A 115343-nucleotide genomic window follows, 5' to 3' on the forward strand; every position below is an offset into this window, starting at 1 on the left:
GCGTGGCAAACTCTTGCAGCAAAACTACCTCACAAGGGGCTTGGTTGTATTTCAATTTACGCTGTCTATCTGTCTGGTCGTCGGGACGATTGTGATCTTCTCCCAATTCAACTACCTCACCACAATCGATCTGGGTTATAGCGATGAAAACCTGGTCAAGCTTAACGGCTTCCGGGGAGTGAAAACAGACCTAAACATTATCAAGGAGGAGTTTGAGGCCCTGCCAGGGGTAGCTGCTGTGTCTGCTTATAACGGCAACTACAACGGCACCGGTGCCAAAGTAGACGAGCGGTCGGTTAGTTTCGGATACATTGGTGTGGACGACAAGTTTCTATCAACGCTGGAGATTCCTTTGGTGGAGGGGCGAAATTTCTCCCAGGAATTTGCTTCTGATCCAACCGAATCGATCCTCGTCAATGAGGCCTTCCTTCGGGAACTTGGTTGGACAGAAGCCGTCGGCAAAGAGCTGAACTTTGAGTGGAAGAATAAGAAGATGACGATCGTCGGCGTGATCAAAGATTATCATTTTGCTTCGCTGAAGGAAAAGATTGAACCGCTGGTCTTGACCCAAGATCCTAGCTATGGCTTGCAGACACTTTTTTTAAAGTTGCAGCCGGGCAATCACACTGAGACGCTGAAGTCCATCGAGGCGGTTTTCAGAAAACACGTGCCCCTGATGCCTTTTGACTACAGCTTCGAGGAGCTGAACAACCTCAAGCGCTACGAGCGGGAAGCCCGATGGAAACAGATGATCACGGCCGGTGCGGCCTTGTCCATTTTTATCTCCTGTATCGGACTGTTTGGCTTGGCGGCGTTCAATACCGAGACCCGGACCAAGGAGATCGGTGTACGCAAAGTCATCGGAGCTTCGGTGTTCGGGATTGTGACCCTGCTTTCGATGGATTTTGTCAAGATGGTGCTGATCGCGATTACGATAGCCTTTCCGATCAGCTACTACGGCGTGCAGATTTGGCTGAAAGAGTTCGCATATCAGATCGAGCTTCAATGGTGGTTCTTTGCGCTGACCGCCGTGCTGGGAATCGGCGTGGCAATGCTGACGGTAGGCATAGAAGCGCTACGTGCGGCACGAATGAATCCGGTGAAGAGTTTGAAGAGTGAGTGAAGGAGACGTCACTGCGAGCGACGCGGGAGCGAAGCAATCATTATGTCAGGAGTGAGTGGTAAGTAGTGGCAAGTGGACAAGGGAGCGAGATGGGACGAACTCCCCTTGATTTCCAAAGCCAATTTTGAAATGGGATCATAACCAAAGGGGCAGGGGCCCCGAAGGATTTCGGGAGGGGTTTTTACGAACTACCAGAAATGCCTAGAGTCGAAAACCAAAAAACAAGACGAACCCACCGGAAAAATCAAACCTGCTCTTTCAAGGAGCAGGCTTGATTCGTAAATGAGTTAAAGGCAGATCTCCGGCCAATCAATATCCGGGGTTATTCGGTGCCAAATTAGGATTGATTCGCAACTCAGAGGCCGGTAATGGCATCAGGTAATCACGTGAAGAATCAAAATTATCATGCGGCTCCAGACTGTTTGGTCCGGTGAATACCTCTTTCCCCATATCTCTTCGCTTGATATCGTACCATCTTTTCCACTCAAATGCCAGCTCGAGTCTCCTGTCTTCCATCACCAGATCAATGAAATCACCGCCAGTCATCCCAGGGGCGACATCCGCCGGAAAGTCTGTTTGAGTGCCAGCCCAGTTTCTTGCTCTTGCTCTGATCTGGTTAAGGTATCCGACCGCTTCATCTGTAGACCCACTGATTTCTCCCAAAGCTTCAGCAGCGATCAGCAGCACTTCAGCATACCTGAAATCGGAAAAGTTGTGGTCAGAATAGCGTCCGATCGCATTGCCGTTTCCAAAGTCTCTTGCCCACTTGCCGATGTGTGGACGTTTGGTAGAGAAGTCGGAATAGGGATGAGCCACCCCGTCTACCATCAAGGTATCGATGAAGCTAACCTTCTTTCGATAGTCTCTCGCATCCCAATTGTCATATACATTCATGCTTGGGACGGATACCCCATATCCTCCGGTCAGATTAAGCACCAATACCATCGGTACCAGAGAGTCGTCATTGTTGCCGCCAACATTTTGCTGGCCGAGGAAGTCAAAGGCGAAGATGGTTTCCTTCAGCGAGTTGGCAATCGATCCTTTGAAGTTGTCTTCATAGTCTGCCTCCAGCTCATATCCAAATAAGGCCTTGTTATCAATCACAAATTTCGCCTCAGCATATGCTTCCTGAAATTCTCCCAAGGTCAAATGCACCGAAGCGAGATAAGCCGCCGCCGTACCGGCAGTGGGACGCGTACGGATGTTGTTCTTTTGGGTATTTGGAAGCCATTTCTTTGCAAATTCGAGATCAGCTTTGATTCCGGCATAGATCTCGGCTTCTGGAGTTTTTGACGTGGTCTTTAAACTTGCGGGGTCAGTGACAGCGAAATCGATGTAAGGCAAATCACCAAAATTGCGGACCAAGTGATAGTAGCTGAATGCGCGGATAAACTTCGCTTCTGCGATCAGGGGATTTATTTCTGCCTCAGAAAGTCCGAGACTCATGCCTCCTGCCTCAGCAGAGTTTGCTGCATTGATGGCCTGAAACCATTGTGGCCAAAACTTAGTCACCATCCCGTTGTTTGAGTCCATGTTGAAATCATTCATCTGTATCCGCTCTGCCGACGTGGCGCGGTTACCGATATCCACCATGTCGCCCCGGAATTGGAGGGCGCATATAAATTGTCTTCCGAAAAGATTCTCGGAGGCAATGACTCCATAGGCTCCCAGGACGGCAGTTTCTACGTCTTTACGTGTCTTGAAAAAGGTCTCCGGCGCAAACACTCCGATGGGCTTTTCATTCAAATCTGCACAGGCTGAAATCGATAGCATCAACCAAACAGCTAAGATTATTTTTTGTGTCGTTTTCATGATTATGATGTTTGGGTGATTACAAGCTGATGTTAACTCCTACGGTCACTGATTTGGCGTTTGGATAACTGGCGTAATCCAGCCCCAGGTTTCTGTTGGAATTGGTGCTTCCCGAGGAATTGTAATTCACCTCTGGATCAAAGCCTTTGTATTCGGTGAAGGTCAGGATGTTCTGTGCGCTCACATAAAGCTTGAGTCTTGAGACCGAAATTTTCTCCGAAATGACAGCAGGGAAAGTGTATCCAAGCGAAATGTTTTTCAATCTTGCATAGCTCCCGTCATATATCCAGCGGGTGGAAACACGCTGAGACCGGCTGAGTGTACGCTTTGGTACATCGGTATCCGTATTAGTCGGAGTCCATCGATCCAAGGCGCGTGTGGTGGAGTTGTTTGATCCAGACAGGGTCTCAATTTCCAAAAGGGTATAACTCAGGATTTTGTTCCCCTGAGAACCCTGGAAAAAGATATTCAAGTCGAATCCTTTGAAGCTAAAGTCATTGTTCAGACCCCAGATGAATTTGGGCTGGCCATTTCCAATCACCGTGCGATCATCGGAGTTCAGAGTCCCGTCGGGATTTCCGGTCAGTTGGCCATTCGCATCTTTCTGCCCATCAACATCTCTGAATTTTTCTCCTCCGGCGACTTGCTCAAACCCACCTCCCGGAAGGAAGTCGTCCCCCTCTTGGTAAACGCCTTCATAGATCCATCCATAAAAACTACCGACTGGTTCGCCGACCTTCAGAATCTGGGTTTGCCCCAAACCGATCAAATGCCCAGGACCCGAACCGTAGAGGATGTCATTTCCGTCCGGCAACTCCAACACTTCGTTTCTGTTGAAAGAAATATTGAAACCCGTATTCCATTTAAGTGCTCCCGAAGTGTTTACGGTGTTCAAAGTCAATTCCAAACCTTTGTTTTCGACTTTTCCCAGATTCTGCAGTTGGCTGGAATAGCCGGAATACGAAGGGAGCGGCACCGAAAACAGCAAGTCAGAGGTGATGCTGCTGTAATAATCTACGGTGAGGTTCAGTCTGTTTTCAAAGAGAGACACGTCAACTCCGAGGTCGAACTGATTGGTGGTCTCCCAAGTCAGATCGTCATTTGCGACCGAAGTGGGCCGGACGGCATTTACAGGGACACCATCGATAACCGTATAGGAGGTTGAAAATCTGGCAAGCGTCTGGTAAGGCGAGATTGCCTGATTTCCAGTCACACCGTAACTGACTCTCCATTTTAAATCGGAGATGAGGTCCATATCTTGCATGAATCCTTCGTCTTTCATGTTCCATGCAAAAGCACCCGAGGGAAAGAATGCCCATTTGTTATTCTTACTGAAATTGGAAGAACCGTCATATCGGGCATTGAAGGTCAGGAGATATTTGCTGTTGTGGGAATAATTCAATCTTCCAAAAACAGAAGCGATCTGCGTCTCCGAAAATTCGGAGCTGGGGATCTTGGGAACAGCACCGCCTCCCAGATTCCAAAAAGATACTGAGTTGGTGATGAATGACTGCGATCCGGCTGACCAGCTGTTGTTGGTTGATTTTTGGACCGAGTATCCTCCCAAGGCAGTCAGCGTATTCTTTGGATCGATCTCCCAAGTGTACGTCAGGTAGTTTTCATTGATGATGTCGGTGTATTTGCCGGAGTTGATTGTGGCGTCACCGTTCACGTTACGGCCTGCATAGAGTGTCGTCGGTACGAATATCCCGGTTCTGAAGTTATCTGTTTTCACGCCTAGGGTCGTTTTGAAAGTCAGTGCTTTTGCAATGTCGAAGTTGATAAACAGATTTCCCTGCATCAGATCAGCAATTGTTTCCTCTTCCCGTTGAGTTGCTACTGCGTAGGGATTGTCAATCGGATCTCCGATAGATGCCAGTGTAAAGCTGCCGTCCTCATTAGTTACAGGAAGGTCAGGCATAAATCTCAGTGACGAGCCGACCACACCGGCCCCGCCAGCCCCCGCTGATACATCTTGGGTGACTACGCCGTTTCTTCCCGTTCTTCTTGCAAGCAAGTTCAGCCCGACAGTGATCTTGTCAGAAGCGTTGAAATTTAAATTGCTCGTGATCGCGTACCGGTTAAAATCAGATCCGATGATCACCCCTTCCTGGTCAAAATAGGATCCGGATACATAGTAATTCACTTTCTCAGAACCGCCTGATACGGCGACTTGATAGTTTTGAACTCCTGCGTTTCGGAAGATTTGATCCTGCCAATCGGTATCTGCTCCGTGATCTACATAATCGGGGATGACTTCACGGGTATAGTCCAGAAATTGATCTGCATTCAATAGTTCCAGGCGGTTGATTTCATTTTGGGAGGAATAGGACATATTTAGCTCAACCCTGGCTTTGCCTGCCGTTCCCTTCTTGGTCGTGACCATGATGACTCCATTGGCCCCCCTAGATCCGTAGATTGCCGTTGCCGAGGCATCTTTTAGCACCTCGATTGATTGGATGTCTTCAGGAGGGGGCAGGGTGCCTCCTATAAACCCGTCGACTACATACAGAGGATCACTGCTCGCATTGATCGAGTTGCCGCCACGAATACGGACTTTGAGCGCTCCTCCAGGATCGCCGTTGTTAGCCTGAACGCTGACACCCGCAGCTCGTCCTTGGAGTGCCTGAACAGCATTGGCCACCGGAAAGGCAGTGAGTTCCTCGGCTTTGACAGAAGACACCGAGCCGGTTAGGTCACTTTTTTTTGTGGTTCCATACCCTACGACGACCACTTCTTCCAATGCAGACATACTCTCAAGCAACGTAATATTTAGCTGGGTTTGATTGCCAACTTGGATTGTTAGCTGTTCATATCCGATAAACGAGAAAACCAAAACACCCCCGGGTTGGACATCGATCGAGAATTTCCCATCTACATCAGAGACGGTGCCCTGAGTAGTTCCCTGCACGATAACCGTCACCCCCGGAATAGGCGCACCCGTCCTGTCTACTATTGTGCCTTCGACATCGACAAACTGGCCTTGCTCTGCGATCGTCACATAGGGCAGTTGCGGATTTTCTTTTACATCGATACCGTGATTGACCTGTCTGAACCGCAAATTGGATTGATAGGAAACTTGCTTCAAAAAGCTTTCCACTGATCCCTTTTGCTCTTGGAGAAGGATCACTGCGGAGGAATTGAGGTCCCTATGGTCGTACAGAAAATTAAATGGTGTCTGCCGCTCTATCGATTTGAATAGTTGATCCACCGTAATCGATTTTTTGTCGATTCGTACCTCAACTTCGTCAATCGATTTATACTGCCCGTTTGCGGTGGAGGCTAATACAAAGTTGAAAACCATCACCTGTATTATAAAGCCATACAAGAAGTACTTGGACAACATATATATTGTCTTTTGTAAGGTTAATTGCATAATTTTGATTGGTTTATTGAAAATTTCATTAGACTAGGTCTGACGGGTTTTTCCTATTCCCCAATAGTTTTACCACCCACAGACTGCTACTTAAGCCAGCTGATCAGATCAGTTGGCTTTTTCTTTTATGGATCGTTGAAGTAGGCGGTGTTCATCGGATTGTAGTTATTGGTTAAAACTTAAAGTGACGTCCTTGTTGTCGATCTTATAGGTGAAGTTTTCTATGTTTGACATACTTTCTAAGACATTCTCGAGCGTTTGATTCTCAAATCTTCCATTAAACTGCCATTCCCTACCTGGCTTGCCGACGAGCTGGATTTTCACGCCGTACCATTCCTCAAGCGTCTTCTTTATTTCGGTTAGGCTGGATTTGGTGAAAACGAGCTTTCCGAAGCGCCAGCCTAAGACGCTTTCTTCTGAGAACTTCGTCACATTTCCTTCTTTGCCAGACACGCTGTAATTGAGCTCCTGCCCCGGTTCCAGGAGAAAATCCAGACTGTCCAGTCGGTTGGAAACGGCTACTTTGCCAGTCACGAGTGAGACATGAATTTCCTGGTCTTGTAGAATATTGATGTTGAAAGATGTTCCCAGCGCCGTTGTGATCAGATTTTCGGATAAAACCTGAAAGGGTTGATTGGCATTTTCTGCCACTTCGAAAAACCCCTCTCCCTTGAGTTTGACCAGTCTCACCGTGGAATCAAATGTTTCCGGGAATTCGAGACTGCTGCCCGAATTCAGCCAGACGATGGTTTGGTCGGGAAGTCTGAAATTCAGTTTCTCACCCGCATTGGTAGCTTTGACAATCCAGGGGCTTGAGACCGGCTGCACCACTACTTCGCCCACGCGCTGTTTAAAAAGAAAGGTGAAAAGCAATGCTACACCAACCAATATTGCCGCAACTCTGGAAATGCGCCAAAAGGTCTTTGCAGCAGTTTGATGGATTGGCCGGAGTCGATCAGGTTCTGGCTGAGGTTCTGTTTCCCGAAGAATCCTCGTCAACACTTCCTTTTTTGTCGCATCGGGGGCGGATTTGGACGGAAACTGCAAACCGAGGATGATCTCTCTGGCGAATTTCACATCGGCTATCCTGCTCGGATTAGCTTCCATCCAACTTTTCCAAAAAGTAGCTAGTTCATCGTCCGGGTACTTCACCCATCTGATAAACTCCAAATTCTCCAAGAGGTCGTCAATTTGACTCATTCTGACTAGTAGTAAATGTTCGTTACACTAGGTAAAGGCAAGAACAATCAAAACAACGCCAAAAAAAACGAACTTTTTTTTGTAAAAATCCAAATAAGCTGATTTGATCTCTATGAAATCAAGAATAAACAGCTGTCGATTAACAATAAGACGCAATAAAAAAAGGAAAGAAACCCAACGTGTCCCGCAGGCATCTCAACCCCTTGTAGACCAAATCCCTCGCGGACTTGGGATCGGATAGTTCCATTAGCTCGGACACCTGCTGGTAGGACATTCCCTCAAAAAAGACATAGTAGATTGCTTCCCTTTTTCTTGGCGAGAGTCCAATCAAGGCAGCGTTGATTTTTTGGACCTTTTCCTTGTCAGTCTGCCTGTCTATTAGGATTTGTTCATGAGAGAATATAATCTCGAAACTATCTTGTTGCACCAATTCTTCCTTCTTATTCGACCATCTTTTTACCTCCCTGAAAATCCTCCTTTTGAGACACTTGAAAAGATAGAATTTGATGGAATTGGTTTCTCCTATCGACTTGCAGTTGTTTTTTAGATCCAAAAATACGTCGTGGATGGCATCCTTGACTAAGTCTTCATTGGAGTTGATTCGGGATCCATAGCTGTACAGACTATCAAAAAATCGTTCGTAGATAAGGATGAATGCAGAGTTGCTTCCCGATTTGAATGCAGCCCATAGCTCTTTTTCGTCGGAAAATGAGGTTCCGTTCGGTTGGTTTCCATTCGGTTTTTCCGTTGCTGAGACGGAATTTGCTAAGCTATTGATCATCAGGGTTTATTGTCTTTTAAATAAAAGGAATTTTTTTCCAATTAAAAAAGGCTGGTATCGCGAGCTCAAGCGGACAGTCTTTCGGATGAACGACGATTTAAACTGATTTTAGAGAGTGAGTGATGGCGACGTCATCGCGAATGATACCGGTGGTTCGGGAGAGGATGCAATCATTATGTAATGAGTAGAAAGAGAACTTGCCTGGGTTTGGTTGTCACAATTTTGTCTTTTTCTAGGCGTTTCTTATCGATTTAAGATACGCTTGAGTTCATTTAGCCCATATGTCGGCCTTTTCAAAAGCTCAAAGGATTCCTTCCGCCCGAAACCGAACGAAAGTGTCCGATTGATTTTTGAATTAAAGTAGCCAAATCCTCAGATGGAGGGATTGGGAAGTGTTTTTTTGGATGGCATGGAAGTGGGGAAGGAGTATCGAGTAGCCAGAAGTATCAAGAGGGTGTAGCCAAGAGTCGAGAACCAACAAGCTAGAGATTTAAGATTCATGAAGTACATCCCGATGGATCGTTTTCGCGATACGAGGTCTTCTATAGAGGAGCTATTTTGGATCTCGTTTGTGAACCTTAGTCGCCTAATTCCTTCGCAATGACGTCGGACTCAATTTTCCAATTTTAAAATCTTCCAATCATCCAATCCAGAAAAAATGCTCAAAAACTACCTTAAAATCGCATGGAGAAGTCTGAAGAAGAACAAGTTGGTCTCAGGGATCAATATTCTCGGGCTGGCGCTCGGCATCGGGACCTGCCTGGTGATTGCACTGTATGTCTTTGATGAGCTGAGCTATGACCGATACAGTCAAAACTCGGATCGTATCTATCGGGTCAACTTGCAGGCGAAGTTGGGTGACGAAGCCCTGAACGAAGCCAGTGTCATGGCCCCTGTGGCGGAGACTTTTATGTCTGAGATAGCCGAGGTGGAAGATGCCACCCGCATCAGCAATGTCCACTACAATACCAAACTCATCGTCAACGATCAGGAGATGCGAAAGGGGACGACAGCCTTTGTCGATCCCAACTTCTTCGATCTCTTCACCCTTGATTTTGTCCAAGGGAATCCAAAGACTGCACTGACCAAACCCAATACACTGGTGATCACTACCGACCAGGCCAAGGCCCTGTTTGGAGGGAGCGATCCGATCAATCAGGTGATCCGGCTGGATGAGATCGGCCGCTATTCCGGCTCATACGTCAGTATGGGGGGAGAATATACCGTCACTGGCGTAGTCGAAAACGTGCCGGACAACTCACACTTTCACTTCGACATGTTTGCTTCGATGCTGGGAAACTCAGATGCCACCAATCAAAGCTGGATGTCCGGGAGCTATTCCACCTACGTACTGCTCGCCGATGGTGTGAATGCAGAACAGGTACAGGAGAAAATTCCCGGCCTTGTCAAGAAATACATGGAAGGCCAGATGAAGGAAAGTCTGGGAATGGGTGTGGACGAGTTCTTTGCAAAGGGGAACTTTGTCCACCTGAATCTTCAGCCTCTGACGGAAATCCATCTGAGCACCATCTTCAAGGGTGCTGGCCAGTTCGAAACTGGCGGGGATCTCAATACCGTGCTGATCTACTGTGCGGTTGCGCTCTTCATGCTCTTGATCGCCTGCGTCAATTTCATGAACCTCTCCACTGCCGGGGCCTCGCAGCGTGTCAAAGAGATTGGGGTGAGGAAGGTGATGGGCTCAGACAAGCGACATCTGATCTGCCAGTTTCTGGCAGAATCCTTTGTGGCTATTGTGCTGGCGATGGTCTTAGGACTGGTTTTTTGCGCGTTTGCACTTCCGTACTTCAATGAGTTTTCTTTCAAAGCCTTACAGCTTTCGGCGCTATTATCACCGTTTTTTCTGATCAGTTTGGGAGTCTTGGTCGTCGTCGTGACTTTGCTTGCAGGCGGCTATCCGGCGTTTTTCCTGTCGGGATTCAAGCCGATCGATTCACTGAAAAAGAAAGTTACAGCTTCCCGAAAGTCTAGTGGCCGCAATGGCTTGGTGGTGTTTCAGTTTGCAATTTCCTCCTGCCTCATCATCGCGACCATCGTCGTGGCGCAGCAAATGGATTATATCCAAAACAAAGACTTGGGCTATCAACGCGATCAATTGATCGTGTTGAGGCATGCGGGGCTGATGGGCAAGCAGATCGACGTGTTTAAGGACAAGCTCAAAAATGACCCGAGGGTGGCGAACGTCAGCAAGTCTGCATTCATCCCTGCGGGCCCATCGGATTCGAATGTTCAGAATCTGTTTATGGCTGATTCTCCGAGTAATTCGCTCCGGTTGATGCAGTATGGGATTGACGAGGAATACCTGGAGACCTTAGGCATGGAGCTGCTGCAAGGCAGGAATTTCTCCCTAGACTTTGGCAGCGAAGAAAACAACATCATCCTCAACGAAACTGCCGTCAAAGAATTGGGCATCGAAGGCGATCCGGTGGGGAAAGTCTTCGAAAAGATGACCGACAACAAAGGTGGGAGAGAACAGGTAAAGGTGATCGGCGTGGTCAAAGACTTTGTCGCCAGATCGCTGCGGGAGCCGATCAAGCCGCTGATGATGGTTTACAATCCGTATTCTAGTCTGATCATCAAGGCCCATCAGGGAGATATCGCCGGATTGATGGCCGACATGGAAAATACCTGGGACGGCTTTGATACCGGGGAGCCATTCAGTTATTCTTTCCTCGATGAGCTGTACAATCAGACCTATGTACAAGAATCCCGCATGGGCTCGTTCCTGACCTTATTGGCGTTGCTGACGATCTTCGTGGCCTGTCTCGGCCTGTTCGGATTGGTGACTTACACCGCCGAGCAGCGTTTTAAGGAGATTGGAGTCCGCAAGGTGCTGGGCTCGACTTCCAGTCAGATTGTAGCCTTGCTCGCGAGGGATTTCATCAAACCGGTGATGCTTTCTTTCCTGCTGGCGTTTCCACTGGGCTACTATTTCATGGAAAAATGGCTGCAGAACTTCGCCTTCCACATCGAGCTGCAGTGGTGGGTATTTGCCTTGGCTGGGTTCATTACCTTGCTGATTGCTTTGGTGACGATCTGCTCCAGGAGCCTGAAAGCGGCATTGATGAATCCGGTGGAGAGTCTGAAGAGTGAGTGAGGGGAGGGATCGGTGTTCAGTTCCAGTCGCAGTGACAAGTTGTAAAATTGGTTAGCTGAAGTTTGGACTGATCGCTACGACGGGCGAACTCCCCCTTGGATTCTGAACCACCTTTTGGAAAAATATTTACAACAAAGGGGCGGGGGATTTTGAACGATTTTTAAACGAAAGACATGAGGTGCCAAGAATCAAGAACTTCGTGCAAGAGGTTGAAGCCAAGCTTTGGAACAGGAATTTCTACGAAAAAGAGTTGATGATTTAGATTGAAGCTGGGTCTCTGAAGGTGTCTCGGATCTTGGTCCAGAAACCTCCTGTAATGAATTCCCATCTTTTTAGTGATTCTCTGCAAATTATGACTAAATACTATGTTGTTTTTTGTAACCTGTTGCAGATGATTTCAATCTAACTGGCATGCTCAAAAACTACATCATCCTCGCTTGGCGGAATCTTATCCGCAACAAGTCTTTTAGCTTGATTAATATTCTTGGACTGGCAGTCAGCATGTCCGTCTGCCTGCTTATCATCATGATAGGCATGGATCAGTACAGTTTTGACTCCTACCATTCCAAAAAGGACCGGATCTATCGGATCCATACCACCCGGTATCTGGAGAACAATGGGGAGACGGCAAGTTCAGCTTTGCCTTTGGCAGAAAAACTGAAGAGTGACTATGAAGCCATAGAAGAGGCCGCTGTACTCAACAGTGAAATCGGAGGGGACGTCATCTTTGAAGATAAATTTGCTACCGGTGGAGGCTATTTTGCAGACGGCAATCTCTTCAGAATTCTGGACTTCGATTTCAAAGAAGGCGATCCGAATACCGCCCTCCGCGAACCTTTTTCCCTGGTGATTACTTCGGATATGGCTGAGATTCTTTTTGGAGAGGAATCCGCGTTGGGTAAATCAGTGGCATTTCACGACAAGGACATCCGGGGGTTGGATATCGAAGAGGGCAACACCGAAACCGATTTTGGCTATTTCACCATCACAGGAGTGCTCCACCCCAATCCGGGTAAGACGCATCTTCCTTTTAAGCTCTTAGCTTCTCTCAGTACCATGAAATCTCTGCCGGAGGGGGCTGTCTCGATCAGGGAGGGAAACGACTGGGACAACGTCTGGACCAACTATACCTATGTGCTTCTGAAAGAAGGGCAAGTTAAGGCTGATTTGCAAGCCAATTTGGATGTGGTTTCGGAGGAAGTTTACGGGCAGAAATATGACAACAAACATTCATTCAAGGCTATGGCTCTTGGGGAACTCTCACCGTCGGACTTCATCAGCAATACCACACACGTCTCTATCCCCAAGGTGGTTTTGTGGATCTTGGGCGTACTATGCTTGATTGTAATGTTTTCAGCGTGCCTGAATTACACCAATATGTCTGTGGCAAGGTCCCTCTCCCGGGTCAAGGAAGTGGGCATACGAAAAGTGGCTGGAGCCAATAAGAGGCAGATTTTTGCCCAGTTTATCATCGAGGCGGTGGTTATCTCTCTTTGTTCATTGGTTTTTGCGTTCGCTATTCTTCAGCTCCTGGAGCAGGGATTTGATGGCTTGACATTTAACCGTTACCTGAAGATATCGTTCAGCCAGAGTCTTCCCGGGATCTTGATCTTTATCGGGTTTAGCGTCCTGGTGGGAGTAGTGGCTGGTTTGCTGCCGGCAACTTATGTGGCCAAGTTGAATCCGGTTAATCTATTCAACAAGCTAAGTGGCGTGAAGATTTTCAAAAGCATGGGAATCCGAAACGTCCTTTTGGTGGTTCAATTTTCCATCTCACTGATCTTCATTATTTCTGTTGTTTTGATCCAGACTCAATCCAGGCACATGCTGAATTTTGACTATGGTTTTGACAAGGAGAATATCTTGACCGTTAAGCTGTTCAAGTCTGACAACTACCAGCGCTTTGCGCAAGCGATCGAATCCAATCCGGCAGTGTCCCAAGTCGGGGCGGCCTCGATGATTCCCGGCGGAGGCTGGAATTTTGGTTCGGAGGTGATCAATCCTGACTTCCCGACGGATAGTGTATCGACCAATTTCTTTGACATCAATCAAAACGCAGTTGACCTGCTTGGCTTGGAGCTTATTGCCGGCAAAAACCTGCCGGAGGAGAGCAGCGATTACCTGATTCTGATCAACGAATTGTCGGTCAAGAATTTCAACCTGGGCAGCAATGAGCAAGCCGTAGGCAAGCAGTTGACCCTGAATGATGAAGGGCAATTCAAGAATGTACAGATCGCCGGGGTGGTAAAGAATTTCCAATTTCTATCTCCAGACCGGGAAATGGAAAGTTTGGTGCTTCGCAACAGAAATGAGGCGATGGGCTTTGCCTTAGTGAAGGTCTCCGGCCAAAACCAGGCTCAGACCCGTGCCTCTCTGGAAGCTGCCTGGAAAGAAGTCAATCCGGATACCAAGTTTTCCTACAAATACCTGGATCAGGAACTCCTGTTTGTCCATCAGGTTTTGGGCGATGTGATGTCGGTTATCGGCTTGATTTCGTTTTTGGCCATCTTTGTCTCCTGTCTGGGACTGCTTGGCATGGCGATGTACACAGCCCAAACCCGCATCAAGGAGATTGGGATCCGAAAAACACTGGGATCGAGCATCCCTCAGATCGTTTATTTGCTCTCCAAAGGCTTTCTAAAGCTGCTGGGCGTAGCGGTTCTGCTTGCGATTCCGGCAGCTTATTTTATCAACAACCTTTGGTTGAATTTCTTTGCCTCCAGAGTATCTATAGGAGTGGTGGAAATAGGGATCGGAGTAGGAACGATTTTGCTGATCAGTTTGGGAATAGTCTTTTCCCAGTCGTACCGGGCCGCCAGAGTCAATCCGATTGAGAGCTTGAAGAGCGAGTGAGGGCAGTATCGAGTATCAAGACGTCTGTATTAAGATGCAGGAACCAAGAATCGAGAGACAAGAAGGATTTGAGATCTCGAGGTCTTGGATGGTGTTTAAATACCTGGTTCTAGGAAACCTTGAGCCCTTTCAACTCTCCAACCTTACCACCTTCCAAAATTTAACCATCTACCTTTTTTTGCCCACTAACGGACAGTAATGTCCGAAGGAAAACCTCCATTTACCAGTATTTATGGCATTTTGGAGCTCTTTGAGCCATTCGGACTGGCATGGAAGTAGAAGGTCGGATGGGCATACACAGCAACTTGAGTTAAACCTTCCCACTTTCTGTCTCTTAATTTTTCAACATTCAATTTTCTAAACCATGTGGAAAAACTACCTGAAAATCGCCTATCGAAACCTGCTGAAAAAGAAAGTTTATTCCTTTATCAACATCGTTGGTCTTGGTGTGGGGATGGCCTGCTGTGTGCTGATATTTGTGTTTGTGCAGGACGAACTTTCCTATGACAACTACCATGAGAAAGGCGATCGGATTTATCGGCTGACACACGGTTCGAGATCTCCTGAAGGCCTGAAGGAGGGCGATGAGATGGCTCCGTTTTGGGTTTGGCACAACGCTCCGGTAGGGCCTGCGATGAAAGAGGAGTTTCCCGAAGTGGAGAAGATCGTCCAGTTTTCCGGCAGGGCGGACTTGTTGCTGAGCTACGGGGAAACTACCCTGCAGGAAGACGGTGTCTTCTTTATGGATTCCACCGTGTTTGATGTCTTTTCCTGGAAGCTTCTCCAGGGCGATCCAAAGACCGCTTTGGTGGCTCCTTTTAGCATCGTCTTGACGGAGAGCACTGCGAAAAAATACTTTGGGGATGAATATGCGCTGGGCAAAACGCTGAAAGGAAGTGAATCGGCAGGTAGAGGCAATGCGGGAGACTATACCGTGACCGGTGTGATGGCCGATGTGCCTTCCAATTCGCACTTCACCTTCAATGCCCTGCTTTCCCTGAGCACATTTAAGCTGTCCAATCCTCGGGTATTTGATGCCTGGGGCTATGTGGATTTTTACACCTATTTTTTGGTGAATGAGGGATTTAATCCGGAGGCTTTCGAAGCAAAACTTCCGGATTTTATCAAAAGAAGAAGCACGGATGTGGGTGATGACTATGCCATCAAAGTGGAGGCGCTGAAGGATGTCTATCTCCGCACGACCGCCCAGCGACTGCCGGGAGAAACGGGCTCGCTGACCAATATTTATGTCTTTTCTATGATTGGGGTGTTTATCCTGATCATTGCGATGATCAACTTTATGAACCTCTCCACGGCCAGATCCATGGAACGGGCCAAGGAAGTGGGAATCAGAAAGGCCATCGGCGCAGACAGAAGAAGCCTAATTTATCAGTTCCTCGGCGAGTCGCTGATCATCGTGTTTCTGGCGGCATTGGTGGCGATTGTTTTTGTGTCGGTGGCTCTGCCGATGATGAACGATCTGACCGGTAAAGTCTTTGCGATAAATCAGGTGGTCAACTGGCAAACTGTTCCATTTTTTCTCGGAATCGTGTTGGTCGTAGGTTTGTTGGCGGGTTCGTATCCGGCCTTTGTGCTGTCGAGCTTTCAGCCGGTGCTGATCCTGAAGGGAATAAACAAATCGGACGCAAAAGGCGCGTTTTTGAGAAAGGGACTCGTGGTGTTTCAGTTTAGTCTGTCAATTGCCCTGATCGCCGGGACGATGATCGTCTATACTCAGATGGGGCACTTGCTGGACAAAGACATGGGTTTTGACAAAAAACAGATGCTAGTCCTGGACTACAACTACGACGAGCAGGTCAACTTTATGTCTTCGGCTTTGAAAAGTGAGATGGAGGCCCTGCCCTCGGTGACTTCAGCCGCCTTTTCGCGCAGCGTGCCGGGAAGCTATTTCCCGAATGCCTACACCACCATCGAAAATTCCGACGGGGAGATGTTTGGCCAAGCTCAGCCGGTGTTTCAGGTGGGCATTGATTTCGTCAATCACTACGATTTGGAGTTGGTCGCCGGTAGAACCTATTCCCGAGATTATCCTTCAGATTCCAGTTCGGCCCTAGTGCTGAACGAAGCGGCAGCAAAGCAGTACGGCTACGCCAACCCGGCGGATATTGTGGGTAAAAAGTTTGACCAGTGGGGGAGAGCTGGCGAAGTGATTGGTGTGGTGAAGGACTTCAATTACATCTCGCTGCACCGGACGATTGAGCCGTTGACTTTGCCTTTTGAGCCGTATGCCAGCCGGTATCTTTCACTGAAAGTGACTTTGGAAAATCTTCCTGCTACGATCGCCCAGATTCAGGCGATCTGGAAAAAGCTCGCGCCTCAGCGCCCTTTTCTGTACAGTTTTCTGGATGAGGATTTCAATACCCAATACCAGTCAGACTTTCGATTCAGAAAGATCTTCACCACCTTTTCAGTCTTGGCAATCTTGATTGCCTGTCTCGGTCTGTTGGGCTTGGCGACCTATACCGCCGAGCAGCGCACAAAAGAGATCGGGGTGAGAAAAGTACTTGGAGCAGACGTGTCCAGCATCGTCGCACTGCTTTCCAAGGACTTTATCAAATTGGTTTTGGTGGCGATATTCATTGCGACGCCGATCTCTTGGTATGCAATGAATCAATGGCTGGAGGGCTTTGCCTACCAAGTGCCGGTGCATTGGTGGACCTTCGGAATCGCCGGAATATTGGCTGTGGTGGTGGCTTTGACTACGATCAGTTTCCAATCCATCAAAGCCGCGCTGATGAATCCGGTGAAGAGTCTCAGGAGTGAGTAGGGAATACCTGTCATTGGTAGCAGAATCGAAGCAATGACGAAATTATCAAGAATTTAAAGGCAAGAAGTAAGACAAAAGCTTCTGCTGACTTTCCCTTGATTCTCGAATATCACCTGGGAATGAGTATCATACCCTAAGGAGGGAGCCTGTCCCGAAGGGTTTCGGGAGGGATTTATTTGGAAGAATTGAAGAGCTAGTCAAGGATATCAAAGTATTATGTATCCAGTGCAACGGATCGTTGGTGTAGACCGTCCGGAATTTTATCCTCTTTATCCCCCTGAATGCAATCCTACCAGATTTCCTTCTGAATCCACAAAGAAGGCCATAAATCCATTTTCACCGATGCTGGTTTTTGGCAACGTGATTTCAGCGCCTTCGGCTTCCAGTCGATCCAACACCTGCTGGAGATCGGGATTGCCGTTAAGGTAGATGACTGCACCTTCTTTGCTGGGCTTGTGATCGGGGCCTTGGACCAATCCCCCGCTGGAGTGCGGCGGTTCGCAGGGAAACATTGCCATCTTAATCCCCATCATATCGATGACCTGCATTTCGATTTCGAAGATCTTCTCATAGAATGCCTTGGCCCGATCGAGGTCAGTGGCTGGAATTTCAAACCAGTTCAGTGCGTTGGTGTTTTTGCCGAGTCGTTCCATTTTTTTCGAATTTTAGTTTTTTGGCTTGGATGAAAAAGATACGTATTTTCTAAATATGTCTTATTGTCAATAGGTTCTCAAAAAACAAAGAAGGTGAATTTGAAGCTTATTTTAGAGAGTTTTTAAGAAGCCAACAGCCTTCCGCTTATTTTGGATCTTCCACGATGGTTTGTCACTTGCCAGATTCTAAGACCATTAGCATCCGAGAGGGAATGGTACATGGATCTTGTCTTCCCCTGCTGAGCGAAATGTAAGCATCGGTCTTGCAACCTGGTCGCTGAGCTAATTTTGACTTCCGGCAGAAATCCATCAATACATCGTATTTATTCCAAATTAACAATTGTGCATCTTTAGTATCAATCAAGGTGAAATCCACAAAACCATTCCTGGACAATGAAGACAAGTTTGAAAAGATATTTTACCATCGGAATCGGCTTCGCTTTCCTTCTGTTTTCCTGCCAAAAAGAGGAGAAGCAAAATGAACTGATCGTCAATGAACAGGCAATCGCAAGACTGGACTCTACCCTTGAGGCGTATGTAAACTCAGGCAATGTCGCTGGAATTTCTGCTTTGATTTTTGAAAAGGATCAGGAGGTTTATTTTAACGCGTTTGGATTTGCCGATCGGGAAAATCAAATCCCCATGGATCGCAACACGATTGTGAAAATCTACTCGATGACTAAGCCGATCACCGGTACGGCGCTGATGACACTTTGGGAGGAAGGCAAATTTCAGTTGGACGATCCACTCGAAAACTATGCCCCTGAGTTTGCCAATATGAAAGTCTATCAAGGCTTGGATGATCAAGGGAAGATGATTTTTGGCGACGCGGAGCGACCGATTTCTATCCGAGATATTACTCGGCATACCGCAGGCTTTCCCAACCGAAATGACATTCCGGGACTCAGTGAGCTAATGGCCGAGAAGGATGCCAGAAGCTTCGAGAACCCGCTGACTACAATGGCTGAAAAAATGGGGAGTACGCCCCTTTGGTTTCAGCCCGGAACCCAATGGGAATATGGGCTTTCGGTTGATGTGCAGGCATTTTTGGTGGAACGGATTTCGGGGAAGCCCTACGGAGAATATGTGCGGGAGAAAGTTTTAGACCCGCTTGGAATGGCCGAAACACGGTATTTTCTACCTGAGGCGGATAGGGGAAGATTTGCGGCAGCCTATCAGCGTACAGGAGAAGGTCAGCTGGATCGAATTCCTGACTCCACGGCCAATGTGTTCAATTTCAATCAATGGCCTCTGACTCCGGGAGGATTTGGCCTGACGTCTACTTTAGATGACTACATGACTTTTGCCCGAATGCTGGCCCGAAAAGGCGAAATCAATGGCACTCGAATCTTAAATCCGGAGACGATAGCGCTGATGGCGACCAACCATCTTCCCGATTCGGTGACGGAGCGTTCCTGGCTTCCAAGCAAAGGTCGGGTGGGCTTTGGGATTGACTTTGCTGTCCGCACTGACCCTCCCAAGACTGCCGAAGAAATGAATGGGGTCGTCGGTGAATTCTTCTGGGACGGGGCCGCGAGTACGCTCTTCTGGGTGGATCCCAAAAATGAATTGGTAGCGGGACTTTTTGTTCAACTTTTCCCCTACGATGGCATTAGCCTGCATAAAAACTTCCGAGACGCGGTTTATGGCAAGTATGTACCCGTAGCTAAGACCCAATGAAAAAATACTTCAAAAAAGCAGCGGACTGGGTCAAATCAAAGCTCAACCTGATCAAGCCCGGTCCATTTGCGATCCGAGGAGCAGCGATTGGATTGTTGATTTTGTCGGTGCTCCTTTTCGCCATCGAAGTGGTGGGAATGAGCATCAATTTCAAAGATCCGTGGATTTTAGCCTTTGCAGCGCTGATTTTGATAGTCGTGACCTTGATCACTTTTCTTTCGGTCCGGCTGATCAAGCGGATCTATGAAATTCCCAGTATCTACAAATTCTCCCTGATCGCTTCTGGCATATTGCTTACACTAGTTAGTCTGAATGACCAGCGATTTGCCATTTTTATGATCCTGATTTTTTCACTTTTTGGAGCTGCGGTTGCGATGTTTTGGAAGGGATATTTCAGGAAACTTACGACTCCAAAGAAGGTAGTGGCAAGCTTGGGAACGTTGATTGCCGTCATCGGGATTGGACTTTTGGTTTACTTCGGGAGCATCCGAGGCTTGGAACTGAAGGAGCAGATCAACGCTGCGAAATTGACGGAGGATAAGGTTTCGTCACTTTCGATCCAATCACCTGGAGAAAACGGAAGCCACCCTTTTGTCACTTTTACCTATGGTTCCGGCAACGACATTCGTAGAGAAGAATTCGCCGAAGGCGTGACCTACCAAACCGAATCTGTGGATGGGCGGGCTTTTTTGGATAATTGGAAAAAGTTTGGCGGCTGGTGGCGGGAGAAGTACTGGGGGTTTGGAGCCAAGGAACTCCCGATCAATGCCCGAGTTTGGATGCCGGAAGGGGATGGGCCATTTCCCCTTGTTCTGGTAGTCCATGGCAATCATCCCATGCAGGATTTTTCCGATCCCGGCTATGATTATTTGGGAGACTTTTTGGCGTCCCGAGGGATGATTTTGGCCTCCGTGGATCAAAATTTTATCAACGGATCTTGGACGGACCTTTTTGGTCGCCTGGAAAAAGAAAATGACGCAAGAGGTTGGTTGCTTTTGGAGCATTTACAGGTTTGGAAAGGGTGGAATACAGAGTCTTCGCATCCGCTTTTCGGGAAAATAGATTTGGATAAAATCGCCTTGATGGGCCACTCCCGTGGAGGTGAAGCCGTGGGGCATGCTGCCATGCTCAACGCCCTGGACTATTACCCCGATGATGCAACGATCGAGTTGGGTTATCACTTTAACATCAAGTCTGTGGTCGCTATCGCGCCTGTCGATGGGCAATACAAGCCGGGAGGATCGGGGACGAAGTTTGAAAATGTGAGTTACCTGACGTTTCACGGCGCTCAGGATCAGGACGTCACCTCCTTTGCAGGCGCCATGCAATACGAGCGGATCAAATTCACCGACAGCGTCTACCATTTCAAGTCAGCTGTCTATATCTCCGGAGCAAACCATGGACAATTCAATACTTCCTGGGGCGACAATGATGCTGTGGTCACATTCAAAGGAGTGTTAAACCTTGGGCAACTCATGCCAGCCGAGGAGCAGCGTCAGGTTGCCAAAGTCTATATCGGGGCATTTTTGGAAGCGACGCTTAACGAAAGGTTAGAATATCTGCCGCTATTTATAGATGCCAGAAAAGGGAAAAAGTGGCTCCCTCAGTCGATTTACCTGAGTCAGTTTGAGGATTCGAACAGTCGTTTTTGGGCGGATTTTGAGGAAGACTTTGATGTGAAAACCATCTCTTCTGGCGGTACAGCCAATGGTGAAAATATGAGCGTGTGGCGCGAGGGAGTAATCGACATGGAAAACGGCGAAAAGGGAGGTCGGGCTGTCTACCTGGGTTGGAACTATGAGAAACTCAATGAAGAAATCGATACGCTTTGGAAAGATGGAGCGAGACCAGTCTTGCATGATTCGATTCGGGCAAGTTATGTGATCCGCTTGGATTCGGGACATTTTAGGCCTGATTCTACCTCTGTATTGACTTTTGCGCTAGCGGAGTCGACCGAAAGCTCCAATCCGAAAACCGAAGGAAAGTGGCTGGATAGCAACAAAAACGGCTCCAATGAAGCAGGTGAAGAGGAAACTGTGAATAGTGATAAGAATGATGCAAACGAGGAATCGGAAGAGGAAGTAGATGAAGAAGATGACAAAGCCGAGGTGCCGGATGCTCCGCTGGATTTTACCGTTACGTTGACAGATTCAAACGGAGCAAAGCTCTCCTTCTTACTTTCGGAGTTTTCGCACTTGCAGCGGCAAATCAAATCGAGGGTGATGAAAATTGATTTCTTGGATAAGAATGATCATTCAGAAAATGTCTTCCAGACCTTCTTTTTCGACCTCGCAAAATTGAATAAAATTAATCCCAGTTTCCAGCCTGCGCTTCTTCATGAGATCCGATTTGACTTTGACCAAAATGAAAAAGGGGTCATTATCTTGGATCAACTGGGGATAACCAACGCATTTGATCTAAGCATCAAGTAGCGGGTATCAAGTACCAAGACATTAGGACCAAGAGGCGAGAAGCGAGATTGGAGTATTGAGACTTAAGACTGGAGACAGTAAACGGAAGCGGTGGCCGAATCCGTTCGTCATTGGTAGTGAGGAACAATCTGTCCCGATTTTTTTGGGAAGCGAAGCAATCTCCCTAAAACTTTGAAAAGATTGTCTGCCCTCCGGGAGAGGGGATTTGGGGTTTTGGCCTCGTTTCTGGGCCTTTGGCTCTTATATCCCCTCGCATCAGCAAGTCATCATTTGACAAATCTGCTTTAATAAGCCAACAAACGCCCGCAAGTGATAACAGCTATCCACAGCAAAATCGAAGCGAGCGCATGTACCTTAGATTGTAGGGGAAGTTGTGGGGATTCCCCCGGTTCAATCTTTCCTTTGAAAAAAAGCCTGTGAAATACGAGTGCATTCAGTCCCGTCACGATCAGCAATACGATCTTGAGCCAAAAAGTCGGATCCAAGCCCAATGTTCGGGCATTGGTAATGAACAGTAATAGCCCTGAGGGAACCACTAAGATCAACCCGCGTCGGGACCAAGACAACAGGAATTCAGACAGGCGGACGAGGGGTAGATTGGTTGAAAGGCCCAACAAACGTAGATCAAATAGGAAGGCTGAACCGACCAGCACGACGATACCCAGAATATGGACAATCTCCAAGGCGGGGTACATCCAAAGGGATTGACGGATTGCGGCAGCCCAAGAAGTTTGTTCAAGCCAGTCCAGATATTCATGCACCACTATCTCAGCTCGTACTTTTTACCGTCCACATAGATTCGTTCGGCTCTCATTTCGCCTTTTTCGGTCTTATGTGGATAGGCGACCAATCTCACCTTTGTGCCTTTTTTGATCATCTCCGCCGACAGTCCACGAGCTGTCATTCGGCTTGCCGGAGCCAGATAGACTTCCCAGGGTTCCTTTTCATAGATTACCTTGGCCATCGTATGAGGATTCTCAAAAGTTGATTCATCAATGGTCGTTTCGAAGTCCAGAACTTTGGTTTGGTCATAATTGGCCCATCCATGGTGAAAGACTGTGGCTGATACGCTCAGAATAAATAGCAGTATGACGGAAGTGCTTCTTAAGTAGATCATATGTTTTTGATTTTTGATACTTCCTGAAATTAATAAAATCTTACGGGACTTGTTAGTATTCAGGTTTTTAAGTGGCCAAGACGCAAGACGTAAGTTGTAAGACGGGAGACGGAAGCTGGCAATCGCTCACCCCCTGTCATGCTTCTCCAGAATCCAGATTTATCGGTTTTCTATTTGAAATAGTTGAGTAAAAAAGGGATTGCAAACACAAAAAATAGAACGCGGCAATTGCAAACACCTGGTTTGGTGGCAGTTTATTTATTCGTCGGGGATGCAGACAACTATTCCTCTTGCCATGGTGCGAGGGGCAAGACAGATTTTTTAAAAGGCTAAAAAGGATTAGCCGTTTTGAACTGATCAGTCATCGCCCACATGTTGTTCCCATCTGCTATGCCCGTCGTTCCACAGCCTTACCAGTTGTTCGGAAAAACGGTTGATGGCCTCTTCTTTAGGCACGCTATAGATCCCGGTCTGTTGGTTAAAGGAAAAACTCTCCGTTTGCAAATGCTGTTGGGTTGTTCTTGAATTGATCCATATTTTCTGCGCGCCAGATGCTCCGAGAAGCGCAACCGTGACCGTCGCCCCGGCACTGACGATCGGTAATATCCATTGGGGAAATGAAGTCGGGTAGATTGCCTGCAAGGACGAGATTATGGTGGTAAGCGCCGCCAAGACAATACTTCCATATTTATACCACTGATAGAGCCTCTTGCTGCGGTCGGCCTTGGTTTGGAAATGATCGATCAGTTGTTCAAGCAGCGCATTTGCTACATCCACTTTTTCTTCTTTGGAGCGGGTGACGCTAAGTTTGAGTAGTTCGGAAGATAGTTTGTTGGCCATAGTGGAGAAAATTCAAAACGTTGCCTTGGAGCTTTGGTGTTCTTGCAAAGTACATTTGGATAGGAGAAGAATCAAGTCCTAAATAACAAGAACTGAGGCCGATGTTTACATGCTCAGAGATTATTGTCCGAAACAGGCAGAATTCTTGGGAGAAAGCAACTAAAGGAGCGGATTGTTTTGGCTCAGCCAATGCAAACTCATGGTCTTGCTCTTCGGTCTCAACACCAAAAATTCACTTCAATTGAATTTCCTGCTACCTTTTGTTGATAGACGTTTTCTTGTTTTTTACTTGGGAATTCGCCTATTGGCAGAATTCCCAATAGGTAGGTTTTTGTCCAATAACTCCTTTATTCTAAACTGATTCATTGATAGTCTTGGCAGACTGATATTTCAGAAAACTCAAACGGCGAGAAAAATGTCGTTCAGCTTGCTTTGTTTGATGCCGATCATCCGGATACCCAAAAGGTAACTTCGAATACTGGAGAAGCTCCGACTGAAGAGCGTGCCACGGGTTTGGAATGGATGGGACCGCTGGGGCAACTAGCTGCAAATCCTACCCAAACTCAGGCCTTGGTGAAGTATTTAACCCAAAAAAATGCTCAGACCGGCAAGACTTACCTCAAGCTCGCAGTGGGAAATGAAGCCGTGGCCGAGGATGTCGCCAATGGAATCGGACGTTTGTTTCAGGCAATTGACTGGGGGAAATTGAGTAAGGTTTTACTTACCCAAATGAGAATTTTGCTGATCCGAAGTCAAAGAGTGTCAGCTCCAAAATATGCATTAGACTTCCTATTTCTAATCAATCCCCCGCGGCGGACAAAATCAAACGGGTAGCAGATGCATGATCGGGGTGTAAATCCTGAGAGAAACAAAGTCAACCGATGGGAGATTTTATACTCCAACTCCTTGGCGGCTCACTCTTCGAAATATTGCGGTTTCCCGTTCACCACGAGCTCGCAGTCGGGTAGCAATCCGTGCAATTCCAAGAGCTTCTCTTGGATGTCTTCCCCATCCTCGGACGAAAACATCAATGTCTTCAAGTTGGGCAAGTCGGTTAAATGTAAGAGGCCGTCAATGGTGATGTCGGTATATTTTAGATGGAGAAATTCTAGGGAGGGAATCTGATTCAGGTAGGGGATGCAATAATTGTCCAGGTTATGACAACCCTTTGCCCGTATTTCCTTCACATATTCCAGCTGGGTCAGGAGCTGGATGCTTTCATTACTTATCTCGGTTTCGTTGAGATCGAGCATGTATACGCCTTTTACTTTTTCCATCAGAAAGGAAAAAGCATCGTCGTCAAAGTCATCCCAGCTGCGAAAGTCGAGATGGTGATAGTATTCCTCCATGCTCGCTGCCAGCTTGCCGAAGCGATACTGTAGTTTTTTTAGGAGCTTTGCTTGAGTTCGTTTTGCCATGCTGATTGCTAATTTAATTCCGGTCAATAATTCCACACTTGAAATCGGGTAAAGAACAGAACCGGATAATTATTTTCAAAAGTAGCAGGTCCATTGATAACTTTAAGGAAGGATGCGCGCTTCATTTAGAAGGAAATGTCACAAATCACAGACTATCAAAACTTCCTATGCTTAAGCTGTTTTTGGCCTCATCAAATGAACTTGTAAGTGAACGCGAGGAAATTGAGCGGGTACTCAGTAGAAAGAATAAGTCTTTAAGAGAAAAAGGCTTTTTGATTGAGCTGACGATATGGGAAGATGCCCGATTTATCGGTAAATCCCTTCGGTCCCAAGCCAATTACAATCTCGAAATCGAGCAATGTCCTTTATTTGCGATGCTGTTTTACTCTAAAGTCGGGAAGTACTTTTTGCAGGAATTTGCGCTTGCGAAGTCCTTGTTTGAGAAATGGTTTCTTACTTAATCCATCGAGATTTTCAGAATGACAAAGCCTTCGGCGCACCGCTTCGCCCGATATCGAACAAAACTGTCCGATGGATTTTTTGTAAAGTGGGGGAAATGTACTGAAACAGGGCGGTCTGAGGTTTTTTGAGTGGCATAGAAAGTGGAATTTGTTTCTTGATTTAAGATCTACGATTTATGGGGGAATGGACTGTGTTGAGGTGAAGTCTTAGGTCTACGTTTGAAAAGCTAAATAGCGCGTGTGGGATGCGAGAGATCGGACTTGGAGTCAGCTCTCCCGACCGTCATTGGGACTGACACACTTTTGGTTTTTACAACTTTACCAGATTACCATTTTATATCCCTTCGACTCCGCTTCGACGAGTTTAGGGACCGATTCAGGGTGACACCTACTTAAATTCTGCAATCCGCTACCGCGGACCAGTTATTTCGATTTTAAAATTTTCCGATTCCAAAACCATGTGGAGAAACTACCTGAAAATAGCCTTTCGTAACTTGAGAAAAAACAAACTTTTCTCAGCTCTGAACATCTCCGGACTTTCCATCGGGATGGCCGTCTGCATCGTTATTCTGCTTTTTGTAAACTACGAGCGGGACTTTGACGCGATCCACACCAAGAATATCTACCGTCTCAATGAGGTGCAGAAGTGGGAAGGGATGGTTGCTCCGCAAAACGTGGCGCTGTCGATGTACCCCATGGGGTCAACGCTGCAGGAGGAATTTCCAGAGATTCTCAGCTTTACGCGGGTCAGGCCGGGCGGGGAACTCAAATTTGAAATGGGTGAAAAGATCCACGCCCTAGTCGACGCGGTCTGGGCGGATTCTTCATTCTTCCGGATGTTTGATTTCAACCTGCTGGAAGGCGATCCCGCTACAGTTCTGACTAAGCCGGGAAGTCTGGTGCTCACAGAGTCCAGCGCTGCATCGATCTTTGGAGGAGAGGAGGCTATGGGCCGGGTGCTTGCCGTGGCGGAGGAGGACAGTACGTTCTTCACGGTCACCGGGATTGTGGCGGATGCACCCGCCAACTCGCACATCAAGTTCGACGTGCTGACGTCTTTCAGTACCTATGTGGGACCTCAGGCAATGGACAATTGGGGTGGAAACTGGCTGACCACCTACTTGGAGGTGGTCGAAGGGACGGACATTCCGGCATTGGAATCCAAGTTTCCTGCCTATTTGCTGTCACATATGGGGGAGGAAGGGGCCAAAGGATATAAGCTGTTTCTGCAGCACTTGGATCAGATTCACGCTGCATCAACGGACATCACCCATGACTATCTGAACTACCAAAAATTTGACGGTGCCTACACCCGGATATTTTTCTACATCGCGCTGATCGTACTTTTCATCGCGGGGATCAATTTCGTGAATCTTTCCTCTGCCAAGTCGATCAGTCGGGCGATGGAGATTGGCGTGAGGAAAGCTTCCGGCGCTTCCAGGAGCCAGCTCTATCTTCAGTTTATCAGCGAGTCGATCCTGATCAGCATGATTGCGATGGCACTTGCAGTGATTCTGGTCTTCCTCACGCTTCCCTACCTCAATGAGTTCAGCCAGCGTAAATTGGAGTTTCCGCTGTTCACCGACCCGGTCTTTTTTGGATCCATCGGGTTTGGGGCGTTGGCTGTGGGCGTAGTATCCGGTATCTATCCGGCACTATATCTTTCGAGTTTTCATCCGGTAAAAGTTCTGAAAGGTTCGCCCGTGTCAGGAAAGAGAAAATCAGATTTTCGCAACGCACTGGTGATCGTGCAGTTTAGCTGTGCGATCTTCCTGATCATTTCCACATTTTTTGCGACCAGACAAGTCAAATTTATGCAGGAGAAAGATCTGGGATTTTCCCATGCTCAGGTAGTCACTTTTCCCATCGGCCGCTATTCTGATCGATACGAGGTGTTGAAAGAGAAATTGCTCTCCAGTACTCTAGTTGAGAATGTGACGGCATCCGGTCAGCGACTGGGCAACAACCTGCACCAGACTTCAGTGACTTTTCATGGAGACGGGCCCGCCAGAAGCCTTGCTACCTCCCAAGTAGTTGTGGACAGTGACTTCCTGGACGTCTATCAGATCGAGCTGATTGCGGGGCGGAATTTTAACGGGACGGAAGCGGACTATGGCAAGGCCTATCTGATCAATGAGTCGATGGCCAAGGAACTGCTGCAGGATGAGGGGGAGGCCAAGTCAATCGAATCTCTCATCGGTCGGCAGTTTGGTTTTAGCGGCATGGACTCTGCTGCCAGTATCGTCGGCATTGTCCGGGACTTCAACTTCAACTCCCTTCATCACAAGGTGGAGACGTTGACAATCTTCAACCAAAAAGAGTGGGGGTTTGACGAGGCATCAGTAAAGATAGCTGGAGATCGGGTTACCGAGGCCATGGCACATCTGGAGTCGGTATGGAACTCGGTGATCCCCGAGCGCGAGTTTGAGTACGAGTTTTTGGATGACCACTTCACCGAACTGTACCGCGCTGACAGTACCGTAAACGTCATTGTCGGCATGCTGACGGTGCTTTCTATTGTCATCTCCTGTCTGGGACTCTTCGGGTTGGCGACCTTTACCACAGAGCAGCGGGTCAAGGAAATCGGTATCCGGAAGGTGCTTGGAGCGTCGGTAGCCGGAGTCGTGGCGATTCTTTCCAAGGACTTTGTAAAGCTCGTGTTCGTGGCTATCGTCATTGCCATTCCGGTTTCCTGGTATGTGGTAGATAGTTGGATTCAGGATTTCGCCTATCGGATCGAGATCGACTGGTGGGTTTTTGGGCTGTCAGGGCTGATCGCCATTCTCATCGCTCTGGCGACGGTAAGTTCGCAGGCGGTGAAGGCTGCGCTGGTGAATCCGGTGAAGAGCTTGAAGAGCGAGTAAGAGAAGTACGAAGTCGGACGAGTCAGTCTCAAGTAGATAATATCAAGGCGCTAGACCTCAGATGCAAAACCAAATACAGGAAGCGTTATAGAACTCCCACTTGACCCTCTCCAGCTATTGAATCTTACTCCAACCACTATCGAGAACGCCGCACCGGTCTTCGGTCGTCCAGCCCGATTGATAAGGAAAATTCGCTGACTGATGTAATGTCCTGGGATTTATCCTCACTTACTCAATATCCTTCACCAACCTCATGCCGATGGGGTAGGCCCTGGTATCGGTGGGGTGCACGTAGTACCGATGAAAGGTGGTGAAGCAAGCGAAATTATTGAACGTGGAGCCGCCTCGGATGACTTTGTATTTTTCGCCGTATTGTTCCATTTCATGGGTGTTTCCTGGGTATTGTCTATACCAATCCGCCGTCCACTCCCATACGCTTCCCGCCATGTCATAGCAACCATAGGGGCTTGCTGGCTTTGCGATGGATTGACCTCTGGTTTCTTTTTTGGAATAGATCACAAAGCTGTCGTCATAGAAATCACCCCAGGGTAGCATTCGGCCATCGGTTCCCCGAGCTGCTTTTTCCCATTCCTTCTCAGTAGGCAGTCTCTTCCCGACCGATTTTGCGTAGGCTGTCGCTTCTTCCCAGTTAACCAGCGCGGCTCGATCACCGTCCCCTTCTGCATACGCGTAGTCGGTGTCGAACAGCGCATACTCCGCATTGCTGACTTCATATTGATCGATGAAAAAGGCACCGGTTTCGGCGATGTGCTGTGGGCTGGAGTCTGGATCATCGATGTTGCTTCCCATGATGAAAGGCCCCGCGGGGACGTACACCATTCCTTTGGGCGGGTCTATTGAAGATGCTGGCCGGGATGCAGCTGCTAATGCGATCGCGGTCATGCTGATTGCAATCATTCTAAGAGGTTTCAACAAATCGTTCATCGTGCGTTGATTTAAGTGACATTGGTGTTTTACCAGGTAGGATCAATAAATCCGTAATACCTGCCAAACCAGTAGTTTCTCAGAAAGGCAGTGGAGGCATGATCATAATCGGATTCGATTTTTTGCAGCGAGCCGCTTTCCATCGGCACCTCAAAAGATCTCTTTCTCCGTGCATGTCCATTCATGTTTTTGAGAGCTTCAATTCTTGCCGGAGCTTGCATCACGCCTTCTTTGGTGATCACATCGTAGAGCATGAGGTAGAAAATCGTGCTTTCCTCCTCAAAGGTGATGTCCTTCCACACGTGCCACTGCCGGTTCAGCGTCATCCGATATTTGTTCAGCAAATCTGGATCAGTCTCGTACTTCATGACCATGTAGAGGCTTCGCACCGCATGGTAATCATCCCAGATATGTCGGAGACTTTCTGGATATAGGTGATTCGTCAGCAGCTGCCGATCGTCGTAGTGGTAGGTGTCGATCAATAGTTTGTAGGCCGAGGCAAACTTTGCTTCTCCGGTGAGCTGATGGGCCGTTTTCACCGCTGCCAAAGCCACCAAAGAGTTCAATTTATTATGAGGAAGATCCGGGCACATATTGCCCCACAAGGTCAATTTTCCATCCAAATCCATGATTCGAAAATTGTCAGCGACGATCTTGCCGATGAAGCGGCTGAGAAGTCCTTCCACTTTTGATTTCTGTTCCGGATTTGCACAGAGTTCGTAGTACATCCCCACGGCGTGAAAGACCGACACCAATTTGTCGATACTGAGATCGCCCAGCCAGCGATAGCCGGGCATGGAGGAGGACGGATGCCATTCATCGTACCACATGCGTTCAAACCACTGCGGCTCTGTTGTTTTGTAAAAGCCTCTGGAGACCAAACCCGGTACGCCGGTTACCTTTTCAGCGGTCAGTATTCCCTCAAAAACCTGGTCTGCGATATTCTTGTCGGACTCGTTTTTGGTGATCGCGTATTTGCAGGAATAGGCCACCAGCATCTCTCCCGTTGCATCAATCAAATCTGCATGGCTTCCAAACCCAGGCATTGGTTTGGCAGCAGGAGGGTAGTAGGCCTGGAACAAAATGGTGCCTTCGTTCCAGTGATTGTCAAGGGTCAAGGCTTCATACATTTTTACCCTGAGATGAAGCGGATCCTCAGCTGTTGGGAATTGGTTGTTTTTCTGTGCGAAGCAAAAATTGGAAAGCAATGCTGCGAAGAGGGTGATCCAAGATCCGGGAGTTTTAATCGTCATTTTCAAGAAGTGATAATTTGAAAGAAAAGTAAGCTGATGTCCTGATGGTTTGGCTTCTCTGATACCCAGTAACACTAGTACCCCACTCGGTTGAATAGAGACTATCCAAATCTCGATATGAACGATGAGCTAGGCTTCTTGATGAGTCAAATCGACCGAAAACGAACAAAAATGCTCGGTAAAAATCTGGCTGCGTTTCGTCAACCCGTCCTTTTTGCTTGCCAATAGGCCTTCTGGCTGGCATGAATCTGGGAAGCAAAAGATTGGATTTAGAGCTAAAGCCTGGCGCATAGCCTAGAAAGTCAAAAGAATCGAAAATCTAACCTTGCAAAGCTTCGGTTGCCAGGAAACTTTCTAACATCAATACCTTTAATTGTCCCAACTATGTGGAAAAACTACTTAAAAATCGCCTGGAGAAATATCCTTAGAAAGAAAGGCTTTGCTTTGATCAACATCGGGGGACTTGCTGTGGGAATGGCGGCTTCTGTCTTGATTTTGGTATGGATTCAGTTTGAGTTTTCTGTGGACAGCCAGTACGAAAAGTCCGACCGGATCTATGCAGTCTGGCGTACCAATATCAATCAGGGTGAGTTTTTCAGCTGGGACTATACACCTTCTCCCTATGCAGCTACACTAAAGGAGGAATTCCCAGAAGTGGAAGCTGTAACTCATGTTACGGAATGGGATCCGATGGTTCTGTCCGTGGGCGAGCTGAGTTTTTACGAGCAGACGACTTTTGTGGATCCGGGATTCTTTGAGATGTTCAGTTTCAGGGTTTTGGAGGGAGATGCAGTGGATGCTATGAACTCTCCCGATGCGCTTGTCCTGACGGAATCGTTGGCCAGGAAGCTGTTTGGTGAGCAATCCGCCCTCGGGAAGTCCGTCAAAGTAGAGTCCGAACTGAACTTTGAAGTCAAGGCAGTGGTGGAGGACATGCCTCAGAATACAAATTTCAGATTTACGGCTTTTCTTCCCTACAAAAAGCTCGAAGCCATGGGCTGGGTGCAGGATTATTGGGGAAACAACAACTGCCGCACTTTTGCAATGCTCGCGCCGGATACCGAGCTGGCGACCTTTAATGAGAAGGTGAAAGATTTTTCCCTTCGAAAAGCCGATATCCAAAATACCAGCGACTTTCTCTTCCCGATGTCTGAACTGCATCTGAGAAGTAAGTTTGAAAACGGTAAATCAGTCGGAGGTAGAATAGACCTGATCCGGATGTTTGGATTGGTAGGGATTGTGATCTTACTGATCGCCTGTGTCAATTTTGTCAATCTCAGCACGGCGCAAAGTGCAAAAAGAGCCAAGGAAGTGGGTATCAGAAAGGTCTCCGGCGCGGATCGCGGCATGCTGGTCGGGCAGTTTCTGGCTGAGTCGATCTTGATCTCTTTAGCCGCCTACGCACTGGCTATGCTCTTGATCTCTTTGATATTTCCCGGATTCAATACACTGATAGGAAAGGAACTGACCTTACCTTTTGCCCAACCTTATTTCTGGATTTTTTCCTTGGGGTATGTTTTCCTGACGGGAATCTTGGCGGGAATTTACCCGGCATTTTTGCTAAGCTCGTTTCAGCCTGCTTTGGTGCTGAAGTCTCGGATGAATATCAGGAAGAGTTGGTTTAAACCAAGAGAGGTTTTGGTCGTGTTCCAGTTTACCATCGTGGCGATCCTGATAGCCAGTACCTGGATTATCCGAAACCAGATGGACTTTGTCCAAAAAAGGGACATCGGTCTGCAAACCGAAAATCTAATCATTCACCCGATGGCTGCATCGCTGAAAAAGAACTTTTCGTCAGTCCGTCAAGAAGTAGCTGCCCTGCCGGGGGTAGTTTCAATTTCCAGTACGTTTTCACCTTTTACCGAAGAGTACAGCGATACCAATCTGATTGGGTGGCAGGGGAAAGATGATGCGTTCATGCCCAAGGTCAATCGTATGGGCGCCGATGCCCAGGTGGTGAAAACCGCTGGACTGGAGCTGATCGCAGGTCGCGATATCGACGTATATTCGAATGCAAGCGATAGTACTGCTGTGTTGATTAACGAGACGGCGAGGGACTTTATGGGATTTGCGGATCCGATCGGGGAGATCGTGAAGGACGATGACCGGGAGTACCAGATAGTCGGGGTGGTAAAAGATTTCATTATCAGTTCACCGTTTGCCAAGCCAGAGGGGATCATGATCTTTGGTCCCAAAATCCAGCAGAATTTCATCCATATCCGACTCTCTGGCGCTGACTTGCAAAATACCATGGCGCAGTTGGAGGCAATATTTAAGAAGTTCAACCCAAGGTCACCATTCGAATACCAATTTGCGGATGCTGTGCATGCGCAAAAGTTTGCCAGTCAGCAACAAACCAGCCGTTTGACTGCGGTCTTCTCGGTGTTGGCGATCCTGATTTCCTGTCTGGGGCTGTTTGGGTTGGCTGCATTTATTGCAGAGCAGCGCAGCAAAGAAATCTCAGTCCGAAAAGTACTGGGAGCGTCTGTACAGAGACTGGTGCTGCTGTTATCAGGTGAGTTTACGAAACTGGTGTTGATTGCTATGGTCATTGGCATTCCAGTGACTTGGTACTCCATGAGCGAGTGGCTGGCAAGCTTTGACTATCGGATTGGGATTGATTGGAAAGTGTTTTTGGGTACAGGTCTGATTTCGCTGATCATTGCCTTTGTGACGGTCAGTTCTCAGGCGATCAAAGCTGCGCTGGTGAATCCGGCCAAGGGGCTGAAGAGTGAGTAGCGGAAGAATCAAGTAGCTGGTAGCAAGTATCAGGCTTGAGGAAAAGAAGCAAGAGCGCAAAAGCAAGAAGGGAAGGGGGGCCGACCTTGCTTGGTTTTGGTTGTCACAATTACGCCTCCGTATTATTGCTCTTTAACACCCGTTTCACCAAGGGGCCGATGGTGAGTCCTTGGACTATAATCGAGAAAACGACCACCACATAGGTGACGGTGAGGAATAGTTCCCGCTCCATTTGGGGCTCGAGAGAAAGGGCCAGGGCGATGGAAATCCCACCCCGAATCCCACCCCAAGTCATCATCAGGTTGGTCTTGGGGATGAAATCAAGTTTTTTGTCAAAGATAGCCACGGGTCCGGCAAGTGACAGATAGCGAGCAATAAGGCCGATTGGGATAGCGATCAGTCCAATCTTCAAATACTCTTCGCTGGTGGTGATGATCAGGAGTTCAAGTCCAATCAATACAAAAAGTACCGCGTTGAGCAGCACGTCGATCAGCTCCCAGAACTTATCCACGTAGTTGTGTGTGGTCTCCGACCAGGCAATGTTTGGCGATTTGTTTCCGATGAAAATCCCCGCAACCACCACGGCCAAAGGACCCGAGACATGGAGGTGATGCGCCAGCATCGAAAGTCCCATGACTAAGGAAAGGGTAATCATCACCTCCGTTTCATAGTGATCGATCAATGTCATCAGCTTAAACGTGATCCATCCGGTCACCAAGCCGAGTAGGATGCCGCCTGCCACTTCCTCCAGAAACAATAGACCCACATCCTCCGCGTCCACAGCGCCGATTCCCTGCTGGGCGATCTTGAAGATCACTAGGAAGACCACCACGCCGACGCCGTCATTGAAGAGCGATTCGCCGACGATCTTGACCTCCAGTTTCTTGGGGGCATTGGCGCTTTTCAAGATACCCAAAACTGCGATCGGGTCCGTGGGGGAGATCAAAGCTCCGAAGAGCAGGCAATAGATGTAGCTGACTTCGTGGCCGAAAAGAAGGAACGCATAGTACATCAAGGTGCCCACAAAGAAGGTGGAGAGTAGGACTCCAATCGTGGCAAACACGGCAATGGGCGCCTTCAGCAACTTGAGCGAGTCCAGTTTGGTGTGGAGTGCTCCCGCAAAGAGCAGAAAACTCAGCATCACATCAAGGAGGGCGGTTTCGAAGTCGATGGAATTGATCAGCAAGTCTGCTTCCTCCAGAAAATAGGGATTGAACTTGCCCAAAATCGTGATCGCCAGCGTAAATACGATGGCGATGATCATCAGCCCGATGGTGAAGGGGAGTTTTAGAAACTTGGTATTGATGAAGGCAAAAGCAGAGGAAAGGACGATCAGAATGGTGATAACACTAAAAATATCCATGGACTCAGATGATTGATGAGAGATCAGTATGAATGTCTAGAACTAACCTACTCAAAAATCGGGCATCCGCACAACGACGCTAGACAGAATCCCATTGGCGGCGCTTTCCCTTAAAGCCCAGGTTCTGGCTTGCATTTCGCCCGGAGACGATGTAAAATGTCCGCTGGAAATTGCTCCCTTAGGGTAAGAATTGGCTTCGAATGTGGCGAAGTGCTCGGATATTGGAATCCAGAACCAATGCAACTCGGTTTATAGAATTGTTCACCAACGGACAATAATGTTCGGTTGATAGTTTAAAAGCTGAGCCCTAAGTTGTGAATCACATAGATTTGAGGATTTTTGAGTGGCATGGAACTGGATGCTTTAGAAGGAGGGTGATGCCCCAAATCTTAGACTTTTAATCCGATCCTTGGACGTAGGCGCTTCGTCTTACAACTACGAGAACCTGACAATCTTTCCAACCCATGCTAAAAAACTACTTTAAAATCGCCTGGAGAAATATCACCAGAAACAAGCTTAGAACGTTGATCCATGTCTTGGGGCTGTCACTGGGGATTTCCATCTGTTTTTTGATTTTTAATCTGGTCTTTCATTCTTATAGTTATGACACCTTTCACCCCGACGTGGATAGGATATACCGTGTGAATACTATTTCGCAGTGGGGCGAAGAAAGCTATCCAAACTCGGGAACTCCCGGTCCCCTTGGCGAGGTGATTCAGGATGAAATCTCGGCGGTGGAGGACAAGGCGCGACTCTATACGATGAGCCAAACGCTGGTCGCCAATCCGGACAAGAACCAAGTGTATGGAAGAATTGAGGGCGTGACCTTTGCGGATCCGGGGTTTTTCAGGATTTTTCCGAGGAAGTGGTTGGCCGGAAATCCCGAGACGGCGATGGATGCGCCTTATTCTGCCGTAATCTCAGAAGCGAGCCTGCACCGTTATTTCCCGGGCTCAGATCCCGCTGCTGTATTGGGAAAAGATTTGCTTTGGGTGGACTCGGACACGATCATAGCACAAGTGACTGGCGTGGTGGAGGATTTCGAGGAGCATTCGGACTTTGACTTTACCGACTTTATCTCCTTCAGTACGATTAAAAAGAGCGAGACCGAAGACTGGTATGGATTGCACAGCTGGGGCAACGTCAACTCCAATTCTCAGCTTTTTGTCAAAGTATCCGAAGGAAATGAAAAGGAATCTCTGGACAGGGCGCTGGAACCTATCGTAGCGAAGAACTATGAGAAAAATGAGGAGGAGGAAGGAAAGACCAGCTTTTTTATGGAGCCACTGTCTGAGCTACATTTCACCCACAATTATTCCGACACGACTGTTTCCAAAGTTTTTCTTCAGGGTCTGATTTATATCGGCTTGATCATCCTCGTGCTAGCGGCGTTGAACTTTATCAATCTGGAAACTGCGCAAGCGATCGGAAGGGCGAAAGAAGTCGGAATCCGCAAGACGCTGGGCGGAAGACGACCGCAGCTGATTATCCAGTTTTTGACAGAGACTTATCTAATCGTTCTGTTTGCGACTGTATTTGGGCTGGTGTTTGTCGAGGTTTTGAAAATTCTCTTTTCCGATTACCTCCCCGCGGAATTTCAAATCCATCATCTAAGCGGGATTAATCTCGGTTTTTACCTTGTGTTTCCACTGATGATAACCCTGATTTCAGGGATCTATCCATCTATGGTGCTGTCAGGATATCAGCCACAGCGCGCGCTGAAGGGGGAATCTTCCGGACATCGAAGGTTTTCCGTAGGCGTCTTTATGAGAAAAAACTTGACGGTGTTACAGTTTTCGGCATCCATCGCCTTTATCATCCTGGTTTTGGTACTCAATCAGCAGATCCGGTATGTTTCCAGTCAGCCCTTGGGGTTTGAAAAGGAGGAGCTGATGTACGCTTCTGTGCCTTTTCTAACTCCCCCCGACAAGATGATTCAGCTTCAGGAGCGCTTAAATCAAAAAAGCTCGGTGAAGGGTGCCAGTCTGAGTGGTAATTTGGTGACATCTTCTAGCCTTTGGACTTCTGATGCTTCGGTTCCGATGGATACCACCGAGGTAGAGATAAGCATTCAGGTGATGAATGTAGATTCTGCTTTTTCGCGTGTAAATGGCGTGCCAATGTTGGCGGGAAATGCTGGTTCAAACCGACAGGATGAAGTAGTGGTCAATGAGAATTTTCTAATGGAAGTCGGTTTTGCCACCCCGGAAGCAGCCATCGGAATGTCCCTGAAATACAATGATCGTGAGAATAAGATTGTGGGTGTAATCTCTAATTTCCATTCCCGCACGCTGCGCGAAGAAATCCGACCGCTGGTCTTGACGGTGAACCCGCAGTATTTCCAGTCGATCACGGTCAAGTTGGAAAAGGGACAAAACCTAGCCTTGGTCAAACAGGAACTTGAAGCGAGCTACAAAGAAATCTATCCCTATGAGGAGGTGGAGTTTAAGTTTTTGGATACGCAGATCGAACAGTTTTACAAGGAGGATCTTCGCATCCGCAACGTGCTGGGCGGTGCCTGTATCTTGGCAATCCTGATCTCAGCGATGGGCTTGTTTGGGCTTTCTTCCTACACCATAGCGCAGCGAACCAAAGAGATCAGTATCCGAAAAGTCCTGGGCGCGACGGTGCTTCAGATTCTGAGTTTGATTTCCAAAGAATACGTGCTATTGGTACTGGTGTCCTTTGCCTTGGCAGTGTACCCGGCCTATTACTTCTTGAGCGATTGGCTCAACGGATTCACCTATAAGATTTCGATGCCATTTGCACTCTTTGCGCTTTCTGGAGTTGGCGTGATGGCGATTTGTTTGTTGATCGTGGGGCTGCATTCCTATGTCGCTGCGCAAACCAATCCCGCCAAGGTGCTGAAAGACGAGTAGTTCAGTGGGCAGTGATCGGCCTCTGTGATCGGTGCGGTGTACCGATGTTTGAGGTTTGTTTTGTCAACGTGGTCTGTGTCTCACAAATCACTCTATTTCGGTCTGTGTAGACACAGACCGAAGATACACTCAATATTTGATCACTGCTTTTCCCGCTGCTTCCCACTTTTTCAAAAACACCTTTTCCTAAAAAATCATAAAATCCACCTCAGTGTAAATAAAATTTTTAATTAAGTTTTTTGTCCCAAAATTGGTCTGAAAAGTTAAATTGCATCGCCCAAGTAAAAGGGTGTCGATTTACGGAGTAAAATTTCGATCCATGACCAAACCAAATGCTTTTGCCTTTTTGGCGTTCATTCCAGTCTGCATTCTCCTGTCTTGCAGTGGCCAAAAGTCAACCACCGAAAAGGGGTTCACTCCACTTTTCAACGGTGAAAATCTCGATGGTTGGCTAGGCAACAAAACCGCTTACCAAGCTCAGGATGGCATGATCGTCATCGACCCCAAGGGAACCGGCGGAGGCAATCTGTTGACCGAGAAAGAATACGGCGACTTTATTTTGAAATTTGAGTTTCAGCTGACTCCTGGCGCCAACAACGGACTCGGTATTCATGCGCCGCTCGAAGGCGATGCAGCCTACGTGGGTAAAGAAATACAGATCCTGGACAATGATGCAGACAAGTACAAAAACCTGCAGGTATACCAATATCACGGTTCAGTGTATGGCGTGATCGCTGCCAAACGTGGTTTTCTAAAGCCCGTTGGTGAGTGGAACCAGGAAGAAGTTATCGTCAATCATCCAAAGATCACGGTCATTCTAAACGGTGAAACTATCCTGGAAGGAGACTATCTGGAGGCGAGCAAAAACGGGACCCTGGATCACAAAGATCATCCCGGCTTGCAGCGTAGTAGCGGACATATCGGTTTTTTGGGTCATGGAGACGTGGTTCGATTCAAGAATATCCGGATCAAGGAACTCTAAATGACCGATGTCTGACGACCGAGGAGCTGGGACATGTCAATTTAAACAATTCAGAAAATCCATTAATGCATTCTATATGAACAACAAAATCCAATTTATCGACCGGAGAGACTTTGTAAAAAAAAGTGGTCTGGGCATGCTGGGCCTGGCGTTGGCTCCGTCACTTTTAGCTAAAATCAACGAGGGAGGCAGACTCCGGACTGCACATATCGGGCTTGGTGCTATGGGGATGGCTGATTTGAAAGCGATTTCGTCCCACGAATTGGTAGATGTAGTTGCGCTATGTGACGTAGACAGCAATGCGGTCACAGGTGCAAAAGCCCTGCATCCCAATGCTAAAACTTATGCGGATTACCGGATTTTGCTCAAGGAGATGGAGAATGAAATCGATGCCGTGATTGTATCCACTCCTGACCATACGCATGCGCCGGCATCAATGATGGCAATGAAGTTAAACAAACCAGTCTACTGCCAAAAGCCCTTGACACACCACGTCAGCGAGGCGCGAGCGATGAAGAATTTGGCAGCAAAGAAGAAGCTTGTCACCCAAATGGGGATCCAGGTTCATTCTTTCTATGACTACAAATTGGCGACGCTGTTAATCCAGTCCGGTATCATCGGCAAAGTGCATACCGTCCGTGCCTGGTCTCCAAAAGATTGGGGTTATGATGGACCAGCGCCAGAAGGAAGCGATCCGATACCTGCAAATTTGGACTGGAATCTCTGGCTTGGAACTGCTCCTGAGCGTCCGTACAAGGAAGGGTTCTATCATCCTGGCAACTGGAGAAAAGTGATGGACTACGGCTGTGGTACGCTGGGCGATATGGGTGTGCATATCTTTGATACTCCATACAATGCGCTTGAGCTTGACGTGCCCCGTACCATTATCAATGAATGCCGTGAGCCAACGGGTTTTGGTTTCCCTGCAAACAATATCGTGACCTATGAATTCCCTGGCACGAAACAAACTGCAGAAACCTTGAAGTGGGTATGGTATGACGGCATCGGCGCGCCAGAGGCACATGAGGATCTGATGCTTCCGAACGGTGATAAATTGCCGGATCAGGGAGCGATGTTTATGGGAGAAAAAGGCAGATTGCTATTGCCGCATTTCCAGCAGTTGCCACGCAAAATCGTAGATGGCAAATATGTGGAAATGGATATCGAATCTTTCAATCTTGGAAAGCCTGTCAAAGACTATGCCGCTGAAAGCAACAAGCACTACCATCAGTTTGTGGATGCTTGCCTTGGCAACGGTGAAACCACTGCACCGTTCTCTTATGCATCTAGATTGACAGAAACGATCTTGCTTGGTGTGATTGCCGGTCGATTCCCGAATCAGACTTTGCACTGGGATAGCAAAAAAGCCAAGTTTGCTGAGAATGAAGCGAACCAGTATCTTGACGGGAAGTATCGTAAATTTTAGTATCAAGTAGCTAGACATCAGTATTGAAGAGTCAAAAGCCAAACGTCACTGTTTCCGAACGGTGACTGAACACTGGCTATGGCGACTGAAGACTGATTCCTGTGATTCGTCCGCTGGCGAACAAAATTGTTCGAGAAAATAGGCCGTGAATAGTCAATAAAATGCCTCTGAAGCTAATTCAGGGGCTTTTTTTTGTGGCACAAAACTGGAAAAAGGAGGAGGTGATACTTTGGCCGTGTGAAGCAAATGCTCCTGGCATTGTGGAGTATGAATCAATGCCAAACTGCCCGATTTAAGAATAATGCCAATTTTAGAATCTTCGAATTTTTCAATTTCCCAATCCATAAAATCATGTGGAAAAACTACCTGAAAATATCATTTCGTAACCTAAGCAAGCGTAAGCTTTACACCGGTATCAACTTGCTTGGGCTGACGATTGCCATTGTGAGCTTTTTGGCGATTTGTCTGTATATCCAGCACGAATGGAGCTATGACAAGATGTACGCCGACTACGATCGGATCTACAAATTCAATCAGGAATTTGTCTCTCAAGGCGAGAGTCAGCTGGTCAGCTCCACGCCATCCAGCCTGATTCCTACGTTGATTGAGGAGGTTCCTGAGGTTGAGACCGGAACCTTGGTTTTCGACATCAGTATTTTCTCCTCTGTATTGGTAGATGCCGGTGAGGGAAATCAGGAAGAGAAATCCTTTGCCTTTGCCGATGAAAACTATTTCCGGGTTTTTGACTTCGAACTACTTTCGGGCACCCCAGCGAAGGTTTTGGCGGACCTCAATCAAATCGTGCTGACCAAATCTACCGCGGAGCGCTACTTCGGAGACGCCGGGTCCGCGGCCGGCAAAGCCTTGAAAGTAGATGGAGTTGACTATACCGTGTCTGGGGTGATGGAGGATTTTCCTAGCAATAGTCATATGGAATTCGACTTTCTAGCCTCCTTCAAATCCCATCGACATGGTAGTGATCCAGAATGGTCTCCGAGTAACTATTATACTTATGTGAAGCTCAAGCCAGGGACGGATGTCACTGCCTTTGAGGCAAAAGTCGAGCAAGTCAAAGAAAAATACTTGGGAAAAGATCTTGCAGAATATGGATACAAGACATCTTTCCATCTACAGCCAGTGAGCAATATACACTTGGGAGATCAGTCTCTTGGAAGCATCAAGCCAGGAACAGATATTCGATACCTGTATATTTTCGGTATTGTGGCCCTACTGCTTATCGCCATTGGAATAATCAATTATGTGAATCTTGCCACCGCGGAAGCAACCGAGCGCAACAAGGAAGTTGGGCTACGCAAAGCCATGGGGGCGGGCAGAGGGCAGCTGTTTGGGCAGTTTGTCTCTGAATCTATGCTACTCACGGTTGGTGCGACCGTTTTGAGTGTATTGTGCCTTTACCTGATCCTGCCCAAATTCTCGGAGATTGGTGGCGTACCCTTAGATGCTAAATCTTTGGTGAGTCCGCTCGGAGTTAGCCTTATGCTCGGCATGATCGTGATCGTGGGCTTGCTGGCCGGTATGTATCCATCCTTGATATTGTCGGGGATGGAGCCGATCAACGCTTTGGCAAATAAGACAAAAATGGGTGGGGGAGCATGGGTAAGAAAGTCCCTAGTGGTGTTCCAGTTCTTTGTTTCCATCGGTTTGCTGATCGCTACTTTTGTGGTGAAAGGGCAGTTGGATCATATGCAAAACGTGAGCTTGGGATACGACCGAGAGCAGGTTGTTGCATTGACTTACCACTATAGCATGCGGAATGTGGCCGAGACGATGAAGGCCGAAATGCTTAGAAGTGGTGCGGCTAGCTCCGTCGCATTGGCTGGAGATATGCCTGTTCATATCAAAGCGGGCTATACGATTTTTCCCGGAGGAGACAATCAGCGGGAGTTTATGATTACTGGATATTCCACGGACGAAGACATCGTTCGGACATTGAATCTTAACGTTTTGGCAGGTTTGGATTTGAATGAAAATGACGCTTCTAGATCCGAGGCTTCAAAAAGCGAAGCATTGGTTCCGATCATTCTCAACGAATCAGCGATCAAAGAAATGGGTTGGACTCCTGAAGAAGCAATAGGAAAGACGGTGAATTTCGGCTTTTCATATGCTCAAATCAAAGCGGTGGTGGGGGATTTCTATTTCAACTCCATGCATGAAAAAATCGGGCCTTTGGGGATATTCAAAGATCCGGGCAATGCCAATGTGATGCTGGTGAAGATTCCCTCCGGAAATCCGAATGGGACACTGGCATCCTTGGAAGAGGTATGGAAAAAGTTTGTCCCAGAGCGGCCTTTCAATTATCGTTTTATAGATCAGGAATATGCCCAACTTTATCGCTCAGAAGAACGGGTAGGAGTAGTATTCACCTTGTTTTCCGGCATAGCAGTTTTCATCGCTTGCATGGGCTTGTTTGGATTGGTATCCTACGTAGCGCTGCGCAGAACTCGGGAGATCAGCATTCGAAAAGTACTTGGCGCTACCCAAAAAGATGTGTTAGCTGTCCTAGCTTCCGATTTTTTTAAATTATTGACAATAGCTTCTGTTTTGGCTATTGGATTTGGACTTTGGTTTAGCAATACTTGGCTTCAAGCTTTTGCCAATAAAATGGCGTTCTCGCCCTGGCCTTATGTATTGGCGATTTTGCTGGTGCTATTATTGGCCACGCTGACCATCGGGTATCGCAGTTGGAAGGTATTTATACTGAACCCTGCCAAAACATTAAAAAGTGAGTAAGTGTCCGAAACCAGATGGCCGATGTGTAATGACCGATGTCAGGTCCAAGTCGACCCGTCGACAGCAAAAATTTTCGATCCGCCACAGTGGATCAGCCATTCAATTTTATAATCATCAACCATTAAATGATACAATTAAAAGAAATCGATAAGTTCATCGAATCGCGTTTTCAGCGAGTGTTTATTCTCAAAGGAATCAATCTCACCATTGGCGAAGGTGAGTTCATCACCCTGATGGGCCCCTCAGGAGCGGGTAAATCCACCCTCCTGAACATCCTTGGCTTGCTCGATGAGGACTATGAGGGCGAGTACTTTTTCGGAGAAAGAAACATCCGAAACATGCGGGACAGAGATCGCTCTAATCTCCATAAAGGCGAATTTGGATATATTTTTCAAGCATATCACCTGATAGATGAACTGACCGTCTATGAGAACATCGAGACGCCGTTGCTATATAGAAATGTATCGTCTGGCGAACGGAAAAGTATTATTGCCGACCTGATGGATCGATTTAATATGGTGGCAAAAAAGGACCTCTTTCCGGCGCAGCTTTCCGGAGGTCAGCAGCAGCTGGTCGGAATAGCCCGGGCTATAGCTGGTCGGCCAAGAGTACTTTTGGCGGATGAGCCTACCGGGAACCTCCATTCGGCGCAAGCGAAGGAGATCATGGGAATATTCAAAGAGCTGCACGCGGAAGGGACGACGATCATCCAGGCGACTCATGCCCGTGAAAATGCCGATTTCGGCACCCGATTAATCAATTTAGTAGACGGAAGAATAGAATCAGATGAAGCGATTAGCAACTAAAGTCTGGGTAATTGGCTTAGGCTTGGGTTTATTGAGCCAAGGCCTGTGTTTGGCTCAGGATACCATCCCGATGAATTTCCAGGAGGCGGTAGAACTTGCCCTGACCAGAAACCTGGAATATCGCATTCAGGAAAACAATATGGCAATTCTCCAAAAAGAGAGGCAAGTCGCGCTGCTTTCCCACTTACCCAACGTAGGAATAAGCTCCAACTTCAGCCGCCAAAGTGGGCAACAGTTTCAGCAGATCGAAGGTGAAATCGTGGTGACCAACGTGACCAACGAGATTGTCAGTGGTAACCTGAATGTGAACATGCCACTGTTCAATTCCGGAAGGAGAATCCTGGACACCCAATCGGCCAAGCTTGCTTTGGAAGCAGGTGAAAAAGGACTGAGCCGTGCCAAACAGCAGGTGATCTTTGACGTGTCAAGGAGGTATCTTCAGGTGCTGCTGGATCAGGAATTATTTCGGATTGCGACCCAAAATTTGGAAGATCAGAAACAACAGTTGATTCAGATCGAGGGATTTGTGGACGCAGGATTGCGGACGATGTCGGATCTTTACAATCAGCAATCTGAGGTCGCAAGGCTTGAATCGGTCAAAGTGGATGCGGAGATCCAGCTCGAAAATGACCTTTGGCTGTTAACGGAATATCTCCAGCTTGCGCCCGGTGTGGTGCCTGCAATTGCGTCTGTGGAGCCGATCCGGGAAACCAGTTCTTTTGCCGGGATGGATATGATGCAGCTCTATGAGGTGGCCAAAACCAATCGCCAGGATTTGGGTCAGCAAACCTTGCTTGCAACTTCCTATAAAAAAGATATGCAGGCGATGAAGGCAATGTACTACCCAAGATTAAATGCCTTCTATAATTACAATACCTTCTTTACTTCACTGGACAATCGTTCACTCCAGGAGCAGTTTTTGAAGATTTACCCTCAAAATACGCTCGGGATTGGACTGGCGATTCCGATTTTTACAAATTTCCAAACCCGCCTGGATGTAACTCGGAGCAGAGCCGCGTATGAAAATCAATTGTTGCAAAAGGAATCAACAGAGCGAAAAGTATATCAGGAAGTGAAATTGTCCTACCAAAACTACTTGGCGGCGCTTCGGAAGGAGAAAAATACCCAAGTACAAGTCTTGGCTGCTGAAGAAGCATTTAAAGCTGTAAATGAACGATTCAGGCTTGGACTTTCCAGTTTTGTTGATGTTTCTACTGCCAATCAGACCATGGTGAGAGCGCAGGCAGATCAAGCTCAGGCGGTCTTTACGCTCTACTTCCAAGAGGTCTTGATGAACTTCGCTCTGGGAACTTTGGAGATAGTAGAGTAGAATGCAGTCTTACAATAGGTGCAAGTAACAAGCATTTAAAACTAAAAGTGATAATTGAGTGGTTCTTGGGATAATCTACCACTTTATATCTCCAGTTTTGATTCAAGACAAAAAAAGGCAGGCTTATACGGCCTGCCTTTGCGTTAAGCAATCGTGGCGGTTTATTTTTGGTTAAAGCATCGAAAAGAACATATCCAAGTCTGGAATCAGAACGATTCGGGTTCGGCGGTTGAGCGCCATGTTTTCTTTTGTGTCATTTTCGACTACTGGTAGGTAGCTGGCGCGTCCTGCTGCTATCATTTTTTCAGGTGCTACGGAGTATTTCAATTGGAGCTCCCGTACAATAGAGGTTGCTCTCTTGACCGAAAGATCCCAATTATCCTGCACAACTGCAGTAGAGATGGTGCGGGGATCAGTGTGGCCTTCTATCATGACTTGAAGGCTCGGCTCTGAATTAATCACTTCGGAGAGTCTTTTCAATAAAGGCTCTGCCTTTGGATTGATTCGATAGCTGCCGGTATTGAATAGAAGCTTATCAGATACAGTGATCATGACCACGGTCTGATCGATGTCGATCTGAACGTCATCTACTTCGCCTTCTGTGTTGGCAGTAATATTTTGTTTGAGGTTGTATTCCACTGCCAAGTTGACCGAGTCCTCTAGAGTCTGCGCTTGTGAGAGTTTATCGGGATCCACTTTGGTCAGGGTCTCATTCATCTTGGCCTTGGTGTTTTTGGACATTGGAGTGCCGTCTTGGAGGCTTATCATTCCACTGTTGAGCGTGTTGAGCTGATCATTGGAATCGTTGAGCGAATTGATCCGAGCGTTGTATTCGGCGACGCGTTTTTCGATAGCGCTCATTTTCTCTTCGAGCTCGGCTTTTTCCTGATTGGTCATCGCCAATTCAGATTGGGTTTTAAAAAGGCTGCCTTCAAGTTCGGTGTATTTCTTTTTAGATACACAGGAAACAGTTAGAGTGAGTCCGAAGACACCTGCGAGAATTAGTGATTTGTTCATGGTTACGTTTTCTTGATTTCCATATCTCATCCAAAATAATCGCCAAACCTGAAAAGGCAGGATTTTTACACTGGACAAAAAACGGGAGAAAACCCGCTCCAAGGACTCTCAGTTGGGTTTTGATTGATTCCGGCACGACGAAGTCAACCAAAAAAAATGTCCCAAAACTTCGGGACATAGAAAGGATAGTTGTGGAAGTGCTCCACGATCTGAGGATTTGAACTGACTATTCCATCAAGCGATTGATAATTTTAAATTCATTCATGACCCGATAAGCAGCCCGAGTGATGTCCGAATGGAAATTGGGTGACTCCAGATCAAAACGTGCTGCGGTGTAGCCCTGCCATATGGTGTTGCCCTTTTTCGAGTCTATCACGTAGATGACTAGCATACCATTATTCTGGGAGTAACGAACTTGGTTGTAGGTTTCGTCTTTTTCTTGTTCTCGCTCGATATCGCCTTCGTCGTTGCGATAGGTTTCACCGGTTCGGTTTAGCCAATAGTCAAATTCCGGTTGCACGTACCCTCTATACCGGATCGAATCCGAAAAGATTTTGTAGCTGACCAACATGTCTGGCTTGGAAACCTGCTCTCGAAAACCCTGAGAACCGAGACGGGCTCCGATCGTCGCATTGAGGACGCTGACAAGTGTCGAAGAGTCTTGGCTTGTTGCTTCCACGAACGCAAACGTTTTATATCTTTTGAATGACCCCGTATAGTTATAGTCATAATCGGTAACGTAGTCTTTGGATGAAAAGCAGGAAGCTGTTAATACTACCAGTAGAATCAGCAGTACTGAGGAAATTTTCATAGCAGTGATGTTTAGGTTGACCGGATATTTTCAAGAAACTAAAAGGACCTAACTCTGTGCCTACAAATATTGTTTGGTCAAGTCCTTTATTTTAAGGTGGATAGGCAACCTAATTTATCAATATCTTGGCAAAAAAATGCTGGTTCTTACGAATTAGATTGTTGGATTTTGTTTTTTTAATTCTTTTTTGAGGTAAAAGCGCATGAAGTCCAGCTCCCTGAACCATGCTTCCAGATATACGTTCCGATTCTGATTATCGGATCGATGCTTCTAAACCCAAAGTAAAAGTTTCCGTAAAAAATCGAACTGGGCGTTATTTCGTACTTCTTTTTTGAATAGAGTTGATGAATAGCGCTGGACTCCCGCTGGATTTTTTGATAAAGAATTTTCTGTTTGTTCCATAATTACGAGCTGCGGGGCCAGTTTAGCGGAAGTTCAGTAGCCAATAGCAAATTGGAACCGACTTCGATCGGAATATTGGGTCGACGCTGCGTCTTCAGGCTGATGGCCGTTGATGAAGATTTCGTCGTACACCGGTGCATAGAAGCTCCTTTTTGACTGAGCTCTTTTGTTGAGATAAACATTCCCAAAATGTACATCGCGAAATCTCGTTCGAAAGTCAGTGCCAGCGAACCAACGCTGCTCGAAGCGAAAACGAGGGAACAACCTGATTCTCCACTATTTTTGGCTTAGAATTTTCTTTATAGATGCGGTGTTCGTGAGAATTCTCGTTCACGTTTCAGTGGACTCCTGTGGTGAGCATTCCATATCCTGCCAGAAAATGTGCCCTAAGATTTGATTGCTTGTAATTTTAAACTAATACTGTAAATTGATTTGAAATTTTCGAACATGAATCAGGAAGAAAGGTTGTGTCTCAATTGTGGAAAAACCATCCATGGTCGCATCGATAAAAAGTTTTGCGACGATAGCTGCAGGAATACGTTTAACAACAGGCAGAATGCGACCAATGTCAACCTGATTCGCAACATCAACAATTCGCTAAAAAAAAACCGGAATATCCTGGAATCACTGATTCCTGAAAATGAAACTTTGGCGAAGTCCACCCGGGAGAAAATGTCCAGACAGGGCTTTAATTTCAGGTATTTCACCCACACCTACCAAAATAAGAAAGGGAATCACTATCATTATTGTTATGACTTTGGGTATCTGGAGTTGGAGGGAGATTGGTTTTTGATTGTGAAGGGGAAAGGATTGTAGTTTAAATTGACGAACTGGGGAAGATGTCCCAAATAGTAGAGAACGAAGATTTTAAGCTTTCATATTTATAAATAATTCAAAAATTTGAAGGAAAATCTCTAAGTTTGCGAAGTTTTTGAGCCGGGATTTAAAAATACAGCATGCATAAATTAATTGGGAGATTGAGTCTTGGACTCTTTTTTTGGGCCACGATGGCCTGTGTTTCAAATGAAAAAATTATCTATCTCCAAAATCTAGAGGGCAACACGCCAATTGCTGAAGGTGAGCTCATCACCTATGAGATTCCTGAATACAAACTTCAGTACAATGACATCATCGATGTCAACATCCAAACCGTGGATGACATGATCCTTAGCGGGTTTAATAACAAGGCGGCGGTTAGCAACAATCAGCAAATGCAAGTGGCTGGCCAAAACGGAGGTGATGTATACTATATGACGGGTTACACAGTAGATAAAAACGGGAATGTCAGACTACCGATCATTGGTGATGTAAACGTTCAAAATAAGTCACTGGAAGAAGCCAGACTACAAATTGAAACTCAACTTCGAGCATACGTTACCTCTGAACTTTATGTCAAAGTCAAACTCGGAGGTATCCGATATTCTGCTCTGGGAGAATTCAGAAGGCCGGGAAAATTTGTCGTTCTCCAAGACCGAATGACCATATTTGAAGCGATTGCCAATGCAGGTGATTTGAATACAGTTGCTAAGAGGGACGAAATCCTTTTGATCAGACAATACCCTGAGGGGACTAAGCTGCATCGGCTTAACCTGAATGATCGAAATCTGATCGGGTCACCCTTCTATTTTATCCAACCCAACGATCAAATCTATGTGGAGCCGATGAAAGTCCGTGAAGTAGGCGCGGGAGAAAATGCTGCTCAGTCGTTATTATTGTTCACCTCAATATTAACTACAGCCCTTTTAGTTGTTAATTTATTTGCAAACTAGTCCGATGTACCCCAATTCTTCTCAAGCAAGTTCGAATTCGCAATCGCCTTTCATGGTTCAAAATGAAGATGAAATTGATCTGAAGGTCATTCTGTTCAATTATCTTCAATATTGGCCGATCATTTTGGTTTTCATGTTTGCTGGCTTCGTTTCGGCTTTCCTGTTTAACCGCTACGCTACTTCGATTTACAAGGTAGAATCCAGTATTCTGGTGGCAGATGACAAGCCTTCATTGGGCACGGATCTTTTTGAATCGAGCGGACTTGGAATGCTCCAAGGCAAAAATAACATCGAAAACGAAATTGGAATATTGAAGTCCTATTCCCTTGCGGAACAAACCGTAAGCGAACTGAATTTGAATGTCCAGTATTTTCAGAAAGGTTTTCTTAGTACTACCCAATTATATGGGAATGTCCCCGTACTGGTCACCGTGGATTGGAAGCAGTCTCAGTTGATAGGAGGGATGTTTAAGGTCGAAGTGATCGATGAAAAATCCTTCTATCTAACGGTAGAGGAAGAGGGGTTTTCGGTATATAACCCTTCGGATAAATTTTTCAAATCGAAATTTAAAGGTATACTTGGACTGAAGTCCGTCTATTCTTTTGGAGATACAGTCTCTGGTGAAAGTTTTTCTTTTAAGATTGACCAAATCAATGTGTTGCCGGGTGATGAGATTTTTTTCAAAGTGTTGGACACGCAGACATTAGCTTTGAAGTATGGTGGAGACTTGAGCGTAGCTCCAATCAACAAACAAGCTTCGATCTTAAACTTGAGTTTGGAAACTCCGGTCAGAAGACTTGGCCAGGATTATATCAACAAGCTGATGGAAATGTATCTTCAGCGGGAGTTGGATGAAAAAAACATTGCCTCAGAAAATACCGTCCAATTTATCAACTATCAACTGAGCGGGATTACGGACTCTCTGAGATATTCTGAAAACAGACTCCAAAAATATCGGACAGAAAATAGGGTGTTTAACCTTTCTGAGCAAGGTTCGGTCATTTTCGAAAGACTTCAGGAATTGGAAAAAGAAAAGGGTCAGACAGAAGTTACATTAAATTACTACAAGACCCTCCAATCCTATCTCGCAAACAACCAAGCCAGCGACTTGGTGGCTCCTTCGGTCATCGGTATCACAGATCTTTTGCTGAATTCTCTTGTTCAGACCTTGAGTGAACTTCAGGCAGAACAGACTCGCCTTAAAGCGAACTTCACCGAGCAAACGCCAGCCGTCCGAGAAAATGCCAGTAGGGTCCAAAATGCGAAGAGAGCTCTTCAGGAAAATGTTAACCTAGCCTATCAGAACACTCAAAGTGTGCTGTCCGATCTGAACAATCGTATTAGGATGATTGAGCGTGATGTAAATTCCTTGCCGCAGACCGAGCGCAATTTATTAGGGATCCAGCGTCAGTTTGCAATTAATGAGAATATCTACGTCTACTTGCTTCAGAAGAAAGCGGAGGCTGAGATCACCAAGGCTTCCAACATGCCTAAGAACAGCATTCTGGATTTTGCGAAATCAGGTCAAACTCCGGTTGCGCCTAAGCGATCTCTGAACTTGCTGATTGGGCTGATTTTAGGGATGATTTTGCCGATTGGATTTATTACGGTGAAAGATTTCCTTAATACGAAGATCGAAGATCCAAAAGAGCTGGAGAGGCAAATGAAAGTTCCGTTGATCGGAATGATTGGCAGAAATACCTCTGACGATGCCCTTCCAGTGTTTAACAATCCACGGTCTTCGGTGACTGAATCTTTCCGATCGCTACGTGCAGACTTGGCATACTTGAGTCCGCAGAAGAATAATCTGACTTTGCTTTTTACTTCCTCTATCTCCGGAGAAGGGAAGACTTTTGTATCAATGAATATGGCGTCGGTGTTTGCGCTGATGGGGAAGAAAACCATCCTAATCGGTCTGGATCTTCGGAAGCCAAGAATTGCCCACGACTTCGGTTTAGTGAACGATAAAGGGATGAGCACTTGTCTCAGCAGCAATCAACCGTGGAAAGAAGTTGTTAAACAGTCGGGATACGAAAATTTAGATGTCATCCTTTCAGGTCCGATTCCTCCAAACCCAGCTGAATTGCTTCTTCAGGATAGATTCAGAATGATTATCAATGAAATCAAAGAGGAATACGATGTAGTAGTATTTGACTGTCCGCCAGTTGGGTTGGTTTCTGAGACCAAAGAGCTGTTTGGATTTGCAGACGTGAATTTTTACGTGTTCAGGCAAGGATATTCAATGAAAGCGAACAGCCAAATATTGAATAATCTTGTCGAAAAAGGGGGAGTTTCCAAGATGTATGGAGTATTCAACGACCTGCATATTGATAAAGGCTATGGGTATGGTTACGGCTATGGTTATGGCTATGGATACGGAAACAATTCCTACGGATATCATGAAGAGGTTCAATTGCCTTGGTGGAAACGGGCACTAAGATTAAAAAAATAGGGAGAGAGAGGGTTTATCCCTCGATAATTGGGACTAACCTCAGTTAAACAGCAAAAGGCTAATCCGAATGTGGGTTGGCCTTTTTTTGTTTTTTGCCTGATAGGCAGCAAGTGAAAAGAAACCTTCATTGAGTTTCGCTCGGGATATGGCCTAACTGGCTTTTCACCAATCAACAGGTATTTATATTGGGATTTTTTTGGCCGACAATCCGGAATGGAATGATGTGTTCGGCAATCACGGTCTTTCTCTATCGGATTATCCCCGAAATTCCACTAGTTTAAAAGCTGGAATAATTTCTTGATGAACACTGGATTACTGCGCATACTTCCCTTGCTTTTACTGCTTTTCTCCTGCAGCCCCGACCTTCCCGAGGAAGTAGCTTTAGCGTATGAGGAGCTTCCCGAAGCTGTGGATTTCAATATCCACGTCAAGCCGATTTTGTCGGACAAATGTTTCGTTTGCCATGGGCCAGATCTTGCTGCGCAAAAAGCAGGATTAAGTCTCCATACTCCCGAGATGGCGTTTGCAGCGCTGAAGGAATCACCTGGTAAAGTCGCCATCAAGCCCGGAAACCTGCAGAAAAGCGAACTTTTCCATCGGATTCTATCAGAAGACTTAGACTACCAGATGCCCTCCAGGGAATCCAATCTGACGCTAAGTGCCAAAGAAAAAGCCATCCTGATTAAATGGATCGAAGACGGGGCAGAATACAAGGAGCACTGGGCTTTTATTCCTCCTCAGCAAGTCGATTTGCCCAAAGTAAAAGACAAAGAATGGAGCAAGAACCCGATAGATTTGTTTGTGCTCAGCAAGCTGGACGCCGAGAAAATCAAACCTGCTCCGGAGGCTGACAAGGAAATTCTCCTGCGCAGGTTGAGTTTGGACTTGATTGGTTTGCCGCCAAGCTTGGACGAGATCGATGCTTTCCTCGCGGATAGAAGTCTGGATGCCTACGAAAAGCAGGTGGACAGATTGTTGAAGTCCGTTCACTACGGGGAGAAAATGGCCATGCATTGGATGGATATTGCGCGATTTGCTGATACCCATGGCTATACCGTGGATCGATATCGAGATGCGTCCCCTTACCGCGATTGGGTGATAGATTCATACAATCAAAACCTTCCCTACGATCAGTTTATCACCGAGCAACTTGCCGGAGACTTGCTTCCTAATCCTACCAAAGACCAGTTGATCGCCACAGCTTTCAACCGGATTCATCCGCAAAATATGGAAGGAGGAATCGTAGAGGAGGAATTCCGGGTGGAGTATGTGGTCGATCGGACGAGTACGATGGGGCAGGCATTTATGGCGATGACCTTAGGCTGTGCCCGCTGCCATGATCATAAGTACGACCCGATCTCCCAAAAGAACTTCTTTGAGATGAGCAGTTTTTTCAACCAAGTGGATGAAGCCGGGCAGATTTCGTGGGATAATGCCGTGCCCGCGCCAACGCTACTTTTGACGGATGCGGAAAAAGATAGGATGCTGGACTATTTGCTTTCGCAGAAAGAGAATGAGGAAGCAGCACTCGCTCAAGCGGCTCAAGAGGAAGAGCAGGCATTTCAAAATTGGATTACTTCGAACGCTTACCAAAAAGAAGCTGCACAGGAATTCCCCGCGAGCCGTGTTGCATTTTATTCTTTCGACCAAAATTCGATTCAAAATCAGCTTAATCCCGGTCAAAAAGGCATGATGGAAAGCAGCGAGGTGAAAAATCAAAGTCCTGTCTATGTGGACGGTTTTAGACGAAAAGGGATTCAGCTCAACGGGGATGCTTGGCTTAATCTGGGTGGTGTCGGGGTATTTTCCAAGAGCGAGCCTTTTTCTGTAAGTATTTGGGTGAATGTTCCCAAGACACTGACGCATGGCGCGATCTTCCATAAGGGGTCTGGAGCTGTGCTTTACAACTGGCGGGGCTATCATCTCAGTCTGAAAGAAAATCGACTCGAGCTCCTAATGGCGCATACGGCGCCGTACAATGCCATCACTAAGATCACCGAGAGCGACATCCCAAGAGATCAGTGGGTGAATCTGGTGATGTCCTACGATGGATCTTCCAAGGCAAATGGGCTGAAGGTTTTTCTCAATGGGGAAAAAATGGCTACGAAGACGACACATGACAATCTGTATAAGGACATCTTGCTGGACGGTAGAGATCCGGGCTTGCAGGTCGGGGCGGTTTGGAGAGGTAAGGGCTTGAAAGATGCGCTCGTGGATGAGGTCAGCGTTTACAACCTGGAACTTTCACCTGTCGAAATCATTCAAATTGCTAACCGTAATCAATACAAAACCACGCTTTCCAAGCTACCCGAACAGTTCACCGCAGCAGAAAGAGCGAGTCTAAAAAAGCTATACCTCAACAATCATTCTTTGCCCTATCGGGAAAAGCTGGAGGCCGTCGTCGCGCAGAGGAAGGTCTATTCAGATTCGGTGGAGGTGATCCCCGAGATGATGATCATGGAGGATAAAGCGGAAAAGCGGCCAACCTATCTGTTGACGAGGGGAGAGTACAGCGCGCATGGCGAGGAGGTTTTTCCGAATACGCCGGAAAGTATCTTGCCGATGAAGGCTGACCTTCCCAGAAATCGTCTGGGCTTAGCTCAATGGCTGACCTCCCCAGAAAACCCACTTACTGCTCGTGTTGCGGTCAATCGCTTTTGGCAGAATTACTTTGGCAGGGGCTTGGTCGCCACCTCTGGAGATTTCGGGAATCAGGGAGCGCTGCCATCGCATCCGGAATTGTTGGATTGGTTGGCGCTGGAGTTTCAGCGATCCGGCTGGGATGTGAAGGCGATTCAGCGCCTGATAGTCACTTCGGCAACCTATCGCCAAGCTTCGCAAATACGAATGGAGTTGGAAGAAAAGGAACCTGACAACACGCTTTTGGCCCGAGGTCCGGCAGTTCGTTTATCCGGGGAATTGATCCGAGATAATGCCCTCCTTGCTTCTGGATTGATGAATGGGGAGGTGGGAGGTAAAAGCGTTTTCCCGTATCAACCCGAAGGACTTTGGAATCTCAATGGCGGCAAATATACCCAAGCCACAGGCAGAAACTTGTACCGTAGGAGTATGTACACCATTTGGAAGCGATCAGTTCATCATCCTACTTTGGCGATTTTTGATGCGCCGGATCATAGCGAGTCGGTGAGCAGAAGACAAGAAACGAATACGCCGCTTCAAGCTTTGGTACTACTTAATGACCCAATCTTTGTCGAGACAGCCAAAGTCTTGGGAGAGCAGATGCTCGCATATCCAGAGATTTCTACAGCGATCAAAGCTACGTACCGAAAATTGACTGGCCGGCATCCCAACCCAAAAGAACTTGAAATTCTACTGGAGTTGAGAGCGGTTGAATACAAAAAATTTAAAGCTGATCAGGATAAATTGAAAGGTTGGCTTTCCGCAGGAGAATATCAGATCAACCCAGCGCTCGACCCCGCTCAAGTGGCTGCGAATGCCGTCACCGCAAGCGCCATTATCAATTCGGACGCAGCCCTAACCAAGAGATAAGATGTGCAATCACCAGGATGAGACACTGAGATCGACCAATAGGGATCTTCAGGAAATAGAAAAGAAGATGGATCGCAGGAGGTTTTTGACCAAAACTTCTCTGGGAATCGGTTCGCTTGCTTTGGGTTCGCTGATGGCGACAGAGAAAATTTTCGCAGGAAATCCGCCGGTTCCTCGTTTAGAATCCAGAGGTTCCCAGGGGATTTCGGATTTGCCGCATTTCATGCCGAAGGCAAAACGCATCATCTACCTGTTCCAAGCAGGTGGGCCTTCTCAGTTGGATCTTTTTGATTATAAGCCCAAGTTGACCGACATGCATGGGCAGGAACTTCCCGATTCGGTCAGAGACGGGCAGCGGCTGACGGGCATGAGCGCCGATCAAAGTTCTTTTCCGATGACATCCTCGGCTTTCAAGTTCCACCAATACGGTGAAAGCCGGGCTTGGGTCAGCGAACTGATGCCTCACACGGCTGAGATCGTGGATGAACTTTGCTTTATCAAAAGCATGCAAACCGGTCAAATCAACCATGATCCTGCGATTACTTTTTTCCAAACTGGCCATCAGCTTCCGGGTCGTCCTTCGATGGGTGCCTGGCTGAGCTATGGGCTGGGTTCGGACAATCAAAACCTTCCGTCGTTTATCGTTCTGGTTTCTAAGAATGCGGTGCAAGATCAGCCGCTTTACGCCAGGTTATGGGGAAATGGATTTTTGCCTTCCCAGCATCAAGGCATCCAATTCCGATCAGGGAAGGATCCCGTGCTCTACCTTGGGAATCCAGAAAACTACGACGGAAACGATCGTAGGGAAATGCTCGACTACCTCAAGTCCCTGAACGAAGTACAGTTCGATACCTACGGGGATGCGGAGATCAACGCCCGGATTGCGCAATATGAGATGGCTTTTCGCATGCAGACTTCCGTGCCCGAAGTGACCGACATGTCCGCCGAACCCGACTGGGTCTATGAAATGTACGGGGAAGAAAGCCGTGACCCTGGAACATACGCGGCCAATTGTCTGTTGGCCAGAAAGCTGATCGAAAAGGATGTGAAGTTTGTCCAGCTCTATCATCAGGGTTGGGATCAACATGGAAATCTACCCAATGGAATCAGAAACCAATGCCAAAAAACCGATCAGGCCACTGCTGCACTGGTCAAAGATCTGAGACAACGTGGGCTGTTGGAAGATACGCTAGTCGTTTGGGGTGGGGAATTTGGGAGGACGGTTTACAGTCAGGGGACACTTTCTCCAGAAAACTATGGCCGAGATCATCACCCGAGATGCTTCACCAAGTGGATGTGTGGAGCGGGAGTGAGGCCGGGAATGACCTATGGTGAGACGGATGACTTTGGGTACAATGTGGTAAAAGATCCGGTTCACGTCCACGATTTGCAGGCGACGATTTTGCATCTGTTCGGTATTGATCACGAAAAGCTTACCTACAAGCATTTGGGCAGGAGGTTTAGACTGACTGATGTGGAAGGGAATGTCGTCAAACGGATTTTAACTTAAGCCGAGCGCAAACACATGCAAGGTCTATTCACCTTCATTGGACGATTTCATCCCCTTTGGGTTCACTTACCCATCGGGTTTTTGATGATTGCCGTTTTTCTGAAGGTTTATATTGTTTTGGTAAAAAAAGCAGTTCTCCAGGAGGCGGTGAATTTCTGTCTTTTTTTGGGAGCTGTCAGCGCGGCGATTGCAGCATTGTTGGGCTTTCTGCTTTCCCAATCAGGTGGATATGAAGGTGAACTTCTGGATGTCCATTTGACGGCTGGTTGGATCACGGTGGCAATGTCTTGGACGGCTTGGTGGGTAAATAAGAATGAGGGAAAATTCTCCAAAAAGCTCAATTACATACTTCTGGGAGTATTGATGATCACGCTTTCCGTAGCTGGACATTTTGGCGGCAGCTTAACTCATGGCGAGGATTATTTGACGGCCTATGCCCCATTTGGAAATAATCAGAAGGCAAACCGCCAACGGCTTTTGGCGAATGCGGAGGAAGCTGAAGTTTTTACCGATGTGATCCAACCTATCCTGAAAAGCAAATGTCAAAGTTGCCATCGGGCAGGGAAAATGAAAGGGGAATTGGACATGACTTCCTTTGAGTCACTTATGGTTGGCGGTGAGAATGGCCCGGTGCTCATACCTGCTGATACGGAAAATAGCGAACTGATCCGACGGGTGAAACTACCATCAGATCATGATGATTTTATGCCTGCTGAAGGGAAAAAGCCACTAACGGAAGAAGAAATCCAATGGATAAGCTGGTGGATCGAAAAAGGAAACGCCGACCCAAAAGTGCTCCTGATGCAGGCAGATGAAGAATTGATCGCTTGGGCTGAGCCACGATTGAATATCATGGGAGCTGAAAAGTCAGCCGTTTCAAATATCGATACGGCGCAAATTCAGGGGTTGGAGAGAGTCGGGTTTAGGGTGAGAGTTCTTTCTCAAGAAAGCGCTGCCTTGGACATCGTGCTGCCTGCGGAATCAGCAGGCGGACAAGCATCCGAACTAGTGAAAGCACTTTTACCAGTGAAAGATCAAGTCTATTGGCTGACTTTGGCAGGAGTGGGGATTCAAGATTCAGACCTTACGTTGATCTCCCAATTCAAAAATTTGCAAAGATTGAGATTGGAGAACAATCCGATCACGGATCGCGGCATTTCTTCCTTGAAAAGCTTGACCAACTTGGAGGTTTTGAACTTAAACGGCACTAAAATCAGTGGAGCAGGCCTCGGGCCGATCGCGGAAATTAAGACCTTGAGGTCGCTTTATCTCTGGAATACTTCTGTCAATTCGCAGGAAGATTGGGTTAAAAAGATGAGTTCTGCTGTGAAGGTGGTTTTTGGAGAGTGAAATTGACTTGAACAATAGATATGGAAAGCAAAACCGAAATATATCAGGTGAGTGATGGCCAAACTCAAATTGACATCAAGGGTGAGCAAGACACAGTGTGGCCTTCTCAAGAGCAATTCGTCAAGCTTTCTCAGAGAGACCAATCACTTATCGTTATGCATATAGGGAAGATTTTGGGAAGGAACGTTGGATGAAAAAGCCAGTCTGCAAAAAATGAATATTCCTTCGTCAGACAAACCGGTTGCTTTCTATAATCTCGAAGGGATCATGCTGCTGGCTATCGAGTCAAATCTGTACAGGGTAGGCAACTTCGAATTTGGGCAACTCCACGCCTCAGAGACTTCTTGGTACTAGGCTAAGCCATTTGTTAACCAGCTGATTACAGCTTTTTCTTGAATACGATGTCAAGCAACCGAAGAGAATTTATTAAAAAATCCAGCCTCGCAGGACTGGGAGTGCTCAGCGGATCACTCACAGATTTGCATACTGCGTCAATCACTTTTATCCCCCAGTCAATCATGGACAGTCCACAAGAACTTAATCTAATCGGAGCTTATGGCCCTTGGGCTAAAAGCCTGAATCTTGAAAAGATACCCAGTCTTTCCTTTAGAAATCCCGAATTTTCAGATCTGGATTCCTGGAGAGATTCGGCCAGAAACAGAGTGGCAGAGCGAATGGGAGTGGTTGACTTGGGAGCGGTTCCAAAAGTTACTGTACACCAAACCGGAGTCTTTGAAGGTGTTGCTTTCGAAGAGATTAGCTACCAGCTACCCAGCGGTCAACCGACCAAAGCGGTGATCTTAAAGCCGGAGAACTCACAAGGAAAGTTGCCCGGAATCTTGGGCTTACACTGTCATGGTGGGAACAAATTCCTGGGTTTGGACAAGATCAGCCGAACCAAAACAGACATTCCTTCTTACGTCCAAACCCATCATAAGATGTATTACGAAGGACGAGCTTGGGCAAATGAGGTGGCAAAACGGGGATATGTCGTGATGGTTCACGATGCGTTTGCGTTTGGAAGTAGGAGAGTGCTGATAGAAGATACGCCAACTTCCATCCGTAAGGGAATCGCGGACTTTAGCCTCGATACCGAAGAGCAAATTGAGGTGTACAATAAATGGGCATCCGAGCACGAGCACATCATGGCCAAATCGCTGTTTAGCGCCGGCACCACTTGGCCTGCGGTATTTTTAGCCGAAGATCAGATGGCTTTGAGTATCCTGGCGGCAAGAGAAGATGTAGATCCGTCGAAATTGGGTTGTGCTGGACTATCCGGTGGAGGCCTCCGAACCGTCCTGCTCGGGGGACTGGATTCGAGGATTTCCTGTGCGGTAGCAGTGGGATTTATGACCACTTGGAAGGACCTCTTGCTATACAAATCCTACACGCACACTTGGATGAGCTATGTGCCAATTCTGCCGCAGGAGCTGGATTTCCCAGAAATCCTAGGCTTGCGGGCACCTTTGCCTACCTTGGTTCTGAATGACATCGAAGACCAATTGTTCACGCTTTCAGAGATGGAGAAAGCCGATCAGATCTTGAGGGATGTCTATGCCAAAGCCAATGCCTCAGACCGATACAAATGCTCTTTCCATCCCGGCCTGCACAAGTTTGACAAAGCCATGCAGCAAGAGGCTTTCGAGTGGTTTGAAACCTGGCTAAAGGGGTGAGTTTCTCAAACATTCAGTTGCACTAATCGGGAGTGTAAAAGTTTGCAGTCTTGATTCGTTTTTGTTTAAGGGACTGAATTTTTTCGTAAAAAGCGATGAGTCATCTTGGGTGGATTTTAATTATATTCATAGAGAGAATTTTTGAAAAACCGATTTCTGAAGGACGAATCGGGCATTTTCCAACTTCCTGGATTTTTAATTTAATTTTCAAATTAACCTACAAGCTTTATGATAAAAATGACAAATGCGTTCAAGCAAAAATCTGCATTTTTTGGGTTTTTGGTTTTGGTGCTCTTTGGATGTGAGATGGATCAAGTGCAAAACTTGGATCAAGCAAAGTTACAAGAAACGGAACTTAGAGAACTGGATTTAACGGACTTGCCTGACGGCTATGAAAGCCGATTAAATCCCCAAGTGATGCCGGGAGCTGCCAATCGGCAGCAAGTAATAGGTCAGCAAACCGACACATACTATCGGGAAATGGTACGCAGAGCTGTGGGGGCGGTTGAGCCCACCGAATGCGGAACTACAAACTTGGATTATTGGCTGGATGAGCAGTTGGCAGATTGGGACGGTAGTGTCTTCAATTTTGCCATTTTTTCTGGTATGCTTGACTTCCCAACTTACGATGCCTTGTTATTCGAAAACAGTAGTCAGGGTCAGTATTTTGGAAAAAATGGAGAGTATAGCCAGCGTATGGCCAAAACCTTCAAAGATCTGAAACGCTTTTGGAATATTCAGTCCGACAAGATGGTGTTAGCAGCTATGCATGGCAATATGCTGCAGGATCGAGATAAGTTGATTCGCATAGACCAAATTCTCTATGGAGATGATCTGGCTACTGCAGAGTTTTGGGCGGATCTTATATTGGAATATATGGCGGCGTATCCACAGTATCAAAACGGAGAGCATCCGATCTTTACATTAAATGCCTTTGCTCAAAGTAGCTTCTTCTTTCCACCTGTAGGAATCATTCCAGATAAGATCGTGATGGGAGATGGGATTTTAGAAGCCTACAAAGGACTTGGATTTGACGACGTAGCTCCCCAAGCAATTCTTGCTCATGAATTCGGCCATCAAATTCAGTTTCAGTTGGATCTTTTTGATCCTATAAGTAGTCCAGAAGGCACTCGTCGTACTGAACTGATGGCAGATGCGTATTCCGCTTACTACCTTTCACATGCCCGTGGTGCCACCATGCAATGGAAGAGGGTGAAGCTGTTTCTGGAGGTTTTTTTCAATATAGGAGATTGTGGTTTTACAAGTAACGGTCACCATGGTACGCCGTTGCAGCGAATGGCCGCGGCAGAATGGGGCTATAACGTTGCAAACAAAGCCAAGAAACAAGGCCATATTCTTAGTCCTCTTGAGTTTGCCGCAATGTTCGATACAAAGCTTCCCGAGCTTGTCGCTCCTTAATTTGCTGATACCAGTCCTTCATTAAAAAGATCACCCCTTTTTAGACGGGGTGATCTTTTGGTATTAACGCGTTGCTGACTGATGTAATTATTTATGATTCAAAACACTGATTATTCGCTCGCGCTTAAGTCAACTTAGTTTGGATTCTATGCTCCAGTATATTGGAGATTTATCTTCTATAGCAAGATACCAGGGGTTAATCTGAACAGGCGGTTGTTTTCGTCTTTTGCAAGGAAAGTAGGCTCAGAAAATAATGTGCATCCGGAATACAGTTGCATTTTTTTGAATTTTCAGAAAAGTTTTAAGCTTGTAGTGGAGCAAGGGACGTGAATTGAGATTTTGGATATCCGTTCCAATCCCTATAGGAATTTCTTTCTACGAAGCGAGGAAGCCTTCCACAGTAAGAAATCGGGGCAAGTGCGGTATCTCGCTTCAATCGGTGTTTTGGCCGCATGGCATAGATCTGGGAATAAGTGAGTCAAATATTTTACTCACTTAACCAACTATCAAAATGACAATCTTACATCATTCCCAAATCAGTGCAGGGACTGCCTGTTCATGCACTGTGAAAACCGCAAGAGACGAATCAGTCGGATCTATCAAAGAATTCATGATCAATACCCACTCGGGTAAAGTGGATTATGTTGTGCTCAAGGTGGACGAGGGATTTTTAAATCTCGGTTCAAAGCTCTTGGCACTGCCATTTGAAGCCTTTGAGTTTGATACTGCGCAAGAGGACGTAGTTATCGTCAAGGAAACTAAAGAGAGCTTGCAAAATGCTCCGGGATTTGATTCCGACAACTGGCCTTCTGGTCCTCAGGCGGAATTCCTCCACACCATGCGTTCCTATTACGCTGAGGAGTCGCGCAGCCTCCATGGCCGCTATGATCACGTGAACAGATCTTTTTACGATAACGACGATCGCTTTGATCTTGAATCCAACCGCATCGGAGAAAAACAATTCGGTGACGGATTTCTAGAAAAAGACCGTCGCGGAGATCGGCCTTCTGATCTCCGAAGAGGTGGAGATCCGCTGTTGTAATCACTACAGAATAAAGTAAAATAAGGCTAGTCCAATATCGGGCTAGCCTTTCTTTTTGTACTGATATCTCAATTGGATCTTCCCTAGTGAGCGGCAAGGGTGCTGAAGTTTTCCTTAAGTCTTGCAGACAATTCGGTCATGGGAAGTGTCGAATTTTGATCGCTGGCTATGTTTTTATTTTCCTGCGTGTCGATTGTGTGATCATATAGCTCCCGATCCAGCAGTTCTCCGGCGCGATTGCTGCTGTCATCCCAGGCGTACCATTCGGTGTAGCGGTAGCGGTCGGTTCGCACACTGTAACCCATCCGCTCTTTTTTGCGGGTCTCCGGAGGGCCAAATCGTCCAAGGAGATATTGACTGAATGCAGCGTCCTTATACTGTTGATTTGGATTTTTGAAGATCGGTTCTAGGCTTTTTCCTTGCAGATAATCCGGAATCTCGAAGCCGGCCATATCCACCAAAGTTGGGTAGATATCCAAAAATTCAGTCAGTCCAGCGGCTTTCACTCCTTTGTTAGGCAGACCAGCTCCGCTGAAAATCAGGGGTACATGGGTGTCTATTTCAAAGTTGGACATTTTACCCCAACTGTTGTGTTCGCCGAGCTTCCAACCATGGTCACCCCACAGGACGATAATCGTGTTTTTGTCCAGGCCGAGCCGCTTCAATTCCTTGATCAAGCGTCCGATCTGTGCATCGACATAAGACACGCTTGCGTAATATCCATGTTTTAGATGTCGCTGTCTCGCTTCATCTGCGGGTTTGTCTTTTGGCCAGGGGAGGTCGCCCTGATCGACATAACTCCGCATTTCTGCATCTCCATGCACCGCATATTCAGGGCTTGCTTCGGGAAGAAACTGGTTTGCGGCCAAGGGGATTTCCATCGGGTCATACAGATCCCAGTACTTTTTTGGAGCATTAAAGGGTAGGTGGGGGCGATAATAGCCAACCGAAAGGAAAAATGGCTCACTCTGCGTTGCCAACTCCTGGAGGATCTCTATCGCGGCAGTCGTCTGAGCACCATCAAAGTACACATCATCATCTCCCTCTCCAATCTCCGTCGCTTCAGCTTTTACATACCAATAACCCAACTGATCGATCCGGGATCTGCCCTGATCCTTCAATCGTTGGATGACTTGCTCCTGGATCGCTCTGTTGGATTCATTGGCGTAGAAGGCGTCTGGGTCAAAGGGAAAACCTTCCGGATGAGGCTTTCGAGTCCAGGAAATGGTGTCGGGAATGTCGTTATGAAAGGTTTTGCCGAGGCCAATCGTGGTGTAGCCCTGTGCTTTGAAAAACTGGGGTAAAGTCACGGCCTCTGGGAGATTTTTGCGGAAGCTGGCCTGCAAGTCCCAAACCTCGATCGTGTCAGGCCGCAAGCCCGTCAGCAAGCTCGCCCTTGAAGGATTGCAAAGCGCCTGTTGGGTGTACGCTCGCATAAACGTGACCCCATTCGCCGCCAGTTGATCGATGTTTGGGGTTTTGATCACGGTATTGCCGTAGGCACCTAACTCAGGTCGAAGATCATCGATGGGGATAAGAAGAATGTTTGGACGGCTGGATTGAGAGTGGCCAGTTACCTCATTGTTCTTGTTCGCACAGGACAAAAGCAAGACTAGGAAAAGGCCATTGAAAAGTAGACTTCTTAATTTCACGTGAAGATTTTTTTAAACATTATCCTTTGTCTATCGAGTACTTGGCGCATTGACGACATCTGAATATTTTGCCCTTAGCGTGATTTGAGGTAGAATAGCCTATCACAACAAAGGTAGTTAGTTGATTGACTAGAGTTGCTGAATATCCAGCGGCATTTGATCCTTTGGTGCCAGATAAATTGAATTTTCCAGCGCTCGACCCAGTCGATTCCAGCGGACGGACATCTTGTCGCCGTTTTCCAACACGATTTTATTTCCAAAACTAAAGGCATCCGCCCCAAAGTAATGGACGTGGGCTTGTAGTGGAATGCGATGGGATTCATATTTGAAGTGATGGTATTCGAGATTTGCCAGATTGTGTGACATGTTCTTTTCGCCCGAATTGATCGCCGCACTCCAGATGAGCTGCCCGTCGCGAGAGACGGAGACTTCTCCCGAGTAGCTATCAAAATCCCCATCGATGACTACCTCCGGCCCAATGGCACATTGCCTGATTTTGGAAGGTGCGAGGTAGAGGTAGTTGACCTTTTCCATGACATGATCTGAGAACTCATTGCCGGTGGTGAATCCAATTCTCCAGGGTTTACCTGTCCGGTCGATGAGGTATAGCCCGGCGACTTCCGGCTCTTCTCCTCCGTCTTCTCCATAGGAAGGCACTTCGAGCGATTGCCCATGTCCACGAAGTACGGCACCGTTTCCTTTGTAAAACCACTCCGGTTGCACGCCAATTTCCCAGGCCTTCGGTGCGCCGCCTTTGACTCCCATTTCGTACATCAAAAGGCTATCCGTAGGCTTCTCGGTTTGTTGGCTATGCATCATCTGCCTGTTGAGCGCACTATTGTGGTGTGTAAGACCGGTACCGGACACCATGCAGGAAAATGGGGAATCGGGATGATCAAATGAAGGAAGCAGACTCCATGCGCTCTTGCTTTCGTAGATTGAATTGTAGTCGAGCGACTCCTCAGCCATGCTCGAAATGATCAAATCCTTCAGCCCTTTTCCACTGTCAAGTGCCGCCAACGCCAGTTCATAGATCGATTGAAAGTTTTGCAAAAGAAAAAGGCTCGGTTCCATGACCCGTGCGACTCGACGCCCAAGCTCGGGATGGATCAACTGCACCAATCTGGTTGTGTTTTTCATCGGAGATCGAATTTGGAATTAACATAGCGAAATTATTTTGGTAGCCAACCAAGAGATACCGAAAAGTCAGCATGGACTTGAAAAGGGGCGTGGAAGGTTGGTTTGCCAGCCCATCCGCCAGCCGACAGTGGTACTTTCTGAAACGCCCTTTCCCTATTTTATCCCGCTTTTTCTATATTATGTCTGAGAAAGTCTGTGAGTCATTTGACAGCTTTTCTACCCCAACCCAAAGAACCTCAATCCTATGACTTTGTCCCGTACCCCGCTCCTTTTTGGATTTTTATTTTTTCTGCTCGCACTGAGTTGCAAACCCAAAACTACCGGTGAATTGGAGTCTTACCTTGAACCCACAACGCTCTCACTGGTCCAAAATAAAACGGAGGGAACGATTTCAGTTTTGAGAGATGGAGAATCGGAGCCCATACTTGTCCAAAATGCCAAGGAAGGTTTTCGCCCCTACATCCATCCTTTTCTTTCTCCTGACGGAAAAGGTGTCCTCACTGAATACAGTCCCGGACACCATAAGCATCAAACAGGCCTCTATTGGGGTTTGACCCGGGTAAATGGCCGAGACTATTTCCACAACCCGCAGGGAGACTATTGGAAAAAAGTCGCGCTGAATATCGTCGAAGAATCCGGCGAGCAAGTCAAGTGGCAGACGATCTATCAGCTCCTGGATTCTCTGGGCAATCCGGTTTTGGAAGAAAGCCAAAACTGGACGATGAGTGAAATGGATGGGAAATATGTGTTGGATCTGGAGTGGAAAGGCGAAGCCAAAACCGAAGTCACCATCGGCCAATATGACTACGGAAGCTTGTTTCTGAGAATGCCCTGGAAAGAGGGAATCGATGGAGAAATCGTCAATGCAGCCCGGCAAAAGAATGAGCAGGCAGAAGGGCAGCCGGCTATGTGGATCAATGTCGGCATGAGGGTAGAAGGTCGGGAAGACCGGGTCAATGTGGCGATTTTCGACCATCCTGAAAACCGGGGCTATCCAAACAAATGGCGGGTGGACGGGCAACTTGGACTCGGCCCGGCATTTACCAGAGATGGCGATTGGCTGATCGAAAGCGGGAAGACCGAGACGATCAAGCTTCGTCTTTTGGTCTATACCAGCGAATTCAATGATCTGAAATTGACGGAATCTTGGTCAAAATTTTCCGGTAAACAAGGCATGTACAACACCACCGAACTTTGGGGGATAGCTCAGGAGGAAGGCCGAAACGCCAAATTTCTCACTGCCCAGGAAGCCGTAGAGGCTATGACCGTCAAGCCAGGTTACAAGGTCAACGTCTGGGCATCCGAACCCATGATGACTCAGCCGATGGCGTTTTGCTGGGATGATCGGGGCAGACTTTGGATTGCGGAAAATAAGGACTACGAATCCAGGGGACATGGCTTTTCCAACTCGGGTGATAGCCGAATTCTGATTTTGGAAGATACCGACGGAGATGGCGCGGCTGACAAGCAAAGCGTTTTCATGGAAGGATTAGCCTTTCCGGCTGCTATTGCCGTAGGCTTCGATGGGGTATTTATCGGAGCACCTCCAAATTTGATTTTTGTCCCCGACAAAAACCAGGACGACAAAGCTGACTTGGACGACGTCGAAATCCTGCTCACCGGATGGGGAATCCGAGACCGCCACGAGACGCTCAACAGTCTGCATTGGGGGCCGGATGGTTGGCTCTACGGTTTGCAGGGTTTTGCGACACCATCCAAGATCCGCAAGCCCAAAAATGAAAGCGACGCAAAACTCTACTACCACAAGGACGAATTTCCGGAAGATCTTTTGGAAAAAGAGGGAGTTGATATCAATGGCGGTGTGTGGCGTTACCATCCTGTCAAGGATCGTTTTGAAGTCGTCGCCCACGGCTTCAGCAATCCCTGGGGTATCGACTACGACGCCAAGGGACAGCTCTTCATGAGCGCCTGCGTGATTCCCCATCTTTGGCATGTCGTTCCCGGCGGAATCTACCATCGACAGGGAGGACAGCATTTCAATCCCTATGTCTACGAAGACATCAAAACCATCGCCAACCACAGCCATCGCTCCGCCCATGGGGGCGCACGGGTTTACCAATCGGATGCATTCCCTGCCGAAGAAAAGGGTAGGATCTTCATGGCCAATATCCACGAGCATGGCGTGCTTTCCGACATCCTGATTCCCAAAGGTTCGGGGTTTGAAGGCAAACACGGAGATGAATTTATGCTGGCCAACAATGCCCAATGGGTTGGGTTCAGTATGGAAATCGGGCCTGATGGCGGTCTTTACGCGCTGGATTGGCATGATGCCGACATCTGTGGCAAAGAGGTCTTGAATGAGGAAACAGGGCGGATCTTTAGGATTATGCCCGAGAAATCGCTGGCGCAAAATTTCCCGGGCAGGTACTCCGATCTGAACAAAATGACTGATGCGCAACTCGTGGCATTCCAAACCAATCCCTCGGATTGGCATGCGCGAAGAGCACGGGGAATTCTCCAAAAAAGAGCGGTAAACAAAAAGCTTCAACCCACAACAAACGCGGCATTAAAATCGATTTTTGAGAAAGACAAAAATGCCGACTGGAGACTTCGGGCGATGTGGACGCTTCATCAGACCAGTGGATTTTCGGAGAAAGAGCTGATCAATTCCCTTTCGGACAGCGATCCCTACGTTCGTGCTTGGGCGATCCAGCTGCTTTGCGAAGATATGAAGCCATCGCAGGAGGCATTGACGAAATTTAGGACGATGGCAAAAGATGACATTTCGCCAGTCGTGAGGCTGTATTTGGCAGCAGCGGTGCAGCGGGTTCCGACTGCGGAAAAGTGGGGAATCGCCCAAAGCCTCATCCAGCACGGCGAAGAAGAAAAAGACCACAACCTGCCCAAGATGCTTTGGTACGGGATTGAACCGCTGTTTGTGTTGAACACTGACAAATTTCTGGAATTGGGCGCTGCTTCGAAACTCACTTTCGTTACCCAAAATATTGCCAGGAGAGCAGTGGACGGAAATGAACTGGAGAAACTCGTCACGCTGATCGGAAAAGGAGGCGCGAATTCGGAGTTGCTGATGGCAGGAATGCTGAGCGGAATGGAAGGTCGGACGGATCTGAAATTCCCGTCCAATTGGAAAGAAGTCTCTGAAAAAATGGGTCGATCAGGCGGAAAGAAACAAGCGCTGGCATTGGAGATTTCAGGGCTTTTTGGAGACGCTGAAGCGACGCAACGCGCTTTTGCAACGCTGAAAAACAAAACGCTTAACGTCGAACAACGAAGGAAAGCGCTTCAAACTTTGGCAGCGCAGCAGCAGAAGACCCTACCGGCTGAAATCCCGTCTTTACTACAGGAATCTGCGATGAAGATGGATGCCATCCGCTCCGTTGCAGCTTTTGACAATGAGTCTTTGGGGAAAATGCTTTTGGAGAATTACTCTAAATTTTCTCCCGACGAAAAACTCGAAGCCATGCAAACGCTCTCCTCCCGACCTCGTTATGGTAACCTGCTGACACAAGAAATCAAGTCGAAAAAGATCGCGAAATCAGAAGTGCCGGCAGGCGTCGCCCGTCAGCTTCTTCGGGTGGTGGGAAGTGGATTTATCGAGGTTTGGGGCCCGATCGAGTCCGTGCCCAGTAATCAGGGGGCCTATGACAAATACCGCGCGATGCTGAGTCCAAATGCTTTGGCAACGTCGGATCTCAAGATCGGCAAAACCGTCTTTGCAAAATCCTGCGGCAGTTGCCACAAGATGTACGGAGAAGGCGGCATCATCGGCCCGGATCTCACCGGCTCGAACCGAACTGACTCGGAATACATCCTGATGAATGTCTTGGAGCCGAGCTTCGAAATCCAAGATGCGTACAAGATGGTGGTGATCAATACGCGAGACGGAAGGACGTATTCGGGCAACATCATCTCCGAAAATGAACGCCAAGTGACGATGCGGATCGTCGGGCAGGATCAGCTGCTGATCAACAAGTCCAGCATTCTTTCCCGGGAAGTCACCGATGTCTCCATGATGCCTACGGGACTTTTTGAAAATCTAACTCAAGCCGAAATCGTAAATTTGATGGCGTATCTGAAGACGAACAAGCGGGTGGACTGATCAAAAACGGCTGGAAGACCTACTTTCGTTTCGCAGTCTGAATAGGGGATTGGTGAAGGTGAGCTTTGATTTCTGCTACATCAAAAATCCATTCTCTACAGGATAAGGCTTCGGAACGTCTTTTTCCTCCAACATCTCCAACAGATCAATTTCAATCACCCTTGATATCGAGGAAATCGGGACATCGTTGTAGGCCGACTCAAAAGGGTTTTCGGAGTAGTCCCCAATCCGATCCACCAAAAAGAAGATCCAGATGATAATCGTGGAAAAGGGTACAGTGAGCCAATAGTGTAGGCTTTCGGACTGGGCGAAAATGTCCAGTAGGCCGAATGGGATCAGTGCGCAAAAGATGTAATTGATAAATAGACCGGTGGATGCATACTGCCTTGGAAAGGGAAAGTTTTTTATCCGCTCGGACGCGCCTTGGTTGTCGATCAATCGGGCGATCAATTGCTGTAGCCACACGTGTTTGTATTCGGTGATTCCGCCGCTTTCTTCCAGTTTTTTCAATTCCAGACTTTGAGCTTTCAGGAGCTGAATCGGAATGTTGGTCAAGCCTTTGAGCTTTTGGATCGCTTCTGAACTGAGGTATTTTACCAGTTCAGCCTCCATTCCTTTGAGCCCTTCCTCACGGAAGTACGGAGTAAAAACAAGGTTTTCGATCTTGGAGTTATGCTCCCAGGTCTTGCCTTTTCGCATGGTATGCTTCAGCGCCATGACCCAGCCGATGTGCTGAAAGATGAAGTTTTTTTTCCATTCAAAAGGAACCTGATTCGAAGCCAAACTCAAAATTCCGATTGCCAGAGATCGGCTGTCGTTGACGATGGCCCCCCAGATTTTTCTGGCTTCCCAGGCACGGTCGTAGGAACTGTTGTTTTTGAACCCCAGGTAGAAGGCCACCGCGATACCGATGACAGAAATCGGCTGCCAAGGGAGGGAAAATGGAATATCGGTGATTTCATAGAGCACGATGATCGCTGCGGAGTAGAGAAGTGCATTGAGTAGGGGTTTTTTGGACCAGCGAACCGTGCTCCAGATATGGTAGTGCCTGTTTACGTACATTCAATTTCGATTTGCATTTAAGCTAAAAAAATCAACTGATAATTTAAAGATTTGTACAAAAGAGATTTGAAATCGGGGTAAATTCGCCCGGAATTTTGGATAAATGCCCCAGCTCTTGACTGTCAACCTATTTTGTCGCCGAGCGGCAGATGAATCAAAAAATATTTTCTATACCGGGAACCAAGGCGTTGTATAAAGCGTCAGTCATGTAGTGGTCTATTTTTCAATTCAACTAATTTTACTCAAAAATTGATGGAGGATTTGTTAGCAGCCCGTTGGCAAATGGCCGTGTCACTGGGTTTTCATATCATTTTTGCCTGCATCGGGATGGTGATGCCGTTTTTCATGGCTACATCCCATTACAAATACCTCAAAACCAAAAAGATTATTTACAGGGATTTGACCAAAGCCTGGAGCAAAGGTGTGGCGATTTTCTTTGTGACTGGCGCTGTCTCGGGCACGGTGCTTTCCTTCGAACTCGGTCTGCTCTGGCCCAAGTTTATGCTGCACGCTGGGCCAATCTTCGGGATGCCTTTTTCCCTTGAGGGCACTGCGTTCTTCATTGAAGCTATTGCGCTGGGCTTTTACCTTTATGGCTGGAATAAATTCGATCCTTGGTTTCATTGGTTCACCGGAGTGGTTGTCGGAGTCAGCGGGTTGGCGTCGGGGATCTTGGTGGTGGCAGCCAATGCCTGGATGAATAGTCCAGCAGGATTTGATTTTGTAGATGGACAATATCTGAATATCGATCCCATCGCGGCGATGTTTAATGATGCGTGGTTTTCGCAAGCTTTACACATGACTTTGGCGGCGTTTGTTGCAACTGGATTTGCTGTGGCTGGGATTCACGCCTACTTGATGCTAAAGGGGCAGCAGGTTGAATTTCATCGAAAGGCCTTCTTGATTGCTTTGGTCTTTGGCGCTGTGGCGGCGGTCTTGCAGCCGATTTCTGGAGATATTTCCGCGAAAGACATCGCCGTACGACAGCCGGCAAAGCTTGCCGCGATGGAAGGTCACTTTGAAACCAGCAAATCCGCCCCACTGATCATAGGAGGTCTTCCCGATGTGGAAAACAAGAAAGTGGATTATGCCATCGAGATTCCCGGTGCGCTGAGTTTTTTGGCCCATGGAGATTTTGAAGCGGAGGTGATCGGCTTGGATCAGTTTCCTGAGGAGGATCAGCCGCCGGTGGTGGTGACTCACATCGCGTTTCAGATTATGGTGGGCTTGGGAATGGTGCTGGTGGGCTTGAGTTTGTTGTTTTTCTTTTCCCGGTGGAAAAAGAAGGAATGGCTCAGCACACGCTGGTTTTTGTGGTTGTTTGTGTTGGGGACACCCCTCGGCTTCATCGCACTTGAAGCGGGCTGGACGGTTACCGAAGTGGGTAGGCAACCTTGGATTATCTATGGAGTCTTGCGAACCGCAGATGCCGTAAGTCCGATTCCCGGTATCGCCTATTCCCTATATTTGTTCATCGGAATCTACCTTTCCCTGGCCGTGGCGGTGACTTTTTTGCTGATCCGACAGATTAAAGCTATTCCTGAATCTCTCCAAAAAGACTCGGGTATATATGGGGATTCGACTAAAGTAGGATCTTAACTTCAAGCTGATGCTCTACGTTGTTATCATTTTTCTGGGTTTGTCAATATTGTTGTACGTCTTGCTCGGAGGCGCGGATTTTGGTGCCGGAATCGTCGAGATTACTACGCCGTCTAGGATGCAGGACCGCATCCGGACGACGACCTATCAAACCATCGGGCCGATTTGGGAAGCCAATCACATGTGGCTGATCATCACCATTGTGATATTGTTTGTCGGATTTCCGAGTGTTTATGCTTTGCTCTCCACCCATTTGCACATTCCGTTGTTGCTGATGCTTTTTGGGATTATTGGCAGAGGGACAGCCTTTGTGTTTCGGCACTATGATGCAGTGCAGGATGACATGCAGCGAGTTTACAATCTGATTTTCACCGTTTCCAGCTTTGTGACGCCCTTCTTTCTGGGGTTGATTTTCGGTGCCTTGGTAGGTGGGGAGATTGATCGTGATGCTGTGGGTTTTCTTGATGCCTTTGTTTGGCCTTGGCTGAATGGGTTCGCCGTTTCAGTCGGCATGTTTACCGTGACGATCTGCGGATTTTTGGCTGCGGTGTTTTTGGTGGGCGAGTCAGAAAACGAGCGGGAAAAAGCTTTTTTGGTGAGAAGGTCCCGCATGTTTATTCTGGCTACTGTCTTGGCGGGGGGATTGGTCTTCCTCGCCGCAGAGCTTCAGAAGGTTCCGCTAGTAGGACTGTTGATTGGAGAGTGGATCACGTTAGGGATCTTGCTCTTGGCGACGGTGGCAATGATTATGCTTTGGATTCAGCTTCCGACTGCAGGACGTTTGCCATGCAGAACTTTGGCCGGGTTCGTGGTAACTGCAATTCTAGCGGCCTTTGGCTACCACTATTTTCCCGATCTCGTGATCACGAGTGCCGGTGAAAACCTCACTCTCTTCAATGCTGCTGCCATCGGTAAACCGATCGAGACCCTTGCCTGGGCACTTTTGATCGGCAGTATCTTTATCTTGCCGTCGTTGGGATATTTGATTTACAGTTTTCAAAAAGATAAGAGCCTAAACGCTAAAACCAGGGCCTAAAATGCAAAAGCCAGTGAGACGAGAGTTTCACTGGCTTTTTATCTATAATCTTGCGTCTCTACTGGTGTTCGTCTCTTAGTAAGTCGTTTACCGTCTTCACAGGATTGAAAGTGATCAGGGGAACTTCGACAAACAGTGTGTTCCAACCCGCCATTGCTCCGTTCCAGAGTCCGGGAAGTTCCAAAGCTTTAAGATCCCGACCGCTTTTTGATTTCTCGGTAATAAAGCCCGTCTGCATATCTCTGAACTTCATCAAGTCAAACGAATTTCCTTGGTAATCTCTTGTTCCGCAAACCAGATCTACTGGATTGAAGTGTGTAGAGGCTTGGAAATGCTCCTTTGAATCCGGGTCATTCAGGTCTATTTGGGCCGTTTCAAGAATCTGAAGTGACTGTGAACCATCGGATTCCTGAATCCAAAATGGACCGCCGCCTGGTTCTCCAGTGTTTTTTACCATTCCGCAGACACGGATCGGTCGGTTGAGCTTTGTCTTGAGAAATGCAGTTTTTTCTTGGGGAGACTTTGTGTCAAAGTCACCAGGAAGTCTCCCTCCCAAATCCTCAGTAAATACTTTTTCTGCCTTCTCGGTATAAGCATCTACGTATTCGCTATCCATCCCTTTGAGCGCCTGGAAGACTTTTTCCTGTACTTCTAGAAGTAAACCCGCGATGGCCATCTTGTAGTCTTTAGTCGTTCCCTTGATCCGATCCGGCACCACATTGTCGATGTTTTTGATGAAAATGAGATCGGCCTGAATGTCGTTCAAGTTGTCTAACAGCGCACCATGCCCGGCTGGCCTGAAGAGCAGGCTGCCGTCGTCTTCGACAAATGGACTGTTGTCCATATTCACCGCGATTGTGTCCGTGGACTTTTTCTGCTGAGAGTAGCTCACTTCAAAGTTCAAACCGCTGGCTGTCTTCAGTACAGGAAGAACTTTGGCAATCTCAGCTTTGAATTTTTCTTCGTGCTCAGGAGAAACAGTGAAATGTATTTTGACAGTATTGCCTTTTCCGACCGCATATTGCATTCCCTCGACGAGATGTTCTTGGGCTGGTGTGCGATTTTCAGAATCGTAGGCGTGAAAACGGAGTAATCCTTTTGGCAAACTGCCATAACCCAGTCCCTCTTCGTCGAGCAGTGCCGCCACAATCTTTTTGGAATCTCCCTCATCCAAGCAAGCTTGGAGACTGCTACCCTGCGCTTTGAGAGCAGCGTCTAAGTCCGCATAAAAGGCGAACTTCCCGGAGTTGTTGATGAATTTTTGGGTAAATCCACTTTTTGCCAGGTCTCCGTCTCCATCCAAAAAGGAGAATAGGTCTTTGAACATCCGGGAGGCGGCACCAGATGCCGGGACGAATTTGACAACCTCGAGCTGTGCAGCCTTTTGCGGATAGGTATTGGTATAACGAGCCAATTCTTCTTCGGAAAGTACCCGGATGCCTTCCCCAGGTATGGCTGGGGCGGTGATTTTCAGAAACGGAAATCCATTTTTGAAGCTGTTGATTTGTACTGCAACGGTGTCAGGGTCCATTCCCTGATCCATAATTTTCGCTTTTAGGCCTGCGTCCATTGTTGTTCGGGTTATAAAAGTTGTTTATGAAAGATAACAGCAGATTTGGCTTTGCTCAAATTGCCAGTGCTTTTTTTTGGAAATCGTACGAAAAAGATTCGACATCATCGAATCGAGTCACGGTCATTCTTGGCGGCCTTGGATGAAATCAGACTGAATCTGAGTTGCTCGCCAGGTTTCTTTTGCGCAACGATTCCTTGGCTTTTTTCATCTAAATAGAGCACCCGGGGATATCCGCCAGTGACTTGGGCATCCTTCAGAAGGATCACTAATTTACCCCCCGAGGTAAGCTGAACCATCCCTGGAAATACCGGATTGGTGGGCAGCTCAGGAAGTTCATTTTCCAAAAGTTCTGACAGTTGCAACCCCATCCGATTGGAAAAAGTTGAAATCCGATACGGTTCTCCGATTAATTTTTCCCTGCTTTCGGTATCTAGCAAGGAAAAATCCGGCCCTGGGTACGCTAAGATAGTCTCAGTTCGATACCAATCGGAAGACCATTTGGCTTTTGCGTTATGTTGGTGAATCGGGTTGGAATCTACAAAATAAGGTATTTTGTCCTCCTTGCTCAGTTGCGACAGGCTCGTAAGCCCCTGATAGAAACTCCTGGAACCGAGAATCACGCTGGACTGAAACCCGTGCTTGATACCCAGATAGAGTCTCGCCCCGGATTTGAAGGCTCCGATTTCCAAGACGCCGTGAAGGTGTATCGGAATGATGGCGGGATTTTGGATTTGCACTCCGTTTAGCTTGACATCGACCAAAGCACCTGCCAGCGCAATACTGGTCGGAGTGTCAAAACGGATGCTAAAGCCCGGCTGTGAAATCTCCAGGACAGCGGCGTTTTCATCGTTTTGAAGCAAATGATTGATCCATAGCAGGGCTCTTTGATCCATGGCTCCGGAGATCGGGACTCCGAAATTGGCCATACCCTGACGTCCCAAGTCCTGGATTGACGTTCCCGGGCCGGTTTTCAGAACGCTGGCTTTGGCGAGTTCCCGGTTCATTGGCTTTTGGGTATTGGTTGGTTTTGCAGCAGTTGCTCCATTTCATCCAAACCAATGGGCTCGAATTTGATGCGGTCGCCAGGCTCCGCCCATACAGGAGGATTTTTCTCCGGGTCGAAGAGTTTCACAGGACACCTGCCGATGAGATGCCAGCCACCGGGACTTTCCATCGGATATATCCCAGTCTGCGCACCTCCGATGGCGACGGATCCTGCATCTACGTTTCGATCTGGCACCGGTTTACGCGGCGTATGTAGTTGCTCAGACAGTCCATTGAGGTACATGAATCCGGGAAGAAAGCCAAAAAAATGGAGCCGATAAGTCACGGACGAGTGAAGCTGGATCAACTCATTGGCGGTCAATCGATGCTGCACTGCCAGTGAGCCTAGATCCCGCCCGTACTTCGGATCATAGCAAACGGGCAATTCCCAGATTTTTGAAGAAAGTTCATGATTGTGAACTCGAAATTTGCTCAGCTTATTTTGAAAAGCAGTTTGATTTTCAGCGGTCTTCCAATAAATACTTAAAGCGGTATATCCCTGTCTTCTTTCAACTACCTGGTCTTCAAACTCTTTGTTGATAAAATTCAGCCACCCCAATTGTTTTGCAAGCAAGGAATCCGATGCAGGCTCGTTCCAGTGCAATTCGCCAAGCATAGGGCTGAGTGCGATATATTGAGGTTTTACTGCCAAAATCGTTTTCTCACTTGTGGCAAAAATTCTAAAATTCCGGGATTGTCTCCGTGAAAACAAAGCGTATCCGCCTGGATAGGAACCAGTGTCCCTGACCAGGTTGTGAGCTGACCAGAGAGCAAGATGGTTTCCAAATGAGAAATTACCTGATTTGTTTGAATTAATAGCGAGTTTTGGGTTTTTCTAGGGGCAAGTTTGAGATCGTCTTGATAGGCTCGATCGCCAAAGATTTCCAGGCGGATGGGCAGTTGGTTTGCCAAAGCGGCTTTCTCCAGTTCGGACTGGGGTGGGACGAAAAGCGGAATTCCGGGGAACTCGTTTTTTAGGAAAGTTGCAAGCAGTTCTGCCAGTGCTTGATCTTCGGCAGCGTCATTGTACAATGCTCCGTGAAATTTGATGTGATCTGCGGGAATACCTTTGAAACTAGCTATTTCCAGGTACAGTTGGATTTGTTTTTTAACGCTATTAATCAGATCATTGCGAGCGATTATTAAAGTTTTTCTTCCAAAATTTATTCTATCGGGATAGGAGGGATGAGCTCCTGCTTTTTTTTCGAACTTTCTTACCAAATCCAAGCTTGCGGCGATCGAATTCCTATCGCCTATATGTCCGCCGCATGCAATGCTGGCCAAGTCAATCCAGGGGATGATTTTGTCTTCGTGCGGTATACCTTCGCCTAGGTCACAATTGATCGTGTAGGTAGCATTCATGGCATTCCTAACGGCTATATCCTGGGCAGGATTTCTACAACTGTCCCGTTCGTCGGATCCACGACTACCCGGATATCGGCCAGTCCTGCATCGGTGCTCTCAAATACCACCAAATAATACCCGTCAACCCAAGCACCGACTTCGGCCTGCTTCCAATCATTGTTGACAGTCGCTTTTTCACTTACAGTGAGACTATTGAAAGCGATTTCCCGAAAAACGTCCAAGGGATCTCCGTCTTCGTCCTTACAGGCAAAAGAAAACGAAACGAATACTAAGAGTAGAAGCAAGGAATATATTTTTTGCATAGTTTTTTGATTTAATGACCTAACGTTGTCCGAGTGAGCATCGCTACCACAGCACTTCAAATCTGCGGTTTTTTAAATCCAAACCAAATGTATCTTTTGGGAAACGAAGGGAAGTCATGCCTGATTTCTGGATGATAATTTCAGATTTCAATGTACCTGTTTTTGAAAAACGGAACGAGAAGTAGAATAACAGGATTTCTTTAATTCATTGATCTTTAAAGATCAGTAGGTTATAAATTGTTGTAGTGTTTGATTAAGACGTTCAGCTGCTTGTAGTCCAGTTTTCCTTTGGCCAGTTTGAGATGGTGCATGATTGCCAGCGACTTTTTCATACGGGATTCGGGATTTTTTACCGTGGTCACGATGTAGACCAGGCCACGCTGTTTACCGGGAGTAAGCTTTCGGAAGTAGCCATTTCCCTCCTCGTCCTGATCGAGCAGCACTTGGAGTTCCTCCGGTACATCGTGTCCAAATTCGCTGTGGTCTCTCCCGATTTTTACCGCTATCACCTTTTCCTCCTCCAGACTTAGCTTCTTTCGCAGCTCCTGATTGACCAGAATATACCAGCATTCCTTGGCTTTCATCAAGGCCATATGATGTGGGCCGTCGCCGTCGATCCAAATCAGCACGCGCCGGTGATTCTCATCCATCATTTGAGCCGCGATGTCATCCGGCACCGGAATATGATAGCTCCAGTGATTGAAATCAAACCTGCCCAAAGTGCCGGTAAAACTGAGCTGCTTCATTTTTTCACGATTCTGTACGCCATTTCTCCCTGCCTTAGTTTGACGACTATTTTGAGAGGATACTTGGTCACTTCAAAACTTCCAAGCGAATTTCGCTTGCCGCTTATGGGGTCGAGTTCTTCTAGTTCATAGGTTCCAGCTGGGATTGTTAAAGTAAAGAAGGAGTCGTTCGTTCCCGCCTCGATGACATAGACAGCGAATCCTTTATTTCCATTTTTCAACGCAAAAGTCAGCAAACCCGGGGCGGCTTGCACGAGGGATTTGTCGGGAACCGTGTTGGCGAGATCCAACTCGTGCATGAATTCCGACAGGATCTTCAACTGACTCCTCAATGCCTTACTTCCGCCCCCCGGAGCTTCATTTTCTAGCGTTCCCCCTTCTTGTCCGGAGAAAAAGGAATAGTCCAAGTTGTTGAAAAGTCCTCCTCCGGAAAGCATAAAGGCCCAGGCTTGCCGCCGATAGACCAGATCTTCACTTCCTGCAAAGCCACTTTCGTCAAACCCGATGACCTTGTTCCAGTGGTAGTTCATCTCCGCCGACTCGGGCCAGTTGTAATGAAAATTGAGGATGGATACGTGCTCTGAAACACTCAAAATCGGTGCGTAGAAATTGTTGTAGTTCTGCGCGATCAAGTGTTTCTTGGGTAGCAATTTTTCAGCTTCGACTATGGTTTTGATCATCTCTTCCTGCCATTCCAAGGAAGCTTGATCTGCGACATCCACCTTGTTCATCCAGTCTTCTCCGCTCACATCGTATTTGTTGATCAGATTGATGACCGATCTGCTACGATCCGCCCACGGTTCATTTTGGATTTCAAAAAAGAAGTTGTCAAAGCCGTTCAGCTCGTCTACCAGTTTTCTTACATAACTTTTTTGCAGTTCTGTTAATTCCCCGTTTTGAAGCGTATGGGCCAATTGTCGGTTTAGATCGTCGGTGCCACCAACCCTGTTTTTTGGATTTTGAGGATTGATTTCCCAGTGTTCATCGCTATAGATTGAAGAGAAGGGCGTGACTTCCACGATAATGTCCAGACTTTGGGCCAAGCTCATGAAATCATTTAATCGTGCGAAATATTCGGGATTGTAGCTGTTCCAGTTGTACTTTATCCTGCCGTTTTCTTCCTGCGTATTCCAGGGTGTGAGGAGACTTCCGGCTTGCGGTGCCAGGGAATTATGCTTTATACTGAAACTGGCTGAAGGAATCTCGAAATAGCTTCCGGTAAAAATCCGGGTGTAGTTCATTCCTTCATCATGCAGGGTTTGAAGGTATTTTTTGTAGTCAAAATCAAGGTTGATCAGCGCTCCATAATGCTCCGCAGAAGTGATGAGGGCAAGTGGTTTTCCATTGTATTCAAAGTAATGGGGGTTTGCCGGAAGGAGTCGGATGGGCGTCTGACTTTTGACAGAAAATGCAAAGATCAAGCAAGTGAAAATTGCCAAAGCCTGTTTGAAGGATATTTTCATCGGAAAAAGATTTACTCTAAAGTACTTCAATTCGGGAAATTAAACCGGGATTGTGTAACAGGAGCCGAGAAGAGAGTCACAATGTAGTGAAGCAGTTTATTCTGTCGCAACAAGCGGCTCGTAATAGAAAGTCTAATGCATAGTTGGGTAAATCAGGGGAAAGTGCTTGAGACGAATCAGAATTAGGTTTTCTGACCATTTGAATACGTTTGCAAGCGCCAAACCCCTCCTTCCATTCCGCTATGGGGAATGATTCCCCAAATATGTCCCAGAAAAGACCAATGATTATTTCGATAGAACCGCTGGAATCTTGGTTGTCACTGATTCACAATGTGTTTCTGGGATTTGTTGGAAAAGGCACGGTGATTGGATAGAATACGTAGAGTCGGTTTTTTAATCGGTTTTAGGTTTAGGGTTTCGTTAAAAAGAATTGCGCTAATTCTACAACCTAAAAGCTTTTGATCCGTGGATATAAGAAGGTGAAACATCGTAATTCGCCATATTCCTCCTCAGGATCAGCATAGAAAAACCGCTTCACCATTCTTAATTTAATTGTATAACCACTAAATGCTAAAATCATGACTACCTCAAAAAAAACTATGACCTATTGGCTAGCCGGACTTGCTTCAGGTCTTGCCGCGGGATACTTTCTTTATCAAAACAGAGAGAAGATTGGCCCTCAAAAAGATAAGCTGGTAAAGCTGTTGGGAGAGTTGCAAAAGACCAGTGAAGACATTGGAAAAAAATTGAAGGCTGCCGGACTTGAGAGCTTGGAAAAAGGCTTGGAAAAAGGAAAGGTTCTTGCCAAAAATGCCGGAGAACACATCAACTAACCACTCTTAATTAAATTATCCTAGACTAAGGCCGCAAGACATTTGCGGCTTTTTTCATGCCCTTTTTTTAGGAAAAGTGCGTTCTTGGAGTTGTTTTTCCGCACTTACTTTACCCAAACGATGGCTCCTACGTCCAAACTTCCCCATATCGGGACAACTATTTTTACTGTCATGTCGCGCATGGCTACAGAGGAACGCGCAATCAACCTCTCTCAGGGATTTCCGGGGTTTGGAGCAGACCCTGTGTTGCTGGATCTGGTAGCGAAATATACCCGTGAGGGGTTCAATCAATATGCACCAATGTCTGGGATTCCCCAGCTTCGTGAGCGGCTTGCGGAGAAAACTCGACGGACGCAAGGATATTTGCCGAATTCTGAGACGGAAGTAACCATAGTTTCCGGGGCGACCGAGGCGATTTTTGCGGCGGTCACAGCGATTCTCCGAGCCGGAGAGGAGACCATCGTCCTGGAGCCGGCCTATGACAGCTACGAGCCGGCCATCACCTTAAATGGGGGTATTCCCGTGTACGTGCCGCTCAATGCAGGAAATTTCTCTGTGGATTGGGAAAAGGTAAAAGATGCCATCACACCCAAAACCCGCCTGATTCTGGTCAATTCGCCACATAACCCGAGCGGATTTGTTTGGTCGCAAGCCGATGTGGATCAACTTGCTGCCCTAATACGCCATCGGGAAATCTACGTCGTGAGCGACGAAGTATACGAGCACATTACCTTCGATGGATTGAAGCATATTTCTTTGGGTTCGCATCCCGAGTTGCGCCAAAAAACCTTTGTTTGTGGCTCGTTTGGAAAGACTTTTCATGTGACGGGCTGGAAAATTGGTTATTGCATCGCTCCGACCGAGCTGACCGCGGAGTTTCGCAAAGTCCATCAATACATCACCTTTAGTACGGTGACGCCCATTCAATACGCGCTGGCCGAATACCTGGAGGTGCCAGAGCGATACCTTTCCATTCTGGATTTTTATCAAAAGAAAAGAGACCTGTTCGTGAAGGGATTAGGGGAGACAGACTTGAGGTTCACTCCAAGTACCGGAAGTTTTTTCCAACTGGCATCCTACGGCCATCTCTCTCAAATCGGTGACCGAGAGATTGCGGAGAAAATGACGCGAAAACTCAAAATTGCCTGCATTCCAATCTCGGTTTTTTACTCCGACAAACGCGACGATAAGATCATCCGCTTTTGCTTCGCCAAAGATGATGCGGAGTTGCTAGAGGGGCTGGATCGATTAAAAAACCTGGCGGAGATTCTTTGAAGTAGTAAATGAGTGTAGTTTTCCAACTTGGGAAAAGGTGAATATCTATGCTGAAAAACGGATCATTGCGTGTTGAATCCTGTTTAAATAATCGATTTTTCGCTAAGCTGAAGTTTGTTTTTTTTGCAACAAACCTATATACCCTATAACGCAGGTAGGATATTGATGATTTGTTTGTAAGTTTGGCTTCTCAACCTAGCCACCTGTGAAGCCTTTCTTCGAAAAACTACTCCTTCGTCTGCGCACGGAACCCTTTTGGTCCATGTTTTTTGCGTTTTCAGCAATGATCTTCGTTCTGATGGTCACCCAAACTTTGACCGAATCGATCAAAAGTTGGGAACTGGACACGGAAATGTTCCTCTGGTTTTTGCTGGTTGGTTTTGTCGCGCAAAGTATCGATGGCGCTTTGGGGATGGCATATGGGGTCAGTTGCAACTCGATCCTGTTGGGGATTGGGATTCCTCCGGCATCGGCTTCTGCTTGGGTTCATTTTGCCCAGGTTTTTACAAGTTTGGCATCGGGGATTTCACATTGGAAAATGGGGAATGTAGACTGGAAGTTGGCCAAAAGACTGCTGATCCCTGGTGTACTGGGTTCGATCATAGGCGCTTTTTTGCTGTCTAATGTCGATGGGGAAATGGTCAAGCCGGTGATCGCATTGTACCTTTTTGTGATGGGGATAGTGATTCTGAGAAAGGTGAAGAAAAAACATGTCTCCAAATTCAATCGGGACAGTCGAAGTCTTCCCGTCTTGGCGACGACGGGCGGATTTGCAGATGCGGTCGGCGGCGGCGGATGGGGACCGATTGTGAACAGCACCTTGGTCAGCAAAGGCAAAATCGCCAGATATGCTATCGGAACGGGCAATTTTGTTGAGTTTTTTGTCTCGCTTGCGAGTTCGTCGACTTTCCTGTTTTTTGTGAAAGAACTCAGTCTTGCGCCGGTTTTGGGGCTGATTCTTGGCGGAATCATCGCAGCGCCGTTTGCAGCCTACATCTGTAAGTTGATCAAGCCGAAACACCTGATGGTGGGTGTCGGAGTCTTGATTATTTTGCTCAGCATCAGGACGTTTTACTTGGCAATTGTCTAGATGAAACACGTCCCGAAGCAATCGTATGGTTGTTGATTATTGAGAAAGATTATTTTAATCTTTGGTTTTAGAGAAGTGCGAGAAAATCCAGAGAAGCTATTCGTCTGAATTTATTAGCTGATATTAGGGTTGATTTTTAAACCAAAAAAATTCCAATGAAAGAGCTCATTTTTGAAGAAATCGGGATGCCCGTGGAGGTTTTGCAACTCCGAGAAAGCCCCATTCCAAGCCCAAAGCCGCACGAAGTATTAATCCGTGTGACTGCTCGAAATATCAACCCGGCAGATGTCATGTTTATCAGAGGGATGTATGGAATAGCTCCCAAATTACCTAGTAGTGCAGGATTTGAGGCTTGCGGTGTGGTTGAAAAAGGTGATGGTGCCGGAAAAGTAAAGGAGGGAACCCGTGTGATGTTCACCTCGGTAGGTACTTGGCGGGAGTACCTCACTTTGCCCGCATCATTGGTGATACCGGTGCCCGATGCAATGCCGGATGAGGTGGCTTGCCAGGCTTTTGTCAATCCAATGACCGCCTATGGCATGCTTGAACAATCAGGTTTGAAGACCGGAGAATGGCTGCTGATCACGGCGGGGGCTTCTGCTTTCGGAAAGTTTGCGATTCAGATGGCCAAAGCGAAAGGGATCCTGGTCACCGCCACGGTTCGACATGATTCTCAGAAGGATGTATTGAAAGATTTGGGAGCTGATCTGGTCATCAACACCGAAACTGAGAAACTTCAAAAGGTTGTCCCGGAGAAAACGGACGGCGGAATCCAGGTAGTTTTTGATGCGGTAGGAGGAGTGCTTGGGGCAAAAGCTTTAGCCTGTCTTCGTCCAAAAGGGAGGATGATGGTATTTGGAGCTTTGGCCTTGGACAACATGCCGATCAACAGCGGTCTACTGATCTTCAAAAACCTAAGCATTGAGGGATTTTGGCTCTCTACTTGGATGGCGGAATTGAACGATCAGGAACGGGCGATAGCCTTCCGGGAAGTGTTTGGGTTTTTAGTCTCGGAAAATTCAAAGATCGATGTCGCAAACAGCTACAAACTGGAGGACTTTCAAGCTGCATTGGAAGCTTTTGCAAAACCTGGAAGAAATGGAAAAATTCTCCTGATTAGTTAATTTCTCTGTGATTCTTTCGGTGAAAAAAGAAGGATTGGCCATCTTTGCACTTTCATCAAACCAAACCACTCCATGAATTGGGAACAGCTGGATCAGCAACTTACCGAAATCGTAAAGAAAAGAAATCAACTCAGCAAGATGGACTATAGCGACGAAAGCTATGACGATCTAGAAGAGGCATTACATGACCTTGAGGATGATTTCAACGACGAGTATGAGGAGGCCCTTGAGCCTCAGTTGGATAAGATCTACGCCAAATTGAAGTCTGATACCGACGTCTTGCTTCCCACTGCCTACTTGGCAAACGCCTACAAGGAAATGCTTCCCGATGCGAACGGAGTCGTGACCTATGAAGTCAGTGGCAATGTCGGCGTTCCGATCGAGTCGGACCAATTTGACAAGATGGATGTCAGAATTGTGATGATCCCTAATCCTGCAAGATTTGTTCTGCTAGTCAATGGAAGACAGATGAAGGACCTTTGGAAGAGTAGATAGAAAAAGTATCAAGACGTAAGGCACAAGATAAAAATCCGAAGGTGTCGTCATTGGTAAGGGGAGATCGTAGATAGGATGCTGGCAAACGCATAAATCCCCTGAAGCAATCTTTTTGCAACCAGTCAAGCGATTCGACAATACACAGAGGAGGACAATATCACTAAGGCTAGTTCAATTGAGCTAGCCTTTTTGTTGTTAGATTGGAAATGCAAGAAATTTTGTTTCCAAAGCAGCTAAAATAGCGGAGGCCAATTCAAAACGAACTGACCTCCGCAATATTCATAAAATTGATTTTTTTCAACGGACTTAAACTTCCAGCTAGTCAAGGTCGCATTCACTTCTCTTCTTTCTCCTTCACCCAAGCCTTAATCTCTGCCAGCATTCGATCCAGTTCTGTTCTGGACAGGTATTTTCCTTCGATAATCACAGATTCGATCGAAAGCGTGTTTTCTATGTTTTCCAGCGGGTTTTTGTTGAGTAAGACCAAATTTGCCTTTTTTCCAGCGGAGACTGAGCCATACTCGCCTTCCAAGTCAAAGTAAGCCGGTCCATTGATCGTAGATGCCTGCAATGCTTCGAGTGGAGTCAATCCATATTTCACCATCAAAGCCAATTCCCGGTGAATGGCAAGTCCTGGAAAGTCGTACGTATTAAGATATCCAGCGTCTGTTCCTGCCATGATTTTCATGCCTGATTTCAGCACCAAGGGCAGCAGTCTGGCCGAAGCCTCAAATTGCATCTTGCGGTTTTTTCTGCTTGCAGCGTCTTCTTGAGCATAGCGCTCAATCCTCCATTGGTAGCTTTCCTTCAGCTTTGGCCCCAAATAATTCAGGATCGTATCGCCCGAAAAGTCCAAGGAATCCAGGTAGGCGATGTTGTAGCTGATCAGTAAAGTCGGAACGATGCCGGTTCCCTGAGCGGCAAATTTTCTGAAATTTGCTTCTGCAACTGAGTCGTTTAAAGTGCTGAACTGTAATTTATTGGCATCTGCTGATGAAAGGGTGTTTGAAAGTCGTTCATCCCGAATGCGGGTTTCCTCCTGAGTGGCTGCTCGCAGCAGATATCCCTGATGCTCAATGGTCGTCAATCCGGCTTTGGAGATTTCATCCAACGTGATTCCGGGATGGACATGGCCAGAAACTGACCAACCACGGGCTTTGGCTTTTTGCGTAGCGGAAAGGAAGAGTTCTGCGGAAAGTGCGTTGTCCGTGATCTTGACAAAATCTACCTGGAGTTTTTCCAGTGAGTCCAAAGCTGCATCCAGCTCTTCTTCAGTTCCGATTTCCAGATCGCCCGGCCATACAGAATTGATACCCTCGATCTTTGGGCCGGAGGTAAAGATCCGTGGTCCAATCCGCTGACCGGAGTTTATTTCCGATTTCCATTTCAGCACTTCGATCGGAATATCTCCGGCAGCATCACGAACTGCGGTTACTCCATAGGCAAGATAGAGTGGGAGTAGCTGTTCGTTTTCATTCACGTATTCCGCTCCGCCAAAATGCACGTGATTGTCCCACAGTCCTGGCATGAGGAATCTGGATTCGGCGTCTATTTCTGTTTTGCCTGAATATTCCGAAAGCAATGTGTCGCCGCCAGTCAGAAAAATGGAATCGCCCTCAATCAAGACTACTTGATCCGGTAGAATCTGGCCTGACTGCAATTCAATGACTGATGCGTTTTTGATCAAAAGATCAACTTCAGTTTTTATAGTGCAGGAGAATGCAAGACTTACGATTCCTGAAAAAAGGGCTAGTCTTTTCATCAGAATAGACTCGTTTGGACCGTCGCAGGACGGCTCGCCTGAATCGTCCCCCGCAGCATATCCTGCATCAGTTTGGAGAAGCCGGGTTGCCAGGCATCAGGGCTGACTTTGGTTTCTTTCCCTTCAAACCCTACCGGACCGCTCATCTTTTCAAATCCGATGATCATCGCCCAGACGGTGTAGAAGGTGATTTCGGGCTGCAGTTCCGGTCTGATACTGCCGTCCTTGATACCTTGTGAAACCATCTGAACTCCCAGTTTGATCGGTTCGTGGTGAATCTCCAAGAGCTTGTGAAAATGCACGGAATCTAAAATCAGTGGATCGATTTCCTTTCTTGACTCTGGATGGTTGTATTTCTTCAAGACATCCAAAAAGTTCAAAACAGCCTGATAATAAACGGGTTGTTCCTTGGCAAAATTGACAAGCTTGGTCATCAGATCGACAAGCATCTCAATGCCATTTTTTCCTTTGGAGCGGAGCACTTCTCTAAATTCTTCCCTAAACTGATCAAAGGCCTTTTTGGTCAGCGCCATGAACAAGTCTTCTTTGTTTTTGTAATAAAAGTAAGTTAGTCCTTTGCTGATTCCGGCTTTTTTGGACACGTCCTCCATCCGGGTTGCCTGAAATCCCTTGGCTGTGAAAAGCGCCACAGCAGAATCCAAGATGAGTTTTTCTTTGTTTTTTTCTCCAGCCATGCCGATTATTTCAAGGTTTCAAAATCTGGCACAAAGGTATTAAATCAGGGTCAAAAAAAACGTAAAAAAGTTGTCGGGTAGAAAATAAAAAAGGCCTCAAATTTGATTTTGAGGCCTTTTCGGCTGATGTTCAATAGTTTATTTTACTTCCAAAATAAAGTAATTTTTCTTCCCTTTTTGGATCAGTAAGTACTTTCCTTGAAGCAGCCTGAAGTTAACGCCTGCGTTCGGATCAGTGAGTTTTTCCTTATTGATGCTGACACCGCCGCCTTGGATCATCTTTCGAGCTTCGCCCTTTGATGCGAAGATCAGGGCATGGGTTTTTTCTCCGAACAGATCCAGGATATTTTCAAGTCCCGCATATTCTTCTTTGCTGAGCTGAACCTGCGGCACGCCTTCGAAAACGGCCAAGAAAGTCCGTTCGTCCAGTGAAGCCAAGTCCTCGGTGGAAGATTTTCCGAAGAGGATCTCAGAAGCTTTTACCGCCATCTCAAAATCGGCTTCGCTGTGAACCATCGTGGTTACTTGCTTGGCGATTTCCTTTTGCAAAGTTCTCAAGTGTGGAGCTTCGGCATGCTCAGCCTCGAGACTTTCGATAGTTGCCTGATCCAACACGGTGAAGATCCGGATGTATTTGCTCGCGTCCTCATCCGAAACATTCAGCCAAAACTGGTAGAATGCGTAAGGAGAGGTCTTCTCCGGATCGAGCCATACAGAGCCACCTTCGGTCTTGCCAAACTTGGTGCCGTCGGCCTTTGTGATCAGAGGAACGGTCAGTGCAAATGCACTTCCGCCGCCCATCTTTCGGATCATCTCCGTGCCCGTGACGATATTTCCCCACTGATCCGATCCTCCAAGTTGGATTGAGCAGTTTCTGTTTTTCCAAAGGTGATAAAAGTCGTACCCCTGAATCAGCTGGTAGCTGAACTCGGTGAACGAAAGTCCTTTTCCATCTTCCAATCGGGTTTTTACGCTGTCCTTGGACATCATATAATTCACCGTGATGTGTTTGCCGACGTCGCGGATAAACTCCAAAAACGAGAACTGTGAAATCCAGTCGAAGTTGTTGACCAGTTCGGCTGTATTGGAAGTGCCTTCGGAGAAGTCCAGGAACTTGGATAGCTGACCTTGAATACAAGCGACATTGTGATCCAGTGTGGCTTTGTCAAGCAGGTTTCTTTCCGAAGATTTGAAAGAGGGGTCGCCGATCATTCCAGTCGCGCCGCCAACCAAAGCAAAAGGTTTATGTCCTGCCCGCTGAAAGTGCAGGAGCGTCATCACACCCACCAAATGTCCGATATGAAGCGAGTCTGCCGTCGGATCAAAACCGAGATATGCAGACGCCATCCCTTTGGCCAAATGCTCTTCGAGTTCCGGGGTCATGTCCTGGAGCATTCCTCTCCACTGCAGCTCTTGTATAAATGAATTCATTGAAAGGGTCATTTTATCAGGTCGCAAATATAGGCCTTCGCGGTGGAGTATCGAAACCCAGTCCGGCCTTTCGACAAGAATCCCTTCCCGCTATCCTAATCTGAGGGGCGAGCTTGTAGATTTTTGCTTATTTTCAGTCCATCCTTTGATACCCTATGAAAAAACACTTAACAGCACTCGCGCTTGGATTTTGTTTGCTTTTTGGCACTCAGACTTTCGCGCAAACTTCTCCCAATTGGCTACGCTATCCGGCCATTTCCCCCGACGGAAATCAAATCGCCTTTACTTATAAAGGAGACCTCTATCTAATCCCTACGACTGGGGGGAAAGCAACCCAATTGACCTTTCATGAGGCGCATGACTTCAAACCAGTCTGGAGCGCGGACGGCAAGCAGATTGCATTTGCATCGGATCGCTACGGAAACTTTGATGTATTTATAATGAGTTCCGCGGGAGGGGAAGCTACCAGACTCACCTTTCATTCGGCAGATGAACAACCCTTTGACTTCAGTTCAGATGATCAAAAGGTGATCTTTGGCGCAGCCAGAATGGACACGAAAGAGCATCGTCAATATCCCACAGGTTCTCAGCCCGAACTTTATCAGGTGGCGAAATCAGGAGGCCGGATCGATCAGGTATGGACGATTCCGGCTGAATACGTCCAAACTAGCAAGGATGGGTCTAAGATGATTTATCATGATAAAAAGGGCGGTGAAAACGAGTGGAGAAAGCATCATCAGTCGGGCATCGCACGGGACATTTGGATGTATGATGCTGCAAAAAACGAGCATACGATGCTTACCAAATTCTATGGAGAAGATCGGAATCCTGTTTTTTCGCCTGACGAGTCGGAAATCTTCTACCTGAGTGAGGCCAACGGAAGCTTTAATGTGTACAGCATGCCCTTGGCAAATCCGGGGCAACCTCAGGCGCTGACAAGTTTTTCGGGATTCCCGGTTCGCTTTCTTTCCATTGCCGACAATGGCCAGATGAGTTTCAGCTTTGACGGGGAGCTGTATACCTTGAAAAAAGGCGAGCAACCGAAGAAGTTGGAAGTCGCTATTGCTACCCAATCGATCTCCAATTCAGATAATTACATCTCGATAAAGGATGGTGTACGGGAGATGTCTATTTCTCCTGACGGAAAGGAAATCGCATTTATCGTACGAGGCGAAGTTTTTGTGACTTCGGTGGATGGGTCCATGACCAAGCGGATCACGAACACGCCGGAGCAAGAGCGGTTTGTCGAGTTTGCCCCCGACGGCAAGTCGGTGGTCTATTCTTCAGAGCGAGACGGCAAATGGCAGATCTATAAATCATCTCGGGTTCGTACCGAGGAGCCCTTTTTCTTTGCTTCGACTTTGCTCAAAGAAGAAGCACTCGTCAGCGTAGAGAAGGATGCTTACCTGCCAAAATTTTCCCCTGACGGAAAGAAACTCGCTTACATCGAAGACCGACGAAATCTGAAGGTATTCGATGTGGAAGCCAAAACTTCGGTGACCCTGATGGGATCGGATCTGCTTTTTCACATGAGTGACGGAGATCAGTATTTTACTTGGTCTCCGGATAGCAAGTGGCTTTTGGCTAGCTATCGACCTACTATGAGCAATTCTGAGGTCGTCCTTTTGGATGCCTCTGGAAAAGAAAAGATGCGTAAGCTGACTCAAAGCGGCTATTCCGATGACAATGCCAAATGGGTGAATGAGGGCAAGCAGATGCTTTGGTTTTCCAACCGAGACGGCTTGAGAAGCTATGCCACGAGCGGACGGGCGGAAGAGGATGTTTACACGATGTTTTTTGACCCGGCGGCTTGGGACAAATTCCGATTGAGCAAGGATGAATTTGAGCTTTTGAAAGAAATCGAAAAGGCCAAAAAACCTGCAGACTCAGACGATAAACCAAACGCTGAAAAATCCGAGAAAAAAGAAGTTAAGCCAATTGAGTTTGACTGGGATGGATTTGAAGAAAGAAAGGCGCGGTTGACGATCCATTCGTCCAACATGGGGGATGCGCTGCTTTCGAAGGATGGAGAAAAGCTTTTTTACCTGGCTCGCTTCGAAAAAGGCATGAACCTCTGGAGCACCAATCTTCGGACAAAAGATACCAAGCAAGAGATTGGCTTGGATGCCAACTCAGGTCGCTTGCTTTGGGACAAAGAGCAGAAAAACCTGTTCCTGCTTTCCGATGGAAATATTTCCAAGATCAATCCTGAGACGATGAAAAAGGAGATGATCAAGATTGGGGGCGAGATGACGTTTGACAGAAATGCCGAAACTGCCCATCTCTTCGAACACGTTTGGCTAAGAACCAAAGGGATTTTCTATACGCCGGACATGCACGGAATTGACTGGAATGCCATCAAACCCGAGTATCAAAAGTACCTGCCCCACATCGGCAACAGCTACGAGTTTGCGGAAATGATCTCTGAGATGATCGGAGAATTGAACGTATCCCATGCAGGCGCCCGCTATAGTCGCAGCATTCCGATGGCGGATGCCACAGGTTCCTTGGGGATTTTCTGGGATTACAACTTCACTGGAGATGGGATCAAAGTGACTGAAGTGATCAAGGGCGGGCCATTGGATAAAAGCGACATTGACGTGGCTCCCGGAATGATCATTGAGCGCATTGACGGGGAATTGGTGGCTGCGAACTTGGATTTTGCGAAGTTGCTTAACCGAAAAGCGGACAAGTTTACCCTGATCGAAGTCCTCGATCCCAGCAATCAGCAGCGAAAGCAATACACGGTCAAACCGATCTCAATAGTTAATGAAAACCAACTTCTCTATAAGAGGTGGGTGAAAAAGAACCAAGAAGAAGTGGAGAAACTGAGCGGTGGAAAGCTTGGGTATGTCCACATTCCGGGCATGAGCGACGGGCCCTATCGCAATGTCTATGAGGATATGATGGGGAAATTCTATGAAAAAGACGCTGTCATCGTCGATACTCGATTCAACGGCGGGGGAGATTTGGTGGCAGATCTGGCGATGTTTTTTACAGGGGAAATCTTCTTGACCTACGCCACTGCGGCCAAGGTAGTGGGAGTAGAGCCTACCGCGAGATGGACCAAGCCAACGCTGGCGATGTTCAACGAAGCCAATTACTCAGATGGACATTGCTTTGCCTGTGGCTACACGGATCTGGAGATTGGAAAAACGGTGGGAATGCCTACGCCGGGCACCTGCTCATTTGCCGGATGGGAAGGATTGCCAGACGGTAGTCGCTGGGGAGCGGTCCCGATCTCTGCCAAAAATATGGCGGGAGAGTGGCTGGAAAACAACGAAACCAAGCCTCAGTTTGAAGTGAAAAACATGCCGGGGAAAATCGACCAAGGCATAGATCAACAACTCGAAAAGGCGGTCGAGGAACTGCTGAAGGATGTGAAATAAGGTTGAAATGAAAAAACCCGATCGTTTTCAGATCGGGTTTTTTAATACACAGCTAGTCGTCAGTTCTTACTGATACTCTTTGGTGTTTAGCGCCTCATCGTTTTTGAAAAACTGAGACAACTTGGCAAAAGAACTGTCGAAGTATCCCTCAAGCATTCTCTTAATGATGAACGTCCTGTATTCGTCCTTGGAGACAATCGGGAAATACTCGTGGCTTTTTCCGTAGGATTTGTGACTGACAAATCCCTTCCGTTCAAGGATTCTTACAATCGTTGAAACAGTGTTGTACGCAGGCTTGGGCTCCGTCATAGGAGATAAGATATCTTTCACGAATCCTCGTTCGATATCCCAGAGGATCTGCATGATCTCCTCTTCCGCTCTTGTTAATGGTTTCATAAGGTGTTAAGTTTTAAATCAATAGAAAATTATTCGTTTAGTTCCTTAAATCCAAAGGAATTAAGAAAATATTTATACTATTTAGTTGATTGTAAATACTAAAATCCTGATTTTAAACTATATAAACTGATAATCTTCTACTCAATCAGTAATAGATTTTTTTTAGAATAATAGCCGTACGTTTTGAAAAGCTCGCAAAAAATGGAAAATGAGGCTTAGAAAACCTCGCTTAAGACTTTAAACATAACCCTGTAATTATGGGTTTTGGCCTGATAGGCTGACCTAGGCTAAAGAAAAAAAAGACCGCTTTTGACGATCTTTTTGGTTTTCAGAGGAAGATTTTTATGTTGTTCTCAACCGGATAATTCTGGTAGCGTGCAGCAGCTTGACAATCGGATAGGTCGGGTCAAACTCGTACCACTTCACAGCAAAATTTGGTCTGTTTGGAAGTTTGTGGTGATTGTTCTGGAACAATTCTCCTAACATCAAAACGTCCAGCAGAAGTGAATTTTTAGATTGATCATTGTTGTCAAAATTGGCGTAACCGTACTTGTGGCCACTCCAGTTGACAATCGCGCCGTGAACAGGCCCCATCAAGAAATGAATGGGAAGTAGAAAGTACATCCACCAATGTGTACCGGACAGCTCAAAAACAGAAATAGAAAGAACATAGATCGCTACGTACACCAGGATCCAACCAACCCTGATCGCCATATTGTCGGCAAACTTGTCAAACTTATTCCATGCGGGGATATCCTTTGAAAAACGCTCCTCCGGCTTGAGTTTAAAGCTGAAGTAGTCGTTGTAGATGTTTTTGGTCTTCCACATCATTGTAAAGAGGTTTTCCGTATGATGCGGGCTGTGCGGATCCTTTGGCGTGTCGGAGTAGGCGTGATGCATTCGATGCAAGATGGCATAAGCTCTCGGCGAGAGATACGAGCTGCCTTGCCACATCCAGGTGAAGAAGTAAAAGAACTTTTCCCAATACTTGCTCATCACAAACATTTGATGGGCGGCATATCTGTGGAGAAAGAAACTCTGGCAAAACAGGGAGAAATACCAGTGAAGCAGAAAGAAGATAATTATTATCACTTAGGTTATTTTTTCGGTAAGCGTGCAAATATAAGGCTAGATTGGCTTTGATCCTTGCCGCTGTAAATAATGCCACTGAAATAAGCGGTGATTTATATCAGCTTTAGCCATTCTACGATCCTGTTCTTATCTTCAACCGATATGAGAGAGAAAAGCAACGGGACTTCAGTCCTTACCAAAATAATATTAGGAGGGATCTCGGTCCTGATTGCAGACTACCTGATGAAAGGAGTGACAATTGATACCTGGACGACTGGTTTTATCCTAGCAGCGGTGATTATATTGATCAATTTCACTCTGAAGCCCATTATGGTGATCCTGACATTTCCGATCACTATACTTACTATGGGACTTTTTTTACTCGCCATCAATGCCGGTGTCATCTTGATTGCGGCCTATTTTATTCCGGGCTTTGCAGTAGAGAGCTTCTGGTGGGCCTTGGGTTTTTCTCTGGTGCTGAGTTTGATTAATGGAGTTTTTGGGATTAGTCTCAGTTCAAAGGACTAAAGTCTGATCGTTAACCCGCTTGTAGGATTTCAAATCGCCATTTTTGTGTTTGCAAAAGATCAATGGTCCTTCCGTTTTCTTGACTTCAACCAGCAGGAGTGATTTTTCACTATCTCCATCCGGCGCAGTCATTTTTTCATCGAATACCTTGATTTCATCAATCGTCAGTGACACCTTCGGAAAGCAAAACTCGTCGTTAGCGGCTTCGATCATGTAGCGCTCCTCTTCCGGGTCAATCCCGACGATCCTTTTGCTGTCAGATACCCCTATCAAAATAAATCCACCGTCTGTATTAGCCAATCCAACCAATGTTTTTGAGATTTTCTCCCGGGACGTTATTTTTTGCTTGAAGTCCAATTTTTCACCTTCTTTTTGCTTAATTAGGCTTTTGACAAATTCCTCGTCAAATTTTGCTGAATTCATTTTATTCCTTTACTTTCTTATCTAAATGTAAACTGTGATTTGGGATTGTTCGTTACCTTCCGGGTCCAGCTTCTTAACCACCTAAGTAATTCAGTATGACTTTTTCTAATCCCGGATTTGATCCGCAAAACGTTGATAACTTAAAGGCCGAACTTGAGCAATCAGGTAAGAACTTCAAAATTATACCTGACGATGAAAACTCGGAGGAATTCGTGAATTTTTACTTCGTCGGCATGTTTGAGGGCAAAGAGGCGATCTACGACGCGGCCCTCTACACCCTTCGACTTCACCATGCAAGTGAAGTATACGAGCTGGCAGAACATGAAGCCGCCAAGAAATTCCCGAATTTTAAAGGAATCTCCTACGAAGAAGATGAAAATGGCAATATGAAGCCATTGACCAGCGAAGAAGAAGAGGTCGGCTGGTTCATCACCGAGATCATTATGGAGCTCGAGGAGGAGGAGACCGTCAAAGTCCAGGAATTTATAGACATAGACACCAACCATGATTTCGGAGTAGGGCTAGATGCCGCTCTCAACGTCGATGAGATAACAGAGGATGTGATTTCCAGTTTTGTTCAGGAGTTCAACGACGATACTATTGAATTGGACGACACGCTTTATGCCTTTCAGACAGAAGAGGACGAGATTTGACATGACACTTGCGTTGCCCAAGATTGATAGAGCGCAACGCGACTTACTAGTACACTAAATCCGCACTGGTAGCTAATCAGTGCTTTTTTATGCTCAAAGTTGCCTGGTCCGAATGTTACGCCCATCTTTTGCCAACAGGCCATCGTTTCCCGATGGAAAAATACGACCTGCTTCCCGAACAACTTGTTTACGAGGGGACGTTATCCAGGGAGAATTTTTTTGCTCCTGAGTTGATTGAAGAAAAATGGTTTCTCAATACTCACGACCCAAACTATTTCAGGAGACTATCGGCTCTGGATTTGACCCCTCAGGAAGTTCGGGCGATCGGATTTCCACTTACGGCATCATTGGTTCATAGGGAAATGGTCATCGCAAGCGGTTCCGTGCAGGCCGCCGAATTTGCGCTTAGCTATGGCATCGGTATGAACATCGCAGGAGGAACTCACCATGCGTTTTCCAATCGGGGAGAGGGATTTTGCCTGCTAAATGACATCGCGATTACGGCAAATTTTCTGCTGGAAAATCGGTTGGCAAGTCGAGTTTTGGTTGTGGACCTTGATGTCCATCAGGGAAACGGGACCGCGGAGATTTTTAAGGAGCGGCGAGATGTGTTTACGTTCAGCATGCACGGGGAGAAGAATTTTCCGCACCGGAAAGAAAAATCACACCTCGACATCGGACTGCCGGACGGTACCGGTGATCTCGAATACCTCACGAGACTACAGCAGACGTTGCCTCGGATTTTAGAGATGTTTGACCCCGATTTTCTGATTTATCAAAGTGGAACCGATGTCTTGGCTTCAGATCAGTTGGGACGTCTCAACTTAAGTCAAAGCGGTATAAAAGAACGGGACGAAACCGTGGTTTCATTGGCCAAAAACAACCAAATCCCACTGATGTGTTGCATGGGTGGGGGCTACTCCAAACAGATCAAAGATATTGTGGAGGGACACGCTCAGATTTTCAGGTTGGCACAATCCCTTTATTTTTAGAGGATTAACCGAATTTAACAGACAGATTTTGCTTCAATTCTTGCAGAATCAATACTTTCTATATATTTGCGGCCTGTCAACCATAACGTATTTAAAGTGAAAAAGGGATTAAAAATCTTAGGAGTACTCGCACTTTCCTCGGTGCTTTTCTATTCATGTGACCAAAAAACTGCTACTACTGCCGAAACAGTATCTTCAGGTGAAGGTATGCCTGCAGGTGAGATGAAAGTGGCGTTTGTATATACAGACTCGGTGATCAACAAGTACGATTACTTCAAGAAGATGTCTGAGGAAATCACTTCCAAAGGCAAAAGATTCGACTCGGATCTTCAGTCCAGAGCAAGAGGATTTGAGCAGGAAGTATCTACCTTCCAACAGACCGGTGGCAACATGACTCCCAACCAGGCCAGAGCTAAGCAAGACGAGCTGGTGCAAAAGGAGCAAAACCTGATGACTTATAGAAACAACCTGATGCAGGAATTGTCTGCAGACGAGGCGAAATTGATGAATGACGTGTACGAGCAAGTTCAGACCTATATTAAGGACTATGCAAAGGAAAACGACCTGGATATCATCCTTAGCTACACCCGTGGCGGCGCGATGTGGTATGCAACAGACGCCATCGACGTGACTGCGTCTGTGGTCGACGGATTGAACAAAAAATACGCAGCAAATCCATCCGGCGTTACTCCAACTGCAGCAGATTCTACGGCAAAAAAATAACGATACCTTTAACTTGAATTGAAAAGCCCGGACTTTGTTCGGGTTTTTTTGTGGGTAAAAATTGGGTATTTTTGCGCCACTATCGAAAACCCGAACGAAATGAAATCGAGCATAGAGAGAACCCTCATTCACTGGGAGGATTATCCGAAATGCGAGATTCCATGTGGCCATTAAAAAACAAAATATAAACGCATGAAAATCACGGAATTTTTAAAACACAACTACCGCCACTTCAATGCCGCAGCTTTGATCGATGCAGCCGAGGGGTACAAGACCCACTTGGACGGTGGAGGAAAAATGTTGGTTTCACTGGCCGGAGCAATGTCCACTGCCGAATTGGGGATATCTCTCGCTGAAATGATCCGTCAGGACAAAGTTCAAATTATCTCTTGCACCGGCGCCAACCTGGAAGAAGACGTTTTTAACCTTGTGGCACATGACTACTACGAACGGGTTCCCAACTACCGAGAGCTGACACCTGCGCAGGAGCAGGAGCTACTGGAGCGCCACATGAACCGGGTGACCGATACCTGCATCCCAGAGATGGAAGCCATGCGTCGCATTGAAAATGTCATCCTCGAAGAGTGGGTGAAAGCAGATCAGGCCAATGAAGCTTACTTTCCTCATGAATTTTTCTATAAAATTCTGCTTTCTGGTAAGCTGGATGCCTCGTTCCAGATAGATCCTAAAAATAGCTGGCTCCTGGAAGCCGCCAAGAAAAACCTTCCGATCATCGTGCCAGGATGGGAAGATTCTACGCTTGGGAATATGTTTGCCGGTCATGTGATCTCTGGAGATGTAAAGAAAGTTCACACCGTTCGTACTGGTATCGAGTACATGATGTTCCTTGCCGATTGGTATACTGAAAATGCTACGGATGAAAGTACTGTCGGATTTTTCCAGATTGGCGGGGGAATTGCAGGAGACTTTCCAATCTGTGTGGTACCGATGTTGCACCAGGATTTGCAGCGGACGAATGTGCCTCTCTGGGGCTATTTCTGCCAAATCTCGGATTCGACCACTTCTTATGGTTCCTACTCCGGAGCTGTCCCTAACGAAAAAATTACTTGGGGCAAGCTAGGCCAGGAAACACCAAAATACATTGTCGAATCTGATGCAACTATTGTGGCGCCGCTAATATTCGCCATCGTGTTGGATCAATAACTATGACTATCTCAATCTCTCGTATTTTCAAAGCAAGTAGCGTTACGCTTCTTGCTTTTTGTTTTCTTTTCAGTGCCAAAGCGCAAGAGCTTAGATCGCTCTCCGGAGCAAACAGCCCTAACGACGACACCAATCCCGTTTGGATAGGCAACAATACCCTGCTTTTTACCCGTGCTTTCCATCCCTTAAATCTCGGTGGAGCGACTGACCCCGGAGATATCTGGGAAACTCGCAAAGATGAAGCAGGCGAATGGGGTGAGGCCACCCATCGCGCTGATCTGAGCACAGAAGGCTACGATTTGGTCTTGGGACTGGAGGACGTGTTGACGCTTTTAGTTTTGAGAAACCAAGGAAGTGAAACCTCGCTTCATCAGTTTTCCAAGTTTGGACAGGAGTGGAATTACCTGCGAAAAGTGAATTTCCCCGATTTGAATTCTTTCCAAGGCTTAGTCTCCGGACGGGTGGCTGAGGGCGGAAAATCGATTTTCCTGGCTGGTAAAAGAACGGGAGGACTTGGCAACGAAGATATCTACCTCAGCCAAAAAATCGGAGCGATTGACTGGTCTGAGCTGAAAAATCTCGGTGCAACCATCAACGGCTTTGGTCAGGAGATGGGGCCTTACTTTGACCCTAACAGCAATCAGCTTTACTTTTCTTCGAATTCCTACCCTGGCGCAAACGGAAAGGATATTCTGATCGCCAAAAAACTCGGAGATTCTTGGGACAGCTGGAGCAAACCCGAGAAATGGGATCAGATCAGCTCCAATGGCTCAGAAGCTTCCATCACCTTTGTCAGTGAGGACGAGATCGTCTGGACGAGTACTCAAAACAGTGATGGGTTTGCCGATTTGATGACTTTTTCCACGCCAGTTCCGCTGGTAGTGCCTACGGAGTTTGTAGCTCCTGCGGTTGCCGAAAAGCCGGCATCAACAGCTCGATCTTCTAGAGTTTCGGCAGGCAATATACAGGTTTTGGAGATTCCGGTTTCGGACTCGACAACAATCTACTTCGATCCGAAAATCACTCCGGTTCCAATGGACTCAAATTCCGGTGCCGAAATTGTAGAGCTTCAAAAAGAGGTTGAGCTCCCCGTTAGTTTTGTTGCCATCGATGGCAAAAACAAAGTGGAGTTACCTTACAGTCTCACCTGGCAAGCTGGAATAGAAAATATTGACTATCAAGAGCCTTATCTGATTTCTGATTTGAAAGAAAAAGGAATTACAACGGTCAAAGTTTCGTCTCCGGGATATTTCCCGAAGCAGGTGTCTGTCGAAAGTTTTGATGCCAAATCCAAGACCGTGGTGCTTCTCACCAAAGCGGAAGCCGGAAGCACTGTTTTGCTGGAGGGCGTGAATTTCAAAAGAGGAACTGCTGAGCTGGAAGGTGAATCGACCGAAGCGAGTCTCGCAGATTTGGCAAAATTCCTCGTTGAGCATCCTGAGGTAACGATCAGGATCAATGGTCACACTGACAATGCCGGAGATCCTGGCCTGAACAAGCAGCTTTCGCTGGAAAGAGCCGGAAGCGTCCGGGACTTTTTGGTGAGCAAGGGGGTGAATTTCGAACATCTTAGGATATCAGGCTGGGGAGGAACCCGTCCAGTTGCTTCAAATGCAACCGAGTCTGGCAGGGCAAAAAATCGCAGAGTCGAACTAGTCGTAGAATAGAGAAAAGGGCTTCCAAATAATTCGGAAGCCCTTTTCTTTTACTTGACAATTAACCATCAAAGTTTGTAATCTCCGCGATAGGTTCGCTTCACAAACTGGTTTGCGGGTTCAAAGTTGGTGATTTTCATGTCCGCTCCATCCCATAGCAATTTGATTCCTCTACCAGGATAGTCAAATTGATTGTCAGCACCTTCTCTCTTGACTCGGTAATCGTAGCTTCTGATGGCAAGATTTCCCATCAACACGGTCTCTGTCAAAGGCCCCGCCACGGAGAAGGGAGAACTGAGTTTCTTAAATTCTTCCGAGCCGTAGCCGCCAATGCAGGCCTCTACCCAGTTATTGTAATGTCCTCGATCTCCGAGAGGTACGCGATACTGCGTTTGAGGTACACTCACTTCAGAAGTTCTTTTGGTAGGAAGAAGCTTCGGGTTTGCGCCGTAGGTAGAGCACATCATCTTGCCTTTGGTTCCTTCGATGATCACACCGTTACCGCCGTCACCCATGATTTCATTAGCCTCAAGCTCCTCTGGTCTCGTCGGTTGAATACCACCGTCCATCCAATGGAATTCCAAGTCAGACTTCCCTGGTCGGTCAAATCTCAGGGTGATGTGGGAGGAAGGAGGGCAGCTCTCTGGGAAATATCCTCTGCTGAACTCGCCGACATAGACGGAGCCGACAGAGCACTCTGCAGATTTGGGATAGCCTAGGCCAAGCACTCTAAATGGCGGTTCCATGATGTGACAAGCCATATCACCCAAGGCTCCTGTACCATAATCCCACCAGCCTCTCCAGTTGAATGGCACCAGATTTCCGACGTACTCTTTCTGCGGTGCTGTGCCCAGCCATAGATCCCAGTCTAAATCAGCAGGAGGGGTTACCGAGGTTTTTGGCCATTCTATGCCCTGCGGCCAAACCGGTCGATTCGTCCAAGAATAGACTTTCGTTGCTTCACCGATCACGCCGGCTTCGTACCATTCGATCATCTGGCGGACACCATCTCCAGATGAACCTTGGTTGCCCATTTGGGTGACTACTTTGTATTTATCTGCCGCTTCGGTTAGCATGCGGGCTTCGTAGATGTCATGAGCCATAGGTTTTTGCACATAGACGTGCTTGCCCATTTTCATCGCCATCATCGCCTGCACAGCGTGCATGTGATCGGGAGTGGATACTGACACAGCGTCGATATTTTTCTCCTCTTTCTCCAGCATCGTGCGGAAGTCCTTATAATACGTGGCCTTTGGATGGGCATCCCGACTTTGTTTTGCCCGAGTGTCGTCCACATCACAGAGGGCGATCATATCTACCTTGCCAGACGCGAATATGCCTCTGACATCACCTCCGCCCATGCCTCCAACTCCGATGCTGGCTACTCTCAAGCGATCACTTGGGGCTATAAAACCAGGTCCGCCCAACACGTGGCGTGGGACGATGGCAAAGCCGGCTAAAGCCAGGGCAGAGCCTTTGATGAAACTTCTCCTTGAGGATTGCTCTGTGTTGGAATTATTTTTTTCCATGATTATTTCAGGTTGATTAAAGACTGACATACTTCAAAATATAAAAAAAGGCAATTAAAATTCACTTTGCCCGGAAAAGTAACGAATGGTCAATTCCTAAGACTTGCCAATTTAATGTACTTAGACCAAAGTGTTTTTAATCTTCAAATTTTAATGAAGCTAATTTCCAAATAAATTTGATTTGTAGAAAAAAGATTTATAAAAATTTCAATTAAGTTTATCCAAAATCACTTAAAATGAAAAAATCACGTTTGTCTCTGCTATTGGTAGCGACGCTTGCATTGGGAGCTTGCAAAGAATCTCCCTTACTTTCGGACTCGGCTGTTATTCCGTTGCCGCAGGAAATTAGAAACGCATCAGGAAGCTTCGAACTGACTCCTGAGACGGGAATCAAGCTGATTGGTACCGGAGAAAGGCTGACGAAAATCGGTGAACATCTCGCCGAAAAACTCCGCCCGGCAACTGGATTCGATATTCCGGTATCGTTTGATGCAGGGCAGCTTGTTTTGGAATTGACTGGAAATGGCGACTCAGAGGCCTACGAGATTGATATTTCTGAGGAGGAAATAAAAATAGCTTCCTCAGGTGAAGCCGGCTTGTTTTACGGAGTCCAGACTGTACTCCAGCTTTTTCCGAAGGAAATCGTAAACAAGTCTGTTCAATCCGTAGACTGGGCGATCCCGACTGGGTCGATCAAAGACGAGCCGACATTCGGATATCGTGGATCGATGCTGGATGTAGCCAGGCATTTTATATCCATCGAGGATGTCAAATATTACATTGACCACATGGCTGTTTACAAGTTCAACTACCTACATCTTCACCTGACAGATGATCAAGGTTGGAGAATCGAGATTAAATCTTGGCCGAAATTGACTGAGATCGGCGGCAGTACAGAAGTCGGCGGTGGAGATGGAGGATTTTACACCCAAGAGCAATACAAGGAAATCGTAGCCTATGCGGCAGACAGATTCATTACCATCGTTCCTGAGATCGATATGCCAGGTCATACCAATTCGGTTTTGGCTTCGTATGGCGAATTGAATCCGGGTGTGAATCTGCCAGACGGTGACTTCAGCACCGTAACCAAGGCTCCCTTGGAATATGAAGTGATGTTGAAAGTTCCCCAAGCGTCAGAGCTTTACACCGGCATCGAGGTTGGGTGGAGTACATTCGCTACGAGACTGGAGTTGACTTATGCATTTGTGGACAGTGTGACTCGGGAAATCTCCGAGATCACTCCTGGGCCGTATTTCCACATCGGCGGAGACGAGTCTCACGTGACTGAAAAAGGGGATTACGTTTACTTCGTGGAACGTGTCCAAGATATCGTTTCCAAATATGGCAAGACCAGCATCGGTTGGGATGAAGTCGCGACCGCGAAACTCCTTCCAGGAAATATAGCCCAATACTGGTCTAGAGAAGATGAGAATGCCAAACTGGCCAATGAACAAGGAAACCAAATCCTCATGTCGCCGAATACCAGGGCCTATCTGGATATGCAATACGACAGCACTTCCCGTATTGGTCTGCATTGGGCGGGTTATGTAGAGTTGGACAAGGCTTATTCCTGGGAACCAACCGAACTCATTGAAGGATTTACGAATGCCGATATTCTAGGAGTGGAGGCCCCACTGTGGACGGAAACCGTGACGAATCGAGCGGACATCGACTACCTGGCATTTCCCAGACTTACTGCAATCGCAGAAGTAGCCTGGACTAGAAAGGAGGTTAGACGCTGGGAAAGCTACAAGCGACGGGTTTCCTCCCATGGAGAAAGATGGGACATCCAAGGAGTTCAATTCTATAAGTCGCCTACAGTATCCTGGTAGTACTTCAAAGCCCGAAAGTCCGTCCTTTCGGGCTTTTTTAATCTTCCCCTATTTTTGGGTAGTCTCGGCCTAGATTAATCTGTATCTCCAGATTTGGTTTTTTCCAAGATCAATCCGAAAAGTCGATGTGGTACCGGATACGTGATCAAGATTTACTGGAAAAAGCAGATAGCTGAAAATCCCGATGATTTTTACCTCTGAATAATTTATGCAGGGAATGGCTAGAGTTTGAATTTGAAAAATTTGCCCTTAATATCGGTTTATCATTTTATAAGCACTAGACAAAATAGTTTTCATGGGAGAGATTATCGTAGGTTTTAGCAATTGGATTTGGGGCGCTCCGATTTTGATCTTGCTCCTGGGGGGAGGATCCTATTTTTTCATTCATTCCGGTTTTATTCCTTTTAGAAAGCTGGGATATGCAATGCGGGTTTTGAATGGGAAATATGACTCTGATTTGGCTCCTGGACAGATTACTTCCAAACAGGCGCTCTATTCTGCGATAGCATCTACAGTCGGTCTTGGCAATATCTCGGGCGTAGCTATCGCTCTGAATATGGGTGGCCCCGGGGCGATATTCTGGATGTGGGTTGCTGCTTTTGTTGGTATGGCTACCAAATTTTACACCTGTAGCCTGGCAATTATGTATCGGGGAGAAGACTCTGCTGGCGTGATTCAAGGCGGGCCCATGTATGTGATCGATCGGGGAATGGGAAAAAAATGGAAGTTTCTTTCCTATATCTTTTGTATTGCCGGAGTCATTGGTTTGCTTGCTATTTTTCAGGCAAATCAATTAACCGCAGTCCTCCAAGCAGTGCTGATTCAGCCCGAAACAATGGAGGAAACGATGCGAAACCGATGGATAATCGGCTTCGTGATGATGGGATTGACCGCGATCGTTATTCTAGGAGGGATACAGCGGATTGCCGCCGTTGCTTCCAAGATGGTTCCGTTCATGGTTGTCGTCTACTTTTCGACCGTACTCATTATTGTATTTCAATACTATGAAGCAGTCCCCGAAATGATCCAATTGATCTTTGTGGATGCCTTTACCGGTACGGCCGTGATGGGCGGAGCGGTAGGGGCAATGATAATCATCGGAGCCAGACGGGCCGCATTCTCCAATGAAGCGGGGATTGGTACTGCTCCGATGGTGCATGGGCAATCCAAAAATCTCGAGCCGATCCGCGAAGGACTGATTGCAATGCTTGGGCCATTTATCGATACCATCATTGTCTGCACCTTGACTGCCTTGGCTATCCTATTGACAGGGGTATGGGGAACGTCGGAGAATGACGGAGTAAAGCTCACGCTTGACGCATTTGAAAAGGGAATCCCCTATATCGGGAAATACCTCCTGTTGATATCTGTGTTGGTTTTTGCACTGTCGACTATGTTTACTTATTCCTATTACGGGCACAAGTGCATGGGGTACCTTTTTGGAGCTGACAAGGCGAACTACTACAATTACTTTTACCTAGGTACCATCGTAGTAGGCGCTGTAGTTTCTCTTGATGTGGTGGTCAGTCTGGTGGATGGGATGTATGCCGTGATGGCTTTTCCGAACATGATTGCCGCCTTATACCTTTCCTCCAAGGTCAAAGCTGCTACTAAAGACTACTTCGCAAGAATGAAGCAAGCGGAGACATGAAATTCCTGATTGCTCCCAATGCTTTCAAGGGAACTATCCCGGCAGATGATGCGGCGAAGCTAATCGCAACGCAATTGTCAAATCTCGCTGAGGTAGAATGCTTGAATCAACCTCTGGCTGACGGGGGAGACGGCACCTGTGATCTGTTGATAGCGTCTTTGGGCTTGAAAAAGATCTCAATGTTAAGCTTGAACGCTGTTGGGCAGCCAATACCGGGATATTTTGGTTGGGATTCAACTCAAAAGAAAGCCTTTCTGGATATTTCGACCGCTTCTGGGATTGGTATTTTAAAGCCGTTTCAGAAAGACCCATTCACGAGTTCGACTTTTGGAACTGGATTGCTGATCCGCAGCGCTATCGAACTTGGCGCTGAGGAGATCATCCTTGGTCTCGGTGGCAGTGCGACTGTCGACCTTGGAATTGGAATTCTGAACGCATTGGGTATTCTTTTCCTGGATGAGAGTGGTCGGGAGATCCCTGTTTTTTCCCCGGGCTATATCCGGAAAATCCGACATATCCAGAAGTCACCGACTATTCCGAAAGTTAGATTTACGCTGCTCTGCGACGTCAGAAATCCCTTTTTAGGGTCAAGCGGAGCGGTTTCGGTATTTGGGCCGCAAAAAGGTCTTCAACTAGGTCAGCTCGATAGCTATCAAAAAGACTGCGAAGGGCTGCTTGGACTTTTGGAAAAAAAGTCACGAAAAGAATGGACTGACCAAGAAGGGTTCGGTGCCGCTGGTGGAATAGCGCTGGGTCTTCATTTTTTTTTCGAAACTGAAATTAAGTTTGGATCATCCTATTTTTTTGATTTGGTTCAAATGAAGGAAAAAGTGAATTGGTCAGATTGGGTTATTACCGGGGAGGGGCAATACGATTCACAGAGTGATGCCGGAAAAGCAAGCTATGAACTCTTGCAGCTTGCGAAGGCAAGTCAAAAGAAAACGGCATTAATCACGTCAGGAACCGGTGGAAGGGGTTCAGGATTTGACTTGGTTTTGGAGCTTCCAGCTCTAGACTTTTCCTCTTTTGTATTCAAAGAAAAAGCCCGGGAAAATCTCCTAAGGCTGATTCAGTCGGCGATATCTGAAGGCAAGCTATCCTAAACTCGCCGATAGTCTCCTTGCCAGTTTTTGACTTGGAGTTTGATTTCTTTTGGCGTCAACTTGTCTTTGATCGCTTTTTCCACTAGATCGATTAGCTCCTCATCACCTGCAAATCTCAGCGCAATGATTTGGCTTAGACCCAATTGATTTTCTTTGGGATAAAATGGCGTCCCAGAAAGGTGAAAATACCGCTGTCTCATTTCCATCAGAATGATTCTGTTCTGGGTTTTGATTGCGTAAATCCTTGACAGCAATGGAAGCATCGCGAGTACCACAGCACCAAGCAGGAAATAGATGCTTGTCCAGATACTCTCCGATGTGCTAAAATCCATTCGATAGACTGTCCAACCTAAAAAGATCAACGTGGCTGGCGTAATGAAAAGGTGATGAAAGGGATACACCCGGGCGTGATTGCTGTAGTTTTGGCTTTTCATAGTGAGGTAAGAGTAAAAAAAAAGGAGGCAAATGCCTCCCTTTACTATATCTTAATTCAGTCAATGATCAGCTTTCTTTTTCTTCGAGAATGTACTCCTTGCGTCAACGGCCGAAATACCAGCCCCTAAGCCGATAAGAACACACACGATCAGCAGGAACAATTGCGCTCCCGACATGATGGGTGAGCTGAAAATATCTAGTAGTATCATTTCTTTGGTGTTATGGTCGTAATTGAAGCACGAAGATAAAAGGGAGCGCCGATTTTACAAAGTCAAAACAACTATCCGACGTAAATTTGAACTATTAATCCAAATCGTCCTCGAATTCCTCGTCTTCAAAATCCTCATCGTCGTCGAAATCGTCGTCGTCTTCGTCAAAATCCACGATACTTTCGAGATCACTTTCTTCGTCAAGATCGTATTCATCTTCAAATTCGTCTCCGAACTCTTCCTCTTCTTCGAAGTCGTCGACTTCATCGAATTCTTCTTCAAAATCCTCCATGGCTGTTTTTTAAGGGGGTTTTATTGGTTTAATCGATACGAAATAAGGAAAAAAATAAATACTCGCATAGGACAGCGTTTAATTTTTTTCCGGTATTAATCAATTTCGGGTTTTTTCGGGAATCTATCAAGTTGATTGAATTATCATACTTGATCTGCTGGCCGGTTCACGATTCGGTTGGTAGGATACAGCGATGAATCGATCGAAAATACAACGTGATACGATGCGACTGTTAAAGGTTTAGAAATCAAAAAAGTTGAGTTTTTTTTAAAGCTTCCGATAAGACGGGAAATGCCAAATTGTTCATTGCGGAAATATGGGGTGTGTCTCCACAGTTTTACACAGTTCTGCTCAATATGTCCGTACACGTCTATTCTGACACCAACTTTTTTAAGCTGAAATCACTGAAAGAGTAGACAAAATAAGAGGAGGATAAATTTTGGAGGTGATTAAGCGGACTGGTGCTTTGATGGTTGCTCTGATAAAGAAAACTGATCCGGGTCGGATTAGTTAAAAATGGATTTGATGTATTTCTTTATGAGGGGCTTTGATAGGTATTTTTTAACGACTTGATACTGGCTGGCCTTGTTAATGTCTCTTTCGTCCACAGAGCTGCTCAAAATGTAGATCTGAGGATCTTTGTATTGAGGTATAAATCGATCCAGGAAATCCCATCCGTTCATTTCCGGCATATTGAGATCAAGGAAAAGATAATTTGGACAGATCCCATTGATTTGCTCCAACGCCAGTTCGGCACTATGGAACTTGAAAAACTGACAGGGCTCCTTGACATTCTTGGAAATCAGTTTTTCAGTCACAAATGTGCTGATGGGATCGTCGTCTATGAGAACAATAGTTAACATCGAAATGCAAAAATTCTAGATTTAAATACATTATTATTTGTACAAAAGTACAGTCTTTTTAGATAGAACAAATACTTTGCCACGATAATGATGCCTAGTAACCGAAGAAAACTTTCCAATTATTTTCCTCCTTACCTATCAGTAATCAGAAAAACAAGATGAAGTCGGAGACTTGGCGAATGCCGAAGTAACCCGAAATTTCGGGTTTTTCTTTGTAGGGAACGTCTATCTACTTAATACTAAGGTTAATAAGATGTACTGAAATTACTTAAAAAAAACTTCATTTGGTGAAGAAAGTTTAATGATTTTGTAAAAAAATGTAGTTTTTATAAGAAAAATATTCACTTGTTGCTTATGTTTTAGAGAAAGTGGTGCTTTTCGTTTAATTTCTGACTTGAGCCTTTCGTTGGTCTCCAAGAAAAGTCTGTAGCACAGATTCCAACGCCTGAACTACTTTTTTCTCCTTGTTTTTTGGACTACTCACCTCGGTGACTCCCGTGACCGTCATCAAAAACTTATCCTGTGTTGGATCTATAAAGTCCACTATTACTTGGAGTAATTCATAGTTGCTGGTTGTAATTCGGGTGGTATTGTAGGGATTGTATCTCCAGGGATCATAAGCTCTGTAGCCCCAATACGGGTAGGGGTTCAAGTTATTGACAGTTTCCTTTTGCCTCGGATCCTCATTGGAGTGATATCGAATGACTAGATCCGGTGTTTTTGCGTCGTAAACCAATCCCGCATTTTCCAATGTCTCCTGAATCTGAACCTGTACCAGTTCATCGAGGAATTGAGAAGAAAACCCGCTCTTTCCCATTTCTTTGTTGATAATTACGAACGATCGGTATGACTTTGCAATAGGGATTTCAGTGTTTTCTTTGAATACCTCTATCGAGCTGCAGGAGAATAGAAGGAATATGCTGAGTGCAAAGAGGGTGAGATGGATCTTCAGGTTCAATTTTGCCGGATTTATGCGTGGAAAACTCATAGGGTTATTGAATTTACTTTTTCTTCCTAAACGGAAAAACAATTCCCTTTATTTGGAAATTATTCCCGACAATGGGCAAGATTAGTATTTTTGCGAAACGAAATTTCATGAGCAAACCAGATTTTGACGACATTTTTATGGAATTGGCGGTTAACCTGGCCAAGCGTTCCCATTGTATCAAGAAGCATGTGGGAGCTGTATTGACCAAGGATACGCGGATTATTTCTATTGGCTACAACGGTCCACCTGCCGGTACGCACAATTGCGACATAGAGTTTCCTGAATCCGGATGTGCCCGTGACAGCAAAGGGAGCTGTTCATTGGCGCTGCATGCCGAGCAGAACGCCATTCTATATGCGGTGAAAAACAATACCTCGGTGGATGGCTCTACCCTTTACGTGACGCTATCACCCTGTCTGGCTTGCTCCAGAATCATTTTTTCCATGGGGATTTCCAAAGTCGTTTACCTTTTTTCTTATGCAGAGTACAAAGGAATAGGGAGTGACGAGGGAGTGGATTTTCTGCGAAAATTCGGAGTGGAAGTCGAAAAGTATTCAAAAGAACTGGTGACACACGACGAGCTGGTCTAGATAAAATTCACTTCTGGCTGGAGATCAATCCCAAACTTCTGCCGAACCGATTGCTGAATTTGTTCTGAAAGCGCTTTAACGCTAGCGCCATTTCCCATACCATAGTTGACCAAAACCAACGCCTGGTGAGTGTGGACCCCTACTTCTCCGATTCGCCGTCCCTTCCAGCCTGCCTGCTCGATGAGCCAGCCTGCCGGGACTTTTACCCCCGTTTCATTCAGATACCCAGGGATTCCCGGAAAATCCGCCTGCAGCCCTTCGAATTGTTTTTTGTCGATGGTCGGATTTTTGAAAAAAGACCCCGCGTTGCCGATTTCATTGGGATCAGGGAGTTTGGACTTTCTAATCTCAATCACCGCATCACTAACCGATTTGATCGAAAGTTGCTGTGCCTCATTTTGCTTCAATATGTCTTGAATTGCTCCGTAATCCACATGGAACGCTGGGGATTTGTCCAATCTGAAAGTCACAGAACAAATGACATATTGATCTTTCAGTCTACGTTTGAACACACTCTCGCGGTAGCCAAATTGGCAAGCTTCTGCATCGAACGTCTCCAACTCCAAGGTAGATCGATTTAAAGCGTCCAAGCTGTCAAAGACCTCTTTGATCTCTACACCGTAGGCACCGATATTTTGCATGGGAGAGGCACCTACCGTACCGGGTATAAGTGATAGGTTTTCGATGCCCGCCCAGCTTTTTCCAATAGCATACATCACCCAATCGTGCCAAACCTCGCCGGCGCCGACCTTGACCCACAGGTGATTCTCATCTTCATGGATGAGTTGGATGCCTTTCAATTCCACTTTGACCACCAAGCCATCAAAATCCTTTGTCAGCAGCATATTGCTTCCTCCTCCCAATATCAACACATCAACGTTACTTTCTTTTGCCCAAGTCAAAGCGGATTTTAATGTATCAACCGAATCAGCAACCGTGAAAAAGCGCGCATTTTGGTCGAATCCAAATGTGTTCAGTGACTTTAGAGAAATGTTTTCTTGTATATTCATGGGAATAGGCTTGTCTTGCGAAATAAGCAAGTTTTTGAGCTAATGTGAAATGATTCTCCAGTCCGCCAACCTATTTCATGAAAGAAGTCCAGATTAACGGTATCCGGGTTCGTCCAGGTCAGTCAGTGAATATCGATTTGCCGATTGCAAAACTTCCCACCCATACGCTGATCGATTTGCCGATTTTCATTCGATCTTCTAAAAATGAAGGCCCGGTCGTACTGATTTCCGGCGGGGTTCACGGTGACGAGATCAACGGCGTAGTGACGGCGAAAAAACTCCTGGAGGAATTTGATCATGGGATGAAATTGCTGAAGGGGACGCTCATCATCATTCCGTTGGTTAATATTTACGGGTTTCTGTCCAACAGCAGAACTTTTCCAGATGGCAGAGACCTGAACCGCAGCTTCCCTGGAAGTAAAAGAGGTTCTCTTGCTTCTCGAATAGCCTACATTATCAATGATGAAATTATTCCTCAAATTGATTTTGGGATAGACTTTCACACCGGAGGACGGATGCTTTCCAATCATCCCCAGATCAGAGTGGATTTCAAGGACAAGATTGCGGTCGATCTGGCGATGGCCTTCGGGACACATTTTGTCGTCAATTCAAAGCATATAGAGAAATCGTTCCGTAAGACCGCATACCAGGCTCGAAAGCAGCTTTTGGTCTTTGAAGGAGGGGAATCGATGCGGCTGGATAACGACGCAATTGATGAGGGAACCTCCGGGACCAAACGTCTGCTCCACCAGCTGGGGATGATCGACGCGCCTCAGGCGGCGCAGGAGACGGTCGTACTTAGGCAAAGCCAATGGACTCGGGCCAAGGCCTCCGGGATTTTTTATTCTTCGGTAAGGCTAGGAGATTCGGTGAAAAAGGGTCAGATCATCGCCAGAATTTCCGATCCCTATGGGCAGGTGATCGTACCGATCAAAGCTACCACCAACGGGTATGTGATAGGTCTTAACAACAACCCCGTGGTCAATGTCGGTGATGCCGTTATCCATATCGGAACGGATTAGGGCTGAATCAGAATTTGATTGTTATGATGTTGGATTAAGATAAACGACAAAAGCACCGATTTCCCGGTGCTTTGTCGTTTTGGTAATAATTCAGATCAACTGAAATAATTCTTCAAGCCTTCTAGTTTTTCGACGAGCGTTGCCTCTACGGTTCGATATTCAGAAGCCGCTGGGAGCGGTGCATTGACGGAGAAGTAGTACTTGATCTTCGGCTCGGTACCGGATGGACGTGCGGATATCTTGCTGCCGTCTGCGAGATAAAACTGCATTACGTTAGACTTGTCCATGTCGAGTTTTTCGACTTTTCCGGATTTCACATGCGTGATGGTCGAGTTTTTCACATCCACGACTCGCTCTACATCGATGCCGTTCATCTGCAAAGGTGGGTTGGTGCGGAATCCGTTCATCAAGGCCTGAATCTGCTCAGCCCCGTCTTTTCCTTTTTTGGTCACAGAGATCAGCGACTCCTTATAGAAACCAAATTTCGAATAGATCTCCGCCAATACATCAACGGCATTCATCCCTTTGGTCTTGTAGTAGGCGATGAGCTCTGCGAAAATTGCAGCAGCACTCACTGCGTCCTTGTCTCTCACAAAGTCACCCACCAAGTAGCCGTAGGACTCTTCTCCACCGCCGATGAAAGTTTCCTTGCCTTCTAGTTGAAGGATGATTGCCGCGATATTTTTGAAGCCGGTCAAGACATTGAAGCATTTGACGCCAAATCCAGCGGCAATCGTGTTGATCAGTTCGGTGGTCACGATGGTGTTGACCATAAATTGGTTGCCATCCAATTTTCCGGCTTCTTCCCACTTGCTGAGCAAGTAGTAGCTGATCATCGCTCCGGTCTGATTACCATTCAGCAGTTCGTATTCGCCTTTTTCATTTGGCACCACTGCTGCATAGCGGTCTCCGTCAGGGTCGCAGGCAAGTACCAGCTCAGCATTTACTTTTTTGCCCAGCTCCACCGCCATGGTCAGCGCTTCCGCTTCCTCAGGATTTGGGTAGATGACGGTTGGGAAAGTGCCATCCGGTTCAGCCTGTTCTTTGACGATATGCACATTGTCAAAACCAAAGGCTTTCAGAGCTGCTGGTACCATCTTTCCCGAAGCGCCATGGATCGGGGAAAACACAATCGGCATAGATTTCTGTGCAGCGATAGCATCAGGCGAAAGGCTCAATCCCTTCACCAGGTCAAGATAGATTTTATCAAAATCTTCTTCTATGTATTGGAATAGTGCGTCGTTTTTGTTCCAATTCACCTGGTCAAAAGAGGTGATTTTTTGCACCTCTTTAATGATGTTCGTGTCGTGTGGGGCGACTACCTGCGCACCATCTTCCCAGTACGCCTTGTATCCGTTGTACTCTTTAGGATTGTGCGATGCGGTGATCATCACGCCGCTTTTGCAACCGAAGTGACGCACTGCGAAGGAAAGCATCGGCGTCGGTCTCATTTCTTTAAAGTATAGCACCTTGATCCCGTTTGCTGTCAAGACGTTCGCAGTAGTGGTGGCGAACAGTGTGTTGTTGATGCGACAGTCGTGCGTGATGGCGACTTTGATTTCCTGTCCGGGAAAAGATTGCAAGAGGTAGTTTGCCAATCCTTGGGTAGCCATGCCGATGGTATATACATTCATTCGGTTGGTACCCACGCCCATTAGTCCGCGCAATCCTCCTGTCCCAAATTCGAGGTCCTGATAGAAAGAATCCACCAATTCGGTCGGGTTGTCGCTTATTAATTTTTCGATCGATGCTTTGGTGTCAGCATCCACATTTCCATTCAGCCAGCTTTGGGCTTTGCTCAGGATCGTAGGGTCAATAGAACTCATTTCTTTTAAAAATTTCAGTGTGGTTCTAAGTTATAGAAAATGTCAAAAAATGCCATCTCGCATGAATCAATCCTAGCAACTATTTCAATTCCATTGAAAGCGGAGTTTTATTTTGCCTTGATTCTTATCCTAGTGTAGGAAAGGTGCCTTTCATAAAAAACACCCTGATCTGGTAATTATGTCTTTTTGCCACTATGAAATAGTCCTTTGGTGCGTTTGATGTCAGGATAAGAAGGCATATTTGGCTTAAAAATATGAAAACCGACCTCCTGTCCGAAGCAAGCTTTTCTCACAAAAAAACTCGATAGAATAGCGATCCCGTTGAATCTTCTTGTTCTTTGGTTTCATTTTCAATAAGTTCAGCAATCACTTATCCTTACTATATGCGATCGCTTTTCTTTTTTGCACTACTCATTCTGAGCATTGAGGGCTTTTCCCAAAACACGTTAAAGACCCCTTGGGCTGATGAACTCAATCCGACTAATCCGCTTCCCGAATATCCCCGCCCACAGTTGGTTCGCACGGATTGGCAAAACCTCAATGGAAGATGGGATTTTGCGATTTTGCCTAAGGGAAGCAGTCCAGCTACTGGCTTTGCGGGAAAGATCACCGTTCCCTTCGCCGTGGAGTCGCTTCTATCCGGCGTTCAGACCACGGTAGGGCCAGATAATGAACTCTGGTATGAGCGGACTTTTGAACTTGCTTTGAACAGGAAAGGAAAGCGTGTAATGCTCAATTTTGGAGCCGTGGATTGGGAAGCAGAAGTCTGGGTAAACGAGAAGCAGGTAGGAAAACATCAGGGAGGCTTTGACGGTTTCAGTTTTGATATCACCGAACATTTGGTCAAAGGAAAATTGCAGAAAATCAGAGTAAGAGTCTGGGATCCGAGTGACTCAGGCCCTCAGCCACGAGGCAAGCAAGTCAAAGATCCGAAGGGAATCTGGTACACGCCGGTGACGGGAATCTGGCAAACCGTATGGTTGGAAGCTGTGCCCGAATCGTTTATTTCATCCAGCTATTCTGAGACGGATTGGGAAAATGGCGTTCAGGTGTTTTATCCGGAGATCAAAAATGCCCAGGAAGGGCAAGAAGTGGAAGTTAGCCTTTTGGAAGGAAGTCATGTGGTAGCTTCTTTCAAGGCTCAGGCGAACAAACCTGCTCCTGTAAAAATCGAAAACCCGAAGGCATGGTCCCCGGATTCACCAATGATTTATGGCGTTTCGATCAAGCTTTTCCAAGGAAAGAAATTGATTGAGGAAGTCAAATCCTACGCTACATACCGGGACATCCGGATGGCAAAAGGCACAGATGGGCATCAACGCATGTTCCTAAACGGAAAGCCACTTTTCCAATACGGCCCACTCGATCAAGGCTGGTGGCCTGATGGATTATACACTGCTCCGACGGATGAAGCATTGCTTTTTGACATACAAAAGACTAAGGAAATGGGCTTTAACATGATCCGAAAACATGTGAAAGTGGAACCTGCACGGTGGTATTATCATGCCGATATGCTCGGAATGCTGGTATGGCAAGATATGCCAAGCGGGGACATGGGCAATCGCTGGGAAGTACGTCCGGGGATCATCCGCGAGGGAATGAACAAGACGCGAACGCCAGAGTCCGAGGAGATTTTCAAAACTGAATGGAAAGAGATCATCAACGAGTTTCGGTTTTTTGGATCTATCGTCGTTTGGGTTCCTTTCAACGAAGCTTGGGGACAGTTTAAGACCACCGAGATCGTCAACATGACCAAGGAACAGGATCAAAGCCGATTGATTAACAGTGCAAGCGGAGGAAACTTCGAAATGGAAGGAACCAAGATCGTCGGAGACATCATGGATCTGCACAATTACCCCGATCCGGTAATGCCAGATCCGGCCATCTTCGGAGCTGAATCTATCTTGGTCTTGGGAGAATATGGCGGATTAGGCTTGCCGGTCGAAGGACATACCTGGCAGCTGAAGGACAATTGGGGATATCAAAGCTTCAAAACCATGGAAGAGCTGAAATCCCGCTATTCGATTTTAATTGAAGACCTTTCCGAACTGATTCCAAAAGGTTTGGCAGCTGCGATCTATACTCAGACCACCGACGTGGAAGTGGAAACCAACGGCCTAATGACTTACGATAGAGAGATCATCAAGATTCCTGTGGAAGAGCTGAAAAAGCTGCACGAAAAGTTGTATAAATAAGAAAGGAAACCGACGAAGAAACTTCTAGCCGTGCTGCGGGACTAAATGCCTGTCGGCTAAATGCGGATTATCCTGAAAATTGAAAGCCTTCCTGAGTCAATCCCGGGAAGGCTTTTCTATCGAGTTTTCGAAAGCAGTTTTGGAGCCAACGCCCAAACGCTTCATAATGGACATCAGATCGCTAGGTTTTAGGTTGCTGTGTTTGATCTGGGATTTTTCAAAAATCACCAAACTTCCCTCCCATGAACTTGGCGCGGAAGGGACCAAGACCATCACTTCGGTGTCGCTGAGCTCCTCGACCAAAAAGGCGATCATCCAGCCATCAATAGGTACCAGGACTACAGGATACTCCGTTTCGGGGTCCAGCCCAACTTTGGATTCAAAGCTGTTTTTCATCAGCTGGTAGCCGGGAAATAGTACCAGAAAATTTTCTTCCAGCAACAGAATAAGCTTTTGACTTCCTCCAAGTCTAGCTAGCCATCCCGCTCCAAAGCAGATCAAAACAAGTAAAATGATGCTCAGGACCATGGCGGAGAGGGGCAGTTGAAAAGGTAGATGCTCACGGATGGCATGAGAAAGCGGTTGGATTAGTTCCACTGCTTTATTTAGCAAAATTATCACAACTACGAGCGGGAGGAGGAAAAATAGCCCGCCTTTGATGGTCTGTGCGAAAACTGACAAAAGGACTTTCATGTGTTTGTAATTTGTTTTTTAGCTGCCGGCCCGATACCGGGAAAATCTCGCACCTGTCTGCCTCAGCCAGGCTCGATGTCATCGTGTTGATTTTCAATGAAATTATTCCATTATGAGCAGATTGAAAACAAAAAGCCAGATCAGAATTTCTGTCTGGCTCAAATAATTTCCGAATTGGGGCTTTAGAAAATATCGAGTTTCCGCAAATCCGTAGATACAGACGCTAAACCCGGATTATCCGGCTTTTAGATTTGGACGGTTGACCTTAGTCTATGGACGATTTTCCGAGTACTAGTGTCTAAAATTTGTCGTCTTACTCACAGATTTCCTCTCAACGCCTGCTCTCGTTCGATTGCTTCAAAGAGTGCTTTGAAATTTCCCTTGCCGAAGGACTTGGCACC

General features: G+C 46.8%; 88 protein-coding genes (2 of these 88 running past the window's edge). 47 read left to right on the forward strand and 41 right to left on the reverse strand.

The genetic code is table 11. The annotated features are described in order from the left end of the window. Window positions 1-1123 carry the end of an ABC transporter permease gene (locus ABD031_RS21550; protein WP_343855040.1) on the forward strand. Its footprint begins 1373 nt before the window's first position, so the window shows 1123 of its 2496 coding nt (coding positions 1374-2496); its start codon lies off the left edge, out of view; the stop codon is at window positions 1121-1123. Window positions 1124-1432: 309 nt separating this feature from the next. Here the strand turns inward: ABD031_RS21550 and ABD031_RS21555 are convergent, their stop codons facing one another. From ABD031_RS21555 to ABD031_RS21570, 4 genes are all read right to left on the reverse strand, one after another. Next, the gene (locus ABD031_RS21555) at window positions 1433-2935 is read right to left on the reverse strand and encodes a RagB/SusD family nutrient uptake outer membrane protein (RefSeq protein ID WP_343855042.1); all 1503 of its coding nucleotides are present in this window, start codon (window positions 2933-2935) and stop codon (window positions 1433-1435) included. 19 nt (window positions 2936-2954) lie between these two features. Beyond that, complete coding sequence (locus ABD031_RS21560; protein ID WP_343855045.1) at window positions 2955-6311, reverse strand: SusC/RagA family TonB-linked outer membrane protein; 3357 nt, start codon at window positions 6309-6311, stop codon at window positions 2955-2957. A gap of 165 nt (window positions 6312-6476) precedes the next feature. Next, window positions 6477-7511: a FecR domain-containing protein gene (locus ABD031_RS21565; protein ID WP_343855046.1), complete on the reverse strand. Its 1035-nt coding sequence runs from the start codon at window positions 7509-7511 to the stop codon at window positions 6477-6479. A 139-nt stretch (window positions 7512-7650) separates the two neighbouring features. Further along, complete coding sequence (locus tag ABD031_RS21570) at window positions 7651-8292, reverse strand: RNA polymerase sigma factor (RefSeq protein WP_343855047.1); 642 nt, start codon at window positions 8290-8292, stop codon at window positions 7651-7653. A gap of 658 nt (window positions 8293-8950) precedes the next feature. Here ABD031_RS21570 and ABD031_RS21575 point away from each other — a divergent pair. From ABD031_RS21575 to ABD031_RS21585, 3 genes are all read left to right on the forward strand, one after another. Then, window positions 8951-11407, forward strand: coding sequence for an ABC transporter permease (locus tag ABD031_RS21575; RefSeq protein ID WP_343855049.1), 2457 nt, complete (start codon window positions 8951-8953; stop codon window positions 11405-11407). Between the two features lie 411 nt (window positions 11408-11818). After that, on the forward strand, window positions 11819-14260 hold the full coding sequence (locus ABD031_RS21580; protein WP_343855050.1) for an ABC transporter permease: 2442 nt from the start codon (window positions 11819-11821) through the stop codon (window positions 14258-14260). 364 nt (window positions 14261-14624) lie between these two features. Then, window positions 14625-17048: an ABC transporter permease gene (locus tag ABD031_RS21585; RefSeq protein WP_343855051.1), complete on the forward strand. Its 2424-nt coding sequence runs from the start codon at window positions 14625-14627 to the stop codon at window positions 17046-17048. 269 nt (window positions 17049-17317) lie between these two features. Here ABD031_RS21585 and ABD031_RS21590 read toward each other — a convergent pair whose 3' ends face one another. Further along, window positions 17318-17701 carry a VOC family protein gene (locus ABD031_RS21590; RefSeq protein ID WP_343855053.1) on the reverse strand — a complete coding sequence of 128 codons (384 nt, stop codon included), beginning with the start codon at window positions 17699-17701 and terminating at the stop codon, window positions 17318-17320. A 393-nt stretch (window positions 17702-18094) separates the two neighbouring features. On the opposite strand from ABD031_RS21590, the gene ABD031_RS21595 reads away from it, so the two are divergent. Together ABD031_RS21595 and ABD031_RS21600 are read left to right on the forward strand one after the other, a co-directional pair. Next, a complete protein-coding gene (locus tag ABD031_RS21595) occupies window positions 18095-19381 on the forward strand; it encodes a serine hydrolase domain-containing protein (RefSeq protein ID WP_343855054.1) in 1287 nt (428 codons plus the stop codon). After that, window positions 19378-21813 carry a poly(ethylene terephthalate) hydrolase family protein gene (locus ABD031_RS21600; RefSeq protein ID WP_343855055.1) on the forward strand — a complete coding sequence of 812 codons (2436 nt, stop codon included), beginning with the start codon at window positions 19378-19380 and terminating at the stop codon, window positions 21811-21813. Before ABD031_RS21595 ends, ABD031_RS21600 begins: the two co-directional genes overlap by 4 nt. Window positions 21814-22097: 284 nt before the next feature. Here ABD031_RS21600 and ABD031_RS21605 read toward each other — a convergent pair whose 3' ends face one another. The 3 genes from ABD031_RS21605 to ABD031_RS21615 all read right to left on the reverse strand — a co-directional run bounded on the left by ABD031_RS21605 (window position 22098) and on the right by ABD031_RS21615 (window position 23770). Next, window positions 22098-22508: a DUF6644 family protein gene (locus ABD031_RS21605; protein ID WP_343855056.1), complete on the reverse strand. Its 411-nt coding sequence runs from the start codon at window positions 22506-22508 to the stop codon at window positions 22098-22100. Window positions 22509-22576: 68 nt separating this feature from the next. Then, window positions 22577-22930, reverse strand: coding sequence for a DUF6152 family protein (locus ABD031_RS21610; RefSeq protein ID WP_343855058.1), 354 nt, complete (start codon window positions 22928-22930; stop codon window positions 22577-22579). A gap of 357 nt (window positions 22931-23287) precedes the next feature. Further along, the gene (locus ABD031_RS21615) at window positions 23288-23770 is read right to left on the reverse strand and encodes a DUF4231 domain-containing protein (RefSeq protein WP_343855059.1); all 483 of its coding nucleotides are present in this window, start codon (window positions 23768-23770) and stop codon (window positions 23288-23290) included. 432 nt (window positions 23771-24202) lie between these two features. Between ABD031_RS21615 and ABD031_RS21620 the strand changes: the two genes are divergently transcribed. Continuing rightward, on the forward strand, window positions 24203-24604 hold the full coding sequence (locus ABD031_RS21620; RefSeq protein ID WP_343855060.1) for a hypothetical protein: 402 nt from the start codon (window positions 24203-24205) through the stop codon (window positions 24602-24604). An 80-nt stretch (window positions 24605-24684) separates the two neighbouring features. Here the strand turns inward: ABD031_RS21620 and ABD031_RS21625 are convergent, their stop codons facing one another. Then, window positions 24685-25188: a hypothetical protein gene (locus tag ABD031_RS21625; RefSeq protein WP_343855061.1), complete on the reverse strand. Its 504-nt coding sequence runs from the start codon at window positions 25186-25188 to the stop codon at window positions 24685-24687. A 167-nt stretch (window positions 25189-25355) separates the two neighbouring features. On the opposite strand from ABD031_RS21625, the gene ABD031_RS21630 reads away from it, so the two are divergent. Then, complete coding sequence (locus tag ABD031_RS21630; protein WP_343855063.1) at window positions 25356-25649, forward strand: hypothetical protein; 294 nt, start codon at window positions 25356-25358, stop codon at window positions 25647-25649. 458 nt (window positions 25650-26107) lie between these two features. Continuing rightward, on the forward strand, window positions 26108-28513 hold the full coding sequence (locus tag ABD031_RS21635) for an ABC transporter permease (RefSeq protein ID WP_343855064.1): 2406 nt from the start codon (window positions 26108-26110) through the stop codon (window positions 28511-28513). A 228-nt stretch (window positions 28514-28741) separates the two neighbouring features. Here the strand turns inward: ABD031_RS21635 and ABD031_RS21640 are convergent, their stop codons facing one another. Continuing rightward, window positions 28742-29458 (reverse strand): formylglycine-generating enzyme family protein, encoded by a 717-nt coding sequence (locus ABD031_RS21640; RefSeq protein ID WP_343855065.1) that lies wholly within the window; start codon window positions 29456-29458, stop codon window positions 28742-28744. A gap of 29 nt (window positions 29459-29487) precedes the next feature. Then, on the reverse strand, window positions 29488-30711 hold the full coding sequence (locus ABD031_RS21645) for a hypothetical protein (RefSeq protein WP_343855067.1): 1224 nt from the start codon (window positions 30709-30711) through the stop codon (window positions 29488-29490). A gap of 384 nt (window positions 30712-31095) precedes the next feature. Here ABD031_RS21645 and ABD031_RS21650 point away from each other — a divergent pair, with 384 nt between their 5' ends. Next, on the forward strand, window positions 31096-33450 hold the full coding sequence (locus ABD031_RS21650) for an ABC transporter permease (protein WP_343855068.1): 2355 nt from the start codon (window positions 31096-31098) through the stop codon (window positions 33448-33450). A gap of 109 nt (window positions 33451-33559) precedes the next feature. Here the strand turns inward: ABD031_RS21650 and ABD031_RS21655 are convergent, their stop codons facing one another. Next, window positions 33560-34813, reverse strand: a complete 1254-nt coding sequence (locus tag ABD031_RS21655; protein ID WP_343855069.1) for a cation:proton antiporter — start codon at window positions 34811-34813, stop codon at window positions 33560-33562. Between the two features lie 464 nt (window positions 34814-35277). On the opposite strand from ABD031_RS21655, the gene ABD031_RS21660 reads away from it, so the two are divergent. The 3 genes from ABD031_RS21660 to ABD031_RS21670 all read left to right on the forward strand — a co-directional run bounded on the left by ABD031_RS21660 (window position 35278) and on the right by ABD031_RS21670 (window position 40100). Next, window positions 35278-37692, forward strand: coding sequence for an ABC transporter permease (locus tag ABD031_RS21660; protein WP_343855071.1), 2415 nt, complete (start codon window positions 35278-35280; stop codon window positions 37690-37692). A 319-nt stretch (window positions 37693-38011) separates the two neighbouring features. Further along, a complete protein-coding gene (locus ABD031_RS21665; RefSeq protein ID WP_343855072.1) occupies window positions 38012-38674 on the forward strand; it encodes a 3-keto-disaccharide hydrolase in 663 nt (220 codons plus the stop codon). 76 nt (window positions 38675-38750) lie between these two features. Continuing rightward, window positions 38751-40100, forward strand: coding sequence for a Gfo/Idh/MocA family protein (locus ABD031_RS21670; RefSeq protein WP_343855073.1), 1350 nt, complete (start codon window positions 38751-38753; stop codon window positions 40098-40100). Window positions 40101-40253: 153 nt separating this feature from the next. On the opposite strand, the gene ABD031_RS21675 is transcribed toward ABD031_RS21670, so the two are convergent. Further along, window positions 40254-40445 (reverse strand): hypothetical protein, encoded by a 192-nt coding sequence (locus tag ABD031_RS21675; protein WP_343855075.1) that lies wholly within the window; start codon window positions 40443-40445, stop codon window positions 40254-40256. A 6-nt stretch (window positions 40446-40451) separates the two neighbouring features. Here ABD031_RS21675 and ABD031_RS21680 point away from each other — a divergent pair, with 6 nt between their 5' ends. The 3 genes from ABD031_RS21680 (at window position 40452) to ABD031_RS21690 (ending at window position 44987) form a co-directional block, all read left to right on the forward strand. Next, window positions 40452-42851 (forward strand): ABC transporter permease, encoded by a 2400-nt coding sequence (locus ABD031_RS21680; protein ID WP_343855078.1) that lies wholly within the window; start codon window positions 40452-40454, stop codon window positions 42849-42851. A gap of 125 nt (window positions 42852-42976) precedes the next feature. After that, complete coding sequence (locus ABD031_RS21685; RefSeq protein WP_343855080.1) at window positions 42977-43657, forward strand: ABC transporter ATP-binding protein; 681 nt, start codon at window positions 42977-42979, stop codon at window positions 43655-43657. After that, window positions 43638-44987, forward strand: a complete 1350-nt coding sequence (locus ABD031_RS21690) for a TolC family protein (protein WP_343855081.1) — start codon at window positions 43638-43640, stop codon at window positions 44985-44987. Before ABD031_RS21685 ends, ABD031_RS21690 begins: the two co-directional genes overlap by 20 nt. A gap of 171 nt (window positions 44988-45158) precedes the next feature. Here the strand turns inward: ABD031_RS21690 and ABD031_RS21695 are convergent, their stop codons facing one another. The 3 genes from ABD031_RS21695 to ABD031_RS22450 all read right to left on the reverse strand — a co-directional run bounded on the left by ABD031_RS21695 (window position 45159) and on the right by ABD031_RS22450 (window position 47481). Next, window positions 45159-46004: an OmpA/MotB family protein gene (locus ABD031_RS21695; protein WP_343855084.1), complete on the reverse strand. Its 846-nt coding sequence runs from the start codon at window positions 46002-46004 to the stop codon at window positions 45159-45161. 226 nt (window positions 46005-46230) lie between these two features. Further along, window positions 46231-46815 (reverse strand): DUF4136 domain-containing protein, encoded by a 585-nt coding sequence (locus tag ABD031_RS21700; RefSeq protein ID WP_343855085.1) that lies wholly within the window; start codon window positions 46813-46815, stop codon window positions 46231-46233. A 435-nt stretch (window positions 46816-47250) separates the two neighbouring features. Beyond that, window positions 47251-47481 carry a DUF2490 domain-containing protein gene (locus ABD031_RS22450; RefSeq protein WP_425542823.1) on the reverse strand — a complete coding sequence of 77 codons (231 nt, stop codon included), beginning with the start codon at window positions 47479-47481 and terminating at the stop codon, window positions 47251-47253. A gap of 183 nt (window positions 47482-47664) precedes the next feature. On the opposite strand from ABD031_RS22450, the gene ABD031_RS21705 reads away from it, so the two are divergent. The 10 genes from ABD031_RS21705 to ABD031_RS21750 all read left to right on the forward strand — a co-directional run bounded on the left by ABD031_RS21705 (window position 47665) and on the right by ABD031_RS21750 (window position 61942). Then, window positions 47665-48033: a DUF2116 family Zn-ribbon domain-containing protein gene (locus tag ABD031_RS21705; protein ID WP_343855088.1), complete on the forward strand. Its 369-nt coding sequence runs from the start codon at window positions 47665-47667 to the stop codon at window positions 48031-48033. A 140-nt stretch (window positions 48034-48173) separates the two neighbouring features. Then, window positions 48174-48986, forward strand: coding sequence for a polysaccharide biosynthesis/export family protein (locus tag ABD031_RS21710; RefSeq protein WP_343855091.1), 813 nt, complete (start codon window positions 48174-48176; stop codon window positions 48984-48986). 52 nt (window positions 48987-49038) lie between these two features. Continuing rightward, the gene (locus ABD031_RS21715) at window positions 49039-51438 is read left to right on the forward strand and encodes a GumC family protein (RefSeq protein WP_343855094.1); all 2400 of its coding nucleotides are present in this window, start codon (window positions 49039-49041) and stop codon (window positions 51436-51438) included. 300 nt (window positions 51439-51738) lie between these two features. Continuing rightward, a complete protein-coding gene (locus ABD031_RS21720; RefSeq protein WP_343855096.1) occupies window positions 51739-54948 on the forward strand; it encodes a DUF1553 domain-containing protein in 3210 nt (1069 codons plus the stop codon). 1 nt (window position 54949) lies between these two features. Beyond that, window positions 54950-56458, forward strand: coding sequence for a DUF1501 domain-containing protein (locus tag ABD031_RS21725; protein WP_343855098.1), 1509 nt, complete (start codon window positions 54950-54952; stop codon window positions 56456-56458). 15 nt (window positions 56459-56473) lie between these two features. Continuing rightward, window positions 56474-57808, forward strand: coding sequence for a DUF2231 domain-containing protein (locus ABD031_RS21730; protein ID WP_343855099.1), 1335 nt, complete (start codon window positions 56474-56476; stop codon window positions 57806-57808). A gap of 213 nt (window positions 57809-58021) precedes the next feature. Then, the gene (locus ABD031_RS21735; RefSeq protein ID WP_343855101.1) at window positions 58022-58162 is read left to right on the forward strand and encodes a hypothetical protein; all 141 of its coding nucleotides are present in this window, start codon (window positions 58022-58024) and stop codon (window positions 58160-58162) included. A 164-nt stretch (window positions 58163-58326) separates the two neighbouring features. Next, complete coding sequence (locus ABD031_RS21740) at window positions 58327-59481, forward strand: dienelactone hydrolase family protein (protein ID WP_343855102.1); 1155 nt, start codon at window positions 58327-58329, stop codon at window positions 59479-59481. A gap of 228 nt (window positions 59482-59709) precedes the next feature. Beyond that, on the forward strand, window positions 59710-60900 hold the full coding sequence (locus ABD031_RS21745) for a hypothetical protein (protein WP_343855103.1): 1191 nt from the start codon (window positions 59710-59712) through the stop codon (window positions 60898-60900). A 511-nt stretch (window positions 60901-61411) separates the two neighbouring features. Beyond that, window positions 61412-61942 (forward strand): PRC-barrel domain-containing protein, encoded by a 531-nt coding sequence (locus tag ABD031_RS21750; RefSeq protein ID WP_343855105.1) that lies wholly within the window; start codon window positions 61412-61414, stop codon window positions 61940-61942. 83 nt (window positions 61943-62025) lie between these two features. Here the strand turns inward: ABD031_RS21750 and ABD031_RS21755 are convergent, their stop codons facing one another. After that, window positions 62026-63594, reverse strand: a complete 1569-nt coding sequence (locus tag ABD031_RS21755; RefSeq protein WP_343855107.1) for a sulfatase — start codon at window positions 63592-63594, stop codon at window positions 62026-62028. Window positions 63595-63723: 129 nt separating this feature from the next. After that, the gene (gene araD1, locus ABD031_RS21760) at window positions 63724-64734 is read right to left on the reverse strand and encodes an AraD1 family protein (RefSeq protein ID WP_343855109.1); all 1011 of its coding nucleotides are present in this window, start codon (window positions 64732-64734) and stop codon (window positions 63724-63726) included. A gap of 328 nt (window positions 64735-65062) precedes the next feature. Between araD1 and ABD031_RS21765 the strand changes: the two genes are divergently transcribed. After that, complete coding sequence (locus ABD031_RS21765; RefSeq protein WP_343855111.1) at window positions 65063-68815, forward strand: PVC-type heme-binding CxxCH protein; 3753 nt, start codon at window positions 65063-65065, stop codon at window positions 68813-68815. A 75-nt stretch (window positions 68816-68890) separates the two neighbouring features. Here ABD031_RS21765 and ABD031_RS21770 read toward each other — a convergent pair whose 3' ends face one another. Further along, the gene (locus ABD031_RS21770) at window positions 68891-69877 is read right to left on the reverse strand and encodes a bestrophin family protein (RefSeq protein ID WP_343855113.1); all 987 of its coding nucleotides are present in this window, start codon (window positions 69875-69877) and stop codon (window positions 68891-68893) included. A 252-nt stretch (window positions 69878-70129) separates the two neighbouring features. Here ABD031_RS21770 and ABD031_RS21775 point away from each other — a divergent pair, with 252 nt between their 5' ends. Beyond that, window positions 70130-71476, forward strand: coding sequence for a cytochrome ubiquinol oxidase subunit I (locus tag ABD031_RS21775; protein ID WP_343855115.1), 1347 nt, complete (start codon window positions 70130-70132; stop codon window positions 71474-71476). Window positions 71477-71486: 10 nt separating this feature from the next. Next, entirely contained in the window at window positions 71487-72512 is a 1026-nt protein-coding gene (locus ABD031_RS21780; RefSeq protein ID WP_343855117.1) for a cytochrome d ubiquinol oxidase subunit II, read from the forward strand. 58 nt (window positions 72513-72570) lie between these two features. Here ABD031_RS21780 and ABD031_RS21785 read toward each other — a convergent pair whose 3' ends face one another. The 7 genes from ABD031_RS21785 to ABD031_RS21815 all read right to left on the reverse strand — a co-directional run bounded on the left by ABD031_RS21785 (window position 72571) and on the right by ABD031_RS21815 (window position 79005). Continuing rightward, complete coding sequence (locus tag ABD031_RS21785) at window positions 72571-74082, reverse strand: DUF4301 family protein (protein WP_343855120.1); 1512 nt, start codon at window positions 74080-74082, stop codon at window positions 72571-72573. Window positions 74083-74186: 104 nt separating this feature from the next. After that, window positions 74187-75089, reverse strand: coding sequence for a 5-oxoprolinase subunit C family protein (locus ABD031_RS21790; protein WP_343855121.1), 903 nt, complete (start codon window positions 75087-75089; stop codon window positions 74187-74189). Further along, the gene (pxpB, locus tag ABD031_RS21795; protein WP_343855122.1) at window positions 75086-75781 is read right to left on the reverse strand and encodes a 5-oxoprolinase subunit PxpB; all 696 of its coding nucleotides are present in this window, start codon (window positions 75779-75781) and stop codon (window positions 75086-75088) included. The genes ABD031_RS21790 and pxpB overlap by 4 nt, the downstream gene beginning before the upstream one ends. Beyond that, complete coding sequence (locus tag ABD031_RS21800) at window positions 75772-76491, reverse strand: LamB/YcsF family protein (RefSeq protein ID WP_343855124.1); 720 nt, start codon at window positions 76489-76491, stop codon at window positions 75772-75774. The genes pxpB and ABD031_RS21800 overlap by 10 nt, the downstream gene beginning before the upstream one ends. Before the next feature lie 14 nt (window positions 76492-76505). After that, window positions 76506-76796, reverse strand: a complete 291-nt coding sequence (locus tag ABD031_RS21805; RefSeq protein ID WP_343855125.1) for a hypothetical protein — start codon at window positions 76794-76796, stop codon at window positions 76506-76508. Between the two features lie 230 nt (window positions 76797-77026). Further along, entirely contained in the window at window positions 77027-77542 is a 516-nt protein-coding gene (locus ABD031_RS21810) for a YdeI/OmpD-associated family protein (RefSeq protein WP_343855126.1), read from the reverse strand. Further along, the gene (locus ABD031_RS21815; protein WP_343855128.1) at window positions 77539-79005 is read right to left on the reverse strand and encodes a hypothetical protein; all 1467 of its coding nucleotides are present in this window, start codon (window positions 79003-79005) and stop codon (window positions 77539-77541) included. The genes ABD031_RS21810 and ABD031_RS21815 overlap by 4 nt, the downstream gene beginning before the upstream one ends. 578 nt (window positions 79006-79583) lie before the next feature. On the opposite strand from ABD031_RS21815, the gene ABD031_RS21820 reads away from it, so the two are divergent. The 5 genes from ABD031_RS21820 to ABD031_RS21840 all read left to right on the forward strand — a co-directional run bounded on the left by ABD031_RS21820 (window position 79584) and on the right by ABD031_RS21840 (window position 83822). Further along, window positions 79584-79838 carry a hypothetical protein gene (locus ABD031_RS21820; RefSeq protein WP_343855129.1) on the forward strand — a complete coding sequence of 85 codons (255 nt, stop codon included), beginning with the start codon at window positions 79584-79586 and terminating at the stop codon, window positions 79836-79838. Window positions 79839-79958: 120 nt separating this feature from the next. Next, window positions 79959-81113, forward strand: a complete 1155-nt coding sequence (locus tag ABD031_RS21825; protein WP_343855130.1) for a methionine aminotransferase — start codon at window positions 79959-79961, stop codon at window positions 81111-81113. Between the two features lie 205 nt (window positions 81114-81318). Continuing rightward, the gene (locus tag ABD031_RS21830; RefSeq protein ID WP_343855131.1) at window positions 81319-82203 is read left to right on the forward strand and encodes a sulfite exporter TauE/SafE family protein; all 885 of its coding nucleotides are present in this window, start codon (window positions 81319-81321) and stop codon (window positions 82201-82203) included. A gap of 155 nt (window positions 82204-82358) precedes the next feature. Then, complete coding sequence (locus ABD031_RS21835; protein WP_343855134.1) at window positions 82359-83327, forward strand: zinc-dependent alcohol dehydrogenase family protein; 969 nt, start codon at window positions 82359-82361, stop codon at window positions 83325-83327. Window positions 83328-83399: 72 nt separating this feature from the next. Continuing rightward, window positions 83400-83822 (forward strand): hypothetical protein, encoded by a 423-nt coding sequence (locus ABD031_RS21840; protein ID WP_343855135.1) that lies wholly within the window; start codon window positions 83400-83402, stop codon window positions 83820-83822. A gap of 334 nt (window positions 83823-84156) precedes the next feature. On the opposite strand, the gene ABD031_RS21845 is transcribed toward ABD031_RS21840, so the two are convergent. From ABD031_RS21845 to tyrS, 3 genes are all read right to left on the reverse strand, one after another. Then, entirely contained in the window at window positions 84157-85584 is a 1428-nt protein-coding gene (locus ABD031_RS21845; RefSeq protein ID WP_343855136.1) for an amidohydrolase family protein, read from the reverse strand. After that, a complete protein-coding gene (locus tag ABD031_RS21850) occupies window positions 85584-86279 on the reverse strand; it encodes a TetR/AcrR family transcriptional regulator (RefSeq protein WP_343855138.1) in 696 nt (231 codons plus the stop codon). The genes ABD031_RS21845 and ABD031_RS21850 overlap by 1 nt, the downstream gene beginning before the upstream one ends. 138 nt (window positions 86280-86417) lie before the next feature. After that, complete coding sequence (gene tyrS, locus ABD031_RS21855; RefSeq protein ID WP_343855139.1) at window positions 86418-87710, reverse strand: tyrosine--tRNA ligase; 1293 nt, start codon at window positions 87708-87710, stop codon at window positions 86418-86420. A 155-nt stretch (window positions 87711-87865) separates the two neighbouring features. On the opposite strand from tyrS, the gene ABD031_RS21860 reads away from it, so the two are divergent. Beyond that, complete coding sequence (locus tag ABD031_RS21860; RefSeq protein WP_343855140.1) at window positions 87866-91099, forward strand: S41 family peptidase; 3234 nt, start codon at window positions 87866-87868, stop codon at window positions 91097-91099. A 66-nt stretch (window positions 91100-91165) separates the two neighbouring features. On the opposite strand, the gene ABD031_RS21865 is transcribed toward ABD031_RS21860, so the two are convergent. Together ABD031_RS21865 and ABD031_RS21870 are read right to left on the reverse strand one after the other, a co-directional pair. Then, complete coding sequence (locus ABD031_RS21865) at window positions 91166-91495, reverse strand: BlaI/MecI/CopY family transcriptional regulator (protein ID WP_343855142.1); 330 nt, start codon at window positions 91493-91495, stop codon at window positions 91166-91168. Window positions 91496-91837: 342 nt separating this feature from the next. After that, a complete protein-coding gene (locus ABD031_RS21870; protein WP_343855143.1) occupies window positions 91838-92587 on the reverse strand; it encodes an acyl-CoA desaturase in 750 nt (249 codons plus the stop codon). Between the two features lie 141 nt (window positions 92588-92728). On the opposite strand from ABD031_RS21870, the gene ABD031_RS21875 reads away from it, so the two are divergent. Next, complete coding sequence (locus tag ABD031_RS21875) at window positions 92729-93094, forward strand: phage holin family protein (protein WP_343855144.1); 366 nt, start codon at window positions 92729-92731, stop codon at window positions 93092-93094. Here the strand turns inward: ABD031_RS21875 and ABD031_RS21880 are convergent. Then, a complete protein-coding gene (locus ABD031_RS21880) occupies window positions 93083-93517 on the reverse strand; it encodes an AlbA family DNA-binding domain-containing protein (protein WP_343855146.1) in 435 nt (144 codons plus the stop codon). The genes ABD031_RS21875 and ABD031_RS21880 overlap by 12 nt on opposite strands. A gap of 95 nt (window positions 93518-93612) precedes the next feature. On the opposite strand from ABD031_RS21880, the gene ABD031_RS21885 reads away from it, so the two are divergent. From ABD031_RS21885 to ABD031_RS21905, 5 genes are all read left to right on the forward strand, one after another. Continuing rightward, window positions 93613-94170, forward strand: a complete 558-nt coding sequence (locus tag ABD031_RS21885; RefSeq protein WP_343855147.1) for a hypothetical protein — start codon at window positions 93613-93615, stop codon at window positions 94168-94170. An 89-nt stretch (window positions 94171-94259) separates the two neighbouring features. Then, entirely contained in the window at window positions 94260-95162 is a 903-nt protein-coding gene (locus ABD031_RS21890) for a histone deacetylase family protein (protein WP_343855148.1), read from the forward strand. A gap of 96 nt (window positions 95163-95258) precedes the next feature. Then, on the forward strand, window positions 95259-95885 hold the full coding sequence (locus tag ABD031_RS21895; protein ID WP_343855150.1) for an OmpH/Skp family outer membrane protein: 627 nt from the start codon (window positions 95259-95261) through the stop codon (window positions 95883-95885). A 192-nt stretch (window positions 95886-96077) separates the two neighbouring features. Continuing rightward, entirely contained in the window at window positions 96078-97049 is a 972-nt protein-coding gene (locus tag ABD031_RS21900) for a deoxyhypusine synthase family protein (RefSeq protein ID WP_343855151.1), read from the forward strand. Between the two features lie 2 nt (window positions 97050-97051). Next, complete coding sequence (locus ABD031_RS21905; RefSeq protein ID WP_343855152.1) at window positions 97052-98716, forward strand: OmpA family protein; 1665 nt, start codon at window positions 97052-97054, stop codon at window positions 98714-98716. A gap of 56 nt (window positions 98717-98772) precedes the next feature. Here ABD031_RS21905 and ABD031_RS21910 read toward each other — a convergent pair whose 3' ends face one another. After that, on the reverse strand, window positions 98773-100233 hold the full coding sequence (locus ABD031_RS21910; protein ID WP_343855154.1) for a Gfo/Idh/MocA family protein: 1461 nt from the start codon (window positions 100231-100233) through the stop codon (window positions 98773-98775). Window positions 100234-100469: 236 nt separating this feature from the next. Between ABD031_RS21910 and ABD031_RS21915 the strand changes: the two genes are divergently transcribed. From ABD031_RS21915 to ABD031_RS21925, 3 genes are all read left to right on the forward strand, one after another. Further along, window positions 100470-102065 (forward strand): beta-N-acetylhexosaminidase, encoded by a 1596-nt coding sequence (locus ABD031_RS21915; RefSeq protein ID WP_343855155.1) that lies wholly within the window; start codon window positions 100470-100472, stop codon window positions 102063-102065. A gap of 295 nt (window positions 102066-102360) precedes the next feature. After that, window positions 102361-103716, forward strand: a complete 1356-nt coding sequence (locus ABD031_RS21920; RefSeq protein WP_343855157.1) for an alanine/glycine:cation symporter family protein — start codon at window positions 102361-102363, stop codon at window positions 103714-103716. Further along, on the forward strand, window positions 103713-104819 hold the full coding sequence (locus ABD031_RS21925; protein WP_343855158.1) for a glycerate kinase: 1107 nt from the start codon (window positions 103713-103715) through the stop codon (window positions 104817-104819). The genes ABD031_RS21920 and ABD031_RS21925 overlap by 4 nt, the downstream gene beginning before the upstream one ends. Here ABD031_RS21925 and ABD031_RS21930 read toward each other — a convergent pair. The 4 genes from ABD031_RS21930 to ABD031_RS21945 all read right to left on the reverse strand — a co-directional run bounded on the left by ABD031_RS21930 (window position 104816) and on the right by ABD031_RS21945 (window position 107606). Beyond that, the gene (locus tag ABD031_RS21930) at window positions 104816-105253 is read right to left on the reverse strand and encodes a DUF6526 family protein (protein ID WP_343855161.1); all 438 of its coding nucleotides are present in this window, start codon (window positions 105251-105253) and stop codon (window positions 104816-104818) included. The genes ABD031_RS21925 and ABD031_RS21930 overlap by 4 nt on opposite strands. A gap of 304 nt (window positions 105254-105557) precedes the next feature. Next, window positions 105558-105755, reverse strand: a complete 198-nt coding sequence (locus tag ABD031_RS21935) for a hypothetical protein (protein WP_343855163.1) — start codon at window positions 105753-105755, stop codon at window positions 105558-105560. Between the two features lie 506 nt (window positions 105756-106261). Beyond that, window positions 106262-106618, reverse strand: a complete 357-nt coding sequence (locus tag ABD031_RS21940) for a response regulator (protein WP_343855164.1) — start codon at window positions 106616-106618, stop codon at window positions 106262-106264. Between the two features lie 382 nt (window positions 106619-107000). Beyond that, window positions 107001-107606, reverse strand: coding sequence for a DUF4136 domain-containing protein (locus tag ABD031_RS21945; protein ID WP_343855166.1), 606 nt, complete (start codon window positions 107604-107606; stop codon window positions 107001-107003). Window positions 107607-107713: 107 nt separating this feature from the next. Here ABD031_RS21945 and ABD031_RS21950 point away from each other — a divergent pair, with 107 nt between their 5' ends. Beyond that, window positions 107714-108196 carry a deoxycytidylate deaminase gene (locus ABD031_RS21950; RefSeq protein ID WP_343855167.1) on the forward strand — a complete coding sequence of 161 codons (483 nt, stop codon included), beginning with the start codon at window positions 107714-107716 and terminating at the stop codon, window positions 108194-108196. On the opposite strand, the gene murB is transcribed toward ABD031_RS21950, so the two are convergent. Beyond that, window positions 108193-109206, reverse strand: a complete 1014-nt coding sequence (gene murB / locus ABD031_RS21955; RefSeq protein ID WP_343855168.1) for a UDP-N-acetylmuramate dehydrogenase — start codon at window positions 109204-109206, stop codon at window positions 108193-108195. The genes ABD031_RS21950 and murB overlap by 4 nt on opposite strands. 77 nt (window positions 109207-109283) lie before the next feature. Between murB and ABD031_RS21960 the strand changes: the two genes are divergently transcribed. Then, entirely contained in the window at window positions 109284-110228 is a 945-nt protein-coding gene (locus ABD031_RS21960) for a succinylglutamate desuccinylase/aspartoacylase family protein (protein WP_343855170.1), read from the forward strand. Between the two features lie 95 nt (window positions 110229-110323). Here ABD031_RS21960 and ABD031_RS21965 read toward each other — a convergent pair whose 3' ends face one another. Continuing rightward, a complete protein-coding gene (locus ABD031_RS21965) occupies window positions 110324-112054 on the reverse strand; it encodes a phospho-sugar mutase (protein WP_343855171.1) in 1731 nt (576 codons plus the stop codon). A 383-nt stretch (window positions 112055-112437) separates the two neighbouring features. Here ABD031_RS21965 and ABD031_RS21970 point away from each other — a divergent pair, with 383 nt between their 5' ends. Next, complete coding sequence (locus ABD031_RS21970; RefSeq protein ID WP_343855172.1) at window positions 112438-114249, forward strand: glycoside hydrolase family 2 protein; 1812 nt, start codon at window positions 112438-112440, stop codon at window positions 114247-114249. Window positions 114250-114345: 96 nt separating this feature from the next. Here the strand turns inward: ABD031_RS21970 and ABD031_RS21975 are convergent, their stop codons facing one another. Beyond that, window positions 114346-114942: a DUF502 domain-containing protein gene (locus tag ABD031_RS21975; protein WP_343855174.1), complete on the reverse strand. Its 597-nt coding sequence runs from the start codon at window positions 114940-114942 to the stop codon at window positions 114346-114348. 317 nt (window positions 114943-115259) lie between these two features. Then, window positions 115260-115343 carry the final stretch of a 4-hydroxyphenylpyruvate dioxygenase gene (hppD, locus tag ABD031_RS21980; RefSeq protein ID WP_343855175.1) on the reverse strand. The gene runs 1011 nt beyond the window's last position, so 84 of the gene's 1095 nt are visible here — the last part of the coding sequence; its start codon lies beyond the right edge, outside the window — the gene reads right to left on this strand; its stop codon occupies window positions 115260-115262.

Origin of the sequence: Algoriphagus jejuensis (assembly GCF_039523455.1) — a bacterium.
Classification (GTDB): domain Bacteria; phylum Bacteroidota; class Bacteroidia; order Cytophagales; family Cyclobacteriaceae; genus Algoriphagus; species Algoriphagus jejuensis.

Coding starts and splice junctions, on each gene's coding strand:
- ABD031_RS21555 (WP_343855042.1), bottom strand. CDS start 2,935: ATGAAAACGACACAAAAAATAATCTTAGCTGTTTGGTTGATGCTATCG.
- ABD031_RS21560 (WP_343855045.1), bottom strand. CDS start 6,311: ATGCAATTAACCTTACAAAAGACAATATATATGTTGTCCAAGTACTTC.
- ABD031_RS21565 (WP_343855046.1), bottom strand. CDS start 7,511: ATGAGTCAAATTGACGACCTCTTGGAGAATTTGGAGTTTATCAGATGG.
- ABD031_RS21570 (WP_343855047.1), bottom strand. CDS start 8,292: ATGATCAATAGCTTAGCAAATTCCGTCTCAGCAACGGAAAAACCGAAT.
- ABD031_RS21575 (WP_343855049.1), top strand. CDS start 8,951: ATGCTCAAAAACTACCTTAAAATCGCATGGAGAAGTCTGAAGAAGAAC.
- ABD031_RS21580 (WP_343855050.1), top strand. CDS start 11,819: ATGCTCAAAAACTACATCATCCTCGCTTGGCGGAATCTTATCCGCAAC.
- ABD031_RS21585 (WP_343855051.1), top strand. CDS start 14,625: ATGTGGAAAAACTACCTGAAAATCGCCTATCGAAACCTGCTGAAAAAG.
- ABD031_RS21590 (WP_343855053.1), bottom strand. CDS start 17,701: ATGGAACGACTCGGCAAAAACACCAACGCACTGAACTGGTTTGAAATT.
- ABD031_RS21595 (WP_343855054.1), top strand. CDS start 18,095: ATGAAGACAAGTTTGAAAAGATATTTTACCATCGGAATCGGCTTCGCT.
- ABD031_RS21600 (WP_343855055.1), top strand. CDS start 19,378: ATGAAAAAATACTTCAAAAAAGCAGCGGACTGGGTCAAATCAAAGCTC.
- ABD031_RS21605 (WP_343855056.1), bottom strand. CDS start 22,508: ATGTACCCCGCCTTGGAGATTGTCCATATTCTGGGTATCGTCGTGCTG.
- ABD031_RS21610 (WP_343855058.1), bottom strand. CDS start 22,930: ATGATCTACTTAAGAAGCACTTCCGTCATACTGCTATTTATTCTGAGC.
- ABD031_RS21615 (WP_343855059.1), bottom strand. CDS start 23,770: ATGGCCAACAAACTATCTTCCGAACTACTCAAACTTAGCGTCACCCGC.
- ABD031_RS21625 (WP_343855061.1), bottom strand. CDS start 25,188: ATGGCAAAACGAACTCAAGCAAAGCTCCTAAAAAAACTACAGTATCGC.
- ABD031_RS21630 (WP_343855063.1), top strand. CDS start 25,356: ATGCTTAAGCTGTTTTTGGCCTCATCAAATGAACTTGTAAGTGAACGC.
- ABD031_RS21635 (WP_343855064.1), top strand. CDS start 26,108: ATGTGGAGAAACTACCTGAAAATAGCCTTTCGTAACTTGAGAAAAAAC.
- ABD031_RS21640 (WP_343855065.1), bottom strand. CDS start 29,458: ATGAACGATTTGTTGAAACCTCTTAGAATGATTGCAATCAGCATGACC.
- ABD031_RS21645 (WP_343855067.1), bottom strand. CDS start 30,711: ATGACGATTAAAACTCCCGGATCTTGGATCACCCTCTTCGCAGCATTG.
- ABD031_RS21650 (WP_343855068.1), top strand. CDS start 31,096: ATGTGGAAAAACTACTTAAAAATCGCCTGGAGAAATATCCTTAGAAAG.
- ABD031_RS21655 (WP_343855069.1), bottom strand. CDS start 34,813: ATGGATATTTTTAGTGTTATCACCATTCTGATCGTCCTTTCCTCTGCT.
- ABD031_RS21660 (WP_343855071.1), top strand. CDS start 35,278: ATGCTAAAAAACTACTTTAAAATCGCCTGGAGAAATATCACCAGAAAC.
- ABD031_RS21665 (WP_343855072.1), top strand. CDS start 38,012: ATGACCAAACCAAATGCTTTTGCCTTTTTGGCGTTCATTCCAGTCTGC.
- ABD031_RS21670 (WP_343855073.1), top strand. CDS start 38,751: ATGAACAACAAAATCCAATTTATCGACCGGAGAGACTTTGTAAAAAAA.
- ABD031_RS21675 (WP_343855075.1), bottom strand. CDS start 40,445: ATGGATTGGGAAATTGAAAAATTCGAAGATTCTAAAATTGGCATTATT.
- ABD031_RS21680 (WP_343855078.1), top strand. CDS start 40,452: ATGTGGAAAAACTACCTGAAAATATCATTTCGTAACCTAAGCAAGCGT.
- ABD031_RS21685 (WP_343855080.1), top strand. CDS start 42,977: ATGATACAATTAAAAGAAATCGATAAGTTCATCGAATCGCGTTTTCAG.
- ABD031_RS21690 (WP_343855081.1), top strand. CDS start 43,638: ATGAAGCGATTAGCAACTAAAGTCTGGGTAATTGGCTTAGGCTTGGGT.
- ABD031_RS21695 (WP_343855084.1), bottom strand. CDS start 46,004: ATGAACAAATCACTAATTCTCGCAGGTGTCTTCGGACTCACTCTAACT.
- ABD031_RS21700 (WP_343855085.1), bottom strand. CDS start 46,815: ATGAAAATTTCCTCAGTACTGCTGATTCTACTGGTAGTATTAACAGCT.
- ABD031_RS21705 (WP_343855088.1), top strand. CDS start 47,665: ATGAATCAGGAAGAAAGGTTGTGTCTCAATTGTGGAAAAACCATCCAT.
- ABD031_RS21710 (WP_343855091.1), top strand. CDS start 48,174: ATGCATAAATTAATTGGGAGATTGAGTCTTGGACTCTTTTTTTGGGCC.
- ABD031_RS21715 (WP_343855094.1), top strand. CDS start 49,039: ATGGTTCAAAATGAAGATGAAATTGATCTGAAGGTCATTCTGTTCAAT.
- ABD031_RS21720 (WP_343855096.1), top strand. CDS start 51,739: ATGAACACTGGATTACTGCGCATACTTCCCTTGCTTTTACTGCTTTTC.
- ABD031_RS21725 (WP_343855098.1), top strand. CDS start 54,950: ATGTGCAATCACCAGGATGAGACACTGAGATCGACCAATAGGGATCTT.
- ABD031_RS21730 (WP_343855099.1), top strand. CDS start 56,474: ATGCAAGGTCTATTCACCTTCATTGGACGATTTCATCCCCTTTGGGTT.
- ABD031_RS21735 (WP_343855101.1), top strand. CDS start 58,022: ATGAATATTCCTTCGTCAGACAAACCGGTTGCTTTCTATAATCTCGAA.
- ABD031_RS21740 (WP_343855102.1), top strand. CDS start 58,327: ATGGACAGTCCACAAGAACTTAATCTAATCGGAGCTTATGGCCCTTGG.
- ABD031_RS21745 (WP_343855103.1), top strand. CDS start 59,710: ATGATAAAAATGACAAATGCGTTCAAGCAAAAATCTGCATTTTTTGGG.
- ABD031_RS21750 (WP_343855105.1), top strand. CDS start 61,412: ATGACAATCTTACATCATTCCCAAATCAGTGCAGGGACTGCCTGTTCA.
- araD1 (WP_343855109.1), bottom strand. CDS start 64,734: ATGAAAAACACAACCAGATTGGTGCAGTTGATCCATCCCGAGCTTGGG.
- ABD031_RS21770 (WP_343855113.1), bottom strand. CDS start 69,877: ATGTACGTAAACAGGCACTACCATATCTGGAGCACGGTTCGCTGGTCC.
- ABD031_RS21775 (WP_343855115.1), top strand. CDS start 70,130: ATGGAGGATTTGTTAGCAGCCCGTTGGCAAATGGCCGTGTCACTGGGT.
- ABD031_RS21780 (WP_343855117.1), top strand. CDS start 71,487: ATGCTCTACGTTGTTATCATTTTTCTGGGTTTGTCAATATTGTTGTAC.
- ABD031_RS21785 (WP_343855120.1), bottom strand. CDS start 74,082: ATGGACGCAGGCCTAAAAGCGAAAATTATGGATCAGGGAATGGACCCT.
- ABD031_RS21790 (WP_343855121.1), bottom strand. CDS start 75,089: ATGAACCGGGAACTCGCCAAAGCCAGCGTTCTGAAAACCGGCCCGGGA.
- ABD031_RS21800 (WP_343855124.1), bottom strand. CDS start 76,491: ATGAATGCTACCTACACGATCAATTGTGACCTAGGCGAAGGTATACCG.
- ABD031_RS21805 (WP_343855125.1), bottom strand. CDS start 76,796: ATGCAAAAAATATATTCCTTGCTTCTACTCTTAGTATTCGTTTCGTTT.
- ABD031_RS21810 (WP_343855126.1), bottom strand. CDS start 77,542: ATGAAGCAGCTCAGTTTTACCGGCACTTTGGGCAGGTTTGATTTCAAT.
- ABD031_RS21815 (WP_343855128.1), bottom strand. CDS start 79,005: ATGAAAATATCCTTCAAACAGGCTTTGGCAATTTTCACTTGCTTGATC.
- ABD031_RS21820 (WP_343855129.1), top strand. CDS start 79,584: ATGACTACCTCAAAAAAAACTATGACCTATTGGCTAGCCGGACTTGCT.
- ABD031_RS21825 (WP_343855130.1), top strand. CDS start 79,959: ATGGCTCCTACGTCCAAACTTCCCCATATCGGGACAACTATTTTTACT.
- ABD031_RS21835 (WP_343855134.1), top strand. CDS start 82,359: ATGAAAGAGCTCATTTTTGAAGAAATCGGGATGCCCGTGGAGGTTTTG.
- ABD031_RS21840 (WP_343855135.1), top strand. CDS start 83,400: ATGAATTGGGAACAGCTGGATCAGCAACTTACCGAAATCGTAAAGAAA.
- ABD031_RS21845 (WP_343855136.1), bottom strand. CDS start 85,584: ATGAAAAGACTAGCCCTTTTTTCAGGAATCGTAAGTCTTGCATTCTCC.
- ABD031_RS21850 (WP_343855138.1), bottom strand. CDS start 86,279: ATGGCTGGAGAAAAAAACAAAGAAAAACTCATCTTGGATTCTGCTGTG.
- tyrS (WP_343855139.1), bottom strand. CDS start 87,710: ATGAATTCATTTATACAAGAGCTGCAGTGGAGAGGAATGCTCCAGGAC.
- ABD031_RS21860 (WP_343855140.1), top strand. CDS start 87,866: ATGAAAAAACACTTAACAGCACTCGCGCTTGGATTTTGTTTGCTTTTT.
- ABD031_RS21865 (WP_343855142.1), bottom strand. CDS start 91,495: ATGAAACCATTAACAAGAGCGGAAGAGGAGATCATGCAGATCCTCTGG.
- ABD031_RS21875 (WP_343855144.1), top strand. CDS start 92,729: ATGAGAGAGAAAAGCAACGGGACTTCAGTCCTTACCAAAATAATATTA.
- ABD031_RS21880 (WP_343855146.1), bottom strand. CDS start 93,517: ATGAATTCAGCAAAATTTGACGAGGAATTTGTCAAAAGCCTAATTAAG.
- ABD031_RS21885 (WP_343855147.1), top strand. CDS start 93,613: ATGACTTTTTCTAATCCCGGATTTGATCCGCAAAACGTTGATAACTTA.
- ABD031_RS21890 (WP_343855148.1), top strand. CDS start 94,260: ATGCTCAAAGTTGCCTGGTCCGAATGTTACGCCCATCTTTTGCCAACA.
- ABD031_RS21900 (WP_343855151.1), top strand. CDS start 96,078: ATGAAAATCACGGAATTTTTAAAACACAACTACCGCCACTTCAATGCC.
- ABD031_RS21905 (WP_343855152.1), top strand. CDS start 97,052: ATGACTATCTCAATCTCTCGTATTTTCAAAGCAAGTAGCGTTACGCTT.
- ABD031_RS21910 (WP_343855154.1), bottom strand. CDS start 100,233: ATGGAAAAAAATAATTCCAACACAGAGCAATCCTCAAGGAGAAGTTTC.
- ABD031_RS21915 (WP_343855155.1), top strand. CDS start 100,470: ATGAAAAAATCACGTTTGTCTCTGCTATTGGTAGCGACGCTTGCATTG.
- ABD031_RS21920 (WP_343855157.1), top strand. CDS start 102,361: ATGGGAGAGATTATCGTAGGTTTTAGCAATTGGATTTGGGGCGCTCCG.
- ABD031_RS21925 (WP_343855158.1), top strand. CDS start 103,713: ATGAAATTCCTGATTGCTCCCAATGCTTTCAAGGGAACTATCCCGGCA.
- ABD031_RS21930 (WP_343855161.1), bottom strand. CDS start 105,253: ATGAAAAGCCAAAACTACAGCAATCACGCCCGGGTGTATCCCTTTCAT.
- ABD031_RS21935 (WP_343855163.1), bottom strand. CDS start 105,755: ATGGAGGATTTTGAAGAAGAATTCGATGAAGTCGACGACTTCGAAGAA.
- ABD031_RS21940 (WP_343855164.1), bottom strand. CDS start 106,618: ATGTTAACTATTGTTCTCATAGACGACGATCCCATCAGCACATTTGTG.
- ABD031_RS21945 (WP_343855166.1), bottom strand. CDS start 107,606: ATGAGTTTTCCACGCATAAATCCGGCAAAATTGAACCTGAAGATCCAT.
- ABD031_RS21950 (WP_343855167.1), top strand. CDS start 107,714: ATGAGCAAACCAGATTTTGACGACATTTTTATGGAATTGGCGGTTAAC.
- murB (WP_343855168.1), bottom strand. CDS start 109,206: ATGAATATACAAGAAAACATTTCTCTAAAGTCACTGAACACATTTGGA.
- ABD031_RS21960 (WP_343855170.1), top strand. CDS start 109,284: ATGAAAGAAGTCCAGATTAACGGTATCCGGGTTCGTCCAGGTCAGTCA.
- ABD031_RS21965 (WP_343855171.1), bottom strand. CDS start 112,054: ATGAGTTCTATTGACCCTACGATCCTGAGCAAAGCCCAAAGCTGGCTG.
- ABD031_RS21970 (WP_343855172.1), top strand. CDS start 112,438: ATGCGATCGCTTTTCTTTTTTGCACTACTCATTCTGAGCATTGAGGGC.
- ABD031_RS21975 (WP_343855174.1), bottom strand. CDS start 114,942: ATGAAAGTCCTTTTGTCAGTTTTCGCACAGACCATCAAAGGCGGGCTA.